This window comes from Bradyrhizobium sp. WSM4872 (genome assembly GCF_055811715.1).
On the sequence record NZ_JBVVPT010000006.1, the window covers coordinates 1 to 105,953 of the forward strand.

Genomic DNA, 105,953 nt, shown 5'->3' on the forward strand with positions numbered 1-105,953 from the left:
GCGGGAGAGGGTGGCTTCGCGAAGCGAACTCAGGTGAGGTTTCTCTCCGAGAATGAATCTCTCGCAGTGGAATTTGCGGAGACGACCCCTCATCCGGCGCTACGCGCCACCTTTTCCCACAAGGGGAGAAGGGAAGAAGAGTTCGCGGCAAAAGATTCCTACCTCTCGCGCTACGCGCGGCCCGGAATGACCAGCGGGAGGACTACGCCGCTTCCTTCACATCACCGTTAACCAGCTTGCGCGCGGCGCGCTCGGCTTCGCGGGCGTTGCGGAAGAGCTGGCCTTCGAGTCGGTTGAATTGGTGGGACGATGCGAAGAAGCAGTAGCCGCCCTGGCCACGAACAACGATTCCCGCGGCCTCTGAATTAACTTCGATGATGTAGCTGTCCGGCATGGCCCGTAGATTCCTCAGTGCGGGCAAATAACCGGATCGCCGCCCGAAAGTTCCTCGGGCAAATCAGCCGGTTTCCACCCCGAATCGACAGGCAATTGGGTACGCCGGGACCTCATCCGTTTTATGACTGGTTCTTGGCAAAGCCGCGACGCCGTGTCTCAGTCGCGCCGCGTTTGGTGGCCCCGCATACACCGGATGATGAGGCGCAACTCCGCGCGCGATTACGTCGCGATCGCGGTGTCGGTCGGGCGAACCGGCTGCGGGCGGCCGTGCTCGTCGATCGACACGTAGGTGAAGTTGCCGTCGGTGACGAGGAACGGTTGCTGCTCGCCGCGGCGCAGCGCCCACGCTTCCAGATGCACGGTGATGGACGTGCGCCCGACGCGAACAAGGTGGGCGTGGACCGAAACGAGATCGCCGACATAGACGGCCTTGCGGAAATTCATCGCCTCGATGGCGACGGTCACGGTGCGCGACTTTGCGACCTTTGACGCAAACACGCCGCCGCCGACATCCATCTGGCTGAGCAGCCAGCCGCCGAAGATATCGCCGTTTGCGTTGGTGTCGGCAGGCATTGCCAGCGTGCGAATGCAGAGATCGCCGCCCGGCCCGGCATCGGCTTGTTCGTTCATGCCGCTCTCACTTGAAGATTGCTCATTTGAAGATTGCCCACTTGAAAACATCTCACTTGAAATTGTCCCAGCCCGGATCCGGCGCAAAGCGCTCGCCGAATCTTCCAGCCAGCGCGCGCAGCGTAGATGTGACATGATCCACACCACGCGTGCGCGCATAGTTCAACGGGCCGCCACGGAACGGTGCATAACCGGTGCCGAAGATCATGGCGCCGTCGACCATGTCGGCATCATCGACGATCCCCTCGCGAAGCGCCGCGACGCAGACGTTGGACATCGGCAGCACCAGGCGGTCGATCATCTGGTCGGTGACGCGCGGACCGGTCTCGGGCAACGGCGGCTTCTCGGCCTTGCCGTCGCGCCAGACGTAAAAGCCCTTACCGGTCTTGCGGCCGAGCTCGCCCTTGGCGACCTTCTCGCGCAGCCAGGCCGGCGTTGGCGGCAGCAGATCGCCGAACTTGCTGCGCAGCATGTCGCCGACGTCGAGACAGATGTCGAGCCCGACCTGGTCGGCCAGTTCGATCGGCCCCATCGGCATGCCGAACTGCTCCGCGGCGGCGTCAATCAGGCGCTGGTCGATCTTCTCGTCCAGCATCACCATCGCTTCCAGCATGTAGGGCGTCAGCGCGCGGTTGACGAGGAAGCCCGGCGAGCTCTTCACCGGCAACGGCAGCCGATCGATCGCGCCAACGAAAGCGAGGGCCTCCTTCAGCACCTGCGTATCGTTACCGTCATGGCTGACGACTTCCACCAGTTGCAACCGCGACACCGGATTGAAGAAGTGGAGGCCGACCAACCGCTCTGGCCGCGCCAGCGTGGTGCGCAAATCCTGCAGCGGAATGCTCGACGTGTTGGTCGCGAGAATCGCGCCCTCCTTCATCCGCGGCTCGATACCGGCATAGACCTTCTGCTTGAGCTCGAGCTTCTCCGGGACCGCCTCGATGACGAGATCGGCGTTGCGGACGCCCTCCCCGTCCATGTCGGGGATCAGGCGATCGAGCGCGTCGCGCACCTCGGTCGGCTTGCGGATGATCTTGCCATAAAGCTCGGCGGCGCGCTTGACCGCACCCGCAATCGGCTCTGCCTTCATGTCGGCGAGCGAGACGCGCAGCCCCTGCCCCGCGCACCAGGCCGCGATGTCGCCACCCATGGCGCCAGCGCCGATGACGTGGACATGCCTGATCGTGTTGCTGAGGCCTGCCGCCTTCTTCATCTGCTCGCGCAGGAAGAACACGCGGATCAAATTCTGCGCGGTCGGCGTCACCATCAGCTTGGCGAACGAGGCCTGCTCCGCCCTGAGCATCGCGGCCTTGCCGCCATGGGTCTCCCAGAGATCGATCAGCGCGTAAGGCGCAGGATAATGCTCGCGGGACGCGGCCTTCGCCGCCTCCGATCGCATTCGTTTGGCCAGCAACCCGCGCACCGGGCCGAAATTCGCCGCACGCGTCAAAAAGCCCGGCCGCGCCCGCTTGAGGCGGCCGAACAGCGCGTCCTTCACCGCGTTGCGAACGTGGCGCTCCTGCGTCACGGTGTCGACGAGGCCGAGCGATTTGGCGCGGCGGGCATCGATGGTGCGGCCGGTCAGCATCAGGGCCATCGACTGGGTCGGATTGACCAGCGCTGTGAAACGCGCGGTGCCGCCGAGCCCAGGGTGCAGGCCCAGCATCACCTCGGGGAAGCCGAAGCGCGCGCCGTCGATGGCGATGCGCGATTGGCAGGCGAGCGCGACTTCGAGCCCGCCGCCGAGGCAGAACCCGTGGATCACCGCGACCGTCGGCAGCTTCAGCGCTTCCAGATGGTCGACCACCGCATGGGCGGCACGGATGCGAGTCTCCACCATCGCGGCATCATCGGCGCCACGGAATTCGTTGACGTCGGCGCCTGCAATGAAGCCGGACGGTTTTGCGGAGCGGATCACGAGGCCGGCCGGACGCTCGGTCTCGATCGCCGCCAGCACGGAGTCGAACTCCTCCATTACGTCCGAGGACAGCGTATTGGCGCTGGCGTCAGTGCGGTCGAACAGCAGCCAGGCGACGCCGTCGGTGTCGCGCGTCAGCTTGAAGTGGCGGTAAGGACTGTCAGGCGCGGGCTTGGGCCCGAGCTCCAGCACGCGGTCGCCGAGCGCGGTCATGATCCTGGAATCCATCGTCACACCGCCTCGATCAGCATGGCGCCGCCGAGCCCGCCGCCGATGCATTCGGTGGCAATGCCGCGCCGCGTGCCGAGCCGCTTCATCGTGTTGACGAGATGCAGCACGATGCGATTGCCGGAGGTGCCGACGGGATGTCCGAGCGAGATAGCGCCGCCGTCGACATTGAGTTTTTCGCGGTCGATCTCGCCGGCAGCGCCATCGAGCCCCAAAATCTCGCGGCAGAACTTGTCGTCATTCCAGGCGCCAAGGCAGCCGAGCACTTGGGTGGCAAACGCTTCGTTGAGCTCCCAGGTCTGGACGTCCTGGATAGTGAGATCGTTGCGCTTGAGTAGCGGCGTCGCCGACATCACGGGACCGAGACCCATGATGCTTGGATCGAGTGCGGCCCAGTTGCTGTCGACGATGACGGCCTTCGGCGTCAGCTTGTGCCTGGCGACCGCTTCGTCGGACGCCAGGATCACCCAGGACGCGCCGTCGGTGATCTGCGAGGAATTGCCGGCAGTGACCTGGCCCCAGGGACGTTCGAACACCGGCCTCAGCTTCGCCAGCTTCTCGGCTGTCGAGTCCGGACGCACGCCATCGTCATGCTCGAAGAATTTTCCGTCACGGGAGAACGCGGTCTCGATCTCGCCCTTGAGAAAACCTTCTGCCTGCGCATGCGCGAGCCGGCGATGGCTCTCGGCGGCATAGGCATCGGACTGCGCGCGGGTGATGCCGAAGAGATGGCCGACGACTTCGGCGGTCTGGCCCATGTTCAGGTCGGTAATGGGATCGGTCAGCCCGCGCTCCAGGCCGATGATTGGCTTGAGATAGCGCGGCCGCAGCTTGAAGGCTGCGGCAAGCTTCGCTGCCATGCCCTTGGCGGTGGCAAGGCCGGCGAACCAGCGCACGCCGGAATTGGGCCAGACCAGCGGCGCATGGCTCAAGGCTTCGGTGCCGCCGGCGAGGATCATGTCGGCATGGCCCTCGCGGATGTAGCGGTAGGCGGTGTCGATCGACTGCATGCCCGAGCCGCAATTGATCTGCACGGTGAAGGCGACCATGTCCTCGCCCATGCCGAGCCGGAGCGCGGCGACGCGGGCCGGGTTCATTTCGTCCGCGATCACGTTGACGCAGCCGAGGATGACCTGGTCGAAGCTATCCGGCGAAAACGGCTGGCGCGCCAGCAGCGGCCGGCCGCATTGCACGGCGAGATCGACCGGGGTGAACGGCCCCGGCCCCGAACGCGCCTTCAAAAACGGCGTCCGGCTGCCGTCGACGATGAAAACCGGTCGTGCCATCAGCTCGCCGCCCTCTGTTCACCGAGTTCCTGGAAGAACTGATGCACGTCACCGGTTTTCTTGTAAATCGGCGACAGCGCCTCCGGTGCAAAATCGTCGACCTCGATCACTTTTGTCACCGCTTCGCGGGCCGCGGCCAGCTGCTCGCCCTCGGCCTGCGTGATCACGCCCTTGGCCACCGCATCCTTCCAGTTGCTCATGTGCGCCGCGCGCATGCGCCTGGCGATGGCGTCCGTGCCTGCGACCAGGTTGAACGCGCGCTCCAGCCGGTCGAAGCCGCCATCGTCATCGACATAAGCCAGATCAGGCGTGAGGCGGTCGCGCGCGGCCGACGGCTCCAGCACGAGGCTCGCGCATTGATGCACGACCCGATCGGAGGGACCCAGCACGCGGGCGCCGAACGGCTGGACCACCAGCTTGAGGATTGCAGCTACAAAGCGGTTGGGCAGATTGGCGAGGATTTCGGCAAGCCGGTTCTCGATGGTCCGAAAGCCCGTCGCCATGCACCATTCGAGCGCGGCAAAGTCCTCCTTCTGCCGGCCCTCGTCCTGCCAGCGCTTGAGCGCGGCCGAGAGCAGATACAGCTCAGATAGGATGTCGCCGAAGCGTGCCGACAGCATCTCCTTGCGCTTGAGCGCGCCGCCGAGTGTCAGCAGCGCCATATCGGCACAGAGGGCAAACGCCGCGGAGTAGCGCGAGAGCTGGCGATAGAATGGCCTGGCGTCACCGGCGTCGGGTGCAAGCGCGAAGACGCCAAAGCTCCAGCTCCGGCCGAACGCGCGCAAGAGTGTCTCGAAGCTGTGGCCGACATGCTTCCAGAACGCCTTGTCGAAGGAGGTGAGCCCGCGCTCGCGATCGGTATCCGCGAGCGCATTCATCTCGTCGAGCAGATAGGGATGGGCGCGGATGGCGCCCTGCCCGAACACGATGAGATTGCGGGTGAGGATATTGGCGCCCTCGACGGTGATGCCGACGGGGACGGCACGGTGGAGATTGCCGAGATAGTTTTGCGGACCGTCGATCACGGCCTTGCCGCCATGGATGTCCATGGCGTCATCGACCGCGGTGCGCATCCGCTCGGTCGCGTGCAGCTTCATGATGCCGGAGATGACGGCCGGATGGATCCCGGCATTCAGCGCGGCGCAGGTCAGCCGCCGCGCCGCGTCGAGCTGATAGGCGGTCGCGACGATGCGGGCGAGCGGCTCTTCGACGCCCTCGAATTTGGAAATGGAGATGCCGAACTGCTCGCGGATGCGGGCATAGGCGCCTGTGGTGCGGGCGGCATAGGCGGCGCCCGCGGCGGAGAGCGACGGCAACGAGATGCCGCGGCCGGCGGCGAGCGCGGTCATCAGCATCTTCCAGCCCTGCCCCAGCCGCGCCTGGCCGCCGATGACGTAGTCGAGCGGAATGAAAACGTCGCGGCCCCAGTTCGGGCCGTTCTGGAACACCTGCATCGACGGCAGATGGCGTTTGCCGATTTCGACGCCGGGAAGGTTGGTCGGGATCAGCGCCACGCTGATGCCGAGCTCTTCCTGATCGCCTACGAGATGATCGGGGTCATAGGCCTTGAAGGCGAGGCCGAGCAGCGTCGCGACCGGACCGAGCGTGATGTAGCGCTTGTGCCAGTTGAGCTTCAGACCCAGCACCTCCTGGCCCTCGAAGCTGCCCTTGCAGACGATGCCGGTGTCGACCATCGAGGCGGCATCGGAGCCAGCCTCGGGGCTGGTGAGGCCGAAGCAGGGAATGTCACGGCCGTCGGCAAGACGCGGCAGCCAGCGCTGCTGCTGCTCCTTCGTGCCGAAGTGCATCAGGAGTTCGCCGGGGCCTAACGAGTTCGGCACCATCACCGTCACCGCGGCGGCGATCGAGCGGGTCGAGATCTTGCGCACCACTTCCGAATGCGCATAGGGCGAGAAGCCGAGGCCGCCGAACTCCTTCGGAATGATCATGCCGAAGAATTTTTCGCGCTTGATGAAGTGCCAGACATCGGGCGGCAGGTCGCGCCATTCCCAAAAGATCTTCCACTCGTCGAGCATGGCGCAGAGCTCGTCGACCGGGCCGTTGAGGAAGGCCTGCTCCTCTTCGGTCAGCGTTGCCTGCGGGACCTTCAGCAGTTTCGACCAATCGGGGTTGCCGGTGAAGAGATCGGCGTCCCACCAGACGTCGCCGGCCTCCAGCGCCTCGCGCTCGGTGTCCGACATCGCCGGCAGCACGCCGCGCGCCCAGGAGAAGATCGGCTTTGTCAGAGTGTCGCGGCGGAAGCTCATGGCGGACCTCATGGATCGGCGCGGTGATCGGGCATTTTAGCGGAAAGTGCCCGGCTGGGGTGAACACTTCACCTGCGAAAAGACGCGAATTGACGCGGCCGGGCAGCCACCCAGGGGCCATAACGGCCGAGGCGTGGTGGCAGTTCCGGGAGGGGGCCGTTGGCCGCGCCAGTCCTCACGTCATTCCGGGGCACGCGAAGCGTGAGCCCGGAATCCATCGTGCGCCAGCATTGGTCGATGAATGGATTCCGGGCTCGCGCCTAATGGCGCGCCCCGGAACGACGACAGAGAGAGCAGCGGCCTTAATCCGGCCGCACCATCTCGAACATGTTTTCCGGCTTGATCTCGAAATAATCCCCGCTGCGGCCAGCCCGGACGATCGGGCGGGCGGCGGCGGTCTGATAGACGCCGTCCTTGATCATTGCCTTGTCGATGTGGACGGCGACGACCTCGCCGAGCGTCAGCCAGGCATTGGCCTCCTTGCCGTCGGCGCCCTTGAGGCGGACGATGTCGGACACCTTGCATTCGAAGGCGACGGGACTCTCGCCGACGCGCGGCACGTTGACGAGCCTGCCGGGCACGGCGGTCAGGCCCACAACCTTGAACTCGTCGACCTCAGGGGCAACGTGCGCCGCAGTCGCGTTCATGTGCCTGGCCAGGTCCATGGTGGCGAGATTCCAGACAAACTCCCCGGTCTGCTGGATGTTCGCGACCGTGTCCTTCCAGTTGGTGGAGGAGAAGCCGATGATCGGAGGGACATAGCAGAAGGCGTTGAAGAAGCTGTAGGGCGCGAGATTGACGTGTCCCTTGGTGTCCCGCGACGAAATCCAGCCGATCGGCCGCGGCGCGACGATGGCGTTGAAGGGATCGTGCTTGAGGCCGTGGCCCTTGGCGGGCTCGTAGAAGTGCAGGTCTTTGTCGGTCACGCGCTGTTTCCTTCTCGTCATTGCGAGCGCAGCGAAGCAATCCAGAATCCTTCCGCAGAGACAGTCTGGATTGCTTCGCTACGCTCGCAATGACGGAGTGTGTTAATCCGTCCTTGCCAGCCACCAGCCGTCATTCCGGGGCGGTGGGCCTGCTTATAGGAGGAAATCCGCCGCCGCGTCAGTGGCGCGGGGACAATCCCGCGATGACGAAATCGATCATCTGGTCGATGGTCGGGCCCGGCTTGGTCGCGCACTGGGCGATCATCTGGGGGTGGAAAAAGCGCATCATCGCGGTGCAGGCGCACAGGGCGGCCAGTTGCAGGTCCGGCGCCTCGAACTCGCCGGAAGCCACGCCTTGCGCGATCATTTGGCCGATGACCCCGGCAATGCACTCCATGTGGTTGACGCAGACGTCCCAGTCCTCCTGCATCGCGATCTCGACCATCTCGTGCAGCTTATTGTCGCCGACATAGCGTTCGGTGTTCATGCGATTGATGGTGGTGAGCAGTTCGCGGAAGCGCGGCGTTACCGGACCGGGTCTCGCCACGATCCGCTGCGCTTCCAGCTCGACCTCGCCCATCAGCGAACGGGCCACCGCCTGATGAATCGCCTTCTTCGATTCGAAGAAGCGATAGACGTTGGCGGGGCTCATCTTGAGCTCCTTGGCGATGTCCCCGACCGTGGTCTTGAGATAGCCGATCTGGCGGAACAGCCGCTCGGCCACCTCGAGAATACGATCCCGGGTGTCGCCTTCGATATGTTCCGAAACCAGTGTCATCTGTCAGGACTCGTCAATCAGCCAATTCATCTTCACTTATTCAGCCGCCTCAGCAAGCGGAATTGCGTTCTCGTCATCGCTCCCATGCTGCGGCGCGGCAGGCTGTTCGGGCGTGCCCGCCTCGTCCAGGCTCTTGCGGAACCAGAGGGCGTAGAGACCCGGCAGGTACAGCAGCGTGAGGAAGGTTGCGACGAACAGGCCGCCCATGATGGTGATCGCCATCGGCCCCCAGAACGCCGAGCGCGACAGCGGGATCATGGCGAGGATGGCGGCAAGCGCCGTCAGCACCACAGGACGGGCGCGGCGGACGGTGGCCTCCACGATCGCCTCGCGGCGGGTCAGGCCGTGCGAGACGTCGGTCTCGATCTGATCCACCAGGATGACCGCGTTGCGCATGATCATGCCGGCGAGCGCGATCAGGCCGAGCAGCGCCACGAAGCCGAACGGGGCATTGGCGATGTTGAGCCCGAAGGAGGCGCCGACAATGCCGAGCGGCGCGGTCAGGAACACCAGGATCAGGCGCGAGAAGCTTTGCAGCTGGAACATCAGCAGCGTCAGCATCACCATGACCATCAGCGGGAAGAGAATGAAGATCGACGCGTTGCCCTTGGCCGACTCCTCGAACGCGCCGCCCGCCTCGATGCGGTAGGCCGGCTCGAGGTTGTCCTTGATTGCCTTCAGCTTCGGCGCGATCTGGCCGGTGACGTCGGGCGCCTGCACGCCGTCGACGACGTCGGAGCGCACGGTGATCGCCATGTCGCGGTTACGCCGCCACATGATCGGCTCTTCGTGGGCATACTCGATCTTGGCGATCTGCTGCAGCGGCACGGCGACGCCGTTACGCGAGGTGATGGTGAGATCGCCGACTGCGCCGAGGTCGAGCCGTTCGGACGAGACGGCGCGCGCGACCACGCCGACCTTTTCGATGCCGTCGCGCACGGTCGTCACCTGCGAGCCGGAGATCAGCATCGACAGCGCCTGCGACACGTCCTGCGGGGTCAGACCCATCGCGCGGGCGCGATCCTGATCGACGACGAGCTTGAGGTAAGGCGACTGCTCGTTCCAGTCGAGCTGGACGTCCTTGACGCTCTTGTTCTGCCGCATGACGTCGCGGACCTGGTAGGCGATCTCGCGCACCTTGTTGGCGTCGGGGCCGATGACGCGAAACTGCACGGGAAAACCAACGGGGGGACCGAAATTGAAGCGGTCGACGCGCACGCGGGCTTCGTTGAGCGCGCCGTCGGCAACGGCGTTTTCAAGCCTGGCCTTGATGCGCTCGCGCGCCTCGACGCCCTTTGCGACGATGACGATTTCGGCAAACGCCTCGTTCGGAAGCTGCGGATTGAGGCCGAGCCAGAAGCGCGGCGAGCCCTGCCCCACATAGGCCGTATAGGTCTCGATGTCCTTGTCGTCCTTGAGCATGGTCTCGGCCTTCTTCACCGCCTTTTCCGTGACGTTGAAGGCGGTGCCCTCGGGCAGACGAAGCTGGAGGAAGAGCTCGGGGCGCTCGGACAGCGGGAAGAACTGCTGCTGGACGTGGCCGAAGCCGACGATCGAGGCAACGAAGACGCCGACGGTCGCAGCCACCACGGTGATGCGGTGGTTGACACACCACTGCACGATCGCGCGCAGGCCCCGGTACATGCGGGTCTCGTAGACCGCGTGCGGATCGTGATTGTGGTGCACCTTGATGTTGGGCAGCAGCATGACGCCGATATAGGGCGTGAAGATCACCGCCACGAACCAGGACGCGACCAGCGCGATCGCCACGATCCAGAAGATGCTGCCGGCATATTCGCCGACGGCGGAATTGGCAAAGCCGATGGGGAGGAAGCCAGCGGCCGTGACCAGCGTTCCCGTGAGCATCGGAAACGCAGTGGATTCCCAGGCAAAGGACGCCGCACGCACGCGGTCCCAGCCCTGCTCCATCTTCACCACCATCATCTCGACAGCGATGATGGCGTCATCCACCAGCAGGCCGAGCGCGATGATCAGCGCACCCAGCGTGATGCGGTGCAGGTCGAGCGACATGGTGTTCATGACGATGAAGACGATGCCGAGCACCAGCGGCACCGACAGTGCGACCACGATGCCGGTGCGCCAGCCAAGCGCGAGGAACGACACGAACAACACGATCACCAGCGCCTCCATGAAGGAGTGCACGAATTCGCTGACGGCGTGCTCGACCACCTTGGGCTGGTCGGCGATCAGCTTGATGTCGACGCCCTGCGGCACCGCCTTCATGAATTCAGCCGTCGCCTTCTCGACCTCCTTGCCGAGATCGAGGATGTTGGCGCCCTTGGCGGTGACGACGCCAATGCCGATAGCGGCCTTGCCTTCCTGGCGCACGATGAAACTCGGCGGGTCGACATAGCCGTGGGTGACCGTGGCGATGTCGCCGAGGCGGAACACGCGACCGTTGCTCTCGACTGGGGTTTCGGCGACGGCCTTGGCGCCGTCGAGTGCACCGGTGACGCGCAGCGGCACGCGCTGCGACGAGGTCTCGACCGTGCCGGCCGGCGTCACGTTGTTCTGCTTGGCGAGCGAATCGAACAGCGCCTGCGGCGTGACGCCGAGAGTGGCGAGCTTGGCATGGCTGAACTCGACGAAGATGCGCTCATCCTGGTTGCCATAGACGTCGACCTTGGTCACGCCCGGCACCTTCAGGAGGCGCTGACGGAAACCCTCCGAGACCTTCTTGAGCTGGGCGTAGTCGGCGCCGTCGCCGGTCATCATGTAGAGGATGGAATCGACGTCGGAGAACTCGTCGTTGACGACGGGCCCGAGAATCCCTGCGGGCAGCTGGCCCTGCACGTCGGCCAGCTTCTTGCGCAGCAGATAAAAGAGATACGGCACGTCCTTCGGCGGCGTGGAATCGCGGAAGGTGACCTGCAGCGCGGTGAAGCCGGGCTTGGAATAGGTCTGCACCTTCTCGAAATAAGGCAGCTCCTGGATTTTCTTCTCGATGGGATCGGCGACCTGCGCCTGCATTTCCTGCGCGGTCGCGCCCGGCCACAGCACGGAGACGTTGACCACCTTCACCGTGAAGAACGGATCCTCGGCGCGACCGAGCTTCTGATAGGAGAAGAACCCGGCGACGCCGAGTATGAGCATCAGGAACAGGATCAGCGTCGGATGGCTGACGGCCCAGGCCGAAAGGTTGAAGCGCTTCATCGCACTCTCCAAAGATGATCCGGTTGCAAAAAAACGACAGCCACTCTGTTGAACGCGTCGACGCGAGGCAGCGAAGCAATCCAGGGGGCTGGGCAGGTTCTGGATCGCTTCGCCGCTTCAGCCAAAGCATTTGCGCTCGGGCCGAAACTCACCTCACACGACGTAACTCGTAAACGAGACTTAGAAGGACAGTGACGACACGATCCGCACCCTCTGGGCCGGATCGAGCTTCTGCACACCGAGAGCGACGATCTTGGCGCCCTCTTCAACACCGCCGGTGATGACGACGTCGTTGCTCTCGTAGGACTTCACCACGACCGGCTTCAGCGTGACCGCGCCGTTGTCGTCGACGACGTAGAAGGACGGCTTGCCGCCTTCGTTGAACAGTGCCGACAGCGGCAGCCGCGCGACGCGCTCGGTGGCAGCGTCCGACAGCGTCAGCGTCGCGGTCATGCCGAGCGAAACCTTGTCGTCGGCCTCGGGCAGCGAGAACTTGGCGAGATAGGTGCGCGTGGCGGGATCCGCGGTGGGCGCGATCTCGCGCAGCCTGGCCGTATATTTTTTGCCCGGCTCCGACCAAAGAGTGACGCTGGCGGCGCCCGATTTGGCACGTCCGACCAGCGTCTCAGGGATCGCGACGACCGCTTCCTTTTCGGCAAAGCGGGCGACACGGATCGAGGTCTGGCCTGCGGCAACCACCTGGCCAGGCTCGATCAGCGTTGCAGTGACGACGCCACGGGCGTCGGCGTTGAGCGTCGCGTAGGAAAGGGAATTGTTGGTCAGCTCGACCGAGCGCTCGGCCCGGTTCAGGCGGGCACGGGCCTCGTCGGCGGCGGCGCGGCTTGAATCCAGCTGCGCGTCGGTAGTCCAGCCCTTGGCCTTCAAATCCTTGGCGCGCTGCTCGGCGGCGGCGGCCTGGGCCAGCACGCCGGTCGCGGCGGTCTGCTCGGCGACGGCCTGCTCGGCCTGGAGCTTCAGATCGACCTCATCGAGGACCGCGAGCGGCTGGCCGATCTCGACGGTCTGGCCGACTTCGACCAGACGCTTGGCGACCTTGCCGGCGACCCGAAAGCCCAGATCGCTCTCGATCCGCGGCCTGACGGTCCCGACGAAGCTGCGCTCGGGCTTTTCGGCATCGTAATGGGCGGTGGCGACCAGAACCGGCCGCGGCGGCTCGGCCTTTTCAGCAACGGTGTCATTGCATCCCGCGAGGGCGGCAGCCATCAACGCCAGCGAAACACCAGCCAAGAGTCTCGAATAGCTGGACAAAACGGATCGGACGAACATCGGAGGACACTCCCTCGGCTGCAATGAGAGGAATGTCGACTAATCACTGATGAAAGTCAATATTCGTCAGTCATCAGGAAAGCGTGATCGTTAAGAGGTGGTAACCTCCGCGGTTGCCCTTGGCGGAAGTCTGGGCTGTTAGAAGAAAGCGTCGCGCCGCGGGCCCTCCGGAGGGCCAGGCGGAAATGGGCCCTGGCTTTCGCCAGGGCGATATTTCGAGGCTACCGCCCCTGCTCCGCGAACTCGTGCTTGCTGTCGTGGCCGCCGATGAAGACCAGGATGCCGGCGATCAGCGGCAGCACCGCGAGCACGAGCAGTCCGCTCGAGGTCTGGCCGGTGGCTTCCTTGACCCAGCCGATCAGATACGGACCACCGAAGCCGGCGAGATTACCGATCGAGTTGATCAGGGCGATGGCGCCGGCCGCGGCCGCGCCGGAGAGCCACGCGGTCGGCAGGGTCCAGAACACACCGAAGCAGCAGAACACGCCGATCGCGGCGACGGTCAGCACGATCATCGTCAGGGTGGGGTCGGTGAGATAGCTGGAGACGCCGAGCGCGACGGCGGTGAGCAGCAACGGCGCGCCGACATGCATCACGCGCTCGCGCGTCGCATCGGAATGCCTCGCCCACAGGATCATCGCGATGGTGCCGAACAGATACGGGATGGCGGTGACGAAACCGGTCTGGGCGTTGGTGAGGCCGAACGCCTTGACGATCTGCGGCAGCCAGAACTGCATGCCATACAGCGCGCCGACGAAGCCGAAATAGACCAGGCTCAGCATGATCACCTTTGGTGAGGATAGCGCCTCACTGAGCGACAAATGCTTCACCGCCTGCTTGGCCGCGATCTCGGCATCGAGCTTGGTCTTGAGCCAGGCTTTCTGCTCGGCCGTGAGCCAATCCGCCTTCTCCGGCCTGTCGGTGAGATAGAACCAGGTGACGATGCCGAGCAGCACGGAGGGAATGCCCTCGATGATGAACAGCCACTGCCAGCCCTTCAGGCCCATCGCGCCGTCGAGGCCGAGCAGCAGGCCCGAGACCGGGGCGCCGATCACGGTGGAGACCGGCACGGCGATGGCGAAGGCCGCGAGGAAGCGGGCGCGATATTCGGCCGGATACCAATAGGTGAGATAGAGGATGATGCCGGGGAAGAAGCCGGCTTCGGCGACGCCGAGCAGGAAGCGCAGCACGTAGAAGCTCGTGACGCCGCTCGTGAGCGCCATCAGTGCCGAGATGATGCCCCAGGTTACCATGATGCGGGCGATCCAGCGGCTGGCGCCGAACTTTTCCAGCGCCAGATTGCTCGGCACCTCGAAGATGAAATAGCCGATGAAGAAAATGCCGGCGCCCCAGGAGAAGACCAGCGGCGTGAATTTCAGCTCGGCATTCATGGTCAGCGCAGCGAAACCGAGATTGACGCGGTCGAGATAGGAGAAGAAGTAGGCCAGCACCAGGAACGGGATCAGGCGCCAGGAGATGGCGCGGATCGTCGAGGTCTCGATTTCCGACTTGGCTGCGCCGGTCGAACCGGCATAGGTCGTGGTCTGGCTCATGGCTTCACCCGGGGTTGTTGATTTTATGGGCTGATCGGGGGTTTTGAGCATCGCCGCAAAAGAGTCAATGGAGCAAGCAATGCGAGGGGCGCAGCCCGTCACCACGTTGCGCTACGACAGAGCTCGGTCATCCGCGCAGCGCACAACTACTCCGCCAATTGAAACTTCTCAAAACGATCGAGCTCCTCCTCGATCTTCCGTTTGAATTCCTTGCGCCCTGCGGTCTTCTTCCCCTCGCCGACCCAGGTCCATTTCTGCATCAGCAGCTTCTTTGCCTGCCGGTCGGTCTTCAGATCGAGCGCGGCGACGATCTCGTCGCCGACCAGTACGGGCAGCGCGAAATAGCCGAGCTTGCGCTTGGCCTTCGGCACATAGGCCTCGAACAGATGGTTGTAGCCGAAGATGAGATTGGTGCGCTTGCGCTGGATGATCAGCGGATCGAACGGCGAGAGGATATGGACGAGATCCGGCGGCGCGCGCTCGCCCGGCTCGAGCGCAGAAGGCAGTGCCCAGTGCTCCTGCTTGCCGGCACCTTCGATGGCGACAGGCACGAGCTCGCCACGGCGCACGCGCGAGGCGATCAGCGCAGCCACCCCCGTTTTGCGCGGCGCGTCGAGATGGCAGACCGAATCGAGGCTCACGACACCTTGCGATCGCAGCGCGCGATCGAGCAGATAGGCCGTAATGTCCTTTGTCGACGCTGGCTTCGGCAGCTTTTCCCAGCCGAAATGGCGCGTCACCAGCTCATAGGTCTTGAGCATGCCCTGGCGCTCGCTGACGGTCACGGCACCCGTATAGAAAGCGAGCTGCAACGCCCGCTTCGAGGGTTTTCGGCTTTGCCACAGATGCTCCTTCTCGGTGAGCACGTCGTCCTCGATGTCGCGGATCGTCAGCGGGCCGGCGCGCACCAGCCGCATCACCTTGCGCATGTCGGCAGGCTTCACCGAGGCGAACCATTTGTGCCCCTCGCGGCGGTGCTCGCGCATCGCCGGCAGGAAGAAGCGGAAGTCGCCGGCCGGCACGTAGGAGAGCGCATGCGTCCAATACTCAAAGACGCTTCTATCTACGCTCTGGGCGTGGCGCAGGTCGGCGCGGCGGTAGGACGGGATCCGGCTAAACAGGATGTGGTGATGGCAGCGCTCGATCACGTTGATGGTGTCGATCTGCACATAGCCGAGATGGGCGACCGCGTCGGAGACGGCTTGCGCGCCGTCACCGAACGGCGCGCGCTCGTCCAGCCGCTGGGCATGAAGCCAGATTTGCCGGGCCTGTCTCGTGGTGAGTGGAATCGGTTTGGGCGCGCGGGACATTGCGGGAGGGAATGTAGCGGGATTCGCGTCGGGAGAAAGAAGCGGACTGGACGCAGCAAAAGAAAAAGCCGCGCTGCCATCTGCTGACAGCGCGGCCGCTTGGCGTGGCCGAGGCCCTATTTCATCATCATGGCCTTCTGCGCCTTCATGTAATGCATGCAGCCGCCCTTCATCTTGCCATTGCTCATGTCGGTGTTGGCCATGGCCATTTCCTTGTTGGCCGCGACCTTGGCCGGAGTATCGGCCGTGCCCATCATCATGGCTGTCGATTTCATCATGTTATCGCCGGTGCACGCCATCATGGCGGCGGATGCCGGTGAAAGGGAAAGGGTGAGCGCGACCAAAGCTGCGGCTGTGAGCAACATTTTCATCGAAAAGTCTCCTCCGTAAAAACGAAACCGGCGTCATGCCGGCCTTGGCAATACGTATTCTCCGGCGAAGACGTTTCGGGGAGAAGACAATTTTCTTGCTGCGCTGCGAAGGCGGAGGGCTCAGCGGCCAGCTTTCGGGGCTTTGGACCGGTCGCCAACGCTGCCTGTTGCGACATCGGGTTCGCACGAGGCCTTGCCGCGCTCCTCCGCCTGGCACCGATAGACACTGCCGGTGAGACGATCGACCAGCCACATGTTCTCGTCGGTCGGCGCTTGAAACCCGACATAGCGGGAGGTCAGCCCCGTGATCAGTGTCGACAGCAGGATCGCCACCGCGATCATCGCCGCGCCGATGTAAATGGGCATGGAGCTCAGGGACACGGTCCGATCCGGCGGGCCACTGCGATAGAACTGATAATCACTCGGCCTCGGCACTGGGTGGAACTCGGCTCCCTTCGTTTGCGCTTGTCGGAGGCTGTGCCCTGCTAGGCGCCCATCTGGCCGAAAAATTGTTCACAGACAGGCCATCACGCGACGGCTTTGCGACAATCGGTCAGCACAGCTTTCCTGAGTGAACCGGGCCCCGGCCCCCGAGCGGCCCCTGGGCGCGGCGGTCCTCAGTGATGCGGATCACGCCAGGATTGCGACGGCTCGAACGTTCGTCGGGCAGGCGTGCGACCACTCTCTTCACGCGTCAGCGTCCGTCCTTGGAGCGGACCGCGGGACGGCCCTCCATGAACCCGAAACTGCTTGAAATTCGCTGCCATGGCCCGGGAGGGCCCCGTTTCCACCGTGACCAAGATCACACCAAGGGTTTTGAACCTGCCCTATGCTTGCAGCATCAAATAGCCATCAGGCGTCACAACGAGGATACGACAATGACTAGTTTTAATAAGTCTTTTGCACTGAAGGCGATGACCCTCTCGGCACTTCTCTCGATGACGGCCGGCCTGGCCATGGCCGGCGACGGCAATGTCTCGACCAGCCAGATCCTGGATGCATTGAAGCCGAAGGCGGCGACCCGCGGGCTGTCCGCAGGTCCGCAGGTCGATCCGGCGGTGCAGGCCAAGGAATCGACATTCCTGAACACCGTGCGCAACCGCTCGACGCGCTCGCTGTCGACGGGCGAGCGCGAGCAGATTGCCGAGCTCGCCGCGACCAAGCCGAAGATCGATCTGGAGATCCAGTTCGACTACAACTCGGCCGACATTGCCAAGACGTCAGTGCCGTCGGTGCAGGCGCTCGGCAAGGCGCTGTCCGATCCCTCGCTGAAGGGCTCGACCTTCGTGGTCGCCGGCCACACTGATGCGGTCGGCACCGAGGGATACAATCAGGGGCTCTCCGAGCGGCGGGCTGACACCATCAAGAAATATTTGGTGCAGAACTACGGCCTCACCGGCACCGATCTCGTCACTGTCGGCTACGGCAAGACCAAGCTGAAGGACGCCGCCAACGGCGCCGACCCGATCAACCGCCGCGTCCAGGTCGTGAACATGGACACCAAGACCGCGTCAAAGTAATTCCCAGGTCATCGCCCATAAATGCGCCGCCTGCCGTTCCCCGGCAGGCGGCGATATCATATCCAGCTTTGGAAGAGCATCAGCCGGTTGAAAGTCTGCATCGACGTGCCGATGAAGGCCGCGGAGATCGGCAGCATGACCGCAAAGCCTGCTGCCGCGACCGCGACATAGGCCCACAACAGCCAGCGGGGTAGACCGTCCCGGCGCAGCACGTAGACCAGCGCGAGCGACGCCACGGTCGCAGCCGGCAGATAGTAATAGATGAAGGCGAGCGTACGCGGCAGCAACGCCCAGGCGAGCCAGGACCCGAAATAGAAGACCGCGATCAGGAACGCATCCCGGCGACGCGAAACGACGAAGTCGCGCAGCACCACGGCGAGCGCGAGCAGCGCCGGCCACAACACCAAGGGGTTACCGAGGAAGACGATCGCGGAGACATTGTCGTCCGCGGTCTTGTCGAACAGGAACCACACCGGGCGCGCGAGCAGCGGCCATGACGGCCACGCGCTCATATAAGTGTGGCCGGCGATTGCGGTGGTGGTGTTGTCGGCGAAGATCCGGCGTTGCGCCTCGACCAGATCCGGCAGCGACACGCCGTAGAGAGGGACGAAGGCCGCAAGATATGTCACCACGGGCAGGACGGCGAAGCAGACCACGACGTGATGGAATCTGAAGTCGGGCCAGAGATCGGGCCGGTACCAATCCCCCGGCTTCGCGTCGGCAAACAGGGTGTGCCAACCCTGCAACAGGCGGATCACCGCGACGATGACGATACAGATGCCGAGCGGAAACAGGCCGCTCCACTTGCAGGCCGCAGCACAGCCGAACAGGCTGCCGGCGGCCGCGAACAATGCATGGGGACGATCCTTTCGAAAGCCATGCATGAAGGCGGCAATCGCTAGCAGGCCAAAGCCGAGTGCAAAAATGTCGAGCATCGCGATTCGCGCCTGCACGTACAGCATCTGGTTGCAGCCGGCGATCAGCGCGGCGGCGATCGCAGGCCCTTGCGCGGCGAACAGCGCGAGGCCGCACAGATAGATCGCGACGATCGCGAGCGCGCCGAACAATGTCGCGGGATAGCGCCAGCCCAGCGCGGTGTCGCCGAAGGTCGCGATCGATAGCGCGATCAGCTCTTTCGCCAATGGCGGATGCATCGGATTGAGCATCGGTTGCGACATCGATGGTGCCAGCATCTGTCGCGCCGCCGGCACGTAATGCACCTCGTCGAAGACAAACTTTTCCGGCGTCGTCAGGCCGATCAGCAGTGCGAGATGCGCGACCAGGAAAATCGCGACAGCAATCACTGCGCTCCGCGACACCTTCGGAACCGCGGGCAAGTCGAGCGGCATTTGGGGGGATGTTTTGCGTGGCAATTTTGCGTCACCGCGGAGAATAGTAGGGATCGCGGTTTTCATTGAACGCATTCTGCCGCAACTGTCACTAAGCATAACGCAGGTCGCGCGCCGCTTGTGATAATTCCGCCACATCGCAAGCGCGCATGATCCGGTACGATCAGGGACACATCGATCGGTTGCGAAATGAATTTGCGTTTCTGGCTTTTCTTCACGCTGTTGTCGGCCGGCTTGTGCGCGACCCCTTGCGCCCAGGCGCAGACGCGCGTCGGTGAAGCCGTCTTGATTCAGAATGAAGTCGTTCGCGTGGCCGCGAACACGACGCCGATCAGCGTCGGCGACAGCATGCTGCGCGACGAGACCGTGCGCACCGGCGCCGGCAGCGCAGCGCGCTTCGTGATGGCCGACAGTACCAATCTGTCGCTCGGCCCGAGCGCGACGCTCAAGCTCGACCGCACCGTCTTCAACGACGAGCACAGCTATCGCGACGTCGCGATCCGCATGACGACCGGCGCATTCCGTTTCGTCACCGGACATTCCGAGAAAACCGCCTACAAGATCACGACCCCGCTCGCGACCATCGGCGTGCGCGGCACCACACTCGATATCCTGTCCCAGCGCGGCCGCTCGGTCGTCGTGCTGCAGGACGGCGCCGCCAGTGTCTGCACGACAAGCCAACAGTGCGTGCAGCTCACCCAGCCCGGCGACACTGCAATCATCACCTCGACCGGGGGCAAGGTCTCCATCAGTAAGACCAATACGCCGCCCTGGACTTTTGCCGCGACCTGCGCCGCGAGCGCGGGATTGTGCGCGGTCAACCAATATGCGGACGCGTCGCCGACCATCACGCCCGCCGTTCATGACGACGGCATGCTGTGCGGACGCTGAAGATGGCGATATCCACCACCATCAGGCGCTTCATGCTCGGGAGCGTGCTGACCGCCGTGGCCGCGGTTGCGCTGATCGCGGTCGATACCCGTCTGGCGGCAGCCGCCACGGCGACGCCCACACCGGCGCCGAGCTATTTCCCCTCGCCGACGCCGACCTACAGCCCCTCGCCCTCGCCCAGCCCCACCCCGTCATCGTCGCCGAGCCCTTATCCGTCATCGTCGCCGAGCCCGACGCCGACACCGACCGGCGCGGATTCCAGCGGCGGCTCGATCGGCGGCCTTGCCAACCAGCGCTTCAACCAGATGATCACCAACCGGGTGCTCGGCACGGTGCTGCTCGGCGTCAACGAGCAGGTCAATTGCAGCAACTGCGTCAGCGCGTTCGGCTCGGCCGGCTCGTTCTCGGCGGGCATCCACGGCCGCAAGGAGCTGACCAACAATCTGTCGCTGCTCGCCGGCATCGCCTACACGCAATACAGCGAGGGCGGCTACAACATCACCAGCGCACCGATCGGCGCCTTCGCGCTGCGTTATGACTTCACCGACTGGGGCTCGTCGCGCCCGTTCTTCGACGTCGGCACGATCCTGACGCCGTGGGAGAAGGCGCGCTACACCCGCAGCTACAACACCAGCCTCGGCCCGGTGAGCGTTACGAGTTCGACCAACGCTTCGAACTACGCCGTCTACGGCCGCGCCGGCTGGATAAGCCGCGTGTCGCCCCGCGACGAGGTCGCCGCCTCGATCGAGGTCTGGCAGCTCTGGCAGCGCGTCTCGGGCTATACGGACAGCGCAGTGGCGTTCAATCCGTTCGACGCCAGTATCGCGACCGGCACCGACCGCACCAGCCTGGTCAAGATCGGCGGCCAGTGGACGCATCTCTACGGCAGCAATATCGAGGCCAACATCAACGGTGGCTGGGTGCAGTCATTCGCTGGCCATAGCGGCATCGTCGCCACCGTGACCGGCGACGGGATGGTGGTGCCGACCATGGGCAACCAGGGCTGGTTCGAATATGGCGGCCGGCTCGGCTTCCGCGTGCAGAAGGGCTGGATCGTCGACCTGTTCGCCAACGGCACGCTCGGCCCGCAGCCGGTGGGTAACACCATCCATGGCGGCCTGGGGCTGCGGATCAATTACTAGCGGCGGGCCTTCGCCTCAAATTCCGCTGTCATGCCCCGGCTCGACCGGGGCATCCAGTGCGCCGCGGCCTATCGATTGACCAACGACCGTCTCGGCGTACTGGATCGCCCGGTCATGCGGGGCGATGACAGTGAGTATGTGGCAAGGGCACGCGCTTCACGCCGCCGACTTGCCCTCGAACGCGCGGCGCAAGGTTTCCACATCCAGCTTGACCATCTTCATCATGGCCTGCATCGCCCGTGCGGCAGCCGCCTTGTCGGGGCTTGAGAGGAATTCGAACATCACCTTCGGTACCACCTGCCAGGCCACGCCCCAGCGATCCCTGAGCCAGCCGCACTGCTCTGCCTTGCCGCCATGGGACAGGAATGCATTCCAGACGCTGTCGACCTGGGTCTGATCGTCGCAATGGATCATCAGCGAGATCGCGTGGGTGTATTCCATTTTCATGCCGCCGTTGAGAGCGACCAGGGGCTGTCCCGCCACCGAGAACTCGACGACGAGCACGGAGCCTTCCTTGCCGGACGGTCCATCTGAAACGTTGCGCTGAACATGCGTGACCGCCGAATTCGGCACGAGCGAGACGTAGAACTTCGCGGCTTCCTCGGCATCGCCGTTGAACCACATGCAGGGAACGACCTTCGACATCGTGAATGCTCCTCTTCAGTTGTGATGTTCGCGCGCTTAGATCAGGCGTTCGCCATCTCGGACTGCGCCGCGAAGGCTGCCATGTCCATCCAGTTCACGCCCCACATGTGGCCGTCCGGATCCTCGAAGCTGCGGCCGTACATGAAGCTGTATTCGTCCTTCGGGCTGGGATCGGCGACCCCGCCTGCAGCCTCGGCCCTGCTGACGATATCGTCGACCTCGGTCCGGCTGTCCGCGGACAGGCAGAACAGCGCCTGGTTTGAGGTCTTTGCATCCGAGATCGGCTTCGGCGTGAACTGACGGAATTTTTCGTGGGTCGTCAGCATCGCGTAGATGGTCTCGGAAAAGACCATGCAGCTCGCCGTGTCGTCGCTGAATTGCGGGTTCCTGGTCGCACCGACCGCCTCATAAAACGCAGTGGCGCGCTTAAGGTCGGTCACGGGCAGATTGACGAAAATCATTCTGGGCATCGAAAGCTCCTTGGGCGGGGTTCTGCCCAAGGACGGACGGCCAAGCGGCGATCCGACACGGCTTCCGGATCTTTTTTGGTCCCTTGCCTGCGAGGTTCTGTCGCACAGAACCCGCCGGTCTTTCAGGCGATCGTCACTTCTTCTCGTTGGGATCCCGGTGAATGGGATCGACCCACAGCACGGTCTCGGGCTTCTCGACCGGCTCGATGTCGAGGTTGATCGCGACCGCCTCGCCATCGCTGCGCACCAGCACGCATTCCAGCACCTCGTCCGGGCTGGCGTTGATCTCCTGATGGGGCACGTAGGGCGGGACGAAAATGAAGTCGCCGGGGCCGGCCTCTGCGGTGAACTGGAGGCTCTCGCCCCAGCGCATCCGCGCCTTGCCCTTCACCACATAGATCACGCTCTCGAGATGGCCATGGTGATGCGCGCCGGTCTTGGCGTCGGGCTTGATGCTGACAGTGCCCGCCCACAATTTCTGCGCACCGACCCGCGCGAAATTGATCGCGGCCGCGCGGTCCATGCCCGCCGTCGACGGCACGTTGGTATCGAGCTGGTTGCCGGGAATGACGCGCACGCCGTCATGTTTCCAGCGATCGTCGTGCTCGTGGTCATGGTGGGAATGCGAATGGTCATGACCAGTCATGAGACTTGCTTTCTGTTGGTTCCGTGCGCGGAAACTAACCCAAAGCCGCGGCATCGAGCCATACCAAAATCGGAACCCTCATAGCCGTCGAACGTTGTCCTGACGAGCAAACCGCAAGGAGGATTTCATGGGTAGCACGACCGACAAGATCAAGGGCACCGCAAACGAGGCTATGGGCAAGGCCAAGCAGGGCATCGGTGAAGCCACCGGTTCCGAGCGCATGAAGGGCGAAGGTGCGGTCCAGGAAGTGAAGGGCAAGGGCCAGCAAGCCATGGGCGATGCCAAGGATGCTGCGAAAGACGCGGTCGATCGCGCTGCGGCTTCGGCCAAGCGCGCGACGGAATAACGAGCATCGCGCTCAAAGTGAAAGACCGGCCGAGAGGCCGGTCTTTTTGTTTGCGGGCTTACTTCACCCCGAGCAATTCCACGTCGAACATCAGCGTCGCATTCGGCGGGATCACGCCGCCTGCGCCGCGGGCGCCATAGCCGAGCTGCGGCGGAATGATCAGCGTGCGCTTGCCGCCGACCTTCATGGAGGCAACACCCTCGTCCCAGCCGGCGATGACGCGGCCCTTGCCGATCGGGAATTCGAACGGCTCATTGCGGTCGACCGACGAGTCGAATTTCTTGCCCTTCTGGCCGTTCTCGTAGAGCCAGCCGGTGTAGTGCATCACGCAGATCTGGCCAGGCTTGGGCGAAGCGCCGGTGCCGGCGACGCTGTCGGTAATCTGCAAACCTGAAGCTGTGGTCATGGTCTTCCCTGCGGTCTGGGCCGAGGCCGTGGTGGAAACGAAATCGGACACGCCGGCGATCACGGTGATCGCGAGTGCCGACATGATGGCGAGGAGCGCGCGCTGTAAACGCTGCATAAGAGACCTTCCGTTTGAGGCGGACGGGGTCTAGCGCAACGCCGACGCCGTTTCCAGTGGCGCTTTATCAATATCCGAGCGCGCAACCATCCTTACGCGGATCGGAACCGCCGGTGAGCGTGCCCTTGTCCCAGTCGATCCAGATCGCCTGGGCGCCGCCGAGCGGACCGACGACGCTGGTGGTCTTGTGACCGAGCTTCCTCAGGCCTTCGACGATATCGGCCGGCACGCTGTCCTCGAGCTGGTACTGGCCTTCGTAATGCAGGCCGCGCGGCATATCGATTGCCTCCTGCACATCGCAGCCATAATCGAGAATGTTGGTCACGACATGGGTCTGGCCAACCGGTTGATACTGTCCGCCCATCACCGCAAACGGCATCACGGAACGGCCGCCCTTGGTGAGCAGGCTCGGCATGATCGTGTGCAGCGGGCGCTTGCCGCCGGCGATGCAATTCGGATGGCCGGGCTGGATGCGGAAGCCGCCGGCGCGATTCTGGAGCAGGACGCCGGTCTTGTTCGAGACGATGGCGGAGCCGAAGGAATGCGCGACCGAGTTGATGAAGGAGCAGACGTTGCGGTCCTTGTCCACGACGGTGATGTAGATGGTCGAGGGGTTCATCGGCGGCGCGACGTTCGGCAGGTCGAGCATGCCGTCCATGCGGATCTTGTCGATGTGCTCGTTGCAGTATTCCTTGGCGAGGATCTTGGCGACCTCGACCTGCATATGCTCGGGATCGGCGACATGTAGCTCGCGATGCATGTAGGCGATGCGCGCCGCTTCGGCTTCGAGATGGAAGCGCTCGATGCTGAGCGGCGCGTATTTCGTCAGGTCGAACCGCGACAGGATGTTCAACATCAGCAGCATGGTGAGGCCGGGTCCGTTCGGCGGGCACTGCCAGACGTCGTAGCCCTTGTACATGGTGCCGATCGGCGTCGTCGTCTCGGTGGTGTGCGCGGCGAAATCGTCGAGCGTGTGCAGGCCGCCGATTCCGCGCAGGGTCTCCACGATGTCTTCCGCGATCGGGCCCTTGTAGAAGGCGTCGCGGCCGTCCTTGGCGATCGCTCGCAGCGTCTTGCCGAGCTCGGCCTGGCGGATGACGTCACCGGCCACCGGCGGCTTGCCGTGCGGCAGCAGATACCGCTCGGTGTTGGTGCCACCCTTCAGCTTCTCGAACTGGTTCTTCCAGTCGAAGGCGATGCGAGGGGCGACGACGTAGCCTTCCTCGGCGGCCTTGATCGCGGGCTGGAGCAGGCGGTCGAAGCCGAACTTGCCGTGATCACGCAAAACGGTCGCAAAGGCGTCGATCACGCCGGGGATCGAGACCGCATGCGCCGAGGTCAGCGGCACGGAGTTGATCTTGCGCTCGAGATACCAGTCGGCGTTCGCCGCCTTCGGGGCGCGGCCGGAGCCGTTATAGGCGATGATCTTGCCCTCGCCGCGCGGCTGGATCAGCGCAAAGCAGTCGCCGCCGATGCCGGTCGATTGCGGCTCGATCACGCCGAGAATGGCCGAGCCCGCGACTGCCGCGTCCACCGCCGTGCCGCCCTCGCGCAGCACCTCGATCGCGGCGAGCGACGCCTGCGGATGCGAGGTCGCCACCATCGCGTTGGTGGCGTGGACCGTGGACCTGCCGGGGAAATGGAAGTTTCTCATCGAATTCTTGCTCTCGTTGGGCGTCTGGCGCGGATGGCGCGCCGGCTCGGAAAACCGGGCCTACATGACACATTCCGGCCGGCCGGGGCAATGCTGGCATACCAGGGAAATGGCTGCCATCCGCTGGGAATAGAGCTGCTTCTTGCGGGTTTTCCGGGCGCGCCCCGCCTGCTAAACGGGCGCCATGATTTGCAAGGTCGCCGCCTTCTACCAATTCGCCGCCCTGCCCGATTACCGCGAGCTGCGCGAGCCGCTGCGCGCGTTCTGCGCCGGCCTGGCGCTGAAGGGCAGCGTGCTGCTCGCGCAGGAGGGCATCAACGGCACGGTCGCTGGCCCGGACGAGGCGATCGACGCGCTCACCCATGAGCTCGCCCACGGTGATATGTTCGGCGGCAGGTTGAACAATCTCGAACTGAAGTTCTCGACCGCCGAGACGATGCCATTCGGCCGGCTCAAGGTGCGGCTGAAGAAGGAGATCGTCACGCTCGGCGACGAAGCCGCCGATCCGACCCGGCAGGTCGGCACCTATGTCGATGCGAGCGAATGGAACGCGCTGATCGCGGCGCCCGACACGCTGGTGCTCGACACCAGGAATGCCTTCGAGGTGGCGATGGGGACGTTCGACGGCGCGCTCGACCCAGGCATCAGGAGTTTTGGCCAGTTCAAGGAATTTGCGGCCGAGCAGCTCGATCCCGCCAAACACCGCAAAATCGCGATGTTCTGCACCGGCGGCATCCGCTGCGAGAAAGCGAGCGCGCATCTGCTCGCGCGCGGCTTTGCCGAGGTCTATCACCTCAAGGGCGGCATTCTCAAATATCTGGAAGAGGTGCCGCAGGCTCAGAGTCGCTGGCGCGGCGAATGCTTCGTCTTCGACGAGCGCGTCGCGCTCGGCCATGGTTTGCAGCAACTTGGCTCGCCCGAAACCAAATAAGGACGCGGCACGTGACGAATGAGATCAGGACGCTCGGCGAGCGCATCGACACGTTGGAGACGCGCCTCGCCTATCAGGACGACGCGATCGAGACGCTGAACCAGACTATCACCGCGCAGTGGAAGCAGATCGATGCGCTGACGCGGAAGATCGCCGAGCTCGGCGAGCGGCTGCAGGAGGCCGAGGCGAATGCGCCGGGAGCGGCCAATGAGCGTCCGCCACATTATTGAGCGGGGTTACTGACCGGATGCCTTGAGCAGGAGATTGCTCACCTCGCCCGACATCATCAGCCGGTTGCGCCCGGCCTCCTTGGCGGCATAGAGCGCCTGGTCGGCGGCCTCGATCAGCGAGACCACGCCGGCCGTGCGCTCCAGTGCCGGCCGGCAGGCAGCACCGCCGAGCGAAGCGGTGACGCAGCCGGCCGCATGGTTGCTGGTGTGGACGAGGCCCGCATCGCGGATCGCCCGTCGAATCCGGTCGCCGATCAGGGCGCAGCCGGCAGCGTCGGTGTTCGGCAGCAGCATGGCGAACTCCTCGCCGCCGTAACGCGCCGCCAGATCGCCGGAACGATGCATCTCGGCGGCAATGATCTGCGCTACCTGCCGGAGGCAGGCATCGCCCGCGGGATGGCCGTACTCGTCGTTGTAAGACTTGAAGTGGTCGACGTCGATCATCAGCAGAGAGAGGCTGGAGCGCTCGCGATAGGCCCGCGCCCACTCCTCCTTTAGTCGTTCGTCGAAGCGGCGGCGATTGGCAAGCCCGGTGAGGCTGTCCTCGATCGCGAGCGTTTCGAGCCGGGTCTCGAGCTTCTTCTGCTCGGTGATGTCGCGCGAGATCGCGACCACGCCGTCGACGCTGCCACTCTCCTTGCGGGTCACCCGCATGGTCGATTCGAGCCAGACTTCGGCATTCTGCCGGTGCGCGTTGCGATAGGTGACGCGCACCTCCTCCTTCTCGCCGCGTTTCATGGCCTCGACGAGAGCCTGGACCTGCGGCCGGTCGTCCGCGTGAACGCCGGCGAGCGCGAGGGTACCGATCAGCTGATTGGCGCGCCAGCCGACGACGCGGATCGACGACGGCGAGACATAGCGCAGCCGCTCGTCCAGCCCGATACGCGTCACCATGTCACTGGAGCCTTCGGCAAGCAGCCGGAAATGCGCTTCCTTCTCGACCAGCGCGGCCGCCATGCTCTGGCCTCGTTGCAACTGCCGCACCAGCACAGCACCGATGATCGCGATCAGCATGACCAGCGCGAGCACGTAGAGCATGCGAGAGATCGCCGCAGAGCGCCAGGGCGCCAGCAGCTCGTCCTTGTCGACGGTGGCAAGCAGGACCAGCGGATAACGGCCAGAGCGCTTGAAGAAGCTGACGCGTTCGGCGCCGTCGAGCGGCGACTTGAAATGATAGACGCCGCCCGGCCGCTGCAGGGCGGCGTCGCGGAACAGCGGCGTATTGGCGACGCTGCGGCCGATGAATTTCTCGTTGCTCGGGTTGCGCGCGATGATCAGGCCGTCGCCGTGTGTCAACGCCACCGAGCTGTTGCGGCCCATCTCGAACTGTTCGTAGAAATGCGAGAGATATCCCGAGCTGATGGTCGCGAGCACCACGCCGCCGAAGCTTCCGTCCAGCTTGTTGAAACGGCGCGACAGGGTGACGACCCACTCGCCGTCGAGGAGGCTCTTCACGGGACGGCCGACATGGGGCTCCCGTTTCGGCGAGAGCTGGTGATAACGAAAGAACGCGTCGTCGTTGAACGTCGAGCCGATCGTGCCGGGCGAGGTCAACCAGTTGCCGTGGTCGTCGATGATGGCGAGGCTGTGGATGCGCTCTATCGCCTTCTTTCGCGCTTCCAGCAGAGTTGTGAGCTTGGCGATCGTGGCCGGCTCGGTGCCGTCCATCTCCAGCCGGCTGACGACGCCGACGACGCCTGAATCCAGCAGATCGAGGCTGTCATCGGCATGCTGCGTGAGCGAGCGCGCAACATTCGCCATCTCGGCCTCGGCGCCCTTGAGCACCGCGTCGCGGGCCGCCCATTCGCGCCAGCCGCTGACGCCGAGGATGGTTACGCAGGTCAACGCAACGAACGCAGCCGCCCGCAGCGGCAGGCGGCTCCATCCGGCTCTTTGGGTCACAGCGCTCATGCGGCAGAATTCTCCGAAGATCGGAAACTCTGCTGCTTCTATTATTGAACTCTGAAACGCCGGGACAAATAAGCAGCGATGTTCCCGGTTTCCCGTAGTCGTACGGACGCCGGAATCAGCGCATCGCTAACAAGGTATTAGCAAACCTATCGGAATCCAGCGCACCCCGCCTTAGCTGAAGATGGCCTTAACCTTGTCCCAGAGCGAGGGATTGTCGGCATCCGCATCGGCCTTCGAGGGCGTTGGCTGGGCGGCGCTCACGGGATCGGACGCCGGGAAGGTATCTTTCAGACCGGCGTCGAGCTTGGCGTGGCGATCGGCGGCGAGCGCTTCGTGCAGATCGTCGGCGTGCTTGTCATGCGGCGCGGGGTTGAATGTCTCAGCCATGGTCTCGTCCTCCGTTGGCTGGTCAACGCGCCCCAATTGCGCTTGGTTCCGCTGTTCCGCTTCGGGCCGTGGCGGTGTATCAGGAGCCGTAGCCATCTGCAGGACCGTTCGTGCCCCAGTCTGCGACAAAACCCTTCATCGACGTCCTCTCCGGCCAGCGGCAGGTCATTCCGCCGGTCTGGATGATGCGGCAGGCCGGCCGTTACTTGCCGGAGTATCGCGAGGTGCGCGCCAAGGCCGGCGGATTCCTCGATCTCTGCTTCAACCCGGAGCTTGCCGCCGAGGTGACGCTGCAACCGATCCGGAGGTTCGGCTTCGACGCGGCGATCATCTTCTCCGACATCCTGGTGATCCCCTATGCGCTCGGACGTTCCGTGCGCTTCGAGGTCGGCGAGGGTCCGCGGCTAGAGCCGCTGGATGATCCCGCCAAGGTCGCTACACTGGCGAAGCAAGCCGATTTCGGCAAGCTCGCGCCGGTGTTCGAGGCGCTCAAAATCGTGCGGGGGGCGCTCGATCCCAAGATCGCGCTGATCGGCTTCTGCGGCGCGCCGTGGACGGTGGCGACCTACATGGTCGCCGGCCAGGGCACGCCCGACCAGGCGCCGGCGCGGATGATGGCCTACCGGCATCCGGAGGCGTTCGCAGCTATCATCGACGTGCTGGTCGAGAACTCGATCGAATATCTGCTGGCGCAGCTTGCGGCCGGCGCCAACGTCTTGCAGATCTTCGACACTTGGGCCGGCGTGCTGCCACCCGCCGAGTTCGCGCGCTGGTCGGTCGGGCCGACCCGGCGCATCGTCAAAGGCGTGCGCGCCAAGGTGCCGGACGCGAAGATCATCGGCTTTCCGCGCGGCGCCGGTGCACAACTGCCCGGCTTCGTCGAGGCGACCGGTGTCAACGCCGTCAGCATCGACTGGACCGCGGAGTCGGCCTTCATCCGCGAGCGCGTGCAGAGCAAGGTTGCGGTTCAGGGCAATCTCGATCCGCTGGTGCTGATCACAGGCGGCGCCGCGCTCGACCGCGCGGTCGACAACACGCTGGCGAATTTTGCGCAAGGGCGGTTCATCTTCAATCTCGGCCACGGCATCCAGCCGGAGACGCCGATCGCCCATGTCGAGCAAATGCTGAAGCGGGTGCGGGGCTGATTTATTTTGTGCCTGGGAGAGCGGGAAAACAAAAAGCGCGAAAACAACCCATGCACAGTAGAGAGATTACGCCCGATCAATGACTTAGGGCGGACGGAAATCGGGTGCGCCGTCATTGCATCAGGTCGCGCCAACATTTGACCCGTCGGGCAAAACAGGCGCATGATGCCATCATCGCAGCGCTGTCCCTCTCGCCATCGCGAACCTGCGGGAAAGCTTAGCGCGGCCGGCTGCGCTCGATGATCTCGGCGGCGCCCTTGGCCAGCAGATCCAGTCCCACCGCACGACCGAGTTCGCGGGGACGATTGGCGGGGCCCGAACGCAAGGCTTCGATGATGGTGTTGCCGGAGAGATCGAGCACCGACGCGGTAAGCGACATCTGATCGCCCGCAATGGTCGAAAAGCCCGCCACCGGCGAATTGCAATGGCCGTTCAGCACCCACAGCACTTCGCGCTCGGCATCGGCAGAGGCATGCGCGGCGGGATCGTCGATCGATGCGAGGATGCGACGCGTCTGCCAGTCCTGTGCCGCGCATTCGACGGCGACGATGCCCTGCCCCGCTGCCGGCAGCATCTCGGCTGCGGTAAACTCGTAGGCGATGCGATGGGAAAGTCCGACGCGATCGAGGCCGGACCGCGCCATGATCAGCGCGTCCGCAGGCCCCACCGCGCCGCCATCCGGCAGGCGCTGCTTCTCGCCAATGTCGAGCTTTCGCACGCGCGTGTCGGCGGCGCCGCGGAAGTGGATGATCTCGACGTCGGGGAATAATCGCCGCGCATAGGCGGCGCGGCGGACGGCGTTGGTGCCGATCTTGAAACCCTTGCCACGCGACTGGCGCAACGCCTCCAGCGTCACGCCGTCACGCAGCACCAGCGCGTCATTGGGAGTATCGCGCGAGAGCGTGGCGCCGATCACGAGGCCGGGCGTGTCTTCGTTGCCGGGCATGTCCTTTAGCGAATGCATCGCCGCCTGGAGTTCGCCCGACAGCACGGCGGCGCGGATCTGCGCCACGAAGGCACCGCCCTTGCCGCCATGGGGCAACAGCTTGCTCGTCTGGTCGAGATCGCCCGTTGTGTCGAACTTGACGATCTCGACGTCGAGATCGGGCATGGCGGCGGTCAGGCGGCGCGCGATCTCTTCCGTCTGTGCCAGCGCCATCGCGCTCTTGCGTGTGCCGATCCGTAGTCGAAGAGCCAAGTCCTTATCCTTTCGAAGCGCGGATTACCGCGCATCCTCCAATATCATGTCGGAGGCCTTTTCGGCGATCATGATGATCGGCGCGTTGGTATTCCCCGATACGAGATCCGGCATGACCGAGCCGTCGACGATGCGGAGGCCTTCGAAGCCCCTCACCTTCAGCCGCTGATCGACCACCGCGAGCGCATCATTGCCCATACGACAGGTCGAGGTCGGATGGTAGATGGTGCTGCCGCGCTCACGGCAATAATCCAGCAGCTCGGCATCCGTGGACACCTTCGCTCCGGGATCGTATTCGTCGACCACGAACGGCTTCAGCGCCTGTGCATGCAATATCTTGCGCAGGATCTTCAGGCCTTCCACGTTGGTGGTGCGGTCGGTCTCGGTCGACATGTAGTTGATGCGGATCTCCGGCGGCACTGTCGGGTCAGCGCTCTTGATGCGCAAGGACCCGCGGCTTTCGGGACGGAGCTGGCACACCGACGCCGTGAAGCCGGAGAAACCATGAAGCTTCTCGCCCATCTTGTCGGTCGAGAACGGCAGGAAATGGACCTGGATGTCCGGCGAGGCCAGCCGCGGACTGGTCTTGAAGAACGCGCCCGCCGTGCCGGCCGCGATCGTCAGCCAGCCTTTGCGGAACAGCGCATAGCGCGCACCGGCCATGGTGCGGCGGAGCGGGTGATTGACGGTGTCGTTCAGCGTGATCTTTTGCGAGCAGCGCATCACGATACGCACCTGCATGTGGTCCTGGAGATCGTGCCCGACGCCCGGCGCGTCCAGCACGACATCGATGCCGTGCTTGCGCAGGAGGTCGCCGGGCCCGACGCCGGAGAGCTGGAGCAGCTGCGGCGAGTTGTAGGCGCCGCTCGACAGCACGACCTCCTTGCGCGCGCGGGCGCGGCGCAAATTGGGGCCCTGACGGTATTCAATGCCGACCGCGCGGCGGCCCTCGAACAGCACGCGCTGGCCGAGCGCGCCAGTTTCGATCTTGAGATTGCCGCGGCCCTTGGCGGGGCCGAGATAGGCCACCGCCGTCGAGGCGCGGCGGCCGTTGCGCGTCGTGGTCTGGAACAGGCCGACGCCTTCCTGCGTGGCGCCGTTGAAATCAGGATTGTAGGGTAGACCGGTCTCGACCGCGGCGTCCATGAACGCCTTCGACAGCGGGTCCGTCACGACCATGTTGGACACCGGCAGCGGGCCGCCGCTGCCGTGGTATTGATCGGCGCCGCGCGACTGGTTCTCGGCCTTCTTGAAATAGGGCAGCACGTCGTCATAGCCCCAGCCGGCGTTGCCGCGCTGACGCCATCTGTCGTAATCCTCGTGCTGGCCGCGGACATAGAGCAGGCCGTTGATCGAGCTCGATCCGCCCAGCGTCTTACCGCGCGGCTGGAACACCTGGCGGCCCTTCAGCTCGGGCTCCGGCTCGGTCTGGTACATCCAGTTGACGGTCTTTTCCTTGAACAGCTTGCCGTAACCGAGCGGCACGTGGATCCAGATGTTGGAATCCTTCGGGCCTGCCTCGAGCAGCAGCACGCTGTGCTTGCCGTTGGCCGACAGCCGGTTGGCGAGCACGCAGCCCGCAGAGCCAGCACCGACGATGACGTAGTCGAACTCGGGGTCGGAGGGCGTCAGAGAGGAAGTTGCGTTCATGGGCTACTGTTCTTTTTGTTGGTGGGGGCGTTTCCAATCGTCACTTAGCACGATCATGCAGCGACGCGCAGCGCCTCGACCAGCGACCTGAACGCACGGGCATATTCCGCACCCGCTCTTGCGATATCGGCGCGTCCGGCGCAGGCGACCGCAGCCTCCGTCACCGCGCCGAGCAGGAGCCGGGCCAGCGGCTCGATCGGCTGCCGGGCGATCAGACCGGCCTCCATCGCCGCCGCGATCGCACGCGGCAGCTTGCCGCCGAAATGTCTGGCGTCGATCTCGCGCCAGCGCTCCCAGCCGAGCACCGCCGGGCCGTCGCGCAGGATGATCTGGCCGGTCGGCCCCTTCGCGGTCGCGGCGAAATAATGCTGGGTGCCGGCGACCATCGCGGCGAGCACGTCCTTCTCGGCACGGGCCGTGCTGTCGATCTCGGCGACGAGATCGCGCGAGACCTCGTCGAATACCGCTTCGAACACCGCCTCCTTGGTCTTGAAGTGATGATAGACGGCGCCCTTGGCGACGTGGGCGGCTTCAGCGATCTCGTCCATCGTCGTCGCAGCAAAGCCCTGCGTCCCGAACAGGCGGCGCGCCGCCGTCAGGATCGCCTCCGATGTCGCAGCCCGCCGCTCCGCCTGTTTTGCCATGGCTCTGCTGTAGTCGAAATGGACGAGGACAGCCAGTTGACTTTTCGACCGCCGGTCGGTATTTGCCGACTATCAGTCGGTTTTACTCATGAGGTGCGCCATGCCGAGCCGTGATGTCGTCGAAGCTTTTGCCAAACGATTGGAGGACGGGGATTTCGTCGGGGCGATCCTCGACTACTACACGCCGGACAGCGCCACCTATGAAAACCAGGCCGAACCCCTGGTCGGACGCGACAAGCTCGTGGCCAAGGAGCGCGGCGTGCTGGCAGCCTTCAAGGAGGTCAAGGCGGTGCGCATCGGGCCGAGCCTGATCGAAGGCGATCATGTCGCCACGCGCTGGAAATTCAGCTTCACCAATGCGGAGGGCATCATCCGAACGTTGGATGAGATCGCGTGGCAGACCTGGCGGGGCGATCAGTTGATCGAAGAACGTTTCTATTACGATCCGAAGCAGATGGGGCGGTGATCATGGGCGCGTCGACATGCTCACAGCGGTCGAGCCTCAATCACGTTGTGCATGCCCGCCGGGAAGACCATCGTCAGCTCAAAGCCGGACATGGCGAGGAGGTTGGAGAATTCCTCGCGCGTTCTCTCTCGCCCGCCCGGCAGGAGCAGCATGTTCAAATCGCTGAACTTAGTTGCCGGCATTTCATTTGGAGCCGCGACGAGTCGCTCGATCAAAAGCAGCCTTGCAGCTGGTCCCATCGCACTCCGGCACACCTTCAGTATAGCGATGGCTTCGTCGTCCTCCCAATCATGGATGACCACCCTCATGACATAAGCGTCACCGTTGCCGGGAACGGCCTCGAAAAAACTGCCACCTACGATCTCGCATCGGTCGATGACGCCGCGTTCTGCCAATACGGCCCTTGCTCTCGGAACAACGTTCTGCTGATCGAACAAGGTGCCGCGGACGCGGGGATGCGCGTTCAGGATTGCGGACAACATCAAGCCCTGCCCGCCGCCAATATCGACGACGTGATCAAACGGCGAGAAATCATAAGCACGAATTACCGCTTCCGCGCTTCCGCGCGAATGTTCGCTCATGGCGCGATCGAACACCGCACCATGTTCCGGATGTTCGGCGCGAAACTGCCACACGTCCGTGCCATTCAGGCTGCGAAATGCGTTCTCGCCGGTCTGGACACTGTGCAGCAGATGACCCCAAGCCTGCCAGTAATACGGGCTGCCCACGACTTCCGCCCATGCCCCGATCGATGCAGGGGAATCCGCACGTAAACAATCGCCCATGGGCGTGAGTGCAAACGCTCGGCCTTCGTTCTCGCGAAAGACCCCTACCGCAGCGAGCGCGCGCAACAGCCTGTACAGAGAGTCAGCATGAGTTCTCGTCAGGGTCGCGAGCTCGCCGATCGAACGAGCGCCATCTTTGAGATGATCGGCCACTCGCAGGGCCGATGCGACACAGATCGCCTGCGTGATCTGAAACCCATTGACAAGACGCAGCAAATCCATTCGGGGATCGGGAGTCATTTGGCGGACCTCCATTGTGGAGCTTCAGCAAGCAGGGTATCGCGCTTGGTTATTGCGTCACCTTGAAATCGAGCGTTTTCGCCAGACCAACAAGGCGCCGGTGGTATTCCTCCAACAACGCCGCGAACTCGGACGTATTGCCTGGCCGAGCCGCCTGGCCGGCGGCTCCCAGTTTCTCACGAATGTCGTGTTCGCTCGCGATCGAGCTTACATCAGACGCAATCCGGTCACGCAATACATCGGGCATCCCGCTCTTTCCGAAAAACCCCACCACTCCGTCCATGCGAAGCTCCGGAAATCCGGCTTCGATAACCGTAGGCACATCGGGAGCAAGCGGCGCGCGAACGTTACTCGCGATTGCAAGAAGGCGCGCTCGGCCTGATTGCACCTGCGGCATGATCACACCGAGCGCGCCGACGTAGATGTCTATGCGGCCTTCACCCAGATCCTGCAGAACTGGAGCGATATCACGATAAGGAACGAAGGCGAGATCCAGTCTCGAGTTTTTGAAGAAGCCTCCCACGACGAAAGGAGGAAGCCCAGGAGAGCTGGCCCAGTTCAGTTTTCCAGGTTGAGCGAGCGCCGCTTGAACCAAACCTTCGAGCGAATGGATCGAGCTTCTGGCTGGGGCCGCTATGGCAAGGACGACATCCGAGGTCGAGGCGATCGGGATCAGTTCACGAACCGGATCATAGGGCAGCTTGGGGTTCGTAATTGGATGAACGGTAAATACGGCCGAGATTGCATACAGCAGGGTATGATCGTCGCTGGTTCCGAGAAAAGCCGATACGCCGATGACCCCATCTGCTCCCGGCCGATTCTCTACAATCACGGCCTGCCCCCATCGTTTTGAAAGCCGCTCCGCGAAAAGTCGCGCGCTAAAATCCGGTGCCGTCCCAGCTGGCACGGGTGCGATCAAACGGACAGTTCGATTCGGCCAGTCGTGGGCAGAGGCTGCAGAACCGCAGTACGAAGTGAGACCCAGGAGGAGACCTGCGATAGTAACCGAGCGATTCAACATGCTCATGGCGTACTCCTTCAGCAAGACTCCGTTCTAACGTGATTTTGGCTTTCGGCGACCGGCCCCGGGCCGGGCATATTTTTCATTTGCGGCAACAACGCGCGCCATCAAATCTATAAAGAGTTCGCGCTCTGCTGGTTCGAGGCACGACAGCAATCGCTCCTGCGTCGCGAGCGCCCGCGGCCGCAACCGTTTACGGACCTTTTGCCCCAGCGGGGTGCAGCGAAGCATCCAGACCCGCCGGTCCGAATCATTGGGATGCCGCTCGACGAACCCCTTCGCTTCAAGCTGATCGACCAAACGGCCCGTATTGGTCTTGTCGATACTGACGACGCTAGCTAAGCGGCTCTGATCGATCTCGGGATTGGTGTCGATGATGGTCAGCACCGCCCACTGCGACACTGGCATATCCTCGGTTTCGAATTCCTCCGCCACGATGGCTGTCGAAATCATTTGCAATCGACGGATCAGATAGGCCGGAACCCGACGATAGGGCGGATGAGCCTCATCCGCTTTGATGAAGGAAAACTGGTCTTTGGAGGCCGCCTTTGCGATCGTCATAATTGTTACTATCTCTATTGTTACTAATTGTCAAGCTCGAATACGGTGGGGACTAGTGGGCCCAGCGCTGGGGCCACCACCCCGGCGGGCGTTCTGGCGTTGTTGGATCCGAAGAAGCTACGGGCGACTTACGCGGCGTAGACCGTCTGCGGCGCATCCTTCGAGATGCCCGCCTTTGGCGGGCTCTTCAGGATGAGGTCCTTCTTCGCGGCGAAATGCAAACCGTCATGGTGAGGAGTGCCGCTAGCGGCGCGTCTCGAACCAAGCGGGCCGAGCGCGCCTTCCGTTACAGCCGTAACGCGAGGCGCCGCATTTGTATCGATTTGTTGTCGATACGACGTCACGAACACGCAGAAGTGGTCACAGCAATCGTCGCAAGCTCCGATCATTCATAGTTCGTCAAAGGTTTGCAGCGAATTCTCCCGATCGGGCCGGACAAGCGGCCCATGCTACTAGGCTCTGGAATGCGGACTCAAACGACCAGCTATTTCGCGCGGCTGTTCGCCGGCGATCTGTCGGCCTTTGGCGGTCCCGTAACCGACGAAGCCGTCGCCGGCCATATCCGCGCCGAACAGATGTCGCTGGTGCTCGGCTATTCGGTCGGCATCATGCTGGCCAATGCCTGCAACGCCGGGGTGCTGGCGATCGCGCTGTGGCAGTCGCCCGACCGGATGTTCGCGCTGATCTGGGCCTTCGCCGTGGCCGGCGGCGCCATCGCGTTCGGTCTGCAATCCCACGCCACGCGCCGCATCACCAAGCCGCAATTCGTCTCGCGCCGCGCCATGCACCGGCTCGTTCGCAATGCCTTTCTCCTCGGGGCCGCCTGGGGCATCGTCCCGGCCGCGTTCTTTGCAGGCGCCTCGACCGGCGGGCAGCTCGTCATCACCTGTCTTTGCTCGGGAATGCTGGCCGGCGGAGCGCTTGCCTTCGCCACGATCCCGATCGCGGCAATCGCCTTCACGGCGCCCATCTTCTTCGGCATCGCCATCTGCCTCGGCAGGAACGGCGATCTCGCCTTCCTGCTGATCGCCTTTCTCGTCGTGGTCTACGGAAGCGTGTTGTTGCGCGGCGTGTTCGTCAATTCATTCGCGTTCGCACGGCGCGTGATGCGGCAGATCGAGGCCGAGCGCACGGTGCGGCAGGACCCGCTGACCCATCTGCCCAATCGCGTCGCCTTCAGCGAAACGCTCGATGCGGCCTTGAAGCGGCTCGCTCTGTCCGGCGAGGAGTTCGCGGTGCTTCTGCTCGATCTCGATCGTTTCAAGGAGGTCAATGACAAGTTCGGCCATCCCGCCGGCGACGAGTTTCTGGTCCAGATCGCAAGCCGCCTGCAACGCTGCACCCGCGCGGCAGAGCATGTCGCACGCGTTGGCGGCGACGAGTTCGCGCTGGTGATGGCCAATCTGGCGCGGCCGGAGGAAGCGCTCGAAATCGCCGAGCGCTTTGTCGCGGCCTTCGACGAACCGTTCCGGATCGAGGGCCGGCAGATCGTTGGCGCGACCAGCGTCGGCATCGTGCTGGCTCCGCGTGACGGCAGCACGCAACTCGACATCATGAAGAACGCGGACGCCGCGCTCTACCGGGCCAAGAAGGCCGGACCCGGTACGGTGTGCTTTTTCGAGGAAGCCGACGACCGCTCGTCGCGCGACCGCAAGGCGCTGCAATCGGATCTGGAAGGCGCCATCGCCAGGGACGAGCTGTTCCTGGTGTTCCAGCCGTTCCTCGACCTCGGCGGCAACCGCATCACCGGCTTCGAGGCGCTGCTGCGTTGGCAGCATCCCCAGCGCGGACCGGTGCCGCCGAGCGAGTTCATTCCAATCGCCGAGGAAACCGGGTTGATCCACGAGATCGGCGAATGGGTCGTCCGCCGCGCCTGCGCGACGGTTGCCGAGTGGCCCGAAGAGATCAGGGTCGCCGTGAATTTCTCGGCCGCGCAGTTTCACAACAACGGCCTCCTCCAGATCATCGTGCAGGCGCTCGCGGACGCGAAGATCGCCCCGCACCGGCTCGAGATCGAGATCACGGAATCGATGCTGCTGTCGAAATACGCCTCCGCCGCGTCGGTCCTGAACGCGCTGCTGGAGCTCGGTGTCACCGTGGCGCTCGACGATTTCGGCACCGGCTTCTCCTCGCTGACTTACCTGCGCAAGCTGCCGTTCAGCCGCATCAAGATCGACCAATCCTTCATCCGCGACATGCTGGTGCAGCCGGACTGCGCCGCAATCGTAAAATCGGTGATTGGGCTCGCGCGCGACCTGCGCATCGGCATGGTCGCGGAAGGCGTCGAGACCGCCGACCAGCTCGAATATCTGCGCCAGATCGGTTGCGACGAGGTGCAGGGTTATCTCATCAGCCGGCCGGTGTCGGCGGATGGCGTGCTGGCCCTGCTGGATCCGAAGAAGTTGCGCGCGACTTACGCGGCGTAGGTTGAATCAGATGGGCCCGAATGCCGGCCGCAAGGGACGTTGAGCCCCCTCTCCCGCTTGCGAGAGAGGGCTGGGGAGAGGGTGTCTCCGTAGAGGGAGTCCCCAAGAGGAGAGAGCCCTCACCCGCGCCTTCGGCGCGACCTCTCCCGCAAGCGGGAGAGGTGGAGCCCGCGGCGCCTTCCATGCCGCCAGATGGATCCCTCTGCAATTCGGTCAGACGGTATCCGCACGCAGCAGCGTGTCTACGGTGATGGTGCCCCGCGCGCGCGAAACGCAGGCGCAGATCTTCTGGTTGCTTTGCTTCTGGTGGTCGCTGAAGAAGACGTCGCGATGGTCGATCTCGCCGTCGATGGCGATCACGTCGATGGCGCACAGGCCGCATTCGCCGCGCTTGCAATCGTACATCACGTCGTGGCCGCTGGCGTTGAGCACATCCAGCATCGAGCGCTCGCGCGGAATCTCCAGCTCGACATCGGAGCCCTTCAGGCGCACGCGAAATGTCTCGGTCGGCAGCGTGCCACTGGAACCGAAGGTCTCGTAGCGCAGATCGGGAAGCGGATGACCGGCGCCAATCCAGGCGTGGCGCGCGGCGTCCAGCATCCGCATCGGGCCGCAGAACAGCGCCAGCGCATCTTTGGGCACCGAGGCGAACAGGGCGTCGAGATCGAGCCGCTTGCCCTCATCGCTGGCGTGAACGACCAGGCGATCACCCAGCGTTGCGGCGAGATCGTCGAGATAGGCGGCCTCTGTGCGCGAGCGCACCGCGTAGTGCAGCGTGACATCGGCGCCGCGCTTCGCCAGCGCCTGTGCCGCGCCCAGGATTGGCGTGATGCCGATGCCACCGGCGATCAGACAGTAATTTTGGCGCGCCCAGTCGACTGCGAGCAGCGAGGCGGGCGTTGTGATGTCGAGCCGCGCGCCCGGCTGCAACGACCACATATAGCGCGAGCCGCCACGTGAATCCTCGGCGCGGCGCACGGCGATCCGCAAGCCCTGCGACGAGGCTTCCCCGACCAGCGAATAGGACCGCGTCTCGGGCTGCCCGTCGATGGTGACGCTGATATTGATGTGGCTGCCGACGGGATAGGCGGCGCCGTCGAACTGGTCCGGCCTGATCAGGAATTCGCGGATGCCCGGCGAAAGATCGCGCGTCGAGACGAGCGTTGCGGGAATCCAGGTTTCGATGAAGCGCATGGTGACTGCCCTCAATCAGTTGCGGACTTGATCAGCGCGAGCGCCGGCAGCAGGTCGAGATGGGTCCGGTTGCGCAGTGCGAGCCGCAAATTTCGCACCGCGAGCCGCGCATGCTCGCGCATGACCGCCTCGGCGCGGGCGCCTTCGCGGTTCTCGATGGCGTCGATCACGACGCGGTGGTGCTCCTGCCCGATGATCAGGATCTGCTGCGCCTCGGGCAGCGCCGATTGGGCCATCACGAAACCGCTTGGGGATGCAAACGGCAGCGACGAGGCGCGGTCGATCTGCCGGATCAGCGGCGGGCTGCGCGACAATTCGGTGAGCAGGGCGTGGAAGCGCGCGTTCAGCGTGACATAGGACGAGAACGCATCGACCGAGATCGGGACCTGGCGCAGCAGCTCGTCGATCGCGGCGAGGCACTCCTTCAGCGGCTCGAGCTCGCGCGCGGACACGCCGCGCTCGGCGGCAAAGCGCGCGGCGAGCCCTTCCAGCGTGCCGCGCAGCTCGATGGAATCGGAGATGTCGCGCTCCGAAAACGCCTTTACCATGAAGCCGCCGGACGGGATCGCCTCAAGCAGGCCCTCCTCCTCCAGCCGCACCAGCGCCATGCGCACCGGGGTGCGCGAGGCGCCGGTGGTCTCAACCGCCTGGAGCTCGGAGATGCGCTCGCCCGGACGCAACGAGCCCGAGAGGAGCTGGTCGCGCAGCGCGAGCTGCGCCTTCACGGTCTGCGAGACGGAGCGGTCGACCTCACGCTCGGCCATGTCGGCTTACTCCGCGGCCTGGAGATGCTGCGGCGGGTTTTCCTTTGCCACCATCTTGTCGATCAGCTTGCGCGTCCACATCGCGCCGGCGTCGATGTTGAGATTGTAGAAGATGCGATCGGGGTTCTCGTCCATCGCGCGCTGCTGCGCTTCGAGGATCAGCTCGTCCTCGTGGAAGATGCCGGAGACGCCCTCGCGAATCTCGGTGGTGATGCGTTGCTCGCCGAGCTGATAGTTGCGCACGAAGGCCCAGAAATAGTGGCAGGTCTTCTCGGTCTCCGGCGTGATGGTGTTGAGCACGAAGCCGTTGACGCCCTGCGAGCGATCGCCTTCGGGCGCGCCGGTGCCGGTCGGTGCCACGCCGACGTCGATGGCAATGGTGCACGGCGCTTCGAAACGGATGATCTGCCAGCGGTCGACGAGGCCCGACTTGCCGAGTTGTTTCGCCCAGAACGGCGGCGGCTCGATGCCGCGCATCCAGCGCGTCACCGTGACAGTCTTCTCGCCATGGGTGACGTCGAACGGCGCCTCTGCGACCGCCTCGTTGCCGATGGACGAGCCGTGCACGAAGGTCTCGTGGGTGAGGTCCATGAGATTGTCGAGCACGAGGCGGTAGTCGCAATTGACGTGGATGGTCTTGCCGTCGCCGGCCCAGGCCGGGTCGTGATTCCAGTGCAGGTCGGGCACCAGCGCGGGATCCGCCAGCGCGGGATCGCCCATCCAGAGCCAGATGTAGCGGTGACGCTCGACCACGGGATAGGCGCGCACGCAGGCCGACGGGTTGATGGTCTCCTGCGACGGCATGAAGGTGCAGCGCCCTTGCGCATTGTACTTCAGGCCGTGATAGCCGCAGACGACCGTGTCGCCTTCGAGCCGGCCCTTGGACAGCGGCACCAGGCGGTGCCAGCAGGCGTCCTCCAGCGCGGCGACCGAGCCATCGGCCTTGCGGTACATCACGACGTGCTTGCCGCAGATCGTCCGCGGCAGCAGCGCCGGCTTCACATCGGCGTCCCAGGCGGCGGCATACCAGGCGTTCATCGGGAAGGGTTTTGTCACCGGTCTCACTCCCAAGGCTTATGGATACGTTATGTATACAATAACGCAGGAGCGGAATCGTTCAAGGGCGAATACTGCGTATTATAATACCTTTGCCTCGCGTCGTGTATACATACTTGCTCCGTTGTCATTCCCCGCGGAAGCGGGGAATCCAGTACGCCGCGGCAGAACTTGGTTCACACAACGTTCGCCGCGGCGTACTGGATCGCCCGCCTGCGCGGGCGATGACACCGAGCATAGGCGCTCTCCCCCGGAGAAGCGCGAGAAGCGGCACCTGCCGCTGAAGTGTCCTACGCCCCGAACACCTTCGCCAACCCTGCCTGAGCCTCCTGCTGAATCGCCTTCAGGTGCTCGGGGCTGCGAAAACTCTCCGCGTAGATCTTGTAGACGTCCTCGGTGCCCGAAGGCCTCGCGGCGAACCAGCCGAAATCGGTTTCGACCTTGATGCCGCCGAACGGCTGGCCGTTGCCGGGCGCCTTGCTCAGCGTGGAGCGGACGGGATCGCCGGCGAGATCTTTCAGGCCGAGCTGCTCGGGCGTGACGGACTTCAGGATGTTTTTCTGCGGCGTGGTGGCGGCGACGTCGATGCGCGCGTAATGGGGCACGCCGAACTCGGCGGTGAGGTCGTTGAAGAGCTGGCTCGGATCGCGGCCGGTCTTGGCCATGATCTCGGCCGCGAGCAGGCCGAGGATGATGCCGTCCTTGTCGGTCGTCCACACCGTGCCGTCGCGGCGCAGGAACGAGGCGCCTGCACTCTCCTCGCCCCCGAAGCCGAAGCCGCCCGAGAGGAGGCCGTCGACGAACCATTTGAAGCCGACTGGCGTCTCGACCAGCTTGCGGCCGAGTTTTTTCGCGACGCGGTCGATGATCGAGCTCGACACCACGGTCTTGCCGATCGCGGCGTCCTTGCCCCAGTTCGGGCGGTGCGCGAACAGATAGAAGATCGCGGTCGCGAGATAATGGTTCGGATTCATCAGGCCGCCGGTGCGCGTCACGATGCCGTGGCGGTCGCCGTCGGTGTCGTTGGCGAAGGCGACGTCGAAGCGGTCGCGCATCGCGATTAGGCTCGCCATCGCATAAGGCGAGGAGCAGTCCATACGGATCTTGCCGTCCCAGTCCACCGTCATGAAGCGAAACGTCGGATCGATCGCCTCGTTCACCACGGTCGCCTTCAGGCCGTAGCGCTCGATGATCGGATGCCAGTAATGCACGGCGGCGCCGCCGAGCGGATCGATGCCGATATTGACGCCGGCGGATTTGACCAGGTCGAGATCGACCACGTTGCCGAGATCGGCAACGTAGGGTGTGACGTAGTCATAGGCGTGGACGTTAGCGCCTTTGCGTGCCCTGGCGTAGTCGATGCGGTTCACGCCCTTGAGGCCGTCGGCGAGATCGGCATTGGCGCGCTTCTCGATCACAGACGTCGCGTCGGTGTCGGCCGGTCCACCATGCGGCGGATTGTATTTGTAGCCGCCGTCCTCGGGCGGATTATGCGAGGGCGTGACGACGACGCCGTCGGCAAGGCCAGAGGTGCGGCCCTTGTTGTAGGTCAGGATCGCATGCGAGATCACCGGCGTCGGCGTGTAGCCGCCGTCCTTGTCGATCATGACGTCGACGCCGTTGGCCGCGAACACCTCGACGGCACTGACCAGCGCCGGCTCGGCCAGCGCATGGGTGTCGATGCCGATAAAGAGCGGACCGGTCAGCCCCTTTTCACGTCGGTAATCACAGATCGCCTGCGTCGTCGCCAGGATATGGCCCTCGTTGAAGCTGGTCTTGAACGAAGTGCCGCGATGGCCGGAGGTGCCGAACGCCACCCGCTGCGCGGGATCCGTGACATCGGGCTTGCCGGCGAAATAGGCCGTCACCAGCCGCGGAACGTTGGTGAGCGCGTCCGGCGAGGCCTGCTTGCCCGCCGCGGGATGAACATCAGCCACTGGATATACCTCGTCCTGTCGTAGAATTGCGCGATACCATAGCATCGGCCAAGCCCCCGCCAAGAGCACAACACCCGCGATGGGGCGGCCGTTCCTGAGATCATGCTATGGTCTTCCGATCGGGGCTTTTCGAGTCGGGGCATGACGCTGTTTCAGAGGCTTCTGGTTGTTCTGGTGGCTTGGCTTGCGACGGGCATCGCGCCCGATGCGATGGCCGCGGAGTTCTACACCGAGGATTTGCGTATCCCGATGGCCGAGGCCGGACCGCAGGGGCTGGAGGCGTTCCTGGTTCGGCCGGCCGGGACCAAGCGCTATCCGCTCGCGCTGCTCAGCCACGGCTCGCCGCGCAGCTTCGACGATCGCGCGACAATGTCCGCGCACAAATATTACGGCATCGCTCTCGAATATGCCCGGCGCGGCTTTGCCGCGCTGATCGTGATGCGGCGCGGCTACGGCACCTCGCCCGGCGGGCGCGTCGATAGCGTCGGCGGCTGCGCCAATGCCGCTTACCTGCCGGCCGCGGCGGTCGCGGTGGCGGATTTGCGCGCGGCGATCGAGGCGATGGCGCGCAGGGCCGACGTCACCACCTCGGGCATGATCGCGGCCGGCCATTCCGCCGGCGGGTTCGCCACCGTCGCCTTGACCGCGCAGGCGCCAGCGGGTCTCGTCGCCGCGATCAGCTTTGCCGGCGGGCGCGGCTCGCGCGACCATGACGACGTCTGCAATCCGAACGGGCTGGTGCAGGCCTTCGCCACGTTCGGCAAGACCTCGCGCGCGCCGATGCTGTGGGTCTATGCCGCCAACGATTCCTACTTCGGCCCCGAGCTCGCGCGCCGCCTCCATGACGGATTTCGCGCCAGCGGCGGCAACGCGAATCTCATCGCAGCGCCGGCTTACGGCGACGATGGCCACTATCTCTATTCGGTCGTGAGCCGTCCGCAATGGACGCCGTATCTCGACGCCTTCCTGCGCGAGCGAGGTCTCAGCCACGATGTCCTGAGCCCGCCTGATCCGCTGCCGCCGCCGGGCCAGCTCAGCGAGGCCGCGCGCGCCGAGTTTGCGCGCTATCTCGCCAGCACGATGCCGCACAAGGCTTTTGCGGTGTCGCCGAACGGCGGTTACGGCTGGCGTTCGGGGCGGGCAACGGCCGACGACGCCCAGCGCGATTCACTAGGCGCCTGCACAAAATGGTCGCCCACCTGCACGCTCTATGCGGTCGACGACAAATTGGCCGGGGCTTCGCAAGGCACATCCACCGACCAGAGCTCGCGGTCGCGATAGCTTCATTGGGTCGCTGGCCGCTCGCGCCGTCCGAGCCGGGCCGCGCCCCGGGGCCGCCAGAAAATCGGTTGTTAACTCGAAAGATATAATACGTGGTCCATGCTGCGGGATCGAACACACATCAATGCCCGCGCGACGTGGAGACACGTTGCGATCGCTGTGCTTTGGTTGGCATCCATCTCCGTGCACGCTCAGGACGCCGCTCTGAACGATGCGGAACCGACATTGGCGGCTGGCGGTCACAACGCAGATCTCGGCGCTGGAGAGACGCCGGCCTCGCGGGCGGCAATACGAAAAATCATCGAAAGAGAAACGGCCAAGACCGATCTGCCCGCGGACATCGCGGAGGCCGTCGTCTTCGTTGAAAGCGGATACAATCCGGCCACCATCGGCGCCGTCGGCGAGATCGGCCTCATGCAGGTTCGGCCCGAAACGGCAGCGATGCTCGGATTTCGGGGAAACAACGCAGAGCTCGCAGAGCCCGACATCAACATCCACTATGGCGTTCTCTATCTGAGCCGCGCATGGGGCCTGGCAGGCGGGGACCTTTGCCGAGCCCTGATGAAATATCAAGCCGGTCACGACGAGGAGTCCATGACTCCGCGCTCGCAGGTCTATTGTCATCGCGCCCGCAATCGTCTGGTCTCGATGAACTCGACGAGCGTGGGAAACCAGGCTGCCGCCGTCCAGGACGTGGCACCGGCGCCGACTCCGGCGCCCACCATCTCGAAGTCAGCGCATAATCAGAAGTCAGCGCACAATCAAAAGAGACCGGCACAGCCGAAGGACGTTTACGCGCGGTACCGTCAAGGCACGGCGGTCGCGAGCAGGGCATATTGGGCAGCACAGGAAGCCCGGGTCCGCCTCATCAAGGCTCGCGTCGAAGCCAAGTGGAAACGGGTGGCATCACGCCAATAGAATTAGAGTTGCTTGCCTTGAGACGAGCAGCGGTTGGACGAACGGCATTTTTGAAACCGAACTTTGAAACCGAACCTGAATAGAGATCATGCACAATAGTTTGAGAGTTTTGTTTGCAATCGTCGCGACCGGCGCCGTGGCCTTGTCGGCCTTTCTCGCGATTCGGTTCCTCGTCGGTTTCAGTGGCTGAACCCGATGGCGTCGCCGGCACCATGCCGTGCTGCGCCTCCGTCTAGAGCCGCTCGCTCAGCGCGAGTTTGTAGCCGACGCCGGTGACCGTCGTGATGACGGGCGTACCGCTGCCGACGAGCTTGCGGCGCAGTCTCGCCACCAGGGCATCGACAGTGCGGATATCGACCTCGGCCTGGCGGTTGCTGACGACCTCGATCAGATAGTCGCGGCTGAGCGGCCTGCCGTCGGCTCCGACGAGCGCCGCGAGCAGGTCGAACTCGGCGCGCGTCAGCGCCACCGGCTTGCCGTCGCTGCCGAGCAACTCGCGCCGCGTCAGGTCGATGATCCAGTCGCCGAACGCGATCGAATTGTGGGTGCGCGCCGCCTTGCGGTCGATCGAGCGCCGTCGCAGCACGCTTCGCGCGCGCGCGAGCAGGTCGCGCAAATTGATCGGCTTGGTAACGTAGTGGTCGCCCGCGATCTCGAGGCCGAGGATGCGATCGACGTCGGTGTCGCGGCGGGTCACGAAGATGATGCCCGCATTGCTGGTCGCCTGGATCTCCTTGGCGAGATCGAAGCCATCGCCGTCGGGCAGCTGCAGGTCGAGGAAAACGAGATCGGTCCGCGTCCGCAGCGCCTGGCGGCATTCGGCGCAGGAGCCGGCGCCGACCACGTCGAAATTGTTCTCGCTGAAATAACCGACCAGCATCGTCCGCGTCACCGGATCGTCCTCGACGACGATCAGTCGCTCGCGGCCGGCGACACGCAATTCCTGACCTGAGGAATCAGCCACGATGTTGGATGTCCTGTGTGCTTGCGGGCCGACCTGGAAGCTCAGGTCGCCGAGCGCGCCGTCCTGTGAACGTACATTCACGACTGTTCGAGCCCCCTCGAATTGCCTGCTGCAATACTAGGCGCGTTAGCGCGCCCAAACAACATTGGTCACGATCTAGCTGGATTAAGTATGAATTGGCCCACACTTCTCATCTCGCGCATGTTCAGGGCCCCCGTACGAGCGGCTGTTGTGCGGGCTGAAGCCCATCCCGCGGCCGCTTGCCACGCCAAGAGCTTCAAATCTACTGTGGCGCCCCGAAAAGTCTGCCCCAGGAGGTGGCGCCATGGAAGTCATCCTGCTCGGCACCGGCGGCCCGCGCCCGGACCCGCGCCGCATGGCGACGACCACGCTGATCAGGCTCGGCGAGGAAAACATCCTGATCGACGCAGGCCGCGGCGTCATGGTGCAGCTCAGCAAGGCCGGCATGCCGCTCGGCTCCATCAACACCGTCTTTCTCACCCATCACCATTTCGACCACATCGGCGACCTCTACGATGTGATGCTCAATTCATGGTTGCACGGGCGCAAGGACGATCTGCGCATCTATGGACCGCCGGATACCGAACGGCTCGTCAATACGCTGGTCACGCAGGTCTACGACAAGGACATCGCCTGGCGCGATCAGGGCGAGCCGAGCTTCGGCGGCTGGAAGCCTGTCATCGCGACCGACATTATACCCGGCCCCGTTCTCGAAACCGGGCGCTGGAAGATCAGCGCCGAACTCGCCTCGCATGGCGACGGCCTCGACATGTCGCCGGCCTTCCTCGCACGCTGGATGTGTCTCGGCTATCGCTTCGAGGCCGACGGCAAGGTCATCGCAATTTCCGGCGACACGGTGCCCTGCCCCGGTCTCGAACGACTGGCTGAGGGGGCTGACCTGCTGGTCCAGTGCTGCTTCCTCGCCACGCCGGAGATCGACAACGAGCACCTGCGCCGGCTTGCGAAATTCACGATGGCCTGCGGCGACACAGTCGGCAAGGTCGCGGCCAAGGCCGGCGTCAAGAAGCTCGCGCTGACCCATCACCGGCCTCGCACGGACGATTCCATGCTGAACGCGCTGCTTGCGGACGTCAGGCGGGACTATTCGGGGCCTGTCGTGCTCGGCGAGGACCTCACGCGGATCGAGGTCTGAGAACTCGATATGCGCGAAGCCTGTCGTGCCTCAGGACGAGCCAACCTCAACCCGAAACGACAACTGCTCTTCGGTTCCGGGCGCGATGTGCATCAGGCCCGGCTTGTCAGTGAATTCGCCGTCGAAGCCGGCGGGACTGGCATAGCCGCGCCAGGGCTCGATGCAGAGGAACGGCGCGCCTGATGGTTTTGACCAGACGCCAAGCTCGCGAAAGCCGCGCCATGACATTTCCAACCACGGCCCGGTGGACGCGCCCTGCTCCGCGGCATAGCGGACCGAATTGCTCGCGATCCGATCGAAGATGATTGCGTCGTCGACGAACAGGGATTCGGACAAGGGCAACACGGAGCCTTCGACCGGGCTTGGCTCCGCTGCCGGGCGCAGCAAACCGCCGTCGAGACGGCGGACGGGCGATGGCTCTGCGTTCGCGAAGCTCAGCGCGTAGCTCTCCTTCGCCAGCCCCGGTTGGAGCGGCCAGTTGAAAGCCGGATGGCCGCCGAGAGAGGCCGGCAATATCTCCGTGCCGGTGTTCGCGACCACGAGTGAAAGATCGAGACCGGAGTTGTCGAGCGCATAGGTTGCCGTCAGGCGGAACGCGAAGGGGTAGAGCGCGCGAGTCGTCTCGCTGTCTTCGAGCACCAGGACACAGCGACTTTCGCCACGTTCCGCCCACGCAAAGCGGCTGTCACGCGCGAAGCCGTGCTGGGTCATCCGGTAGGTCCTGCCCCGGTGCCGCAATTCGTCATTGGCGAGACGCCCGACGATGGGAAACAGCAACGGCGCATGTCGCGGCCAGGCCGGCTCCGCCTGCCAGACGAACTCGATGCCGGCATCGCTCGCCAGCGAACACATCTCCGCGCCTTGCGCCTTGATGGTCGCGGTGAGGCGGCCGCTGCGGATCGTGTGCGTGTCATCGGTCATAACAGCCTGTTCCGATCATCGCAGTTCACAGGACAGTTTCCAGATGTCCGCGGAATGCTGGAGCGACATTCTGCTCAAGAGCGCTGATAGTCGTCTTCAATCCGGATGATGTCGTCTTCCCCGAGATAGCTTCCGGTCTGGACCTCGATCAGCTCCAGCATGATTTTACCGGGGTTCTCCATCCGGTGCACCGCCCCCATCGGGATGTAGATCGACTCGTTCTCGTGCACGCTTTTGACGGTCTCGTTGACGGTGACGCGGGCGGTGCCGCGGACCACGATCCAGTGCTCGGCGCGATGATGGTGCTTCTGCAGCGACAGACGCCCGCCCGGCTTGACCACGATGCGCTTGACTTGGTGGCGCTCGCCATTGTCGACCGACTGGTAGCTGCCCCAGGGCCGATGCACCTTGAGATGTTCCTCGGTGACCTTCGGTGCGACCGTCTTGAGTTTTGTGACCAGCCGCTTGAGCCCGTTGGCATCCTTCTGGCGCGAGACCAGAACCGCGTCGGCAGTCGCAACCACGATAAGATCGTCGACGCCTTCGAGTGCGACCAGCGCAGCGTCGGTGGTGACGTTGCAGTTGCGGCTATCCTCGAACACCGCGGCGCCATGCGAAGCATTGCCTTGCGCGTCCTTGTCCGACAATTCCCACACCGCGTGCCAGGAGCCGACGTCGGACCAGCCGCACGACACCGGCACGACCGCGGCGCGCGCGGTCTTCTCCATCACCGCATAGTCGATCGAGATCGCCTTGGCCGAGCCGAACGCCTCGGGCTCCAGCGTCACGAAGCCGAGATCGCGGCCGCCATTGGTCACGGCATTGGAAATCGCCTCCACGCTCGCCGCATCGACCTTGCGGTATTCGTCGAGCAGGACGTTGGCCGGAAACATGAAATTGCCGCTGTTCCAGAGATAGCCGGAATTGACATAATCGGCCGCCTTCACCGCGTCCGGCTTCTCGACGAAGCGCGCGACCGCATGCACCTCGCCGGAGATGACCTCGCCCGGGCTGATATAGCCGTATTCGGTCGCCGGCCGCTCCGGCTTGACGCCGAAGGTGACGATGCGCCCGGCGCTCGCGGCGGTGAGGCCCTGGCGGCACGCCGCGACGAACGCGGCATTGTCCTGCACCACGTGGTCGGCGGCGAGCGCGAGCACGATCGCTTCGCTCGAGCGATTCTGCGCGAACACCGCGCCGGCGGCGATCGCCGGGCCGGAATCGCGCCGCATCGGCTCTAGGATCACGTCGGCCTCGATGCCGATCTCGGCGAGCTGCTCCAGCACCATGAAGCGGTAGGACGCATTGGTGATGACGATCGGCCGATCGAACAGCGAGGCCTCCGAGACGCGCAACAGCGTGTCCTGGAAGGTCGAGCGCGTGCCGAACAACGGCAGGAACTGCTTGGGGCGCACCTCGCGCGAAGCCGGCCACAGCCGCGTTCCGGCACCGCCGCACATGATCAGGGGGATAATTTTTTGGGACACGTGTGAGCTACTCAAGAGAGGGGTCTATACGCGGTGATAATTTCGATACCATTCGACAAAGCGGCCCAAGCCATCCGCCAGCGGAGTCGAGGGCGTGAAGCCGACGTCCCGTTGCAGCGGCGAAATGTCGGCGCGCGTCTCGAGGACGTCGCCAGCTTGCATCGGCAAAAGCGTGCGGATCGCGGGCTTGCCGATGATCTTCTCCAGTGTCTCGACGAACTCGATCAAATTGACCGAGCGGTTGTTGCCGATGTTGTAGACGCGATACGGCGCATAGCTCGACGAGTTCTCCGGCTGCTCGGCGTTCCACGCGGGATTCGGCGTCGCTGGCCGATCGAGGGTGCGGATCACGCCCTCGACGATGTCGTCGACATAGGTGAAATCGCGCCACATATTCCCATTGTTGAAAAGCTTGATCGGCTCACCCGCAAAGATCGCGCGCGTGAAGAGCCAGGCGGCCATGTCGGGCCGGCCCCATGGACCATAGACAGTGAAGAAGCGAAGACCGGTCACCGGCAGCTTGTGAACATGTGCGAACGTGTGTGCCATCAGCTCGTTGGCCTTCTTGCTCGCGGCATAGAGGCTGACCGGATGATTGACCGAATGCTCGGTCGAATACGGCAAGGTGCGATTGGCGCCATACACGGAGCTCGACGAGGCGTAGACGAGATGGGCCAGACCGCGGCGCCGGCCGGCCTCGAGCACGGTGACGAAGCCATCACAATTGGCGCGGATGCTGGTGATGGGATCGTCGATCGAGGCGCGCACGCCGGGCTGCGCCGCAAGGTGCACCACGCGGTCGGGCGAGACCTCGTCGAATACACGCGTCACCGCAGCGAAGTCTGCAAGATCGATCTCGTGGAATGAGAAGGCATCATGCTTGAGCGTCTCGAGGCGAGCGCGCTTGAGCGCGGGATCATAGTAAGGGGTCATCGCGTCGATGCCGACAACTCGTTCCCCGCGCGCAAGCAGGCGCTCACAGACATGCATGCCGATGAAGCCGGCAGCGCCGGTAACCACCACGGGGGCCACAATAAACTCCGTTGTCCGTCCTCATACACCGCATTGCCAGACTGAACCGTTAGAGGCAAGGGTTCAACATTGGACAACAGCCCCCATGCATCGGCAAGCTTAATGCCGGGCGCTTCGGATGTCAGCCTTCCCGAGTTAACCAGAAGGGGCGTCCTCTGCCTGCGGACGAAACATCAGACGCGCGTCCATAAGAGGCTCCGGGCCGCCCGGCAAGACTTTCAACAAGTGTTCCCGGGGAGCACCGAACGAACAGCGCGATCACGCGACCGATGTCGTCATAATTCCGTGCCTTCGGGCTGCTTCTTTCCGCGCTCACTTTTGGTTCGAAAGCACAAATCGCGATCACCCCTTTTGGCATCGACAACCCGAACGGCACAAAATTGAAGCTTTTTATCAACGGCCGCTTTCTCTCGCAAAAGCTGACCGGCGTTCAGCGTTATGCCGCCGAACTGGTCAAAGCGATCGATGCCCTGCTTGCGTCCGGCCAATCGCCCGCTTCCCTCAGAGGAGCCGAGTGGCAATTGCTCGTGCCGAGCGAGACGAGCGAAACGATCCATCTCACCCGCATCAAGGTGCGCAAGATAGGACGGTCGAGCGGACATGCATGGGATCAGATTGAACTTGCGCGCGCTGCCGCTGAAGGTCGCCTGATCAGCCTAGCGAATGCCGGACCTGTCTTTCATCGCGATCATATCGTCGTCATCCACGACGCACAGGTCTTCCGCCGGCCCGATTTCTTCAATTGGCGCTATTTGGCCGTCCACCGCACGATGGGGCGCCTGCTTGCACGCCGGGCCACGATCGCGACCGTATCGGCCTTTTCTCGCAATGAACTGGCTGCAATGCTTGGCCTGTCGAAAACGGACATTCCGATATTTCCCAACAGCGCAGAGCATTTCGCATCCACCACGCCTGATCCCGGTATTCTCGATCGACTAGGGCTTCAGTCGGGAAAATATTTTCTCTTTGTCGGCTCCAGAACCAAGAACAAGAATCTTGCCGTTGCAATCGAGGCCGCGCGGCTGCTCGAACGAAAGGACGTTCCGCTCGTCATTGTTGGCGGAGACAACAGCAAGGTATTTCAAGACAATCTGGGCGAGAGCGAATCGGGCCTGCTTCTGGCGGGACGCCTGTCCGACGGGGAGATTGCAGCTCTGTATGCACACGCTCTGGCGTTTGTCTTTCCCTCTCTTTACGAGGGCTTTGGTGTACCGCCACTTGAAGCCATGATCTTCGGCTGTCCGGTCATAGCCTCGACGGCTGACGCGGTGATGGAAACGTGCGGCGAAGCAGCTGCTTATTTTTGCGCCAACGACGCTCAAGCGCTGAAACAGCTTATGCTCGAAAGGTTGGCAGTTGGCGCAATCTCTGATCAGGAGCGCAGAAAGCAACAGGATCGTCTTGCATTGTACTCCTGGCAAGACTCGGCGCGAGCACTGTTGGATTTTCTCGCGTCGCGCGCATAGCGACTGACAGCGGCTCGGCATCCAACGAGTTCCATGCGCACGCTCGAATCCGACGGAGGCGAGCTTCAGCATCGCGGCGCAACAACACCACACCGCTGCCCAATTCTCGCTATGGATTGGATGGATTGTGATCGCATCCATTGGATGCTCAATTAAGGATGCGCCATGTCGATCGTCCCAACTCAATCCTCCGCAAGGCAGGCGGTGAAGGTGCTGCATGTCGCGGAAACCATCCGGGGTGGGATAGCGAGCTACCTGAACGAATTGCATCCGCAGCAGCAAGCGAGCTTCGGCGCGGAGAACGTGCACTATGTTGTGCCATCGGATCATCGCCACGACCTCGTTGGAATCGATGACAGCCAGATCACGACCTTCGACAGATCGGGCCGCAGCATCGCCGGACTGTTTCAGATGCTGCGGGCGAGCATGCAGGCGCTCGACGCCTTCAAGCCTGACGTCATGCATCTCCATTCGTCGTTTGCCGGACTCGTTCTACGGCCCGCGTTGGCCGCTCGTTCTGAAGGTCCTCGCGTCGTCTATTGCCCGCATGGCTGGGCATTCTCGCGAGAGACCGGCCGCCTGAGCCATCTGGCGGCAAAAGCTGCAGAGACTCTTCTGGCCCGCACGTCGGATCGTATCATCTGCATTTCCGGCGATGAATTCAATGAAGCGGTCCGGGCGGGAATTCCGACTGACCGACTTACCCTGGTGCACAATGGCATCTCCAAGAGCCGCCCACTGCCGCACGGCGTTGCGACGAATTGGACTTCAAAGAAGGCCAAGGTCCTTTTCATCGGTCGCCTTGATCGACAGAAGGGGTTCGATCTCCTGATCGAGGCCGCACGATCCCTCGAAGATGTCCTGGATGTTCGCATTGTCGGCGCCTCCGTGGTCAACAAGTTCGACGGAGCTGCGGTTCCCGCCAACGTCTCGCTGCTGGGCTGGCTGGATCGTCAGCACATCGAGACTCACCTGGAGGCGGCCGACCTCGTCGTCATCCCGTCACGATGGGAGGCCTTTGGCCTCGTCGCTCTGGAAGCGATGCGTGCGGCCAAGCCCATCCTGGCCTTCCACAGCGGAGCGCTCCCCGAAATCGTCGTTGACGGCGTCACCGGCGTGCTTTGCGAACCTGTCGCGGTTCAACCTCTCATCGACGGCTTCCGACGGATGCTCGATCTGGATCTCAAGGTCCTGGGGCAACGCGGCTATGATCGCTTCAAGCAGTTTTATGACGTCCAGAAGACACACCGCCAGCTGCATCAGGTCTATGTCGAACTCCTCGACGACAACAAAAGCGAGGTCGAGCAGAACGTGGCGCTGCAATCGGACCTCTCGAAGCCTTTTTGAGGTGAGTTGCGGCAGGCGAGTAATGATGACGGGTATGATCCAGGCGATGGCAGGCCACCGCACCTTGGGTCGCAACGGGCTTCTCTGGATCGCGAGCCTCATCGCGTCTGTTTCTCTGTCGGTTCCGGCATGCGCTCAACAGGCTCAGACGCTTGAAAGCAGATTCCTGTTGGGTATCGGCACCCATCAGGGACTGGGAGGGCCGGTCAGTTCGCGAGGTTACGTGCCCTCCGTGAACGTCGGTCAGATCAAGCAATTGGGCTTCAACGCGTTCCGCGACGATTTTCCCTGGTCTGATTTCGAATTGCCGGGACGTCGGATGGGCTTCACGCCGCGATTGGGCAGGCTCGACGCGCAGGTTCAGTCCGGCATCGCCCGGCCGCTCCTCATCCTTGCATTCGGCCATCACCTCGTGCCGAACTCGTCGCCCCCGACGACGGATGAAGCCCGGCAGCGGTTCGCGGACTATGCGGCAGCGGCAGCGCGATCGGTAGCGCCGCAGCGCCCGATCTTCGAACTCTGGAACGAGTGGAATCTCGCAGCCAAGAAGGACCCTTCATTCTCGGCGGAGAATTACCTGGCCCTCGCCAAGGCAGCACGCCCCGCGGTCAAGCAGGCGGTGCCGAATGCGCCTTTCGTCGTCGGCGCGATCGGCGACGATCCCGGCTGGACATGGACGGAGAAGATGCTGCAAACTGGCATCCTTCAATACGCCGATGGCGCCTCGATTCATCTTTACAATTTCTGCATGGCGCCGGCGAAGCGCACTTCGACCGAGATTATCGACCGGCTCACCGCGTTCCATCGGCTGGTCGGCCAAGCGAGCGGCAATCCCGACTTCCCCATTTACGTGACCGAAACTGGCTGGACCACGGCTGCGAACAAATGCGGTGTCAGCGAGCAGGCCCAGGCCGACAACACGGCACAGCTCATCCTGTGGGCCTCGACAGCGGCGCGCTGGCTCAAGGGGATGTGGATCTATGAGCTCAAAAACAGCGGCCAGAATCCAGCCGAGCTGGAGGACAATTTTGGCGTCTACGGTTTCGACAATTCGCCCAAGCCCGTAGCTTGCGCGGCGCGTGGCGCCTGGGCATTCATCCGCTCAACCTTAACCGCGGAACGTAGGAGCCTTGCCACCGGGGTGATATCGATCGGAGCATCCTCGACCACCGGCGGCAAAGTCGCGGTCTGGTCCGAAGATCCGGATCGACGCTACGAGGTCCGGATCAGAGGCGATCTGCCCGGTGCGACTTTCGCGGCCCCCTGCGATGCAACCGCAAGGCCCGCCTCCGGGATCTGGCTGCCGGTTTCGAGCACGCCGGTCCTGATCGCCGCCAATAATGACGCCATTCCCGCACTGGATATACGGCCGGCACGGTAATCGGATCGGCACAAAGAGGTTGACGCGATGAAGATCCTTTTGACATCCACACTTTATCCGACCCCGCAGGCACCAAAGATCGTCGGCGGAGCAGAGATCTTCGCGCGGAGATTTGCCGAGGGCCTGGCTCAGCGCGGCGACGAGGTCGAGGTGGTGCGCGCCGCATCCGCACCCGAGCAGGGGCGTGAACTGTGCAATGGTATCAACGTCTATTCCGCACCGGTGCAAAACGTCTATGCGCCGTTCACGGAGCAAAAGAACGTCGTGAAACGAAGCATCTGGCATGCGATCGACGATTGGCAGATCTACGCCCCGATGATCGCGGAGCGCATTCGCGCCTTCAAGCCGGACGTTCTGCATTCCAATAATTTATCGGGCCTGACCACGGCGATCTGGCGGGTCGCCGCCAAGCTCGGAGTTCCGGTCCTGCACACGCTTCATGACTACTATCTGACGTGTCCACGCTGCTCTCGCTTCGACAAGGGCCACTCCTGCGAACGCACCTGTACGAGCTGCGGGATCCTGACGTACCACCGCAAGCGGGCGACGCATTGGCTCGATGCCGTGGTCGGCGTCAGCGAGCGCGTCCTTTCCATTCACACCGATATGGGCATGTTTGCCGAGACGCCGATCCGCACCGTCATCCGCAATGCCTCGACCGAGCCCCCGCGCTCACCCTACCCGCGGCCTGTCTGCACGACGGAAGTGACGTTCGGCTTCATCGGACGGATCACCGAGGAGAAGGGCATCGACAATCTCATGCGAGCGCTTGCCATGCTGCCGCCTGATCGGATCCGGATGATGATTGCCGGCCGCTTGAGCGATCAGGAGCAACAGCGCCTGAGGGCACTGGCGCCGCAGGCACGGGTCGAGTTCATGGGATTCGTATCTCCCGACGAGTTCTACAGGCAAGTCGACGTCGTGGTCGCGCCGTCCATCTGGCACGATCCCGGCCCGCTCGTCGTCGCGGACGCCAAGGCGGCGGGCAGGCCGCTGCTCGGTACGCACTTTGGCGGCATGCCGGAGGCGATCGAACATGGCGTCACCGGGTGGTTGACCGAAGCGGATCCACAATCCCTGGCCAGAAGCATGCGCGAAATCGCCGCGGATCCGCACAAGATCGACGAGATCAGCCGGCGGCTTATCGCGGACACGAACAAGTGGATCTTTTCCGACGTATTGTCGTCGTACAAGAACCTGTATGAACAACTGCGTGAGCGACGGATGTCGTCCGTGCGCCCGGCAATAGCCGGGGTGCCACAAGCACACGCGGTGGCAAAGAGTAGCTTCATTCCGAGATGACACGTCTCTTCGCGATCGCCGGCTACGTTTACCAAAGCGCAGCAGCGATCATCCTGATCTTTGTGATCAGTCACCTGTTGCCTGCCGCCGACTACACCAATTATTCTCTTGCAATGGCCTCGAGCCAGTTGCTCTGCGTCCTCATGTTCGAGTGGCTGCAGCTCGCGGGGCTGCGCTTTCTCGCGGCCGCCAAGGAGAGTGAGGCTGCTCGACTGAGATCGTCGCTCTTTGCAGCGGCGCTCATGAGCGCCGGCGCGCTCGTCGCGGTCGGGAGCTGCGCCTCCTTGATCAGCGGCCTCACGCCACGATTGGTCGTCCTCGGCCTGAGCGTGGCCGTTCTTCAGGGCTCGACCGATTTGTATTTCTTGTCGGTACGACTGTCGAACCGGCTGGGAACCGCCTCCTGCCTCCTTGCCTTGCGTGCGACGGCTCTTTTGGGCGGGGCCGTCTCGGGCGGAATGATTTCAGGCACAGCCGAAGCGACGCTGCTCGGCATCGCATCGGGTCACGTGCTTGGGCTCTTTGCCGGTGTCATCGCATATCGCACGCCGCTGGATCGCGTGTCGCTGCGAACAATGCTGGCTGACTGGAAAGACTTTTCGCGTTACGGCATGCTTGCGGCCGGCGCGTCGGTGATCCATTTGTCCGTGCCGGTTCTGCTCCGTATTATCGTCGTCGGGCGACTGGGCGCCACAGGAGCCGGTGCAGGATTTTCCATTGCGCTCGACCTGCTGCAACGTCCCTTCTGGGTCCTCAACGCGGCGATCCACACCGTGAGTTATCCTGACGTGGTCAATGATTTCGAGCACGGGAGCGCCACGACGTCGAGACAATCGACGCGGCACATGTTCGAATTCATGATCTGCACCACCCTCGTCCTGCTGGGCGGGCTTGTCGCCTTCATTCCGGACGCGGCCCGCATCCTGGTCCCGCGGGAGAGCGTCGAGAGCTTCCTGGCGACAGGGCCCGCGGTCGCTGCTTTCTACTTCCTCCATACCCATTTGCAGGCGACGATCGCAGTCGTTCCCCATTTGGAAAAGCTCGCGACCAGGCTCGTCCTCGTCGCTGCCGGGCAGCTTGCAATGGTTGCGGCGTTCTCAATGGTTGCCGTCTGGGCCGGCCTGTCGCCGCAAGCAGCCGTCACATGCGCCTCGATTGCCACGCTCGCAGCGATCGTGGCCGGGCTTGGCCCTACCCTCAGATTCGAGGCGGTCCCGCGCTGGCCCCTGGTGCTTCAGGCCCTCGCGGCCGCCATCCTGATCGGATCCCTCAGTCATGCGCCGAGCGAACCGATAGCGTGGCTTGCTGGAAAAATCGTCATCGCCGCAATCGCCACGGCTGCGGTCGGCTGGCGCGGAAACTTTCTCCTCCTGGCCCGCCCGAGCTGATCTGTTGAAATGGTCTCCCTCGCAATCCTCTTTGCTGGGTCGGCGAAGTTCCTCTTACGGAACTCATCATTGTTTCGCTCCAGGAGGCTGCAAAAGCGACTGACAACCAATGCGAGAATAGTGAATGATACACTCGCACAGAAATATTGCATCGGCCGAAGCTCTCGGTGATCGGCTGATCTTTTTCTGAGCGGGACCGAAAAGATTTGGGCTGATCGTCAAATTTACCAGCGCATCTGGTCGGCCGACAATTTCCACATTGAGCCCGACTCACATGCATCATTGAAGCGCGACATGCGCATATATTCAGCAGTGAAATCTTGCGAATTCTTGGAAGCGCCATGTTCAGGTCATGCTGCGTTGGCACGACATCGTTATTCTCTTGAATCAGAGTCGACCTGTTCCCGCGAGGAACTGCTGATCGCTCTCGATTTGTAGCTCCGATTTTTATCTGAAATTCACACTCGATCGAGAAGGTTGAACGCAAATCCCTGCGAGCAATTTCGTTCGCGTAGAAATTCGAGTGTGAAATGTCGTCAGATCAAACCGTCCTCTCCGCAAGCGGATTCATCAACTCCATCGGCGTCAACACGCATGCCGGCTTCGGGTGGACCGACTACAATAACCTCGCATTGATGGTCGATGACCTGAAGTATCTCGGCGTCACCCATCTCCGCGACGCGATGGGAACCAGCCCCGCCGCACAACCGGTCGTTGAAGGGCTGGCGGCCGCCGGCTACAAGTTCGACTTCCTGGTGTCATCCGCGCTGCCGCAGCTGGGTACGGCCGGCCTTCAGAAGTATATCGTGTCGCTCGAGAAGTTTGTGGCGAGCCATCCGGGCAGCATCAGCGCCATCGAGGGCCTCAACGAGGCCAATCACCAGCCCTTCAGCTACAATGGCAACTCGAGCCTTGGCGCCGCAGCCCAGTTCCAAAGCGCGCTCTATCAGGCGGTCAAGGCAGACGGCACGCTCTCCAGCATTCCCGTCGTCAATCTGTCGCTCGCCTACAACGATCCCCAGGGCTACAGCCAGCTCGGCAACATGTCGGGCTCGGTCGATTTCGCCAATGCGCATGCCTATGTCAGCACCAGCTTGACGACGAGCAGCTCACTTGCTGCCACCTTGAGCGCGGTCTCGACCGCCGCGCCGGGAAAACCCGTCATGATTACGGAGACCGGCTACACCACCCAAGCCAATACCCAATATCTCGGCGTCGACGAGACGGTCCAGGCCAAGTCGATCTTGAACACCCTGGTCGATGCCTACAAGGCTGGCGTGAGTGCGACCTATCTCTACGAGATGTTCGACCGCGACTCCTCCGCCAGCAATACCAATCCCGAAGCCAACTTCGGTCTATTCAACTCCGACGGAACGCCGAAGCTCGCCGCGACGGCGATTCATAACCTGACGAGCATTCTGGCCGATGACGGCAAGGGCGACCTGCAGCCGACTCATCCACTAAACTACACCCTGAGCAACATGCCAGCCTCGGGCAACAGCATGGTGCTCGGCAAGAGCAATGGCGCCTACGAGCTTGTCGTTTGGGCGGAGCCGAAGCTCTGGAATGATGCGGCCGATGCCGAGATCTCCAATCCGACCCAGACCGTCACCGTGAATCTTGGCGGCGTGCATCATTCGGTCAAGGTGTACGACACGCTGACCGGAACCACCGCGATCGCGAGCTACACCGACGTCAGCACGATTACGATTCCGGTCAGCGATCACCCGCTGATCATCGAGATCGACGCGCCTGCGACCACCCCCACTCCGCCTGATACCCGAACCAATGTCAGCGGTACGGCTGCCGAGATCGTGCCGCAACTGTCCGACTTGAGCACGTCGACGGCGCTTCAAACCATCACGCTAACCGACTCGCATGTCCTGCCCGTCGCTTCGAAAGCGACGATGGACTACATGATCGCGCATTACGGCAGTGCACTGTCCAAGATCCAGGGCGGCCATTCCTTCTCGGTCACGAACTCGGCCGCGACCTGGAGCAGCACGAAAACCTATGACGCCAGTGGCAACCTCCTGTCGGAAGCGGATACCGGCCTGAACGCAAGCGGACTGCCCATTTCGACCACGATCGTCTACACCGACGGGTCCAAAGACGCGATCGGCTACACCGGCGGCGTAAAGACCACCTCCGTCCATTCCGCGACCGACGGAACCAAGACCACCGACACCTACAACACCACCGGCACGCTTCTCAGCGAAGTCGTGCAAAAGTCGGACGGCTATTATTCGACGACCATCTACATCAACGGCGTGAAGACCACCGTCTATGTCAAGAACGCCGACCACACCCAAGACAACTATACCTACAACATCAAGGGCCAGAGCTACACGAGCCAGGTCCAGCACCTCGATTCAACCGGCAAGGTTACGTCCGTGGTCCGCAGCCATGCGGACGGCTCGCTCGATTCGACACAAGTCTATAACGGCGACGGCAGCAGCGTGATCACCACCTATAGCGCCACGGGGGTCAAGCTGGTCGAGACCGACTACCATGCCGATCGCAGCAAGGACGTCTGGACCTACAACATCAAGGGCCAGAACTATGCGACCGAGCACGACGTTTACGATACGACCGGCTTTCTCACGACCCTGACGCGCCTCCACACCGATGGCAGCCTGGCCTTCAAGCTGGCGCAAACGACCGACGGCACCAAGACGACCGATTGGTACAATGCCGCCGGCGGCCTCACCAGCGAAGTCGTACAAAAGGCCAACGGTTTCAGCTCGACGACGCTCTACAGCAACGGCGTCAAGACCAACGCCTATGTCAAGAATGCCGACGGCAGCCAGGACAATTACGCCTATGGCATCACCGGCCAGAGCTACAGCACACTGATCCAGCACGTCGATCCCTCCGGCAAGGTCACGGCCGTGACCCGCAAGCATGCAGATGGCACGCTCGACTATACGCAGGTCATCAGCAACGACGGCAGCAGCGTCGTCACCAACTACGACGCAGCGGGAAAGCGGACGAAGGAAACCGACTACAACGCCGATGGCAGCAAGGATATCTGGCTTCTCAACATAACCGGCCAGACCTACACGACCGAGCACGACATCTACGATGCGGCTGGCTTCCTCACCTCGCTGGTTCGCACGCACGCCGATGGCAGCCTGGCCTTCAAGCTGCAGCAGAGCAGCGACGGCACCAAGGTCTCGGACTGGTACGACGGCAGCGGCATTCTCACCAGTGAGGTCCTGGAGAAGGCGAGCGGCTACAGCGCAACGACGATCTACACCAACGGCGTGAAGACCGCGGCCTACATCACCAATGCGGACCAGAGCCACGACAATTACAGCTACAATATAACAGGTCAGAGCTATACCACGCAGTACCAGCACCTCGACCCCTCCGGAGTCACGACCGAGGTGGTCCGCACGCATGCCGACGGGTCGCTCGACTATAGCCAGGTCGTCAACAGCGACGGCAGCAGCGTGGTGAGCAACTACAACGCTTCCGGCGTCAAGATGACGGAGACCGACTACCACGCCAACGGCTCGAAGGATGTGTTCCAATCCAATATCGTTGGGCAGACCTACACGAACGAGCACGACAGCTACGATTCGACAGGCTTCCTCACCAACATCGTGCGCACCCACGCCGATAGCAGCCTTGCCTTCACGCTTGTCCAGAGCTCAGACGGGACCAAAACCTCGGACTGGTACGACGCCAAGGGCGTTCTGACCAGCGAGGTGACGACGAAGAGCGACGGCTATAGCTCCACGACCGCCTACACCAACGGCGTCAAGACCGCCGCCTACATTACCAACGCCGATGGCACGTCCGACAATTGGAGCTACAACATCAAGGGGCAGTCCTACACCACGCAGCATCAGCACCTCGATGCTTCCGGGCATATCGTCGAGCTTACCCGGACCCACGCCGATGGCACGCTGGACTATACCCAGGTCATCAACAACGACGGCAGCAAGCTGACCGACATCTACGACGACTCCGGTTCCAAGACCCAGGAGATCGCCAACAACGCCGACGGTTCGAAGGACGTCTTCCTCTTCAACTTCAACGGACAGGCCGGGACGACGCAGCACGAAAACTACAATGCGGCCAACGCGCTCCAGTTCTTCGACGCCACCAAAACCGACGGCACCCACAACGTCACGGCGGTTGCGAGCGGCGTGACGATCCAGGGCGGGGCCGGCAATGACCTGTTCTCGGCGGCGCCGAGCTCTACCACAATCGTCTACGATCACGGCCAAGACCAGATCGTCAACTTCCAGGCCGGCAACGCCGCCACTCACGACGTGATCCAGATCTCGAAGCTCCTCGCCGCAGACTACGGCCATCTGCAAATCACGCAGTCCGGCGCGAACGCCCTGGTCACGCTTTCGGCCAGCGACTCGATCCTCCTGAAGAACGTCAGCGTGGCCAGCCTGACGAGCCACGATTTCCTGTTCGTCTGACCACGGCGAATGGGTCCGCAGGATCACATCAATATCTCAGGCGCCGGGACCAGCTCAGGCAAGCCCCGGCGCCGTTCAATAATTGGGCGGCTGCCTTGTCGCGAGGCGCAAGCCGCATAACGGCTATTCGCCTGCCCTCGAACGCTGGCCCAGCGAACTTGCGTCACAATTGACCGCTAGGCAGAAGGTTGCCTCACGCAAGGAATTCGACACGCGATGGAAGCCAATGAAGCAAGACGGTTCGTCGTTCTCGACTTCTATCGTTTCGTTGCCGCTCTCGGCGTTTTCATATTCCATCTGAAGACCATCGACAGCGGCATTGCACCGGTCTGGAACGGATCTTATGGCCTTTTCGTGGACATGTTCTTCATCTTGTCCGGGTTCGTGATCTCCTATTCCTATCCGTCTGACGCCCGTGGTCTCAAGGCATATTCCCGGTTCATGATCCGCCGCATTGCGCGGATCTATCCGCTGCATTTTCTGACTTTGCTCGTGTTCGTATTGCTGATCGGGTTCGGCCTGGACCAATCGGCGAGGTCGACGCCGCTGGACTTCCTGTACAACCTCGTGCTGCTTCAAGCCTGGGGCGTTACCGATCATTTGAGCTTCAACTCTCCGTCCTGGTCGATCAGCGCGGAATTCTTCTGCTATCTGATCTTTCCCCTGCTCATGCTGCTTGCACGCAAGGTCCATCCGTTGGTGCTGGCCGCCATCGTTGCCGCGCTCTATCTGGTCCTGGCCCACGGCCATCTGCCGATCTGGCAAGAACGATCGCAGATGTATGGAGCCAATTACGACTACGGGATGCTCCGTGCGCTGCCGAGCTTCTTGAATGGAATCCTGCTCGCCATATTGTTCAGGTTGTCGCATCCGTATCGGCACAAGCCAGTTGTCTTCGCCGGCATCGCCCTGTTCGGGATCTCCGTGCTTGTCCTGAACATCTTCGCCAAGCCGGATCTGGCAATCATTCTGTTCTCCTGCGCGATCCTGCTCACTGCCGTCGGGGAGAGCGCTTTCGTGCAAATTCCCGGCAGCCGCCTCCTCGGGCGGCTCGGCAACACCTCATATTCGATCTACATGCTGCACGACGCCGTGCTCATCGCTGTATTCAAGCCGTTGTGGACCGCGCTTGGGCTGCGTCCGGATCAATTTGGCCTCTTCGCCCTGGCCTGCTGCGCGATCCTGACCATCATCGCCGATCGCACCTATGCCTATTTCGAGAACCCGGCACGGCGGTTGATCAATCGTGCGGCCGACATCGAATATGGATCGCCTCGCAAAGAGCAATCGTCCGCCAAGACGCCTGTCACCAACAAGACGTCTGTCAGCAAGACGTCCGTGCGTTTCGACGAGACGGAGCAGGCCGCCAACTGAGGTCCGCCCGCTTCCCTCAGGCGACCTTGCCGTCGGTCGCCGCGTCAACCGACATCAGACCATCGCCCCGCAGCGGAGCGATGTTGGCGCGGGACAGCTCCATGACTGCCGGCAACATATTGCGGACCTGCGCGCCAGCCGTCTTGTAGGCGCCGAGGAACCTCAGCAGAAACTTCTCGAGATTGTCTCCCGCGAGCAGTTGCTCCGGTGAGAGAAGAAGCGATTCGCTCACACCGAAATGAGCGAACAGACCCTGGAACTTGTCCTGATAGGTGATCGCCGCAACCGGCGTTCCCTGTCCGAGAGCCGCAATCGCGAGATGCATGCGGCCGGTGACGACACCGTCCACCAGACCGACGACCGCCTTGATCTCGCTCGCCGACAGAACGTGCTCGACATGATGAATATGGTCGCCCAGCGCTGCGCGCAGGCGACCGCCCAGCGGTCGAAGGCAATTATCGTCGGCGATCCCCGGGCGATAGTCGTGCGCGAGCAACACCCAGCTCGCGCTATGCTCTCGAGACATGCGCCCCATTGCGCTCGCCGCGAGTTCGATCATTCGCTGCAACTTGGCCGGCTCGGATTTCCTGAACAGCATCGGGTGGATATTGAAGACGAAGACGTTGCGTCCCTGTCTGCGCTGCTCCGCAATCGCGGCCGCAATCTGCGTCACGGCCGCAGTCTCCGGCTGCGGCACCAGCATGAATGCGGAATCAGCGACGAGATGCGCACGATTCGGGGCGAAATCCTTGAAGCGCTGAAGCGATAGTGCATCGCGCAGATTCAAGACCACGCCGGGATCGAGCAGCCGAAACACCTCGCGCAATGCCTTGGCCGGACGGGAGTTGAAGCTGAATCCGAGCACGCTGACCTTGGCGCCGCACGCTGCCATGAGATCGGCGACGAGCAACATGCGAGTGGCGTCCACGGGGGAATAGTAGCCGTCCAGCACATCTGCCCCCAGAACCATTCCGAAATCCGGCCTGGTGAGAGAAAGCTCATGCGCCACCGTCATATAGGAAAACGGCTGCCGCCAAAATTCGAGCGGCTTGAAGCCCATTGCGCGCACTTCCGCGCTTGCCGCTTTGGTGGCGGTGACAATGTAGACCTCGATGTTCGGATGGGCCTGCTTCATCTCGCCGACGGCCGCCTCGATCATGGCCTCGTCGCCGCGCGACTGATGAATGCTCCAGGGGTCGGACGGGAGCAGGACGAGCCGGCGCGGGTTGTTACGCGGCGCGGCATCAGCGCCGATAGCCTTCCTGGCGATCTGCCACCTGCGCAGCTCGAGCAGATCTACCGCAAAGGGCGTGTTCTTCGCGCTGTTGAGCCAGCCTCGGAGATGCTTGCGAACAGGTACCGGAATCAATTGTTTCACGACGTCTTCCTCGTCTTCATCAGGCGGTCGCACCACGCTTCACGACGAAAGCGATCAGGGAGAACAGCTGCTTCCGCCAGAACAGCAAGATGCTGATCAGATAGGTCGCCCCGAAGCATGACGAGAGCAGCCCTATCCGCAAATAGGGATTCATGTCCGGGGTCGCTTCGCGGCATAGCGCAACTGCGCCATACGCCAGAAGGATGGCGCAAAGGCAGCCTGCAACGGGCCGCAGAAACTGGTTCCAGCTCAGGCCCAGCAGCCTGAGCGCCAGCGCGAATGTCACGGGCGTCACCACGAGCTGTGCGACAGCGAAGATGGTGGCGAGCTGACCAATGTCGTGCGACGGCAGCAGGAACATTGCTGGGACTACCGTGCCGAATTTGAGAATGTTCAGCAGGAAGACGTAGTTGGGCTTGCCCATGGCGCCGAAATAGGCGCTGTTCACGAACTGCACCGTCTGAATCGCGCCGATGAGCATCAGCGGCCTCATCACGGCTTCGCTGCCGGCCCATTTTGAGCCGAAGAGAAGCAGAGAGAACTCCGGCGCGATCGCCGCCAGGAGCACAAAGACCGGAGAGCCGATCAATGCTCCGAGGCTGACGCTGCGCAGATAAGCGTCGGCAATACGGTGACGCTCATGCGCGATCTTGGACAGTGCGCTCAGCGCGACGTCCATGACGGCCTGTGTCAGCAACTGCATGAGAATGATGTAAACTCTCGCGCCCACCGTGTAGATGCCCAAGGCCGCGACGCCATAGAGCGACAGGATGATCATATCGATCGTCCGCACGATGGCGAAGTCCAGCAGCCTGTTCGACACCACGTGGATGCTGTAGCCGGAAAGTTCGCGCAAGCTCTTCAGATCGTAGCTGCGCATCGGGAGCCATCTGGGCTGGCTCCAGAGCCACAGGCCGCTGACCGCGCTCTGAACGACCACCTGGATGACGAGGCTGAGGGCACCGAACCCGGCATAGGCACAGGCGATCCCGACCACTCCGGAGATCGCGGTCGCCACCATGGTCCTGAGCGCAAGCACGCGAAAATCCATCTGGCGCTTGTAGAGCGCCTCCTGGAACAGCGTGGCGGTACCGATCGGAAGCGAGAGGCTCGCGGCCGTCAACAGCGGGGCAAGTCCCTTCACGTCGAGCCAACGTTCGATATCGGTCGCCAGCAGGGCGATGAGAACCGCAAGGAGGGCCGATGCCGCCAGTGAGCAGAAAAACGGCAGTGTCACGTCCGCAGGCTCCAGCGTGCGTCGCTGGATCAACGCATCACCGAACCCGAATTCGGAAATGGAGCTCAGGAGCAACAGGATGAAGCCAACCAGCGCGGCAAGACCAAAATCCGCAGGATTGAGCAGCCGCGCCAATATCAAGAACAGAACAAACGACAGCGCACGGCCGCCCCAATTCTGCGCCAGCGACCACAACAACGCGACCACGACCTGATGTTGTTTGCCCGGAGTGACGTTCATCAAATAATCGACCCAATTCCGACAGATCCAATCACAATCGCCCGCTAGACAAGTAGGCGATCGATGACCGCGCGTGACGTCGCCATTTTCCAACTCCGTCCCGATGGCGGCAGCAATCGCGCAGCAGTACGACGACGTTGTGGCAATCAGATGAGCGCCATCAATCATCCGATTTAGCGTGGAAGTGAGTTCAAATCGTGGACTACACTCCAACCGGTTCAGCGATGTGATGCAAAATGGATGCCTTGATGAATTCGCCTACCACCGCCTTCAATCGCAACTCCAGGCGCTTGCGCGTGGCGATCTACGCGCCGCATTTTGCAGAATATTCCTACCGGCTCGCGTCTGGCTTGGCGCGCCATTGCGATGTTCGCCTCGTCCTCAACCGCAAGGATGCGAACCAGCAGTGGGAACTGGCCGATATCGCGGCGACGACACCTTTCAACACAAGGATTCGCGATCTAAGCTTGCGCCGCGCCGGTGCCATCGGCATTCCGGCTTCATTCATGGACATAATTTCGTTTCGTCCAGACGTGGTTCATTGTCACGAAGTTCCGGAAGTCTATACATCCAAGCTGATCCAGTTCCTGCGTCCGCTTGGAATCCCGCTGGTGCTAACCGTTCACGACGCGATTCCTCATTCGGAGGGCGGCTCTGGCACCTCTCCACGCGAGGATGGCTGGCGCGCGCGCATGCGCGCGGCCGCGTCAGTCGTCACGACGCACGGCGAGAGCTGCGTTGCAGATTTTCGCCGTGCGTCGGCGGATTTTAATGGAGAAATCGTCTCCAGCATGCACGGCGTGCTCATGGTGCCCCCGACGCGGGCACCCGCCATCGAACCCGAATCTACACGGATCCTGTTTTTTGGGCGGATGTGGGCTTACAAGGGGCTGGACATCTTCATCGACGCGATCGATCTGCTGGACCGGCGCGGCGTGGCGCATGAAGCGATCGTCGCGGGCCGCGGACCCGAGATGACGCGGCTCGGCGCTCGCATGGAGGCGATGCCGACGGTCAAGACAATCGACGCCTATATCTCGCCCGAGGATACAGGACAATTGTTTCAGTCCGCGACCTTGGTCGCCCTGCCCTATAAGGATGCGACGCAGAGCGGCGTGCTGGCGTCTGCTTACGGGAATTCCCGTCCCGTCGTCGCCAGCGCCACCGGTGGCATTCCTGACGTCGTGACAGACGGCGTGAACGGGCTTCTGGTCCCGCCTGGCAATGCTGCGGCATTGGCCGATGCGCTCGAACGGGTCCTGACCTCGAAGTCGCTTACCGCAACGTTGACCGACGGTGCACGACAGACAGCAGCCGGTCCGTTGAACTGGGATCGCATTGCCGAGGGTCTGTTGCTATCCTACCACAAGCTTGCTGGCCGCACCGTGAGCGGATCGTGACTTATATCGCGATCCTCTAGGCGGATTGTTCCATCTTGCTCAATGACCGAAAGAACACGCCGCGGACCGCGCCATCCAGCAGTCGTCTCAGCCTGACCTCGATCAGCTCGTAGCTGATCGCGCTTGCAACCAGCGACATCAACGAGCCCAGCAGGATGAATGCTGCCCACAGCAGCCAACGATCGACACCGACAGCGACGAGCTTGAGCCCGATCACCTGCAACGGAAACAGGACAAACGGGTGCACGAGATACAGGCTGTAACTGATCTTGCCGACATACTGCAGGGCCGGTGTGCTGAGGGCTCTGGCGAGGCCGGAGTCCGGGGCTAGCACCATGGCGAACAGCAAAAGGCCCGGAATAAGACCCACGAACGGGTGAAACAGCACGAGGCTCGCGTACATGGCGATCCCGCAAGTCAGGCCCGCCATCAAACCAAGAGGTCCTGAAATGGAGATGCGCCAACCCGTGGCGCTGAGAAGCATGCCGATGCAGAAGAACGCCGTGATCGGCCAATGCAGAAGGCAGGCCACGCCCAGCAAGATCAAGGGCGCCGCCAGCATTCTGCCTCCGATGCGCCACACCGAGAATGTCAGCGCGAACCAGATGTAGAACGCCCACTCGTAAGTCAACGTCCAGGCATTCTGCTGAGCGATGGGCAAGCCGAGAGCATCCTGCACGAAGAACAGATTGGCCGTGAAGATCGCCAGATAGCTGGTCAGATCGATCCCGCGAAAGAATTTGTAGCCCACGATCGGGCCAATCACGAACAACGCGAGATGCAGCACGACGAACACCGGCATGATGCGCAGGATACGGTCGAAGAAGAACCGTGGCAGCGAGCCGTGCCGCACCAGACTGGCCGGGATCAGGAAGCCGCTGATCATGAAAAACAGCTCGACACCGTGGCCGCCGACATTGATCACCGATTGCAGCCATAGCCAGAGCGGCGGCAGGAAGCCGGGATCCGGAATGTCGTACACGCCTCCCTTTGGCATGTCGTAGAAATGATCCATCAGCACGCTCAGCGCCGCAATGCCACGAAGTCCCTGGACGGAGGGAACGAAAGATCCGTCGTATCCGGCATTCGGCTGGCGCGTTGTTTCGATCACTCAGCTGCCCCCTGCGCACTGAGCGCCGGCTCGAGAACGACCGCCCTCCTGCGCTTCGACCGGAATCTCTGGCCGAACGAGATGCTGGGCTTCTCGACGAATGCATATGTCGACCAGCTGACCAGGATCGACAGCGCCGCGACCAGCGCGGCGAAGGCGGCCCATCCCAGCGGTCCATCACCGAGCCAGACGAGGCGATGGATCCAGACGATCACGAATGGCGACATCAAATAGACGGAATAGCTGATGGTTCCCACGAACGCCATCGAGCGCCAGGCCATCCTCTCACCGAACGCCGCAAACGCGATGAAGACGAGCGCAGCGCAGACATAAGCCGACCCGATCGAGTAGCTGTAGAAGAAGTTCTCCTGATAGACGCCGCCGAACCGCCTCTCCGCCAGCGCGACGGCGAAGACCGCATAGAACACCGTACATACGGCGACGTGCGGCCATCGCAGCTTTCCGCCGATGACGGTGTCGCGGATGACCTTGCCCAGGAACATCGCCGAAAGGTTCAGCCCAACTTCCATCAGCGACGACACCGTCCTGCTTTCGACCAGAAGTGCTGCGGCTGTCCCGACCAGCGCCGCAGCAATGACAATCGCAACTGCAGTAAAGCGCCGGTTCAGCAATCCCATCGCGAAAAGAATGGTGCATCCGACATAGAACAGGAGCTCGATCGCCAAGGTCCAGTAGAAGACCCAGAGGTTCGGAATGTTCACGAAAGTCTGCAGCATCGTCACGTTCGCGATGACCTGCGACAACGGATAGGCATGGGACTCCAGCACCTGCATCGTGACGAGCCCGATCACCATGGACGTCCAGTACGCCGGATAGAGCCGAAAGAAGCGGCTGATCGTGAAATCGCGCACGGGAGTAGCACTGTCCGGAAAACTGAACGGGATGACGAATCCGCTGACGAAGAAGAACAGCACGACTCCGAACCGGCCGAAGTTCATGTAGTAGCCGATCGCATCGTGGAAGACCCAATAATACGCGCCGGTGGGGTGCTTCTGGACAATCACCTCGAGCACGTGCTGGAACAGCACCGACAACACGGCAATGCCGCGCAGCGTATCGATGAATGCAAGCCGTCTATGCATCGTTTATCTCACCTGCTCCCACGCGCTGCCGTCCCCGGCATATCGACGCCGAGGCCCTCCAACGAGCGGATCGGCCGCGGCAATTCTATCGGAACGGTGTCGGCTGCCCGCGCGGACGTCGCCCGCCGGGAGAATACTTCGCTGAAGCTCAATGCGATGATCAGGAGCCCTGATGCCGGACCGTAGTTCAAGACCGTGATCGTAAACAGGTTGACGACAAAGAGCAGCGTCAACTTGTAGACGTCGGTCGCTCCGAAGTTGGCCCGGAACACCATCACCATGAATGCGGCGAACGGAAGCCCGAACATCAGGTATGTTCCGATGTAGAAGTTGTCGACCGGTACCCAGTACGCCGCGAGCGGCGAGAACAGCTTCTGCGGATAGTTGAAGCAACCCGCGCCGCAGCCGGTGACCAGACCGATCGGCATCAGCTGGCTCATGTAGACGAACGGCAGCTGCCAGCTGTTATTGATGCGGTCGAGAATGCTGAACAAGGTCGAGTGCGGTACTGCTGCGGTGCCAGATGCGACCACGATCATGAAGAACGGAACGAGGATCGCAGCGAACGACCACAACGCGATCCCGCGGATCGCGGGAAAGCGCGACTTCTCCGGCAGCATTCGCACGATCACCAGCAGCACCAGGTACAGCACAAGAACGATCATGGTGGTCTTGCTGGTGGTCAGACGAATGACGTAGACCGCCAGGGAGCCGTACAGAAGGCACCATAGCGTGCTCTTGCGGATCGACGTGATCGCAAAGGACACGAGGATGAAGAATGCGGCCATGGTATTGTCGGCGGCAAAGCCCATCAGGCGCTGATCGTCACCGCCATAGGCCCACCACAGCCGGCCCGCCTCACGCACGGCGCCAAAGGATTCATATTTGTAGCCGACCCAGGGCATGAGGTAATACTTCGTCAACAACACGCCGATGACGGAGAGGTAAAAGGTCACGGCGATGACCGACAGCAGCTTTCGGTAGGAACCCAGGCTCGAATCGCAGAAGCAAAATCCGACGAACACCGGCAGCATCATCTTGAAAGCCGAGATCGCGGCGGTCGCAGTTCCCATCATGAAGTAGCCGAGCACCAGCGACAGCATGATCTGCACGAACACCAGGAGCGCCAGAGTGCTGCGATTGCGCAAAATGCAGTGCACGAAGAACTGGACCAGGCACAGAAGCGCAACGCCGTCGGGCAGGTACCAGAGCGTGTCCAGATGAAAGATGCTGGTGTAGTAGCGGATCACGCCGCCGAAAGCGTCTCGGACCAGATAGACCCCGAGCGCGATCGCCTCGATGTTGAGGTTGACCAGCGTGATCTGCGGGCGCTGCAGCGCTAGGGCCGTCATGCTCGCCTCAATTCGTCAGCCGCGCCGATGGCGCGGGAGATGGCGAAAAATCGGGCCGGCTTCCAAGAACATTCCGAAGCAGCTTGCCGCCAAGAATCTCGACGTAGAGATAGCTGAAGTTCGAAACCGCCAGCACAGCTGCCAGGGAGATCACGAGATTCAGCGTCGCCGGCAGCCCCGCCCAGATCGAATCGAGCGCCGCGATCGGCCGCGGCCCGAGTGCCCGCACGAAGTACTCTGCGAAAAGCACCACGAGCGCATGCACCATATATATCGAGTAGGATCTGCGCCCGAGCCACACCAGCGGCCGCGCCACCAGAATCTTCGGCACCAGCAACGCATCCGGAAATGCCAGCAGGCTGCCGAGGAAGGCTGCGAACACAAGCGGCGCCAGGAAGGTGGCCGCCGGATTGGTCTCTGCGAGGCTGACCAGGACGATACTGGCAATCATGGCGATCAGCTGCAGCCCTCCCTGCACTGCAGGGCTCGGCTTGACTGGCAGGCGACGAACGATCCTGACGGTCAACACACCGAGGAAGAAGCTCACAAAACAGCGAAGGATGCCGAAATCGGTCTGGAGTCCCAGACTCCTCTTGTCGAGCACGAAAACGATGACGACCAGACTTGCGACCGCGACCAGCCCGGAGACGGCGTAAAACCACGACAGCGAACGCATGCGCTGGGCCAGCAGAACGATCAGGCCGAACACCAGGTAGGTGTAGAATTCGACACTAATGCTCCAGCTCGGAGCGTTCCAGCTGAGATAGTCGATCAGTCCCATCGAATGCAGGAGAAAGACGTTTAGCAGGAACGAGTAGGCATTGTTCACCTCGAACGCAGCCGGCGCGGCAACCACGACGCCTGCGGCGACCAAGCCGATCCGCAGAAGGCGGAACAGCAGGTTTGCGATCAGCATGACGATGTGAAGCGGATAGACCCGCGCCAGACGCCGCACCATGAATTCGCGCAGCGAGAAGCGTCCGAAATCGCCCTCGACGTAGCTCAACGACATCACGATGCCACTGAGAACGAAGAACAAGTCGACCAATAGCCACGCGCTTCTGAAGAACGAGCAATTGATCCATGCATTGTGTGGGAATGCCGCGAGAAAGGTCGGCATCAGCAGGAGATGGTGGATCACCACAGATGTCGCGGCGATACCCCGGATGCTGTCGAGCGGCAGGACATGCGCTTTCTCACGATGAACCAACTCCGTCACATCGACATTCCGTAGCTGTTGCACCGCAGCAGTCTGTATCAGGTCTTTGCGTGCTTTCAATCGTCACGATCGAGGATTGGCGTATGACGCATGACGACCGGCGATAATTTCAACGCTCTCTGTCATTCGAACATGCGCGCGACAACTTTGCGCCATTTTTTCTGATCGAGAAGCATCGCGACGAACGAACTGACTGCGCTGGCGAATGGTCGCGAGCATTTGCGAACAAAATATGCGCGAAACCCGGCGGTGTTGCGATTTAGCCTGTATGGAAGATGTTTCTTCATCGAGGCGCTGTCCACGCGCTGCTCGCGGGAACAATTTCCGTGTGTCAATTTCGCGACGAGATTTATTTCGACCGCTTCAAAAATTTTCAAACTGCAAAATTCGCAGGCGGCATTGTGCCGATCTCGCAGGCATTGCAAATCGTACTTGCGCAACCGACGTGAGGTAAGACACTGATATGGCAATCGATGGCAAGCGCGACCGAATGAAGCCTGCTTTTGCGTCGCACAAAAATTGACACAGTTGACTGCCACTCTTCGTGTGTACTGGTTTTGCAGCAACGACGAAGGGACACGGATGAGCTGCGGAGTGACGCCTCGTACGAAGCCGAGATGGCTACCCATCATCTTGACGGGATTTGCTCTGATCGCATCGGGCGTCGGTCCCACCCGAGCTCAATGCGTCGGATTCTCGGACCGCGCCTCACAGACCGAACTCGACGCCTTCGTGAAGGCGCCGTCTTCGCTGCTGGAGCGGCTACGCAACGACAAAGAGAAGCTGAGGTCTCGCCTTTCCTCGTATATCGCGACCAATCCATCGGTGTTGCCGTCAGTGCAGACGCTCATCTCCGAATCGGCTTCCCCCGACCGCTCGACGATCGGCGCGGCGCTGCGGCTCGCAGAAGCGCTGTGTACGTCAACGAAGCCGGACGCTGCGCGCAAGATCAGGGATTTCACGCAACGGCTCGGCGACCTCGCTGTGCAAGCAGGCTATTCCGCGGCGGGGGAAGATGGCTCCAGCGCCCAATTGCAGCCGAGAGACAACAGGCCGACGCAGTCTCGGGGCGGAGCGCTCTTGGAAGGCGAATGGAAGACCAAACTGGCCAATCCATTCAAACCTGTTCCCCTCCCGAATTGATCCTTGACCATTAAGGCAGCAAATTTCAGATGTATCAGCCTAGAGAACACTTCCAATCGGGACACCGGTTCGGCATCGAGTTTGGCGGCGCGGTCCTCAGCTTTGACCGTGTGACCGACGTCCTTCGTCGGCAATGGCCGCTGATCGCGGCCGCAGTTGGCGCCTCGCTGGCTCTGGTGATCGTCTATCTGGTGCTGGCAAAGCCGATGTATACGGCAAACGCCCGTATCATGATGGACACCCGGCAAACCCAGGTTCTGGACAAGGACAGCGGGACCAGCAGCGCTCTGATCGACACCGGCTACGTCGACAGCCAAGTCGAAGTCATCAATTCTGACGATCTCATCCTTTCAGTCGTTCGCCGCCTGCGGCTCACCGAGGATCCGGAATTCAACGGCTCCAATCCAGGACTTCTCGCCGTCGTCATGGGCAAGGTCATGTCCGTGTTCGCATCCGGCGAACCGCCCACACAGGAGCGGATCGAGCATGCCGTGGTCGAATCGATTCAAAAGAGTCTCAGGGTCGAGCGCGTCCTGACCACATACGTCTTGTCGCTCAGTTATCGCGCACACAACCCGGACAAGGCAGTCAAGATCGTCAATGCGATTGCCGATGCCTACATCGTGGGTGCACTGGAAGCCAAGTATCAGTCGACCAAGCGAGCAACCGAATGGCTTCAGCAGCGGAGCGTCGAACTCAGCGAGCAGGCGACGGCGAGCGATCGCGCGGTGCAAACCTTCAAGGCAGAGCATAATATCGTCGGAACCAGCCGCGGCCTCATGTCCGAGCAGCAATTGTCGGACTTGAATACACAGCTGGTTCAGGCGCGGGCGGCCACTGCCGAAGCCAAGGCGCGCCTCGATCGGATCGAAGCGATTTCCGACCAGGACCTCGCCCAACCGACCGTGACGGACGCCCTTAACAACTCGGTCATTACGCGCCTGCGCGCCCAGTACCTCGATTTGCAGGCCCAATATGCCGATTGGTCAAGGCGTTACGGCAAGACTCATCTTGCGGCAGTCAATTTGGCCAACAAGATGGACGAACTGCGCAAGAATATCGCCGATGAGCTTCATCGGATTGGCGACGCTTATCGCAGCGACTACGAGATCGCAAAAAGCCGAGAGGCTTCTCTCGACAAGAACGTGAAAGAGCTGGTCGCCCAGGCGGGTCACACCGGCCAGGCGGAAGTCAAGCTGCGCGATCTCGAAAGCGCGGCCGACACCTATCGCAATCTCTACAATAATTTCCTGGAGAAGCTGCAAAGCGCCACCCAAAATCAGAGCTTCCCGCTCAGCGAGGCACGCCTGATCAGCACTGCGACCAAGCCTGATCGCAAAAGTTCGCCGCGGACGGTTTTGGCCTTGGTGGGGGGCCTGGTCGGCGGCCTCTGTCTCGGCTTCGGCGCCGCCTTTGCCCGCGAGTTCCTCAACGACGTCTTGCGGACCCCCGGAGAGGTCGAGGACGAACTCGGCGTGAAGTGTCTTGGTGTCCTGCCGGATATTCGCCCGCCGGCAAAGACACGCGCGTTGCTTTCGGCATCCGCGAAAGCCGACGAAGCGGGACTATCCCGCTACGTCGTCGATCATCCCTTCTCGCGGTTTGCGGAAACGTTGCGCAACATCAAGGTTTCGATCGACGTTGCGCGCATGACCCGGGAGATCAAGGTCATTGGCATTGTATCGTCGCTGCCAAAGGAAGGAAAAACGACGGTCGCGGCCAATTTCGCTCAATTAATTGCCATGACAGGTCACCGCACCATCCTCATCGATGGCGACTTGCATACGCGCTCGCTCACACGGGAACTCGCACCGAACGCCAACAGCGGACTGGTCGAGGCGCTCAGTGATCCCACGGGCTTCAGCTATCACGTGCAACGAAGCAAGGAGACCGGTCTCGATTTCCTGCCCTCGATCGTTGCTTCGCGCATGGTCAATTCGGCCGACGTCATCGCATCGAGGCCAATGGCCGACCTGCTCGCGATGCTGCGGGAACACTACGAATATATCATTATCGACCTTGCCCCTGTGATGCCGGTGGCGGACTCCAAGGCGTTCAGCGTCCTCATCGATGCAATGGTCTATGTGATCGAATGGGGAGCAACCACGCGAGCTGCACTTCAAGAATCAATCTCGGGATCGGAGATCCTTCAGAAGAAGCTGCTGGGTGCCGTCCTCAATCGCGCCAACCCGAAGATGCTCGGGCGCATCGAGGCGTATAAGGGTAAGCACCGCAACAGCTATTACGTCGAACATTCCTAGGGCGAAGGAGGCGCAAGCCGCACAGTCTGCGGCCACGCCCCTCGCGCATGCCCCGATCTGCTGACGACCGCCGCGGAGCCTTCCGGAGATAGGCTGCTGAGGGCCCGCATTTCGGTCCCGTCGTCTGCAGGAACGGGCTGAAACGGCCCTCGGACCTTCGCAGCCGTGGCGGGACGCCACGGCTGGACGACGATGCGTGAGCGGGCTCGATTGAGTTCCGGCGCTGCGAAGACGTCTGGAACCAACCCACCAAGACATTTTCGTCGCCCGATGCGCTTCGCATCTCCGTATTCATCCGGAATCCACAAATGACGATCTCTGCCATAGCCCAAGGCATGGATTGACGACGGCGATCCGGACGAAAGATAGTAGATTGTGACGTGTTTCCTGCACAAACTTGCCCCTGGCACGAAGGGCTGTTCATCGTGACCGAAGCTTGGGCTGCCGAATCCTTGAGCACCTTTCCTTCCGAGGTTCAGGAGGCTAACGTGCGCTCATATTCTTCGTACTTTTTCGGCAGGTTCGGATGGTGATTGCTCTTATTGTCTTGAGCATCTGGGTGTTGCTCAACATTCTTTTCGTGTTGATCGTGGTTCCCCCGCGTAAGGCCCGCCGGGAATCCCGGCCGCTGGCGACCACTCTCGCGCCTGCCCCGCTCGATCCGAATCGCCGGGAACTCGAGCATGACGAGCCTTTTTCGCTTCGCCACGTCGTTGCCTCAGTCGCCATGGGAGCGTTCTTCGTTCTTGTGCCGCCAATGCTTGCGCTGCGGGACGCCGTCCTTCGCCTGTTCAAGAAGACGCCCGGCAACGGAAGCTAACGGCTCATTGCGTCCGCCGTCCCCTTGAGGCGGGGTCCTATTAATAGGCCTCCTGGAACAGCACCGTCGAGGCCGTACGCGCCATGATCTTCAGATCCAGCCAGATACTCCAATTGCTGACGTACCAGACGTCATATTCCACCCTTTTTTCCATCAGATCGATCGTCGGGGTTTCCCCCCGGAAGCCGTTGACCTGAGCCCAGCCTGTCAGGCCCGGTTTCATGTGGTGGCGGTAGACGTATTTGCTGATGAGTTCGTCGTAGTAATTGTCATGGGCCAGCGCATGCGGGCGCGGCCCGACCAGGGACATGTCGCCGCGCAAGACATTCCAAAGCTGCGGCAACTCGTCGATGCTTGTCATGCGAAGGAAACGCCCGATCTTGGTGACCCGAGCATCCCGCTTCGTTGCCTGGGTAATCGTCTGCCCGTCTTCGCAGACCGTCATGGTCCGAAATTTCCATATCTCGAACGGCTTGCCGTTGAACCCTCTGCGCGACTGGCGAAAGATGGCAGCTCCCGGCGATCCGAGCTTGACCAGAACGGCGACTGTCAGCAGCAGCGGTGCAAGTATGACGAGCGCCAACAAGGCTACTCCCACATCGAGACAGCGCTTTTGGAAACGCTCGAAAACACTGAGCGGCGGCCGCTGAATCTCGACCGCCACGGTCCCGCTGACCGGCAGGAATGGGCGCGACACGAGGTCGGCGATTGAATCGTCCGGCAGAAGTCGTACCGGTTGGGGCACCGCACGCAGGAAGGGCCCGATCTTTCGAAGCATCGGCAATTCGTTCCAATCGATCGCTAGAAGATATTCATCGACGTCCGCCTGGCGAGACTGCCGAATGACATCGCGAATCTGCCGCTCCCAATGGCCATCGCCGCTGTCGATCCCCAGCACGAAATGACGCATGACGTCGAAACCGTTCCTGCGCAAATCCTTGAAGCGGCTTGAGGTGAAGTCGAGCGGCTTCAGGCTCAACAGGATCACCTTGCGATCGACCAACCGGCTTCTGGCATAGTTTGTCGCGAGTACGAACTGCCAGACAAAGCGCAGACTGACCAATCCGGCGCCGCCGATTGCAGCAAAAATGATCACTGTGCCACGAGACAGATTGTCCGTCGATTTCAGCAAAAATGCCGCGACCGCGAGGATCGTCAGCGACGCCAACCAGATGAAGACGGCCTTGCGCAGTTGCCAGACCAGATTCAGCAAGCGATGCGTGGCGTAGACGTCCTGGGAATATGCAACCGCGACGAACACAACGCCGACGATCAATCCCGCCCCCATCGATGCACCGTCGCCAGTGGAGGCAAGCGCGATATTGTAGAGCGCCGCCCCTGCACCGTAACTGAGCAGGATGAGCAGCAGGTCAGCAGCGATGATGACGATCTGAAAAGGTCGCTGAAGAGCCGTGCCGCGCGTTGACGACAATGCACCAGCGCTTTCAGAACCATAAGTTGCAACAGCCATTCGAACCTCTGCTATCGAGAATGCTTGACGCCGATCCGTGATGCTGAAGATCCGTCACTTCCCCGAACGCAAACTGTGAAGTGAACACAGCGATATTGTGGCGCTGCACGCGAAACTTTTGCGATGCATGAATGCATCGCGTTTTGTTGAGTCATCGAGCGCGAGATTGCGTCACAGTGCTGACACACGGTCGAAACGCGCTGCCCTATTTTGAATCAAGTTCCACTTCGAATTCGGTCGGGCGCTTGCAATGAAGCAATACCAGCTCATCTTTGATGCGCCGCCTGTTGCCCGCATTGAGTACCTCCGCAAGCGAAACGATTCGATTACTAGAAATCCGATGAATTGCGATCTGAAGCTGTATCCTCTCAACCGTCTTGAGCGACGCATGCATCAACCGGCTGCCGGGCGGTGCAGCCCCTGGCGGAATTGGCTGATTTGCTCAGCGCGCGGCGACAAGCTAAGCAAGCGGATATCCTCCTTTCCCTCGGCGCAATCGGGCCGTCTGAGAGGCGACACTCTTCAATAAGGTCCGGCCGTGGACCGACTTGGCGAAATGATCCTCACCACCTCACCGAGTGTGCGCGCCATGACATCTCTTGCCCGATCACACCCGCCAATTCACAGGCCGCAACTGCCGGACGGCGTTCGAATTTACGCGATCTCGGATATTCATGGCTGCTCGCATTTGCTGCAGCCCATGCTGCGGGTCATCGACGCCGACCTGGCCCACAGTCGGCCACGCTATGCGATCGAGGTGTTCATGGGCGACTACGTCGATCGCGGACCGGACACGCGCGCCACGCTTGACCTCTTGATTGAACGAAGCCGGCGGGGAAACTCGATTTTTCTCAAGGGAAACCACGAGGCATTTCTGGTGAGGGTTTTCGAAGACCCTTCGTTGTTTGAGGATTGGCTTCGCATCGGTGGCGTCCAGACGCTCATGTCCTATGGACTCGCGCCGCCAGACCTGAAGCGCGACGACCCGGCGTCGATACTGCGCGACTTGATCCGCGCAATGCCGGGTGAGCATCTGGAGTTCCTGGACGAACTACGGCTTAGCTTTACCTGTGGAGACTTTTTCTTTGTCCACGCCGGCGTTCGCCCGGGTGTCCCCTTGGCCGAGCAAAGCGAAAGCGACCTGCTTTGGATTCGCGAAGAGTTCCTTCGGAGCGAGGAGCAGTTCGGCAAATATATCGTTCATGGTCACACGCCCGTGCGCACCGCCGAAGTCTTGGCAAACCGGGTCAACATCGATACGGGCGCCTACGCGACGGGCAATCTGACTCTCATGAGCATACAAGGCAGCCGGATGCTCGCGGTATGACGAGCCCGGGCGAGTAGCCCAGGATATGTCTGCCGATCCGTTGGGGGAGATTGTTTCCTGAAGCAAACGGATGGCCTCGGCAGTCACGAGCTTACGGCCCCACCTAGTTGAGGACGAGGGGCACTTCCCGTCCTGCTCGCGTGTCCGCCATCCAGTTGCGCCAGGCCAGCTCATGCTTGGCGTAGAGCTCCAGCCATCGTTGTCCCGGCTTGTTCCGATCGAAGCGAAGACCAGGGTCGAGGGGGGCGTCGGGCTTGTCCAACATCTCGAACTCGATGGTTTCCGCGATCGTCAAACCGAAAAGGACACGCTGTCCTGTACCGTCCACGATGTAGCGTCGCGGTGCGTCCCTCATCGGCTGCGTCATGTCCTGTGTCGCCTATGGTCGTGAGAACCGAGGTGTCGCTCGCACCCTGGACGAGGCCTAAAACGCACGTCGGAGGTGTCCGAATGCTGAATTGGGAGTCGATCGGGCCGTTCTGGGCGAGGTGCCGGAGGGCTCGTTCGTCGTCGTTCGTTGCAAGCGCCAAGTACGCAGTGCATAGCCCGACATGACGCCGGCGCAGAAGATCGAGGCGAAGACAAATGCAGAAGCCATACGAGTCGTCCTGAACAGTGCGGTGCTCATCAAGAGTGAGCAGTGTGTCGACATCATGATTCCTGATGATTCTTGGTGACTCTCCTGGTGCCAAAAGATTGCCCACGCCTGATCTTGTCCTGAGCAGCAGCATCTGAGTTGTCTGGTAACGCGATCTTTTGGCCGGACGCACCGACGCGGATGGTCACCTTCAAGTCTGTTCTGTCCGAACCGCCCAGGTGGATTCGCGTACCTGAAGAGCTGGATTTCGCAGCCATTCTATGGAACGATGCGCTTGCAACCTTTCAGAGGCCGTCGCATTTTCTATTTCTTGCCCATTTCGAGAGGGATTGATCCAATGAACTTCCGCACCCTTGCTCCATCCATTGCTCTTTCTGTTCTTGGCCTTGCTTTGATAACGACCGCAGCTTCAGCCGCGGAGCTTGCGCTGGCTCCTGCGCATCATCGGTCGGCCTACGTCCGAACCGGTTACGTGTTTTGGGATGATGTTTACCCGCCTGCGATCTATGGCCCCAACCTTCGCCCTGTCGAGGAAGTCGCGGCGCTCAAGGCGGAGGCCCGGCCCGTGTCGCAACGCTGGTGGGGATATTGGTACGCTCGGTGAACGCAAAGCGTTTCGCGACCAACCGCGTTCAACCATGAATCGCCGCATCACCGGGCAGCCGATGGCGGCGATTTTGTTTGGGGCTTGCATGGCCCATCCAATCATGATCACCGCATGGGCGGCAGCATGAGGCTCAAAACAGCGGCGGCAAGCCTATGTTCTTTCGCGGGATACTGGCTGCAAGCGCATGCTGCGACCGCGGGTGAATGCGCCTTGCGGCCCGAACGCTTCGGACTGCTTTCCGACACCGTGTATTGGACTGTTTCAATCCCAGCCGGGACGGAGTGCCTGCAAGGCCTGCGCGGCAGGACTCAGCTTTTGGACGAAGTTAGACTGGCAGAGGCGCCCAGCGCGGGCCGTGTGACGATCGTCGGCCCGTCATTTCGCTACCAAGCCCCCTCACGTCCAGGAACTGATCGGTTTCGAATTGCGGTGTCGGGCGAAAACCGCAGGCAGCGCGGAACCTCGGTCATCGCTGTGGAAGTGACCGTCAGATAGGGCCGTGCCGACTGGCAACGAAGCGGAGCCGGAGCCCTGCCGCTGCACTGGGCGGCTCGATAGAGGGATCGAGGCAGCTCAGCCGCGTTCAACTCAGTTCCGTCACAGAAGCCTGCTCAAAAAAGGCAGCAGATTGCTCGCAAGCTTTCGAGTTCCCGTCGGAAACGCTGCTACTTCGCCTGGGCACCCCGGTCCCAGGGCCGCTTGCCATCCGCGCCCCTGTCCCACGGGCGCGCTGTTGGGGCGTCCTTCTCCTGCGTGGCGGCCTGCGCACGATCGGCCTGAACCCGTTCGCGATCGGTCAATGGGGCTTTCGCAGCTGGCGGTTCGGGCTGCGCGAATGCCGGCGTCGCGATGAGCAGCATCGCTAAAATGAATTTTTTCATCCCCGCCTTTAACACACCGGCCGAGGGCTGTCCGATCTATTCGGAGCCCTCCAAGCGGGGCGGCGCGCGCGGCGACGCTTTCGCGGGATCGAGATCGCCCAACCTATGCGGATGTCCCCCCTGGAGGGCTGGTCGGCCCAGATTGGTCTTGAGCCGCGCCTCGACAGTCTCATCCTCCAGCTCGACCGTTGCCGCAGAAGGAGGATTTCATAATTGCAGCAATGATTTACTCTAGGTTTGGCGTTTTTCCGAACAGGGAAACGAACTTAGGCAAACAGGGAGTTCTGTTGCGCTAACAGGACGCCGATTGTCGCGCAACAGCGAGTGGTGTTGAGCGGTCTGCCTCGGAGGAAGGATCTGATGCAAGTCGTCCTGTCGCGGGAGGCGCGGCCTTCGACCCAGCAACGAGATCAAGCCCGGACTTCAGACCACCTAGTGAAGTTGGGGGACAACTATGGAAAAGGCAGAGCACAGAGTTCCGCCGCCATAAAGCAAACACAGCTCGATTCGGGAAATGGTTCATCGCGAGACCGTCGTGTCACATCCTCAGGAGCTTCGTCATGGGTGCCACCCTCACCGTCACAGAGACTTCATCCCAGCCCTGGGACGAGAAAGAGTGGTTCATGGAGGCCGGACGGCTCATCGCCGGCGGTGAACCGCCGGCGTGGCTTCTTGAACTCCTGGTCTACTGGGCGCGGTGTATCCGGGTTGCAGTCGCTCCTAAGGATCAGCAGATGCGTCGGAAGGACGTGTTGAGAGCTCTTCGAAAATTCATTGAAGATCTGGAAATCGTGAGGGCGGGCCTTCAGAACAAGCGCATGATTTGGCTTGCTATAGGCGATGCCGAACCCGAGGAGCCGATAGGGCTCCAGCTCGCGCTCCGGCAAATAGAGAATCAGGTTCGACATCATAGACGCGGCAACCGCCTTTCTTCTGAGCTGCTTCGTTTTCTGCAGGCTGTTCAGGATGTTCGAAACGCGCTTGAGGACTACCCAATGATCGGCGCTCTGGGTCCTGATCTCATTTTCAATTGGAAGTGCTCGCAGCCGGACGAAGCTCTTTCGGAACTCGTTGTCCTGGCGCAGCAAGCGCTGTCCTCGCCCAGGCTTACCGGCGGCAATGGCAAGACCAAACGCGGCAAGGGTAGGATAGCGTTGGCTGGCGATCCCAATCCCAAAGAACTGACTGCCGCCATCGCTCTTGAACTCTGGCCTCTCTTTCATGGAAAAACGACTCCGGCACCATCAAATTGGGCGCTGGCAAGAGCTGCAGCGGCGCTCTTCCAAGCCTCAGGAGGACTCGTTGAAAGGCAGCATGGCGTGCGAAGCTTCTCATGGACGCGCTATTTCAAGCGCGCGCGTGGCCCCCTGTTTGCCGACGAGCGCGCGGAACTCAGGGCAAAAGTACCCTGGTCGCTTTCGCAGATATAGCCATGGCGGGTAGCCATGCAGGTCGCTTCAATTAGATTCAATCGCCAACGCACCTGATCTAGCTCAACATCCTCGAGATTTTCGAGGATTGAGCATGAACGAATCAGCAGACGATCTCGAGGCCCAGAAGCAAGCAGCGAGTTCTAATCAACGCCTTGGGCGGTTTTCGGTGACTCCGCTTCGCGAGCTGAGTCAGGATCCGAACAACGCGAGAAAACATAGCCGCGCTCAAATTCGGTCGATCGCCAAGAGCATCGAAGCATTCGGGTTTAACGCGCCCATCCTTCTCGACTGCAACAAAACGATCGTAGCTGGCCACGGGCGCTACGAGGCGGCGCTCCTGCTCGGTATTGCGGAGGTCCCGGTCCTCTTTCTGGATCACCTCTCCGCGGCTGAAGCGAAGGCTTACATGCTGGCGGACAACAAATTGACAGATCGGTCGTCCTGGGACGATCGAAAACTCGCTGCACAGTTGAAAGAGCTATCGGAACTCGCGTTGGAATTTGAAATCACCACGACGGGCTTTGAAATTCCCGAGATCGACCTCCGCATCCAATCGCTCGACGAGCCGGATGGAAGCGACCTGGCCGACGAGAACTGGCCGGCCCCTGCCCCGGCCATCGCGGCGCCGGGCGACCTCTGGCTCCTGGGTGATCATCGGCTTTATTGCGGCGATGCGCTCGACCAAGACGTTTATGAAGCTGTACTTGGCGATCAGCGCGCCGCCGCGGTCTTCACTGATCCGCCCTACAATCTCAAAATCGCAGGCATGGTGTCTGGCAACGGCCAGATCGCGCATCGCGAGTTCGCGATGGCTGCCGGCGAGATGTCGCGTGACGAATATAGCCGCTTCCTATCGAAATCTCTGGACGCGATCCGCGGATGGACCGGAGCGGGCGCGGTCATTTTCACCTGCATGGATTGGCGTCATATAGAAGATCTGTTAGCCGCTGGACGGCAAAACCAGCTCGAGCTTATCAATATATGCGTTTGGTCCAAGAGCAACGCGGGCCTGGGCTCGTTTTATCGGTCCCAGCACGAACTGATTGCGGTCTTCAAGAATGGAGAAGCCGCGCACCAGAACAATATTGAGCTCGGTCGCTTCGGTCGCAACCGCACCAACGTGTGGAACTACGCGGGGGCAAGCTCATTTCCGCGCAAGAACGCGAGGAAACTTCTCGCCCTTCACCCGACGGTAAAGCCGGTGCGCATGGTTGCGGACGCCATCCTGGACTGCACCAAACTTAACGAGGTGGTGCTCGACCCCTTTGTCGGCAGCGGCACGACCATTCTTGCGGCAGAACGAACGCGACGTCGCGGCTTTGGAATTGAGCTTGATCCGCTCTATGTGGACGTCGCCATCAGACGCTGGCAGAAGCTGACCGGGCGGGATGCCTGCGATGCGCGTGGAGAAACCTACGCAGATCGGGGCAGGCGGACTGGAGCAGCGTCGTGACGTCCCCATCGGAGCGGACCAGCGCCGTCCTGAGCCAAACCGGCCGTCCCTCTCGGCGCCGTCAGCAAGGAGCCGTCGGCGCGCGATCAACTGACATGACCACCTACATCTGCGGTTTGCTCGGCCACCGCGTTTCGATCGACCTCGACGGTCGCCTAACATCAATGACCGCACTCGAGATCATCCTCTTGAAGCTTTATCAGAAAGAACTGTCTGGCGATCACAGAGCTCTGCAGGTTCGCCTCCAATACGAGCAGCTAGCTCACCAGATGTCGAAACCCATGCTGGAACTCGTCTTCGTCGACCAAAGCTATCCCGGAGCAGGGAAGATCGCGAATAGCGCAGCTATGGATGAACCATGAGTGACGAGACGGTCGGTTATGGTCGGCCGCCCAGACGATTCCAGTTTAAGAAAGGCATCTCCGGCAATCCAAACGGACGCCCAAAGCGGAAGCCATTCTCGATAGCCGAGACAATCGGGAGTGTTCTTGACGAGGCGACAACATATCGCGAGAACGGGAAAATCAAGACTGTCAGCCGGCGGGAGCTCAGCGCGCGCAATCATGTCCGTTTGGCCCTGAACGGCGATATCCGCAGCGCTGCCGTAGTACTTAAGCTTCTCGCGCACGCCCATCGGTTTGGAGACGTAGGGGCGCGTAAGATCTTCGTGACCGATTGGCTGCCCGACTACGAGGGGCAAACAGGCGCTCAGAAGACGAAAGAATTCGCTGCCGAACAAAAAGCTCGTCTGCGCCGCTCTCCGTCAGAGGCCTCCGGGCAATCATCCCTGCAAAAGTCGGCGAATCCCAAGGATCTGGGATAATTATGACACGCAAGATCACTCCCAATCACCTCGAAGTCAAACTGCAGCGTCTTCACGACGGGCAAGCTAAAGCCTATTGGGCACTCCACGGCAGTCGTTTCAAAGCGTTGCGGTGTGGTCGGCGCTTCGGCAAGACGTCACTGGCCAAAGCATGGATCAGCCAAGGCTTGGTCCAAGGCTGGGAATGTGCGTGGTTCGCGCCGCAACACCGCACCTGGTCCGAGGTTTACAACGAACTGTCCGACGAGCTCAACCCCATCATTGAGACCGGATCGAAAGGGTCTGGTGTGATCCGTATGAAAACCGGCGGTCGCATCGACTTCTGGACACTTGAGAACGGGATCGCAGGTCGAGGGCGGCGCTATCGCCGGATCGTTATTGACGAGGCTGCCTTTGCCAAGAACGGAAGCAACGTAGTCGCAGGCTCAGCAATGGAGCTCTGGGAGAAGGCGATAAAGCCCACGCTCTACGACTATCAGGGAGAAGCGCTCGTCTGCTCCAACTCCTCAGGCAAAGATTCCGAGAATTTTTTCTACAACATCTGCACAGAACCGCGATATGGCTTTGCGGAATTCTGCGCGACCACCATGGATAATCCTGTCCTTCCCATGATGCTTCCAGGAGAAGGAGAGTTTGCCTGGCAAGCTCGCCGGGCACAATTGATCGAAGCCCTTCAGACCGACAACGATCCCCTGGTCTATCACCAGGAATATCTTGCTGAGTTCGTCGATTGGTCCGGTGTAGCCTTCTTCTCACGCGATCGCCTGCTCGATAACGGCAGCCCCGTTCCATTTCCCACCCGATGTGACAGCGTTTTCGCTGTGATCGACACCGCGTCGAAAACTGGGACAGAACACGACGCAACCGCGGTTACGTACTTTGCGCTCGACAGCACGGCAACATTTCCACTCAAGATTCTGGATTGGGATATCGCTCAAATCGAAGGTGCGTTGCTGGAGACGTGGCTGCCGGATGTATTCAAGCGCCTCGAAGCTCTTGCTGTGCATTGTCGGGCGAGGTTCGGCGCGCTTGGTTCGTTCATTGAGGACAAGAACTCGGGGACCATCTTATTACAGCAGGCACGGCGCCGTGGATGGATGGCGCATGGCATCGAGAGCAAGCTTACAGCCCTTGGCAAGGACGAACGTGCAATATCTGTCTCGGGATATGTCTACCAGGGCAAGGTCAAGTACACCGAACCTGCATTCAACAAGACGTCCGTGTATAAGCAGAGGTCCAAGAATCATCTGCTTGATCAAGTGGAACGCTTCAGAATCGGCGCGAAGGACGATCAAGAGGACGACCTCCTCGACACGTTTTGTTACGGAATTGCGCTCGCGCTGGGAAATGGAGAAGGTTACTGAAGCCGACATCTACATTGAGAGCGACATCGCGGATTGCGGCGCGCCACACTGTTTTTTGGTCTGGCACCTAATTCAAGCTCCTGCATCGATCCTCTTTCCGTCACTCTTTGCTCGAAATCTTCGGCCTCAGGTACTTGCGTGCCTCGCCTGGCTGATGGGGGCTTGCTCTGTCCGCTTGGATGCAACTGCCAGCGATAGCAGAGCAGAGTTAGCCTGATGCCACTGCGGGACAATTAGTCGCCGCCGAATCGATGCACCCGACCGCCAATGCAAAAGTCGCTCAGTCAGTCGAATATGCAGGCCTGATCGCCGTCCTTCGCAACGCGACATAAGGCCATCCGTGAACAGGCGCTTGCCAAGAGCTGCGCAAGCCGCAATCCTTCGTGGCCAAATATGAGGGCGCCGAACGCCGCTTGGATGTTGTTCAGTTCATCGCGATCGCGGAGGCGCTTGAGGCCGATCCGCTGATAATTGCTGCGGCGATTCATGCGCGCAAGGGCGAAATAGTAGCAAAGGCTTGCGGACCAGATGACACGTTGGGCTGTTTAACTTGGCCCCAAAGCCGCATTGCGATCGTCGGGGCGCGCGGTTTACAGAGTGAGGGCTTGCAGCGACTGCTGCCCGTCTGTCCTTGCCAGCGTAGCGAATTGAATGACTTCGAACCCGTGATCCTCAGCTGAGATCTATTGCGAGAGCCTGTGGACGCAACTGAATGTCCGTGCGACGCTTCTGGATAGCCGGTCCAAAGTGTTGCCTTCGGGCCCCCCTTCGCTGTCGCCATGGCTGTTCACCCCGTGGATGCGACCCGAGACTCTCATGTGGGCGGCGTCGGGAGCGCACAAGCGATACCCCGTTCCTGATCCTGATCTTGATCCTAGCGTGCTGGGTCGTCCGTCACTGCTGGCGGCCCTTCGTCGAACGCGTCGTCAGTCTCGGAAGCGTCGGCTCTGATCGATCACTGCACCAGATGATTGAGTTTCTCCTTTTTGCAACTCCGGTCTCGCGGTGCGATACAACTTCATTGCCATGGCGTCGTAGACGTAGCAGATTACCGGGACTAGGGCTTGGCCTGCCATGGCCGCCGATCTTTGCTCAAAAGTTTCAAATGATGGTAGTGTAAGCCATCAATGCCGTTTGGGTGCGATGTAACGCTCGACCGAGTAGTGGTTCTCCGCTGGGATCGAGCCGACGTAACGTTGCGAGCGTGGCATGCGATGCAAGAAGTGCGGCACGACCAGTCCGCAAGCCAAGCGTTTTTGCGCGGACTGCGGCGCCTCTCTATCAATTCCTGCCCTGACCGGGGTAGGCCCGCCCGGCATCGTTCGGCTCTCGAATGATCGTGTTCAACGCGAGCGACGTCATTTGACGGTGCTGTTTGCCGATCTTGTCAACTCGACCCGCCTTGCATCCGAACGCGATCCTGAAGAGTGGCGCGACATCGTAACCGAGTGTCTTGAGGCGGCCGGGGACGCCATCACTGGCTTGGGCGGCTACGTCGCCCGATACATGGGAGATGGCGTGCTTGCCTATTTCGGCTGGCCGACAGCCAGTGAAGATGATGCAGAACGTGCCGTCCGCGCCGGACTCGCTATCATCGAGGCCATGGGGCCTCTGAACCGGCAGCTGGCAGTCAATACAAGCTCCGAGCTCGCGGTGCGCGTCGGTATCCACAGTGGATGGGTCGTTATTGACGAGTTAGGTACCAACAAGGTCGAAGTCTTCGGCGATACGCCCAATATCGCTTCGCGTGTTCAGGCCAAGTGCGCTCCCAATTCACTCCTTATGACCGCTGCCGCGCACGATCTCGTGGCGAGCAAGTTCGTCGTCGAGGACTACGGCAACTGCGCGCTGGCAGGCATTGCGCGCCCGGTTCACCTTTACCGCGCAGTCGCCCCGAGCGGTGTCCGTCGAAGTTGGCGGCAGGATGGGGTTCGCGGTTCTAGCTCATTCGTCAACCGCAAGCGCGAGTTCGCGATGCTGTGGTCGAGTTGGACCTGCGCGCGCAGCGGCGCAGGGCAATACGTCCTTCTGACCGGCGAGCCGGGGATTGGAAAGTCGCGTTTGGTCGGAGAATTCCGCGCCAGCATCAAGGATCCGCATATTTGGATGGAGTGTGCCGGTGAACGCTTCGCCGAGAGCACGCCATTCCATTCGATCACCGGACTGCTCGCGCAAGCTTTTGACCGGACGGAACAGCAAAGCGCCCAAGATCAGTCACGCCAGCTTGAGCGCGCAATCAGGTTCAATGGACTCGATCCCATGGCGATGATGCCTCTCATCGCAGAGATGCTGGATCTCCGTCCAGCACAGGACAGTCCGCCGGAACAGGTTGCTCCCGAAGAGGCCAGAGGGCGACTGATGGTCGGGCTGGCTGAGTGGATCCTGCAGATATCCAAGCGCCAGCCGCTGATCCTCGCCATCGAAGATCTTCATTGGGTTGATCCCTCCAGCATCGAGCTGATTGGGATGTTGATGGAGCGGAGCGCCGACGTTCCGCTGATGGTGCTTGCTACCGCAAGGACCGGGTACGATCCACCTTGGCGATTGCGAAAAACGGACAGGTCGATCGTGCTGGGAAGATTGAGCGATCACGAGATCGGCGAGATGATAGCGAGGTCCTCGGACATCGGACTGACTGAGGATGTCGTAGCTCGGATCGTCAGACGCTCCGATGGCATTCCAATCTTCGCGGAAGAATTACTGTCGTTCCTTTTGGAGGGCGAGCAAGATCCGACACCAATTGATATTCCCGCGACCCTGCTCGATTCGCTTACCGCTCGGTTAGACCGTCTTGGGCCAGCGCGGCGGGTGGCACAGGTCGCGGCCGTGATCGGACGCGAATTTGACTATACCCTGCTCCGAGCGGTCATGCCTGGTTCAGATCACTTCGTGCAGGCGGCACTCGACGCGCTCGTCCGGTCGGATGTGATCTACATGCAAGGCAAGCCTCCGAGAGCGACCTACCAATTCAGACATGCCTTGATCCGCGACGCTGCCTACGAAGGGTTGCTCAAGAGCGAGCGCCGCGAGCTCCATGCCGCTGTCGCGCGCACGGTATCTGAACAGTTTCCCGCCCTCGCCGCCGCGCAGCCGGCGTTGCTTGCACGGCATTGGTCGGAGGCAGCCGAAGTCGAGCGCGCGATCACCACTTGGAAAAATGCAGGGCAAGCCGCGCTTGCGCGATGCGCGTTCAAGGAAGCTGAAGAAGCTCTTCGCCAGGCAAGCGCTTTGCTGGAGCGACTGCCGCCATCGGAGGAACGCGATAGGATTGACCTGGACCTCTGCAGCTCGCTCGTACGCGTGCTGCAAGTAACCAAAGGTTATTCTGCACCGGAGACGATGGAGCTTGGCGCGCAAGCCCGGATGCTCGCGGAACGTCTTGGCGACGTTGCGCAACTGGTGCGTCAGGGCGCCCGGACCTGGGCTTCCATATTCTTCACGGGCGATTATGCGACCGCCGCCTCCCTTGCAGAAGAGATCCTTGATATCGCCTTGACTGAGGGTCCTAACTCCCAGCACTTGTTCTTTGCCCACTACGCCCAGGTACAGGCGCGGTTCTACTCCGGAGATATTTCCGGAGTGGAGGAGTACTTCGCCAAGCTATCTCCGCTACTTGATACCAAGTCGATTTCCGCCGCATCCTATCTCATCATTCCGATAGGGGTTGCGAGCCGCGCCGCCTGGCAAGCGGGTCGCCTTGATGTCGCGCGCGAGCGGATGTCTCGTGCGATGACTCTCGCAAAGAAAAGTGGCGATCCCTATGCCATGGCGATGGCCTTGCATTTCAAGGGCAATCTCTATTGGTGCCTCAAGGCTCCGCGACAGGTCGAGATTGTTGCCGAAAGGCTTTTCTCCGTTTCGCAGCAACACGGCCTCAGCTATGCATCAGACCTGGCGCGCATCCTGCTTGGCTGGTCTAGATCGCAGCTTGGGCGCAGCACCGAAGGCGTGGAATTGATCAACCAAGCGTTGGCTGGCTTCGCTAGTTCGGGCGCGAAAGTAGCGATGACCTACTTCCTCACGCTACTTTCGGAGGCGCAGGCCCGATCCGGCGATTCTGCATCGGCATTGCAAACTGTGGAGAATGCCTTGGTCGCGAACCCGCAAGAATTAATCTGGCGAGCCTACACCCTGACCTGGCGCGGCGAGCTCAGGCTTGAATCAGGGCAGCCTGGGATCGCTGAGACCGATTTTCGCAATGCCATAGAGCTGGCGCAATCGCTTGGCCACAAAGCCTGGCAGCTTCGTGCTGCCACGAGCCTTGCACGGTTGCTGTCGCGCGGAGGCGATCATATCTCCGCACTGGAAATCCTGAGACCGATATATTCGAGCCTTCGTGGAGGTTTCCAGACCCCCGACCTGAGGGAAGCCAAATCGCTCATCTCGGATATTTCCCGACTTGCCCCATCGGCTTCGGCCTAACGGCGCGACAACTCCCGGGTATGATCGACAAGCGCGTAGAGAATTGCCGGATTAGCGCTATGCAGATGTGCCTCCCATTTGGCCTCCGCCGCGATTTGGTCGAGTCGTTCCTCGGCAGCCGGCACCGCGGCCTTGACCGCTTGCGCGATTTCCTTGAGTTCGTCAGCAGTTCGCATTGGCTTGCAGAACAGCTGTGCAATCACGGGGTCTTGAATGGCAATCGAGGCAGGGAGCGTAAGGATCCCGTCCCTGAGGTCCTCTTCTCCACCTCCGCCCAGCGATTCTAGCCCTTTCACGTCGCCCACGTCATCGCATCCATGGTAGAGGACGCCGAGCAGCCCGCCAAACTTGCGCAGCCGATCGTCTCTGGTCGCGACGCAGGCGCATGTCTCAAACATCGACCCTGTATCTTCACCGGCGATCATTAGCCAATCTTCGACACCGAGCGGCTGCCGACGCAGGTTCCACTGCAGGCATTCGGCAGCCCCCAGGCGCTTGATCAAATCTGAGATCAAGCGGATATCGATCCTGTCTCCCGCCGTCATCCGAAAGCCGTCCGCCACGATGTAGCCGGCTGCCATAAGAGCCTGCAGGAGTCCGAATTGACAGTGCAGGGTCGGCCTGCCCCGGCGCGTTTCCGATTCATCGACGATGTCGTCGATGACAAGCGTCATGTTGTGCATCATTTCCACCACAGCGGCGGAGTAAATTAACCGGTTCGGAATCGGCTCGTCCGTCGTAGCTCGATAAACGCTGAACACGGTGAGGGGCCTGAAATACTTTGAGCTGGTTATGAATTGCCACTCCAGTAGCGGCCTGATCTGTCCATCGGCGCCGCGAACCCAGGTGTCAATAATTTCCCGAAGCTGCAGTACCTCCTCTCTGAAACCAAGCTGAGCTATTATGTTTTCTGTCGTTGCCGTCGACATCGAGCCCCCTTCGGTCGCACGCTCTTTAACGATGCTGATCGAGCACCCTCCTTCAAGGCTTCGCGCGATGCCGGCGAGCATAGCCGTTGTTGGGACGGTAGTATCCTGAGCCGCGCAGCAGACCACTCGTCTCCTTGTGCGTCGCTCGCGGACCCGCCATCTCAGCGGGCGCGATACGGGGTTCACTCATCTGAGCTCCAATTGTTCTCAGTACATCCGCCATCAGCGCGAATGTGCGCTGTGCGTCGGCCGATCCCTCTGAGGCGGTGTCACGCAAGCGATCGCTCGCCGCAATCAGCCGCTGGGCCACTGCCGCCAAAGCCTGCTGGAGGAGCCAGCTTGAACCACTTGGCTCGTCGCGGGAAAGTAACGCAACTGCCAGATTTTCGAGGCTCACCACCAGATCGGCAAGGTATCTTGGTGGGATCAACGCGAGTGTTGCGGTGGGTGTTAGTCCCTCTATCGGAAGGCCCGGCTCCTTGTTCGCGAGATTACGCAGCCCGGCATTCATCGCTGAACAAGCCAGGGCACCATAGGCGAGCGGAAGCAAAGCGAGCTTCGCTGCCGCAAACTGCGCAGAGCTGGGAAGATCGTAAGCTGCAACCGTGATGTCGGACTTTCCATCCGTCTTTTTCACCAGTTCGTGTGCCGCATGGAGCCCGCTTAGAACTGCCGACTCAACCGTCGCCATATTCACGTCGTTGCGACAGAAATCGCCGGCAAAGAATACATTCTTCAGCTGATCGGGATAATATGGATCAACCAGCAACTGCTCCGAATTCATGTCGTTGAGAAACAGTGGATGGGAGCGATTATTCTGAGGAAATGAGTTTCGGTAGTCGATGTTGCTTTCCAGATCACCCCATTCGTTACCAGGTTTTACCGAAGGTAGATAACTAGCCAGCTCCTGCAGCATCAGATGGGCCCACAGCTTGTCATCTCTGGCGGAGGGATAATGATTGGCGTCAGATGCGGCTAGCACCAGAACTGTCTGAGACCCCTTGCTCAAATCGGTCCATAATTGTGAAATGTCGATGAACGTCAGGTAGCCGAGAGAACCGGCCAGGCCAACGTGCTCGCGAGGTATGTCGGGAAGCCTCTCTTTAAAGACAACCGTAACGACGAGAATATTCGCCGTTCGCATGCGTTGGAGTTCCGAAAGTTGCGGAATCCGGTCGACGATACTTCGCCCGGCCCTGCCCCTCATCACCAGATTAGCAAGCACAGGAGCTGGCACAGCCAACACGACATTTGCATGCGTCGCCTTGTGACCGTTATCCAGGGTAAGCTCGATCCTATTGTCCTCTGCTATCTCGATAGTCGTGACGGAGGAAGACGTTTTAATATCACAAACCTCCTTGAGTTTCTCGTGCCAGGGTTTGATCAACTTCTCCTCGAGGCTTCCGCGCAACAGCCAGGCAAACGGCAGGCCGCGGCTGCCAAGCGAGTGCTTGACGAAGTCTTTGTAAGCTGCAGCAGACGTGTCGCTGCTCGAGGTGCACCAAATTTCGTTCAGAATGGTGTTATGCAGATCGGCGCAATCCTCTGTAGCGTACGGACGTGAGTACAAGAAGCCGTTCAAGGACTGTTGCTGGAGCGTCGACGTGCTAAACGGCTGCGAGACCAAGTCTAAGAGAGTGAAGCCAACCAGAAACATGTCGGGCCTGGGTAATGCTCCTGATGAGAGGTTGTCCAAAACATGCTGCAATGTATTGGGGTTTTTTAACTCCACGTATTTGGGTGCGTTGCTGTTGGTCGAACGTCGCGGATCAGAAGGGTTAAGTAGAATTTTGACGCTCAATCGCGGCTCGAAACAATCCTCTCGTTTGATCTTGAGATCGTCCTTTACGATTCTCCAGAAATTCACGTACCAATCACAGAACAAATGGGTATAGACGTCATGGTACATCCCGTTCATTCCGCCCTTTTGTGAGGAGAGTTGGCCTCCCAACAGGGCGTCCTTTTCATACAGCGTCACCTTGTACTTGCGCTCCGAGAGGCGCAGCGCGCAGGTCAACCCGGCGATGCCGCTGCCTATGATCGCGACTTCCCTTTCGTTCTGGACCGATGGGACGGACTTCTTGCGCCGAGATGCAGTAGAGACCACAGGCCTTCTCCTCAAGATTCTGATGCTTAGACCAACAATCCTCGAACTCTGGGATTCTCACGGCTCGCCAGTGACGAGCCGAGTTTCCCAGCTTTTTTCGTGATGTCGGCCAGCCACGCAGCATGCCAACCGGGATCCGCCTCGACGGACTTTTTCCATGCGCCCTGAAACGCAACAAGATCCTGATACAATGCTGCCTCGCTGCCGATGGATCGGTGGACGAGAACGTTGCGAAGCACGTTCATCGCTCCTTCGCCTAGATAATGAAGGAGGCTCGCACCAATCTCTCGCAAGATTCCGAGGGGATGCACGTTCAAGCCGCCGAAGCCTGCACCTGCGGTACGGGCGAACTCTTTGTTGACCATCGCCCTTTCGCAGCCGCGCATTGCCGACCTCATCCAAAATTCCCGAAAGTGCCAATTCCGCATCACCTCGGCGCAGAAGCTAAGGAAGAGCATGCCCGGATCAAAGTATGCTCTAAAGTCGTGCTCGAAGGTCGCCAGAAATGCGGCATCAAATCTTCCGAATTCGAGGGCACTTAGCAAGGTCGAAGAGGCGATCAAAGCCGACTCCATGCCTTGCGTGATCCCTTCGCCGGTCATCGGATCAGCGAACGAGCCGGCGTCCCCAATCAACACTCCTCCGTGGAAATAATTCGGACCGACACCCCCATACATCTTCACGACACCGCCGATTGGCTTGCTGACCAGTTTGATGCGAGCGCAGCCGGGGTGCCGGATCCTGAGTCGTTCGACGGCCGCTTCGAACGCCCGGGGTACTGAGTGGCCGTGTCGACCGGACGTCTCACTGAGCGTGCCGACTCCAATGTTTGCCCTGCCTCCATCCATCGGAAACAACCAGCCATAACCCGGCACGATGTCTTCATCGAACCAGACAGTTGCTTCACCGTTCTGAACCGAGACGCCCTCTACATAGGCCCGCTGTGCTATCGAAATGTGAGCGCGATTACTGGACTCGAGATTGAACGCTCTGGCAACAAACGACTCCGCGCCGTCCGCGCCTACGATCAGCCGAGATCTGATCTTAAGGTCAACGCCCCTTCCACGTGCAGTGACATGGATCCAATCATGTTCACGTCGGATACCGCCAACACTACAGCCATCATATACTTTCGCAGATACGGCTTGCGCGCGCTCCAAGAGATGCTGATCGAGGATGTGGCGCGGCACGACAAACCCGTGCGGAGGCAATCCGTGCTCGCTTTGATAGTAGGGGATATCGCCGCGAAACCCGAGCTTGGGGCCAAAGTAGATGCGAGTTGATGTTATCGGCGACAACGAAGCGATCTTCATTGTCTCGCGAACTCCCATTCGCTCCAGGATCCGCACTCCCGCCGGTTCGATGAAATCGCCGCAGACCTTTTCGCGTGGAAAGATCGCGCGCTCGATAACGGCCACACGCACGCCACGTCGAGCCAGGGACCAGGCGATCGTGGAGCCCGCCGGACCGCCTCCAATGACGATCACGTCATAAAGGTCAGAATTCGACAACGAAACTCTCCGACCGTACAAAATCGGGATTCAAAGGTGCTGGCGTCAAACGAGAATTGTTCGAATAGAATTCATAAGCGAGCAGCGCAAACATTGGCGGCGAAGCCCGCGCAGTAGCGATTGCACAACACGCTCATAACTGACGTCCAGCCCAACAGAAATCACGTCTCTTGGACAACCGCTGGCGAACCGAGCTGGAAATCGTGCAATCAAAAGTAGCCGATTGGCGGGAGGTCGACAAGGCGAGAACAATCCTCGGGGGCAAACCTATACCGCGGTGCGATGTGAAGGCACAGAGAAGGCGCACAGCGGCGCTGAAGCTCAAGTTATCGCGATAAGAGATTGATTTTGTTGTGATCGACCCATTGGCAGCTTTAAGGCGAGGGATCAGGCAGGTACGGTCGACATGTCCTTTACCGGCCAGGCCGTGTGAAAGGCCACGTATGGGCTGGGACTGGTCCGTTTTCTGACGGGGGATTGCGGATGGGACGCTTCGCCGAAGGCGCGGACAGATCCCAGCTGACGCTCTTGCCTGGAATATCTGGAAAACGGAGTAGGCTACATAATGCAATCTATGTGATCAATCGGTTCGTTGGTCCTCGACCTACCATGGACTCGCATGATCGGTGCGTTCGCATCTGGGATGCACGTCCCAGAAGCGCCGCCATTGCGCTCCGCTCACCCCACAAGTCCAGCGCAACCGCGCGCTCCGCCCGCCAATCTGGGATCAAATTGGCCAACGCCGAATCGCAAGCGCCCCGGCGGCCATGGAAAGATCCCTCAAATCCCCCGAATATGCCCGCCTCGTCGCCCTTCTTGTCGCAACGCGACATAAGGCCGGAATCCGTCAGCACGCCCTCGCCACTACGCAAGCCGCAATCCTTCGTGGCAAATATGAGGGCGGCGAACGTCGGTTGGATGTCGTTGAGTTCATTGCCATTGCGGAGGCGCTTGGGGCCGATCCGCGGAAGCTGCTTCGGCGGTTTATGATGGAGAGAGCCAAATCATCTTCAAAGGCGATCTTGGCAGCCTCTCGGGCTCGCCAATGATTGAGTATGAACCGGGGGGCACGAAGAGGTCCGGACCGGCTCCTACTCTACAAGCCGCCCGTCCAACAACTCGGCGGCAAGCGTCAGGCGAGCCCGTGAACCCAGAAGGCGAATCGGAAACTGGAAAACGCAATCGAGTCAGCGATGACTAGCGTTCTGCTTGACAGGGGATCCCTTAGGGGGAACCGGTGTTGAAAGAACAGCAGGCGCCGGTTGAGCTGATTTACTTCGCCTCAAGTAGTATTGCGACGCGCTCCTTTCTTTTGTAGAGCGCGGAAAGGCTGGGTATTACAAATGCATTTTGACCGTTTGGTCGATGAGATTTACGAAGCCGCTATAGTCCCCGAGCGGTGGAAGATTGTACTTGATAGATTGGCAGGTTTAGCTGACGCTGAAGGTGCACTACTATTTGCTGCGGCCCCCGGGCTGGCTCGGTGGCTGTCAACCGACAGTATTCGCTCCCGAGTAGAAGCTTGGATTGATAGTCCCTTCTACTTGAAAAATCCTCGAGGCGAGCGGTTGGTCCCGACCAAAGAACCGCGCTTCCTTACCGACCTTGATGCATTCACTCTCGAGGAGCTAGAGCAAGAACCCTATTACACTGATTTTCTTCGGCCCCGTGGTTTAGGCTGGTGCATCGGCACCTCGATATATTCCCCGGCGGGCGATATCCTTGTTGTTTCGATCGAAAAGGCTCACGAAAAAGGGCCCGTACCGCGCAAGGTCGCCGAACAGCTCGATCGTCTGCGACCCCATATCGCTCGCGCCGCCTTGCTGTCGGGCCGCGTTGGCCTCGAGCGAGCACGAGCAACAGTTGACAGTCTGAAAATGATTGGCTTGGCGGCAGCTGTGCTCGGCCATGGTGGCAAGGTGCTGGCGGCAAACGAAGCTCTGTTTGCCTATGAGCCCGATCTTCGGATTGGTGCTGGCTCTCAACTTGAATTTGCGAACCCAGCCGTTCAGGCTCTTTTTGCCGGCGCGTCGGAAGGTAGATCCGCCTCTACTCATGGGGCGTCTATTCCGGTTCGGAGGTCGCGCACGCGCGAGGCCTTTGTGGTCCATGTCCTGCCGATGCGCGGATCGGGACGTGATGTCTTTTCGGGCGCCGAATTCCTGCTTTACGTGACACCAGTCATTCAGCAGCCGGGCCCGCCCCCGGAAATCCTTCAGGCGTTGTTCGACCTCTCGCCTGCCGAAGCCCGCGTTGCCGCGATGGTTGCCAGGGGCAGCTCGGTAGAGGCAACGGCGCAAGCGCTATTAGTAAAGCCAAATACCATTCGCATGCAGCTCAAGGCAATCTTTGCAAAGACCGGCACGAGCCGCCAGGCCGAGCTCGTGAGCCTGCTGCGCTTGGCACCTTCTAGGTAGCTGCGGTTCTCTGCCCGAAGCGTAAGCACGGGGGTTGTTTAGGTTAAGCTGCAGTAGCCTGTGAGTTTTTGCGCGCCTTTACCCAAATGGGTAAAGCAACGCTCCGGGTCGCGGGTAAGATGGTTACAAATTAATTACGCTGTCACCAGGACAGTAAACCGTTTTCAGGGGCAGGAACGCTTTCCAAGGAGCAAAGGGGCTCCTCAAGCACACCCGCAGTCTGCCTAGACATCGCCACGCGGATATAGCCGTGCGTTGCGCGTGGATACGCGTGCGCCCATTTGAGGAGGATGAGAATCCATGATTATCACCGGCACAAACGGCACCGACACCATCACCGGCACTGCCGGTGGAGATCTCATCAGCTCCGGCAATGGTAACGACACCATCAATGGGTCCGCCGGAAACGACATCATCGATGGGGGAAATGGCGACGACAAGATCAACGGCGGCGCAGGCGTCGACCTGATCTTTGGTGGCAATGGAAACGATACGCTCGATGGTGGATCTGGTAGCGACGTCGTAAGCGGCGGCAATGGCAACGACATTCTCATCTACGGTGCATCCGAAAACGTCAACGCGATCGACATCTACGATGGCGGCAACGGGCAAGACACTCTTCGCCTGATCGTCAGCCAGTCCATGGCGAGCTCATCGGCATTTCTCGCGGATATCGCGGCACTGCAGGCCAAACTTGCGCACGGCAGCGCCACCTACCTATTCAACAGCTTCAATCTCCTCGTTACGGATATTGAAAAGCTCCAAATTGTCATCGAGCCCAGCGCAAATCACCCGCCCGTCGCGGTTGCAGATGTCGCGAGCACTAACGAAGACACGACCCTCACGATTATTGCTTCTGCGTTGCTTGCCAACGATACCGACCCCGACGCCAACGATACGAAGGCAATCGTATCCGTGCAGGGAGCGCAGCATGGCACCGTCTCGCTGAACAGCAGCGGCAATGTCGTATTCACCGCCGATGCCAATTATTCCGGCGTTGCTAGCTTTACTTACACGATGAAAGACAGTGCCGGCGCAACGTCGACGGCGACCGTCACGGTAAATGTTGCCGCCATCAACGACGCCCCGACTGCTACGAACCTCTCTGCTAGTGAGACCTATAAGGAGGATACGCCGCTCAATCTCACTGACATAACTGTCACTGATGTCGACAGCGCCACTGTCACGGTGAAGTTGGCGCTCTCGAATCCGGCTGCCGGAACTCTGAGTACTGGCGCGTCCGGCGGGGTGACTTCAACCTACAATGCGGTAACGGGCGTCTGGTCGGCTTCCGGCGCAACCGCCGATGTCAACGCCTTGCTGGCAGGGGTCACCTTCAATCCAGCTGCGAACTTCAACGGAAGCTTCTCGATCGCGACCAGTGTCAGCGACGGTGTTGCTCCGCCAGTGATAGGCGCCAAGATCTTCAGCGGAATTGCTGTCAACGACGCCCCGATCGCAACGAACCTGTCTGCTCCTGAGACTTATACGGAAGACACACCGCTCAATCTCAGCGATATCGTCATCACTGACATTGACAGCAGCACGATCACGGCAACCCTTACGCTGTCGAACCCGGCGGCCGGCACGCTGAGCACCACAACCTCGGGCGCGGTGACCTCGACCTACGCAGGAGGAGTCTGGACGGCGTCAGGTCCGACGGCTGACGTCAATGCCCTGCTGGCGGGTGTGAAATTCATCCCTGCAGCAAACTTCAACGGCAATTTCTCAATCGCCACCGTTGTCAGCGATGGATCGGCGTCGGTTACCGGTGCAAAGGCATTCACAGGCGTGGCTGTGAATGATGCCCCCGTCGCGATAGCTGACACACTGAGCGCGACTGAAGACTCCGCTATTACTTTTACGCGGGCGCAATTGCTCGGTAACGACACCGATATCGACAATTCCAATGCCCAGCTCTCAATCAGCTCGGTAACGAGCGGAACCGGCGGTAGCGCCGTCCTTAACAGTGACGGCAGCGTTACGTTTACACCAACCCATGATGTCAACGGTGCCGCGACGTTCACCTACACCATCACTGATGGCCATCTGACAAGTACCCCCGCAACGGCGACCGTAAACATAGCGCCGGTCGCGACCGCACCGACGATCACTCACGAACGAATCGAGGCTAACGTCACAACAGCGCCGATCGCATTGAACATTCAGATCAGCGACCCCGATACCAGCGATACGCTAGCCTCGACCGTTCAGGTTACCGGCGTTCCGCCCGAATATAGGTTGACGGCTGGGGCCCAGTCCACAGACGACCCCGGAGTCTGGATCGTCAACCTGAGCGACGTGGCCGGTCTGGCTATCCAGCTCAAGCCTGATGCCACGGCCGAAAAGCAGACGATAGCACTGAGCATCACGGCGAGCTCTTTCGACCACGCCAACGTTGCGCAAAAGACTGAGGTGTTGAACATCCAGATCAATGATCCGGGCGTAAAAGTTGCAGCCGATGGCTACATCGCCGATGCACTGGTCTTTGTTGACAAAGCCGATGGTACCGGCGTTTACAACGGTATTCTCGACTTGGGGGAATCGTTCACTTACACCGCGAGCGATGGCACGTTCAGCCTCGACACGTCGGGCGGCCAACTGGTCCTTCAGAGCGTTCATGGCGGCGGCCATAACACCATCGACGTGTTGACCGGACTGCCGTTCAACGGCACGCTGAAAGCTCCGAGCGGCTCGACCGTCGTGACGCCGCTCACCAATCTGATCGTAGCGGTGGCGGGTGCCGGCGGCGACACCGCGGCAGCTGAAGCTTCCGTGAAGGCGGCGCTGGGGCTATCTGACGCGGTGAGCCTGACGACGCTGGATCCGATCGCCGCGACCGTCTCGGCGGCGCCTGGTGCGGCTGACGTCCTCGCGGCATCAATTCAGGTCCAGGCGACCGTGGCTCAGCTCTCGGCGGCGACGGGCGCCTCCGCTGAGTCGGTCATCGGTGCGCTCGCCCACACCGTGACCGTAGGCAATGTTGACCTCGGCGCGCCCTCGACGGTTTCTGCGCTGGCCACGGTGGTGAACAATACGCTTCCACCCGAGCAGCAGCTCTCGCCAGCTGACCTCAATGCGATTGCTCAGGTCGTCCAGCAATCCAACGCCCAGATTTCGAGCAGCCTTGAGAACACAACCGATCTCAGCCAGGTCGCCCAGGCAGCACAAGTAGCCTTTGGCGACACAACGCAGGCGCTCTCGGACGCGGCGACTGGCGCCGGCACCACCACCTTCAGCAGCGTGCAGAACGACTATACAGGCACTGCACTCGAGCTGAAGATAGCAGCTGCTCCTCTTACTCTGACCGGCACAGAAGTTGCCGACACGCTGATAGGCGGCGACGGCAACGATTTGATTTCCGGTCTCGGCGGCAACGACACGCTCAAAGGCGGAGCCGGCGATGACATGATTTCGGGTGGCGCGGGCAAGGATGCTCTAACCGGCGGGGCGGGCAACGACACCCTCAATGGCGGTGCGGACTTTGACCGGGCCATATACACCGAAGCGACCGGTGGCATCACCGTTCACCTTGGAGCGGGGACTGCGACCGGTGCGGGCGTCGGCACCGATACTCTGATCTCGATCGATGGCGTCATCGGCAGCAATTTCAACGACTACCTTGACGGCACCGGCTACACCGGGAGCACTGGTTTGCCGGGCGCCATAATTGGCTTCGTCGAATTTGAAGGCGGCGCAGGTGACGATACGATCATTGGCGGGAGCAATGTGCAGGGTCATGCTCTGACCCGCGTGAGCTATCTCGGCGCATCCGCCGGGGTGACTGTCGATATCCAGTCAGGACAAGCTTACGGAACGGCTCCAGGCGACGTTGCGAATGTCGGCCACGATACGATCAGCAATATTCTGAATGTCTGGGGGTCGAACTACGACGATACTCTGCTCGGAAGCGACAACGGATCCGGCTCCTTTGAGGCATTCGAAGGACGTCGTGGCAATGACTTCGTCGACGGCCGCGGCGGCTATGACGTCGTCGTGTATGCGACCGACCTGACGACGACGACGGGCATCACGGTCAACATGGCCGCAGGCACTGTCACTGGCGATGTGACGGTCGGCACCGATACTCTGCGCAATGTCGAAGCCGTGCGCGGCACCAATTTCGCTGATTATTACAACGCTTCGAACTTTGGCGCGTCGGGCACCGCCAATATCGGCTCGCTTGGGACGTTCAATGACTTCCAGGGCGGTGGCGGCGACGACGTCGTCATTGGCAACGGCAATACTCGTGTCAACTACTCCAGCGCGCTTGCCGGCGTCACGGTCAACTTGCAAACGGACCTCAATCAAGCAGGGGTGACCGCCACCAACGTCGTAGGTAGTGCAACCGGCACTACGGAGGGAATCGATTCGCTAACTGGCGTGAATGCCGCGCAAGGATCTTCTTTTGACGACACTCTGCTCGGCTCCAATTTCAACAACACGTTCACGGGTCTGGGCGGCGACGATTTCATCGACGGGCGCGGCGGTTTCGATACCGCCAGCTACAACAGTATGACGCTTGCGACCGGCGGCATTGCCGTCCAAATGGCTGCCGGCACTGTGACCGACAACGTCAACAACGTGATAGGCCACGACACGCTACGCAACATCGAGGGGGTTCAGGGTACCGGCTACGCCGACACGTTTGACGCCACCGGCTATGGCTTGAACGGTGCGCTGAACGTCTCGACCAGCAACGCCAACTTCAACCAGTTCGAGGGCCTTGGCGGCGATGACGTCATCACCGGCAACGGCGCGACCCGGGTGCTCTACGGCAATGCGACCGGCGGGGTGAGCGTCACGATCGGGATGAACGGTGCCGGCACGGCCACGGGCGACCCCTCGACCGGCCATGACAGCTTCACCGGCGGGGTCAATGCGGCGATCGGCAGCAATTTTGCCGACAGCTACGACGCCTCGGCCTTCAACAACGGCTTCAACTCGTTCCAGGGCAATGGCGGCAACGACACCATCACCGGCAACGGTGCCACCCAGGTGCAGTACAGCAATGCCACGTCCGGCGTAGCGATCACGATCGGAGCCGGCGGCGCAGGTTCGGCCTCGGGCGACGGCTCGGTCGGCACCGACAGCTTCACCGGGGTCAACAGCGCGGTCGGCGGCAATCTCAACGACAGCTACAATGCCTCCGGCTTCAGCGGCTTCAACTCGTTCCAGGGCAATGGCGGCAACGACACCATCACCGGCAACGGCGCCACCCAGATCCAGTACAACAACGCAACCGGTGGGGTGACCGTCAATCTGTCCACCGGCACCGCCACCGGCGATGGTTCGGTCGGCACCGATACCATCACCGGCGGCGTCAACAACGTGCTCGGCTCCAACTTCGCCGACACCATCACCGGATCCTCAGGCGCCGACTTCCTCAACGGCAACGGCGGCAACGACACCATCAATGGTGGCGGTGGCAACGACAATCTGAACGGCGGGCTCGGTGCCGACACCTTCGTCTACGCCAATGGCGGCGGCGCGGACTTCGTCAGCGACTTCAACCGCGGCCAGGGCGACCGCATCGACGTCACCGGCGTGACCGGGATCTTCACCCTTGCCGATATCCAGGCGCATGCGTCGCAGCAAGGACCGAACACACTCATCGACTTCGGCGGCGGCAACATGATCACGCTGGCCAACATCGTGGTCGGCAGCCTCGTGGCCACCGACTTCGTGTTCAACAATACCGTCATCGGCACCTCCGGCAACGACACCCTGGTCGGCACCAGCCAGATCGACGGCATCTATGGGATGGACGGCAACGACCGCCTGCAAGGGCTCGGCGGCAATGACCTGCTGGACGGCGGCAACGGCTTCGACCGGGCGATCTATACTGAGGCGACCGGATCGATCACGGTCAATCTTGCGGCCGGTACGGCCAGCGGAGCCGGGGTCGGCAGCGATACGCTCGTGAGCATCGAAGGAGCCGTCGGCGGGGCATTCAATGACACGTTCGATGCCACCGGATTTACCGGATCGAGCGCGCAACCGGGTGTTGCCGCTGGCCAGAGCGGGTTCGAGGGTCGCGGCGGCGATGATGTCATCACTGGCCGGATCAACGATTTGGGCCAGTCCGTAACCCGGGTGGAGTATCTTGGTGCGTCGGCTGCGGTGACGGTCGATCTTGCAGCCGGCACCGGTCAGGGCACGGCGGCCGGCGACCTCGCCAATGTCGGCCACGACACGTTCACCAACGCGCTGCAGGGCGTGTTTGGATCGGCCTTCAACGACACGATCTACGGCAGCGACAATGCCAACTTCACCTATGAGGCCTTCGAAGGTCGCGCTGGCAACGACTATATCGATGGCCGCGGTGGGTACGACATCGTCGCCTACAACAACGACCCGACGACCGGCACGGGCATTAACGTCAACCTTGCCGCGGGCACGGTGACCGGCGATACCACCGTCGGCACCGATACGCTCCGCAATGTGGAGGCCGTCCGAGGCACGATCTTCGACGACGTGTTTGATACAACCGGCTACGGCGCCCCAGGTGCTCTCAATGCCTCTACCACCAACGGCAACTTCAACGATATTGCTGGAGCCGGCGGCAACGACAGCATCACCGGCAACGGCAACACCCGCCTCAACTACTCGATCGCGCAGGCGGCCGTCACCGTCGATCTGGAGACCACGGCCGGCACGGCCATCACCGTTGCAGGCAGTGCGACCGGCACGACCGAGGGGGTCGACACGTTCACCGGCGTGAATGCGGTTCAAGCCTCGGTCTTCAACGACACGCTGCTGGGCTCCAGCTACAACAACACGTTCACGCCGCTTGGCGGCGATGACTACATGGACGGCCGCGGCGGGTTCGACACGGCGAGCTACAACAACCTGAACACGACGACGGGCGGCATCGCGGTAGCCATGGCCGCCGGCACCGTGACCGGCGATGCCTCGATAGGCCACGACACGCTGCGCAACATCGAGGGGGTTCAGGGTACCGGCTACGCCGACACGTTTGACGCCACCGGCTATGGCTTGAACGGTGCGCT

Annotated in this window: 83 protein-coding genes; 34 read left to right on the forward strand and 49 right to left on the reverse strand. The window is 61.6% G+C overall.

Annotated elements, in window-relative coordinates:
* Positions 1-202: 202 nt before the first annotated feature.
* The 13 genes from AC0L3C_RS10510 to AC0L3C_RS10570 form a co-directional block, all read right to left on the reverse strand.
* Positions 203-394, reverse strand: a complete 192-nt coding sequence (locus AC0L3C_RS10510; protein WP_200472535.1) for a hypothetical protein — start codon at positions 392-394, stop codon at positions 203-205.
* 221 nt (positions 395-615) lie between these two features.
* Positions 616-1,026, reverse strand: coding sequence for an acyl-CoA thioesterase (locus AC0L3C_RS10515; RefSeq protein WP_018454990.1), 411 nt, complete (start codon positions 1,024-1,026; stop codon positions 616-618).
* Between the two features lie 52 nt (positions 1,027-1,078).
* Positions 1,079-3,172, reverse strand: a complete 2,094-nt coding sequence (locus AC0L3C_RS10520) for a 3-hydroxyacyl-CoA dehydrogenase NAD-binding domain-containing protein (RefSeq protein WP_473407876.1) — start codon at positions 3,170-3,172, stop codon at positions 1,079-1,081.
* Positions 3,173-3,174: 2 nt separating this feature from the next.
* Positions 3,175-4,458 (reverse strand): acetyl-CoA C-acetyltransferase, encoded by a 1,284-nt coding sequence (locus AC0L3C_RS10525; protein ID WP_473407877.1) that lies wholly within the window; start codon positions 4,456-4,458, stop codon positions 3,175-3,177.
* A complete protein-coding gene (locus AC0L3C_RS10530) occupies positions 4,458-6,725 on the reverse strand; it encodes an acyl-CoA dehydrogenase (protein WP_473407878.1) in 2,268 nt (755 codons plus the stop codon). Before AC0L3C_RS10530 ends, AC0L3C_RS10525 begins: the two co-directional genes overlap by 1 nt.
* A 302-nt stretch (positions 6,726-7,027) precedes the next feature.
* Positions 7,028-7,651, reverse strand: a complete 624-nt coding sequence (locus AC0L3C_RS10535; RefSeq protein WP_473407879.1) for a flavin reductase family protein — start codon at positions 7,649-7,651, stop codon at positions 7,028-7,030.
* A gap of 178 nt (positions 7,652-7,829) precedes the next feature.
* Entirely contained in the window at positions 7,830-8,429 is a 600-nt protein-coding gene (locus AC0L3C_RS10540; RefSeq protein ID WP_007595185.1) for a TetR/AcrR family transcriptional regulator, read from the reverse strand.
* Between the two features lie 36 nt (positions 8,430-8,465).
* Complete coding sequence (locus tag AC0L3C_RS10545; RefSeq protein WP_473407880.1) at positions 8,466-11,603, reverse strand: efflux RND transporter permease subunit; 3,138 nt, start codon at positions 11,601-11,603, stop codon at positions 8,466-8,468.
* A gap of 180 nt (positions 11,604-11,783) precedes the next feature.
* Entirely contained in the window at positions 11,784-12,890 is a 1,107-nt protein-coding gene (locus AC0L3C_RS10550; RefSeq protein ID WP_473407881.1) for an efflux RND transporter periplasmic adaptor subunit, read from the reverse strand.
* Positions 12,891-13,111: 221 nt separating this feature from the next.
* Positions 13,112-14,443 (reverse strand): MFS transporter, encoded by a 1,332-nt coding sequence (locus AC0L3C_RS10555; protein WP_473407882.1) that lies wholly within the window; start codon positions 14,441-14,443, stop codon positions 13,112-13,114.
* 146 nt (positions 14,444-14,589) lie between these two features.
* A complete protein-coding gene (locus AC0L3C_RS10560) occupies positions 14,590-15,753 on the reverse strand; it encodes a winged helix-turn-helix domain-containing protein (RefSeq protein WP_473407883.1) in 1,164 nt (387 codons plus the stop codon).
* A gap of 116 nt (positions 15,754-15,869) precedes the next feature.
* A complete protein-coding gene (locus AC0L3C_RS10565; RefSeq protein ID WP_473262788.1) occupies positions 15,870-16,124 on the reverse strand; it encodes a hypothetical protein in 255 nt (84 codons plus the stop codon).
* A 120-nt stretch (positions 16,125-16,244) separates the two neighbouring features.
* Entirely contained in the window at positions 16,245-16,490 is a 246-nt protein-coding gene (locus AC0L3C_RS10570) for a hypothetical protein (protein WP_473262787.1), read from the reverse strand.
* 512 nt (positions 16,491-17,002) lie between these two features.
* Here AC0L3C_RS10570 and AC0L3C_RS10575 point away from each other — a divergent pair.
* Positions 17,003-17,644, forward strand: a complete 642-nt coding sequence (locus tag AC0L3C_RS10575; protein WP_473407884.1) for an OmpA family protein — start codon at positions 17,003-17,005, stop codon at positions 17,642-17,644.
* Between the two features lie 56 nt (positions 17,645-17,700).
* Here AC0L3C_RS10575 and AC0L3C_RS10580 read toward each other — a convergent pair whose 3' ends face one another.
* Positions 17,701-19,131 (reverse strand): phospholipid carrier-dependent glycosyltransferase, encoded by a 1,431-nt coding sequence (locus AC0L3C_RS10580; RefSeq protein ID WP_473262785.1) that lies wholly within the window; start codon positions 19,129-19,131, stop codon positions 17,701-17,703.
* A gap of 51 nt (positions 19,132-19,182) precedes the next feature.
* On the opposite strand from AC0L3C_RS10580, the gene AC0L3C_RS10585 reads away from it, so the two are divergent.
* The gene (locus AC0L3C_RS10585) at positions 19,183-19,884 is read left to right on the forward strand and encodes a FecR family protein (protein WP_473262784.1); all 702 of its coding nucleotides are present in this window, start codon (positions 19,183-19,185) and stop codon (positions 19,882-19,884) included.
* A gap of 2 nt (positions 19,885-19,886) precedes the next feature.
* Entirely contained in the window at positions 19,887-21,026 is a 1,140-nt protein-coding gene (locus AC0L3C_RS10590) for a hypothetical protein (RefSeq protein ID WP_473262783.1), read from the forward strand.
* A 156-nt stretch (positions 21,027-21,182) separates the two neighbouring features.
* Here the strand turns inward: AC0L3C_RS10590 and AC0L3C_RS10595 are convergent, their stop codons facing one another.
* From AC0L3C_RS10595 to AC0L3C_RS10605, 3 genes are all read right to left on the reverse strand, one after another.
* On the reverse strand, positions 21,183-21,671 hold the full coding sequence (locus tag AC0L3C_RS10595) for a VOC family protein (protein ID WP_473407885.1): 489 nt from the start codon (positions 21,669-21,671) through the stop codon (positions 21,183-21,185).
* Between the two features lie 41 nt (positions 21,672-21,712).
* Complete coding sequence (locus AC0L3C_RS10600) at positions 21,713-22,141, reverse strand: VOC family protein (protein WP_473407886.1); 429 nt, start codon at positions 22,139-22,141, stop codon at positions 21,713-21,715.
* A gap of 133 nt (positions 22,142-22,274) precedes the next feature.
* Positions 22,275-22,787: a cupin domain-containing protein gene (locus AC0L3C_RS10605; RefSeq protein WP_473407887.1), complete on the reverse strand. Its 513-nt coding sequence runs from the start codon at positions 22,785-22,787 to the stop codon at positions 22,275-22,277.
* A 127-nt stretch (positions 22,788-22,914) separates the two neighbouring features.
* Here AC0L3C_RS10605 and AC0L3C_RS10610 point away from each other — a divergent pair, with 127 nt between their 5' ends.
* Entirely contained in the window at positions 22,915-23,133 is a 219-nt protein-coding gene (locus tag AC0L3C_RS10610) for a CsbD family protein (RefSeq protein WP_007595214.1), read from the forward strand.
* Between the two features lie 58 nt (positions 23,134-23,191).
* On the opposite strand, the gene AC0L3C_RS10615 is transcribed toward AC0L3C_RS10610, so the two are convergent.
* Complete coding sequence (locus tag AC0L3C_RS10615; RefSeq protein ID WP_473407888.1) at positions 23,192-23,656, reverse strand: FKBP-type peptidyl-prolyl cis-trans isomerase; 465 nt, start codon at positions 23,654-23,656, stop codon at positions 23,192-23,194.
* 67 nt (positions 23,657-23,723) lie between these two features.
* On the reverse strand, positions 23,724-25,310 hold the full coding sequence (ggt, locus tag AC0L3C_RS10620) for a gamma-glutamyltransferase (RefSeq protein WP_473407889.1): 1,587 nt from the start codon (positions 25,308-25,310) through the stop codon (positions 23,724-23,726).
* A 184-nt stretch (positions 25,311-25,494) separates the two neighbouring features.
* Here ggt and trhO point away from each other — a divergent pair, with 184 nt between their 5' ends.
* Entirely contained in the window at positions 25,495-26,241 is a 747-nt protein-coding gene (gene trhO / locus AC0L3C_RS10625) for an oxygen-dependent tRNA uridine(34) hydroxylase TrhO (RefSeq protein WP_473407890.1), read from the forward strand.
* 11 nt (positions 26,242-26,252) lie between these two features.
* Positions 26,253-26,471: a SlyX family protein gene (locus AC0L3C_RS10630; protein WP_473407891.1), complete on the forward strand. Its 219-nt coding sequence runs from the start codon at positions 26,253-26,255 to the stop codon at positions 26,469-26,471.
* 6 nt (positions 26,472-26,477) lie between these two features.
* Here the strand turns inward: AC0L3C_RS10630 and AC0L3C_RS10635 are convergent, their stop codons facing one another.
* Entirely contained in the window at positions 26,478-28,382 is a 1,905-nt protein-coding gene (locus AC0L3C_RS10635; RefSeq protein WP_473407892.1) for a sensor domain-containing diguanylate cyclase, read from the reverse strand.
* Positions 28,383-28,553: 171 nt separating this feature from the next.
* A complete protein-coding gene (locus tag AC0L3C_RS10640) occupies positions 28,554-28,769 on the reverse strand; it encodes a hypothetical protein (protein ID WP_473407893.1) in 216 nt (71 codons plus the stop codon).
* A gap of 110 nt (positions 28,770-28,879) precedes the next feature.
* On the opposite strand from AC0L3C_RS10640, the gene hemE reads away from it, so the two are divergent.
* Positions 28,880-29,914: a uroporphyrinogen decarboxylase gene (gene hemE / locus AC0L3C_RS10645; RefSeq protein ID WP_473407894.1), complete on the forward strand. Its 1,035-nt coding sequence runs from the start codon at positions 28,880-28,882 to the stop codon at positions 29,912-29,914.
* A gap of 217 nt (positions 29,915-30,131) precedes the next feature.
* Here hemE and hemC read toward each other — a convergent pair whose 3' ends face one another.
* From hemC to AC0L3C_RS10660, 3 genes are read right to left on the reverse strand one after another with little or no spacing between them, the layout of a single operon-like run.
* Positions 30,132-31,112: a hydroxymethylbilane synthase gene (gene hemC, locus AC0L3C_RS10650; protein WP_473407895.1), complete on the reverse strand. Its 981-nt coding sequence runs from the start codon at positions 31,110-31,112 to the stop codon at positions 30,132-30,134.
* A 24-nt stretch (positions 31,113-31,136) separates the two neighbouring features.
* The gene (locus tag AC0L3C_RS10655) at positions 31,137-32,762 is read right to left on the reverse strand and encodes a GMC family oxidoreductase (RefSeq protein ID WP_473407896.1); all 1,626 of its coding nucleotides are present in this window, start codon (positions 32,760-32,762) and stop codon (positions 31,137-31,139) included.
* Between the two features lie 53 nt (positions 32,763-32,815).
* Complete coding sequence (locus AC0L3C_RS10660; RefSeq protein ID WP_473407897.1) at positions 32,816-33,406, reverse strand: TetR/AcrR family transcriptional regulator; 591 nt, start codon at positions 33,404-33,406, stop codon at positions 32,816-32,818.
* Positions 33,407-33,506: 100 nt separating this feature from the next.
* On the opposite strand from AC0L3C_RS10660, the gene AC0L3C_RS10665 reads away from it, so the two are divergent.
* The gene (locus tag AC0L3C_RS10665; RefSeq protein WP_473407898.1) at positions 33,507-33,872 is read left to right on the forward strand and encodes a nuclear transport factor 2 family protein; all 366 of its coding nucleotides are present in this window, start codon (positions 33,507-33,509) and stop codon (positions 33,870-33,872) included.
* Between the two features lie 20 nt (positions 33,873-33,892).
* On the opposite strand, the gene AC0L3C_RS10670 is transcribed toward AC0L3C_RS10665, so the two are convergent.
* The 4 genes from AC0L3C_RS10670 to AC0L3C_RS10685 all read right to left on the reverse strand — a co-directional run bounded on the left by AC0L3C_RS10670 (position 33,893) and on the right by AC0L3C_RS10685 (position 36,868).
* Positions 33,893-34,897, reverse strand: coding sequence for a methyltransferase (locus tag AC0L3C_RS10670; protein ID WP_473407899.1), 1,005 nt, complete (start codon positions 34,895-34,897; stop codon positions 33,893-33,895).
* 49 nt (positions 34,898-34,946) lie between these two features.
* The gene (locus tag AC0L3C_RS10675; protein WP_473407900.1) at positions 34,947-35,924 is read right to left on the reverse strand and encodes a Bug family tripartite tricarboxylate transporter substrate binding protein; all 978 of its coding nucleotides are present in this window, start codon (positions 35,922-35,924) and stop codon (positions 34,947-34,949) included.
* A 27-nt stretch (positions 35,925-35,951) separates the two neighbouring features.
* On the reverse strand, positions 35,952-36,479 hold the full coding sequence (locus tag AC0L3C_RS10680; protein WP_473407901.1) for a MarR family winged helix-turn-helix transcriptional regulator: 528 nt from the start codon (positions 36,477-36,479) through the stop codon (positions 35,952-35,954).
* Between the two features lie 128 nt (positions 36,480-36,607).
* Positions 36,608-36,868 (reverse strand): hypothetical protein, encoded by a 261-nt coding sequence (locus tag AC0L3C_RS10685; protein ID WP_473407902.1) that lies wholly within the window; start codon positions 36,866-36,868, stop codon positions 36,608-36,610.
* Positions 36,869-36,943: 75 nt separating this feature from the next.
* On the opposite strand from AC0L3C_RS10685, the gene AC0L3C_RS10690 reads away from it, so the two are divergent.
* Entirely contained in the window at positions 36,944-38,905 is a 1,962-nt protein-coding gene (locus AC0L3C_RS10690) for a putative bifunctional diguanylate cyclase/phosphodiesterase (RefSeq protein ID WP_473407903.1), read from the forward strand.
* 213 nt (positions 38,906-39,118) lie between these two features.
* Here AC0L3C_RS10690 and AC0L3C_RS10695 read toward each other — a convergent pair whose 3' ends face one another.
* The 4 genes from AC0L3C_RS10695 to pgm all read right to left on the reverse strand — a co-directional run bounded on the left by AC0L3C_RS10695 (position 39,119) and on the right by pgm (position 43,856).
* Positions 39,119-40,099, reverse strand: coding sequence for a PDR/VanB family oxidoreductase (locus AC0L3C_RS10695; RefSeq protein WP_473407904.1), 981 nt, complete (start codon positions 40,097-40,099; stop codon positions 39,119-39,121).
* A gap of 11 nt (positions 40,100-40,110) precedes the next feature.
* On the reverse strand, positions 40,111-40,863 hold the full coding sequence (locus AC0L3C_RS10700) for a GntR family transcriptional regulator (protein ID WP_007595257.1): 753 nt from the start codon (positions 40,861-40,863) through the stop codon (positions 40,111-40,113).
* A gap of 6 nt (positions 40,864-40,869) precedes the next feature.
* A complete protein-coding gene (locus AC0L3C_RS10705) occupies positions 40,870-41,919 on the reverse strand; it encodes an aromatic ring-hydroxylating dioxygenase subunit alpha (protein WP_473407905.1) in 1,050 nt (349 codons plus the stop codon).
* Positions 41,920-42,209: 290 nt separating this feature from the next.
* Positions 42,210-43,856 (reverse strand): phosphoglucomutase (alpha-D-glucose-1,6-bisphosphate-dependent), encoded by a 1,647-nt coding sequence (pgm, locus tag AC0L3C_RS10710; protein WP_473407906.1) that lies wholly within the window; start codon positions 43,854-43,856, stop codon positions 42,210-42,212.
* 141 nt (positions 43,857-43,997) lie between these two features.
* On the opposite strand from pgm, the gene AC0L3C_RS10715 reads away from it, so the two are divergent.
* The gene (locus AC0L3C_RS10715) at positions 43,998-45,137 is read left to right on the forward strand and encodes an alpha/beta hydrolase family protein (protein ID WP_473407907.1); all 1,140 of its coding nucleotides are present in this window, start codon (positions 43,998-44,000) and stop codon (positions 45,135-45,137) included.
* A gap of 99 nt (positions 45,138-45,236) precedes the next feature.
* Positions 45,237-46,055 carry a transglycosylase SLT domain-containing protein gene (locus AC0L3C_RS10720; RefSeq protein WP_473407908.1) on the forward strand — a complete coding sequence of 273 codons (819 nt, stop codon included), beginning with the start codon at positions 45,237-45,239 and terminating at the stop codon, positions 46,053-46,055.
* Positions 46,056-46,287: 232 nt separating this feature from the next.
* Here the strand turns inward: AC0L3C_RS10720 and AC0L3C_RS10725 are convergent, their stop codons facing one another.
* Entirely contained in the window at positions 46,288-47,100 is an 813-nt protein-coding gene (locus AC0L3C_RS10725; RefSeq protein ID WP_473284975.1) for a winged helix-turn-helix domain-containing protein, read from the reverse strand.
* A 244-nt stretch (positions 47,101-47,344) separates the two neighbouring features.
* On the opposite strand from AC0L3C_RS10725, the gene AC0L3C_RS10730 reads away from it, so the two are divergent.
* Entirely contained in the window at positions 47,345-48,193 is an 849-nt protein-coding gene (locus AC0L3C_RS10730) for an MBL fold metallo-hydrolase (RefSeq protein ID WP_473407909.1), read from the forward strand.
* Positions 48,194-48,223: 30 nt separating this feature from the next.
* Here the strand turns inward: AC0L3C_RS10730 and AC0L3C_RS10735 are convergent, their stop codons facing one another.
* From AC0L3C_RS10735 to AC0L3C_RS10745, 3 genes are all read right to left on the reverse strand, one after another.
* Positions 48,224-49,114, reverse strand: a complete 891-nt coding sequence (locus AC0L3C_RS10735; protein WP_473407910.1) for an aldose 1-epimerase family protein — start codon at positions 49,112-49,114, stop codon at positions 48,224-48,226.
* 74 nt (positions 49,115-49,188) lie between these two features.
* Entirely contained in the window at positions 49,189-50,601 is a 1,413-nt protein-coding gene (locus AC0L3C_RS10740) for a mannose-1-phosphate guanylyltransferase/mannose-6-phosphate isomerase (protein WP_473407911.1), read from the reverse strand.
* 24 nt (positions 50,602-50,625) lie between these two features.
* Positions 50,626-51,633, reverse strand: coding sequence for an NAD-dependent epimerase/dehydratase family protein (locus tag AC0L3C_RS10745; RefSeq protein ID WP_473407912.1), 1,008 nt, complete (start codon positions 51,631-51,633; stop codon positions 50,626-50,628).
* Positions 51,634-52,013: 380 nt separating this feature from the next.
* On the opposite strand from AC0L3C_RS10745, the gene AC0L3C_RS10750 reads away from it, so the two are divergent.
* The 7 genes from AC0L3C_RS10750 (at position 52,014) to AC0L3C_RS10780 (ending at position 64,333) form a co-directional block, all read left to right on the forward strand.
* Complete coding sequence (locus tag AC0L3C_RS10750; RefSeq protein ID WP_473407913.1) at positions 52,014-53,099, forward strand: glycosyltransferase family 4 protein; 1,086 nt, start codon at positions 52,014-52,016, stop codon at positions 53,097-53,099.
* Between the two features lie 165 nt (positions 53,100-53,264).
* On the forward strand, positions 53,265-54,446 hold the full coding sequence (locus tag AC0L3C_RS10755; RefSeq protein WP_473407914.1) for a glycosyltransferase: 1,182 nt from the start codon (positions 53,265-53,267) through the stop codon (positions 54,444-54,446).
* Position 54,447: 1 nt separating this feature from the next.
* Positions 54,448-55,827, forward strand: coding sequence for a cellulase family glycosylhydrolase (locus AC0L3C_RS10760; RefSeq protein WP_473407915.1), 1,380 nt, complete (start codon positions 54,448-54,450; stop codon positions 55,825-55,827).
* A 27-nt stretch (positions 55,828-55,854) separates the two neighbouring features.
* Positions 55,855-57,129, forward strand: coding sequence for a glycosyltransferase family 4 protein (locus tag AC0L3C_RS10765; protein ID WP_473407916.1), 1,275 nt, complete (start codon positions 55,855-55,857; stop codon positions 57,127-57,129).
* Positions 57,126-58,517: a hypothetical protein gene (locus AC0L3C_RS10770; RefSeq protein ID WP_473407917.1), complete on the forward strand. Its 1,392-nt coding sequence runs from the start codon at positions 57,126-57,128 to the stop codon at positions 58,515-58,517. Before AC0L3C_RS10765 ends, AC0L3C_RS10770 begins: the two co-directional genes overlap by 4 nt.
* A 530-nt stretch (positions 58,518-59,047) precedes the next feature.
* A complete protein-coding gene (locus AC0L3C_RS10775) occupies positions 59,048-62,959 on the forward strand; it encodes an RHS repeat domain-containing protein (RefSeq protein ID WP_473407918.1) in 3,912 nt (1,303 codons plus the stop codon).
* Positions 62,960-63,175: 216 nt separating this feature from the next.
* The gene (locus AC0L3C_RS10780; RefSeq protein ID WP_473407919.1) at positions 63,176-64,333 is read left to right on the forward strand and encodes an acyltransferase family protein; all 1,158 of its coding nucleotides are present in this window, start codon (positions 63,176-63,178) and stop codon (positions 64,331-64,333) included.
* A gap of 16 nt (positions 64,334-64,349) precedes the next feature.
* Here AC0L3C_RS10780 and AC0L3C_RS10785 read toward each other — a convergent pair whose 3' ends face one another.
* The gene (locus tag AC0L3C_RS10785; protein WP_473407920.1) at positions 64,350-65,711 is read right to left on the reverse strand and encodes a polysaccharide pyruvyl transferase family protein; all 1,362 of its coding nucleotides are present in this window, start codon (positions 65,709-65,711) and stop codon (positions 64,350-64,352) included.
* 19 nt (positions 65,712-65,730) lie between these two features.
* Positions 65,731-67,401, reverse strand: coding sequence for a lipopolysaccharide biosynthesis protein (locus AC0L3C_RS10790; protein ID WP_473407921.1), 1,671 nt, complete (start codon positions 67,399-67,401; stop codon positions 65,731-65,733).
* A 23-nt stretch (positions 67,402-67,424) separates the two neighbouring features.
* Between AC0L3C_RS10790 and AC0L3C_RS10795 the strand changes: the two genes are divergently transcribed.
* Entirely contained in the window at positions 67,425-68,588 is a 1,164-nt protein-coding gene (locus tag AC0L3C_RS10795; protein ID WP_473407922.1) for a glycosyltransferase family 4 protein, read from the forward strand.
* Between the two features lie 16 nt (positions 68,589-68,604).
* Here AC0L3C_RS10795 and AC0L3C_RS10800 read toward each other — a convergent pair whose 3' ends face one another.
* The 5 genes from AC0L3C_RS10800 to AC0L3C_RS10820 form a co-directional block, all read right to left on the reverse strand.
* Positions 68,605-69,699, reverse strand: coding sequence for an acyltransferase family protein (locus AC0L3C_RS10800; protein ID WP_473407923.1), 1,095 nt, complete (start codon positions 69,697-69,699; stop codon positions 68,605-68,607).
* A complete protein-coding gene (locus tag AC0L3C_RS10805) occupies positions 69,696-70,802 on the reverse strand; it encodes an acyltransferase family protein (RefSeq protein WP_473407924.1) in 1,107 nt (368 codons plus the stop codon). The genes AC0L3C_RS10800 and AC0L3C_RS10805 overlap by 4 nt, the downstream gene beginning before the upstream one ends.
* An 8-nt stretch (positions 70,803-70,810) precedes the next feature.
* Positions 70,811-72,154, reverse strand: coding sequence for a hypothetical protein (locus tag AC0L3C_RS10810; protein WP_473407925.1), 1,344 nt, complete (start codon positions 72,152-72,154; stop codon positions 70,811-70,813).
* Positions 72,155-72,161: 7 nt separating this feature from the next.
* Positions 72,162-73,373 (reverse strand): acyltransferase family protein, encoded by a 1,212-nt coding sequence (locus tag AC0L3C_RS10815; RefSeq protein ID WP_473407926.1) that lies wholly within the window; start codon positions 73,371-73,373, stop codon positions 72,162-72,164.
* Between the two features lie 122 nt (positions 73,374-73,495).
* Positions 73,496-74,005 (reverse strand): hypothetical protein, encoded by a 510-nt coding sequence (locus AC0L3C_RS10820; RefSeq protein ID WP_473407927.1) that lies wholly within the window; start codon positions 74,003-74,005, stop codon positions 73,496-73,498.
* A gap of 1 nt (position 74,006) precedes the next feature.
* On the opposite strand from AC0L3C_RS10820, the gene AC0L3C_RS10825 reads away from it, so the two are divergent.
* From AC0L3C_RS10825 to AC0L3C_RS10835, 3 genes are all read left to right on the forward strand, one after another.
* The gene (locus AC0L3C_RS10825) at positions 74,007-74,516 is read left to right on the forward strand and encodes a hypothetical protein (RefSeq protein WP_473407928.1); all 510 of its coding nucleotides are present in this window, start codon (positions 74,007-74,009) and stop codon (positions 74,514-74,516) included.
* Between the two features lie 29 nt (positions 74,517-74,545).
* A complete protein-coding gene (locus tag AC0L3C_RS10830) occupies positions 74,546-76,777 on the forward strand; it encodes a GNVR domain-containing protein (protein ID WP_473407929.1) in 2,232 nt (743 codons plus the stop codon).
* A gap of 526 nt (positions 76,778-77,303) precedes the next feature.
* Entirely contained in the window at positions 77,304-77,597 is a 294-nt protein-coding gene (locus AC0L3C_RS10835; RefSeq protein WP_204513783.1) for a hypothetical protein, read from the forward strand.
* A 40-nt stretch (positions 77,598-77,637) separates the two neighbouring features.
* Here AC0L3C_RS10835 and AC0L3C_RS10840 read toward each other — a convergent pair whose 3' ends face one another.
* Complete coding sequence (locus tag AC0L3C_RS10840) at positions 77,638-79,068, reverse strand: undecaprenyl-phosphate glucose phosphotransferase (protein WP_473407930.1); 1,431 nt, start codon at positions 79,066-79,068, stop codon at positions 77,638-77,640.
* Positions 79,069-79,657: 589 nt separating this feature from the next.
* On the opposite strand from AC0L3C_RS10840, the gene AC0L3C_RS10845 reads away from it, so the two are divergent.
* Entirely contained in the window at positions 79,658-80,395 is a 738-nt protein-coding gene (locus tag AC0L3C_RS10845; RefSeq protein ID WP_473408078.1) for a metallophosphoesterase family protein, read from the forward strand.
* Positions 80,396-80,498: 103 nt separating this feature from the next.
* Here AC0L3C_RS10845 and AC0L3C_RS10850 read toward each other — a convergent pair whose 3' ends face one another.
* A complete protein-coding gene (locus AC0L3C_RS10850) occupies positions 80,499-80,762 on the reverse strand; it encodes a hypothetical protein (RefSeq protein WP_473407931.1) in 264 nt (87 codons plus the stop codon).
* A gap of 568 nt (positions 80,763-81,330) precedes the next feature.
* On the opposite strand from AC0L3C_RS10850, the gene AC0L3C_RS10855 reads away from it, so the two are divergent.
* Positions 81,331-81,597, forward strand: coding sequence for a hypothetical protein (locus AC0L3C_RS10855; protein WP_473365929.1), 267 nt, complete (start codon positions 81,331-81,333; stop codon positions 81,595-81,597).
* 668 nt (positions 81,598-82,265) lie between these two features.
* Here the strand turns inward: AC0L3C_RS10855 and AC0L3C_RS10860 are convergent.
* Complete coding sequence (locus tag AC0L3C_RS10860; RefSeq protein ID WP_473407932.1) at positions 82,266-82,481, reverse strand: hypothetical protein; 216 nt, start codon at positions 82,479-82,481, stop codon at positions 82,266-82,268.
* 560 nt (positions 82,482-83,041) lie between these two features.
* Between AC0L3C_RS10860 and AC0L3C_RS10865 the strand changes: the two genes are divergently transcribed.
* The 7 genes from AC0L3C_RS10865 to AC0L3C_RS10895 all read left to right on the forward strand — a co-directional run bounded on the left by AC0L3C_RS10865 (position 83,042) and on the right by AC0L3C_RS10895 (position 91,976).
* A complete protein-coding gene (locus AC0L3C_RS10865; protein ID WP_473407933.1) occupies positions 83,042-83,911 on the forward strand; it encodes a hypothetical protein in 870 nt (289 codons plus the stop codon).
* 94 nt (positions 83,912-84,005) lie between these two features.
* Positions 84,006-85,367, forward strand: coding sequence for a site-specific DNA-methyltransferase (locus tag AC0L3C_RS10870; protein ID WP_473407934.1), 1,362 nt, complete (start codon positions 84,006-84,008; stop codon positions 85,365-85,367).
* 95 nt (positions 85,368-85,462) lie between these two features.
* Positions 85,463-85,729, forward strand: coding sequence for a hypothetical protein (locus AC0L3C_RS10875; protein ID WP_473407935.1), 267 nt, complete (start codon positions 85,463-85,465; stop codon positions 85,727-85,729).
* Entirely contained in the window at positions 85,726-86,190 is a 465-nt protein-coding gene (locus AC0L3C_RS10880) for a DUF5681 domain-containing protein (RefSeq protein WP_473407936.1), read from the forward strand. Before AC0L3C_RS10875 ends, AC0L3C_RS10880 begins: the two co-directional genes overlap by 4 nt.
* A 2-nt stretch (positions 86,191-86,192) precedes the next feature.
* On the forward strand, positions 86,193-87,554 hold the full coding sequence (locus AC0L3C_RS10885) for a hypothetical protein (RefSeq protein WP_473407937.1): 1,362 nt from the start codon (positions 86,193-86,195) through the stop codon (positions 87,552-87,554).
* Between the two features lie 383 nt (positions 87,555-87,937).
* Positions 87,938-88,234, forward strand: a complete 297-nt coding sequence (locus AC0L3C_RS10890) for a hypothetical protein (RefSeq protein ID WP_473407938.1) — start codon at positions 87,938-87,940, stop codon at positions 88,232-88,234.
* A 529-nt stretch (positions 88,235-88,763) separates the two neighbouring features.
* The gene (locus AC0L3C_RS10895) at positions 88,764-91,976 is read left to right on the forward strand and encodes an AAA family ATPase (protein WP_473407939.1); all 3,213 of its coding nucleotides are present in this window, start codon (positions 88,764-88,766) and stop codon (positions 91,974-91,976) included.
* On the opposite strand, the gene AC0L3C_RS10900 is transcribed toward AC0L3C_RS10895, so the two are convergent.
* From AC0L3C_RS10900 to AC0L3C_RS10910, 3 genes are read right to left on the reverse strand one after another with little or no spacing between them, the layout of a single operon-like run.
* The gene (locus AC0L3C_RS10900; RefSeq protein ID WP_473407940.1) at positions 91,973-92,986 is read right to left on the reverse strand and encodes a polyprenyl synthetase family protein; all 1,014 of its coding nucleotides are present in this window, start codon (positions 92,984-92,986) and stop codon (positions 91,973-91,975) included. The genes AC0L3C_RS10895 and AC0L3C_RS10900 overlap by 4 nt on opposite strands.
* Entirely contained in the window at positions 92,958-95,012 is a 2,055-nt protein-coding gene (locus AC0L3C_RS10905; RefSeq protein ID WP_473407941.1) for an FAD-dependent oxidoreductase, read from the reverse strand. Before AC0L3C_RS10905 ends, AC0L3C_RS10900 begins: the two co-directional genes overlap by 29 nt.
* A gap of 26 nt (positions 95,013-95,038) precedes the next feature.
* Positions 95,039-96,523 (reverse strand): NAD(P)/FAD-dependent oxidoreductase, encoded by a 1,485-nt coding sequence (locus AC0L3C_RS10910; protein WP_473407942.1) that lies wholly within the window; start codon positions 96,521-96,523, stop codon positions 95,039-95,041.
* Between the two features lie 1,343 nt (positions 96,524-97,866).
* On the opposite strand from AC0L3C_RS10910, the gene AC0L3C_RS10915 reads away from it, so the two are divergent.
* Together AC0L3C_RS10915 and AC0L3C_RS10920 are read left to right on the forward strand one after the other, a co-directional pair.
* On the forward strand, positions 97,867-98,940 hold the full coding sequence (locus tag AC0L3C_RS10915) for a helix-turn-helix transcriptional regulator (protein ID WP_473407943.1): 1,074 nt from the start codon (positions 97,867-97,869) through the stop codon (positions 98,938-98,940).
* A 300-nt stretch (positions 98,941-99,240) separates the two neighbouring features.
* The coding region (locus AC0L3C_RS10920) for a tandem-95 repeat protein (protein WP_473407944.1) at positions 99,241-105,953 on the forward strand (6,713 nt) is incomplete at its 3' end.

Coding starts and splice junctions, on each gene's coding strand:
- AC0L3C_RS10510 (WP_200472535.1), bottom strand. CDS start 394: ATGCCGGACAGCTACATCATCGAAGTTAATTCAGAGGCCGCGGGAATC.
- AC0L3C_RS10515 (WP_018454990.1), bottom strand. CDS start 1,026: ATGAACGAACAAGCCGATGCCGGGCCGGGCGGCGATCTCTGCATTCGC.
- AC0L3C_RS10520 (WP_473407876.1), bottom strand. CDS start 3,172: ATGGATTCCAGGATCATGACCGCGCTCGGCGACCGCGTGCTGGAGCTC.
- AC0L3C_RS10525 (WP_473407877.1), bottom strand. CDS start 4,458: ATGGCACGACCGGTTTTCATCGTCGACGGCAGCCGGACGCCGTTTTTG.
- AC0L3C_RS10530 (WP_473407878.1), bottom strand. CDS start 6,725: ATGAGCTTCCGCCGCGACACTCTGACAAAGCCGATCTTCTCCTGGGCG.
- AC0L3C_RS10540 (WP_007595185.1), bottom strand. CDS start 8,429: ATGACACTGGTTTCGGAACATATCGAAGGCGACACCCGGGATCGTATT.
- AC0L3C_RS10545 (WP_473407880.1), bottom strand. CDS start 11,603: ATGAAGCGCTTCAACCTTTCGGCCTGGGCCGTCAGCCATCCGACGCTG.
- AC0L3C_RS10550 (WP_473407881.1), bottom strand. CDS start 12,890: ATGTTCGTCCGATCCGTTTTGTCCAGCTATTCGAGACTCTTGGCTGGT.
- AC0L3C_RS10555 (WP_473407882.1), bottom strand. CDS start 14,443: ATGAGCCAGACCACGACCTATGCCGGTTCGACCGGCGCAGCCAAGTCG.
- AC0L3C_RS10560 (WP_473407883.1), bottom strand. CDS start 15,753: ATGTCCCGCGCGCCCAAACCGATTCCACTCACCACGAGACAGGCCCGG.
- AC0L3C_RS10565 (WP_473262788.1), bottom strand. CDS start 16,124: ATGAAAATGTTGCTCACAGCCGCAGCTTTGGTCGCGCTCACCCTTTCC.
- AC0L3C_RS10570 (WP_473262787.1), bottom strand. CDS start 16,490: ATGCCCATTTACATCGGCGCGGCGATGATCGCGGTGGCGATCCTGCTG.
- AC0L3C_RS10575 (WP_473407884.1), top strand. CDS start 17,003: ATGACTAGTTTTAATAAGTCTTTTGCACTGAAGGCGATGACCCTCTCG.
- AC0L3C_RS10580 (WP_473262785.1), bottom strand. CDS start 19,131: ATGTGGCGGAATTATCACAAGCGGCGCGCGACCTGCGTTATGCTTAGT.
- AC0L3C_RS10585 (WP_473262784.1), top strand. CDS start 19,183: ATGAATTTGCGTTTCTGGCTTTTCTTCACGCTGTTGTCGGCCGGCTTG.
- AC0L3C_RS10590 (WP_473262783.1), top strand. CDS start 19,887: ATGGCGATATCCACCACCATCAGGCGCTTCATGCTCGGGAGCGTGCTG.
- AC0L3C_RS10595 (WP_473407885.1), bottom strand. CDS start 21,671: ATGTCGAAGGTCGTTCCCTGCATGTGGTTCAACGGCGATGCCGAGGAA.
- AC0L3C_RS10600 (WP_473407886.1), bottom strand. CDS start 22,141: ATGCCCAGAATGATTTTCGTCAATCTGCCCGTGACCGACCTTAAGCGC.
- AC0L3C_RS10605 (WP_473407887.1), bottom strand. CDS start 22,787: ATGACTGGTCATGACCATTCGCATTCCCACCATGACCACGAGCACGAC.
- AC0L3C_RS10610 (WP_007595214.1), top strand. CDS start 22,915: ATGGGTAGCACGACCGACAAGATCAAGGGCACCGCAAACGAGGCTATG.
- AC0L3C_RS10615 (WP_473407888.1), bottom strand. CDS start 23,656: ATGCAGCGTTTACAGCGCGCGCTCCTCGCCATCATGTCGGCACTCGCG.
- ggt (WP_473407889.1), bottom strand. CDS start 25,310: ATGAGAAACTTCCATTTCCCCGGCAGGTCCACGGTCCACGCCACCAAC.
- trhO (WP_473407890.1), top strand. CDS start 25,495: ATGATTTGCAAGGTCGCCGCCTTCTACCAATTCGCCGCCCTGCCCGAT.
- AC0L3C_RS10635 (WP_473407892.1), bottom strand. CDS start 28,382: ATGAGCGCTGTGACCCAAAGAGCCGGATGGAGCCGCCTGCCGCTGCGG.
- AC0L3C_RS10640 (WP_473407893.1), bottom strand. CDS start 28,769: ATGGCTGAGACATTCAACCCCGCGCCGCATGACAAGCACGCCGACGAT.
- AC0L3C_RS10655 (WP_473407896.1), bottom strand. CDS start 32,762: ATGAACGCAACTTCCTCTCTGACGCCCTCCGACCCCGAGTTCGACTAC.
- AC0L3C_RS10660 (WP_473407897.1), bottom strand. CDS start 33,406: ATGGCAAAACAGGCGGAGCGGCGGGCTGCGACATCGGAGGCGATCCTG.
- AC0L3C_RS10665 (WP_473407898.1), top strand. CDS start 33,507: ATGCCGAGCCGTGATGTCGTCGAAGCTTTTGCCAAACGATTGGAGGAC.
- AC0L3C_RS10670 (WP_473407899.1), bottom strand. CDS start 34,897: ATGACTCCCGATCCCCGAATGGATTTGCTGCGTCTTGTCAATGGGTTT.
- AC0L3C_RS10675 (WP_473407900.1), bottom strand. CDS start 35,924: ATGAGCATGTTGAATCGCTCGGTTACTATCGCAGGTCTCCTCCTGGGT.
- AC0L3C_RS10680 (WP_473407901.1), bottom strand. CDS start 36,479: ATGACGATCGCAAAGGCGGCCTCCAAAGACCAGTTTTCCTTCATCAAA.
- AC0L3C_RS10685 (WP_473407902.1), bottom strand. CDS start 36,868: ATGATCGGAGCTTGCGACGATTGCTGTGACCACTTCTGCGTGTTCGTG.
- AC0L3C_RS10690 (WP_473407903.1), top strand. CDS start 36,944: ATGCGGACTCAAACGACCAGCTATTTCGCGCGGCTGTTCGCCGGCGAT.
- AC0L3C_RS10695 (WP_473407904.1), bottom strand. CDS start 40,099: ATGCGCTTCATCGAAACCTGGATTCCCGCAACGCTCGTCTCGACGCGC.
- AC0L3C_RS10700 (WP_007595257.1), bottom strand. CDS start 40,863: ATGGCCGAGCGTGAGGTCGACCGCTCCGTCTCGCAGACCGTGAAGGCG.
- AC0L3C_RS10715 (WP_473407907.1), top strand. CDS start 43,998: ATGACGCTGTTTCAGAGGCTTCTGGTTGTTCTGGTGGCTTGGCTTGCG.
- AC0L3C_RS10720 (WP_473407908.1), top strand. CDS start 45,237: ATGCTGCGGGATCGAACACACATCAATGCCCGCGCGACGTGGAGACAC.
- AC0L3C_RS10730 (WP_473407909.1), top strand. CDS start 47,345: ATGGAAGTCATCCTGCTCGGCACCGGCGGCCCGCGCCCGGACCCGCGC.
- AC0L3C_RS10735 (WP_473407910.1), bottom strand. CDS start 49,114: ATGACCGATGACACGCACACGATCCGCAGCGGCCGCCTCACCGCGACC.
- AC0L3C_RS10755 (WP_473407914.1), top strand. CDS start 53,265: ATGTCGATCGTCCCAACTCAATCCTCCGCAAGGCAGGCGGTGAAGGTG.
- AC0L3C_RS10765 (WP_473407916.1), top strand. CDS start 55,855: ATGAAGATCCTTTTGACATCCACACTTTATCCGACCCCGCAGGCACCA.
- AC0L3C_RS10770 (WP_473407917.1), top strand. CDS start 57,126: ATGACACGTCTCTTCGCGATCGCCGGCTACGTTTACCAAAGCGCAGCA.
- AC0L3C_RS10775 (WP_473407918.1), top strand. CDS start 59,048: ATGTCGTCAGATCAAACCGTCCTCTCCGCAAGCGGATTCATCAACTCC.
- AC0L3C_RS10780 (WP_473407919.1), top strand. CDS start 63,176: ATGGAAGCCAATGAAGCAAGACGGTTCGTCGTTCTCGACTTCTATCGT.
- AC0L3C_RS10795 (WP_473407922.1), top strand. CDS start 67,425: ATGGATGCCTTGATGAATTCGCCTACCACCGCCTTCAATCGCAACTCC.
- AC0L3C_RS10805 (WP_473407924.1), bottom strand. CDS start 70,802: ATGCATAGACGGCTTGCATTCATCGATACGCTGCGCGGCATTGCCGTG.
- AC0L3C_RS10810 (WP_473407925.1), bottom strand. CDS start 72,154: ATGACGGCCCTAGCGCTGCAGCGCCCGCAGATCACGCTGGTCAACCTC.
- AC0L3C_RS10820 (WP_473407927.1), bottom strand. CDS start 74,005: ATGATGGGTAGCCATCTCGGCTTCGTACGAGGCGTCACTCCGCAGCTC.
- AC0L3C_RS10830 (WP_473407929.1), top strand. CDS start 74,546: ATGTATCAGCCTAGAGAACACTTCCAATCGGGACACCGGTTCGGCATC.
- AC0L3C_RS10835 (WP_204513783.1), top strand. CDS start 77,304: ATGGTGATTGCTCTTATTGTCTTGAGCATCTGGGTGTTGCTCAACATT.
- AC0L3C_RS10840 (WP_473407930.1), bottom strand. CDS start 79,068: ATGGCTGTTGCAACTTATGGTTCTGAAAGCGCTGGTGCATTGTCGTCA.
- AC0L3C_RS10845 (WP_473408078.1), top strand. CDS start 79,658: ATGACATCTCTTGCCCGATCACACCCGCCAATTCACAGGCCGCAACTG.
- AC0L3C_RS10850 (WP_473407931.1), bottom strand. CDS start 80,762: ATGACGCAGCCGATGAGGGACGCACCGCGACGCTACATCGTGGACGGT.
- AC0L3C_RS10855 (WP_473365929.1), top strand. CDS start 81,331: ATGAACTTCCGCACCCTTGCTCCATCCATTGCTCTTTCTGTTCTTGGC.
- AC0L3C_RS10860 (WP_473407932.1), bottom strand. CDS start 82,481: ATGAAAAAATTCATTTTAGCGATGCTGCTCATCGCGACGCCGGCATTC.
- AC0L3C_RS10865 (WP_473407933.1), top strand. CDS start 83,042: ATGGGTGCCACCCTCACCGTCACAGAGACTTCATCCCAGCCCTGGGAC.
- AC0L3C_RS10870 (WP_473407934.1), top strand. CDS start 84,006: ATGAACGAATCAGCAGACGATCTCGAGGCCCAGAAGCAAGCAGCGAGT.
- AC0L3C_RS10875 (WP_473407935.1), top strand. CDS start 85,463: ATGACCACCTACATCTGCGGTTTGCTCGGCCACCGCGTTTCGATCGAC.
- AC0L3C_RS10880 (WP_473407936.1), top strand. CDS start 85,726: ATGAGTGACGAGACGGTCGGTTATGGTCGGCCGCCCAGACGATTCCAG.
- AC0L3C_RS10885 (WP_473407937.1), top strand. CDS start 86,193: ATGACACGCAAGATCACTCCCAATCACCTCGAAGTCAAACTGCAGCGT.
- AC0L3C_RS10895 (WP_473407939.1), top strand. CDS start 88,764: ATGCGATGCAAGAAGTGCGGCACGACCAGTCCGCAAGCCAAGCGTTTT.
- AC0L3C_RS10900 (WP_473407940.1), bottom strand. CDS start 92,986: ATGCTCGCCGGCATCGCGCGAAGCCTTGAAGGAGGGTGCTCGATCAGC.
- AC0L3C_RS10915 (WP_473407943.1), top strand. CDS start 97,867: ATGCATTTTGACCGTTTGGTCGATGAGATTTACGAAGCCGCTATAGTC.